Here is a 115,343-nt window from a genome sequence, read left to right on the forward strand (position 1 = left end):
ATCTACGGAAATTTCCTCGGGCGTGCCCGCCAAGATGGCCGTCAACGCAGCAAACAGATATTGCCAGATGCCTTTTTGCGACCAGCGGTTATAACGATTGTAGACCGTGGTGGATGGACCGTAATCGGCAGGGCAATCTTGCCAACGACAGCCAGATTGAAGCACGTGAATGATCCCGCTGATGATGCGCCGATCATCTTCGCGCCGCCGACCCGCCGCACGGTATGGCAGATGCGGCTTAATCAGCGCCCATTGCTCGTCGGAAAGCCAGAATTGACCCTTCATGTTACGGAACTCCATATATTGCGTTCCAGATCATTGAATCTGTTAAAGGTTAATGAGTTCTAACCCTAGGGTTTTCGATGTTTTTCCGGCATAAAATTATATGCAATTGCGACCAATAACCGAAATACCGCCGACCCAACGTGTGCCGGTGAAGTTATCGAGGTAGTTGCGCTGCCCGGCCAATGTTCGGTGCCCTGTGTCTGTCAGTGCGAGAGTGCGTTCTGCCCAGTTCTGATTGGTATCATCAGGTGTGATGGTGAAAAGGGGATCGACGCACTTCATCATCCGTTGCACATCGGCCCAGAACATCACATCACCGAGATAAGGTAAGGGATCATAGGTGCGCATCAAATGGCCAAATGTCTTGCCGACCGTGATGGGGCCGTGGTCCGCAATGATTTGCAGGGTCAGTTTCTGTGTCAGGCCAAGTCCGGTTTTGGGATCGGGTAGTTCGGCGTGATGGCGTTTTAGGGCGGTGATCATATGGGGCAGGGGGCCGGTACCCGATGTGATGAAGTGGGTCAAAAGATCGGGGGTTGGGGATCGCACCGCCTGCCAGGCTTTGCTGCCAAAGGTCAGCATGGCATCGGTCACGGGTGCTCGATGATTTTCCCAGCACCAGATCAGAAGTTCGGGGGAGAGTTGGCCTAAGCCGATAAAGCGTTCAACGCCGGGGATGGCGCCGACGGAGATTACTTCAAGCCGGGTGTTGGGTCGGGTGGTTTTGATGAAACCCATCAGGAAGGCCAAGATTAACTGGTCGTAACTGTCATGTTCGAACCACAGGACCACATGGTCATACTCGCCGAGCGTTGCCAGTGCGCCATATTCGCGTTTGGCCCGTGCCAGCGCATCTTTGGGGACGATATCGTAAGCCGTGGCGATAAAATCCGCGCGGGTTTGAACGAACTGGTCAAGGGGAAGGTTCGGGACCGGTCCCTGACAGAACGGATCGGCAAATTCGAGGAAGGCCCCTTTGAATCCGGCAATCTGAAGGCCGTGACGGATGTCCGAGCCGCAGCGCAAATGCAGGGTTTTATCTGTATCCAGTGTCGCCGGGGTGCCATTTTTGATCTGGCGGTTGCGTTCGGCAATCTGATCGATATGCGTCTTCATTTTTGGCCAGCTGGCAAAGCCGTTTTCGCGTGCGATGACCCATTGGGCATCGGCCAGTTTGATGTCAGAAATTGTCTGGGGCGTCGGGGTGAAACCGGCCTTTTCAAACCGTGCGACGGCATCGCCGGTTTTGACACCAAGCGCGCGCAAAAGGTCCTTGGCGCGTTTGCGTTGCTGTTCAAGATTAAGGCGGCCATCAAAGACCGGGCTTTCGGCAGGTTTGGTATTTTTGGATTTCGATGTGCGTGACGCAGACATACGATTCCCCTGATCATAACGCCTGTGTCCGCTAAACAGGCAAGGAAACCGTGTGTTTCTTTGTATCGAACCGGGCGCAGCCCTTTCCGCGGACGGGGTGCTTGGAAAGCCCGGTTAATTTATCTGTTTTTCACCTGATTGCAAGTATCGAGTGTCCTGAGAAAGTCCGATATCAGGACAAGCGTACTTCACTGTCGAGGTTCATTAGTTTTGCCAGTTTTGTCAGGCGTTGCTCAACGACTTCGCCGTAGAGGGTTGAAATACCCTTGTTGAATTCAAGGATCATTTTGCCGTCTTCGAGTTTAAGCGCGGTTTTCGACAGGATGCCCTCGGCCCCGCCCGAAAGCGTATGGCCCAGACGGATGGCATGGCCAAACAAACGGCCAGTCAGCCGGGTGTCTTCGTCGAGAATGCGATTGCTCGACGCGTCGCCTTTAAAGTTGCCAGTATAGCGCGACCCGATGGTATAGGCGAGGAACACCCGGTCATGATGGTTCAGATCAAGGTACGGGTGGCGCAAGATGCGGTTATAGCTTTGGATCGCCCGGTAATCGGGATGTTCGTTCCAGCCAATATCACCGATGATGCAGGCCGCCAGTAGCAACCGGTCAAGGTTGTTGGGCTGTTCGGAGAAAATCGGCGTGCACCAGCGAAACAGTTCTTCGCCATGCTGATGAAAGCGTTCGCCGTCCTCGGCAAAGCTTAAGCAGGCATCAAGCAGCGGATCACGTTGACGCAGGTCTTCGGGCAGGACTTCATACATCCAGCCTTCGCGCAGGCCATGGCCGGAAAAGATGACTTCGCGGGGCTTCATGCGCGCCATTAACATGTTCATGACCAAGGCCGCATGGGGCAGGCTGTCGATACGGCGTTTTGATACACCGCCAACTTTTTCAAGCGATACGCGGCTTTGTTGGGAGATGATATGGGTCAACTCGTCCATTTCACTGCGCGGCATTGCCAGATTGTGGACAACAGAAATCGGGTAATCTTCCTGGGCGATGAACAGTTTGGCAATGGAGCGCCATGAGCCGCCAACGGCAAAAAGCTGTTGGCCGCTGGCGTTTTGCAGCCAATCCACACTGTCAAGATGGCGGGTGATTTCGGCGGTTAGACGGGCCCGGTCAGAGCCAAAGACGGCCTGCAAACGCATCGCACCGAGCGGCAGGCTGACGCGTTCCTTGATTTCACCCTGATCAAGTAAAACCAGTTCAAGCGACCCGCCGCCGATATCGCCCATGACGCCACTTGCACGCGGGTCACCGGAAATAACGCCAAGGGCGGAAAGGCGGGCTTCTTCAAGCCCGTCAATCACTTTGACGACAAGGCCTGTTTCAGCCTCGATACGGTCACAGAATTCCTTGCCATCGGTTGCGGCACGAACGGCCGCGGTGGCCAAAACATCGACATGCGACACCTTCATGGCGCGCAAAAGCGTGGCAAAGCGCTGCATGGCGACAACGGCAAGTTCAACCCCGTCTGGGTTGAGCTTGCCGGTATCTTCGGGGTCGCGGCCCAGCCCACACATGACTTTCTCGTTGAAAATCGGGGCCGGGGCACGGGTCATACCATCGAAAATTACAAGGCGTACCGAGTTGGAGCCAACATCAATAATCGCAATGCGGTTGGAAGCTCTTTGGTCAGTCAGCATACTTTTGATGGCACCTGTTGGTCGTCTGTCTGAGGCGTGTTGATGTTAGTCATCAAGCTGCAATACGGGGACATTCGGGTCCGCCTCGTTCAGAGCGCTTCCGCGGCCTGACAGAGACGGGTTGGTCATGAAGTACTTATGTGACGAAAACGCTTTTTCACCGCCTTCGCAACGTTCGTATGAACCATCCGCCTGCAAATACCAAGCCTGCGCTGTATCTTTAAGGTTTGCAATCATGATCTGTTCGATGATCTGGCGCTGACAGGTCGGGTTCTCAACCGGGACCAGCGTTTCAACCCGGCGGTTCAAATTGCGTGGCATCCAGTCGGCCGACGAGATGAACGCCTTGGCCTTGCGCGAGGGTAGTTTTGCCCCATTGGCAAAGACAACAATGCGCGAATGTTCAAGGAACCGTCCGACAATCGATTTGACCCGGATGTTTTCCGAAAGTCCCGGGACACCCGGACGCAGACAGCAAATGCCGCGAATAATCAGTTCGATGTGAACCCCGGCTTCGCTAGCGCGATAAAGTGCATCAATCACCACAGGATCGACCAGGCTATTCATCTTGGCCCAGATGCCGCATGGCTTTCCAGCCTTGCTGTTTTCGATTTCCTGATCGATGTGGGCCAGAAGAGTTGGGCGCATGGTGTGCGGGGCGATGGCGATTTTTTCAAGCGAGCGCGGTGTCGCGTAGCCGGTCATGAAATTAAAGATGCTGGCGGCATCGCGCCCAAGCGCCGGATCACACGAGAAGAACGAAATATCGGTATAGAATTTCGCCGTGATCGGGTGGTAGTTGCCCGTCCCAAAGTGAACGAACGTGCGAAGTCCATGGGTTTCACGGCGGACAACAAGCGATACCTTGGCATGGGTTTTCCAGTCAAGGAAGCCATAGACCACCTGACAGCCCGCACGTTCGAGATCCGCCGCCCAGCGCAGGTTGGCTTCTTCGTCAAAGCGGGCTTTAAGTTCGACCATGGCGGTGACGGATTTTCCGGCCTCGGCCGCCGCAATCAGGGCTTTGACAATCGGGCTGTTTTCTGATGTGCGATAGAGGGTCTGTTTGATGGTAACGACGTCTGGATCACGCGCAGCCTGTAGCAGGAACTGCACAACGACGTCGAAATCCTCGAACGGGTGATGAACCACCAGATCCTTTTTGCTGATCGCAGCAAAACAATCGCCGCCAAAGTCACGTACCCGTTCAGGGTAACGCGGCGAGTAGGGGGCGAACAGCAGATCATGATGCAGATCAGAATCAATCAGTTGTTTGACGTCCACCACACCCAAAAGGCCATCGACCTTCACAACTTCTTCGAGTGCAACATCAAGTTCGTCGATGACAAAATCAAGCAGATCTTCGGGGATGTGGGCGTTGACCTTAAGGCGGATGATGCTGCCGCGACGGCGGCGCTTAAGGGCGGTTTTAAAGACGCGGACCAGATCTTCGGCTTCTTCTTCTATCTCGACATCCGAATCGCGGATGACGCGGAAGAACCCGTGTTCGATCATATCAAAACCCGGGAACAGCTTGTTGAGATACAACAAAATTGCCTGTTCGACCGGCAGATAGCGTTCATTGCGGCCCGGAAGGCGCAAGAAACGGCCAATTTTTTGCGGAACCGGGATCAGACCACGCATGTTATGCCCGTCGGCGGGGTCAAACAGCTGCATGACAATGGTAAAGCCAAGGTTCGGGATGAACGGGAACGGATGGGATGGGTCAATCGCAAGCGGGGTCAAGGTCGGGAAGATTTCACGCATGAAATAGCCATCGAGCCATTTGCGGTCGGTCTGGGTCAGATCGGATTGATCAATGACCGAAATGCCCTGTTGTTCCATTTCCCGGCTGAGCTGACGCCAGATGCGTTGCTGATCCTGCATCAACTGGTTGGCATCAAAGGTGATGGCGCGCAGCTGTTCAGACGGGCTCATGCCATCCTGACTGACCTTGGTCATGCCCGCGCGGAGCTGGCCGACGAGCCCTGCGACACGGACCATATAGAATTCATCCAGATTGCTGGCTGAAATCGACAGGAAACGCAGCCTTTCAAGCAGCGGATGACCACTGTTCTGGGCTTCTTCAAGCACGCGATTGTTAAAAGCCAGCCATGAAAGTTCGCGGTTGATGAAGCGAGTTTCCGAATCAATGGCGATCGCGCTTGATTGAACTGCAGCGGCGTGTGACACGCTATGCCTCCTGCGGATTGAGGGGATGTCTTTGAATTTATGCGACATGTCCCGGTTGCAAATGGAGTATAGGATAACTGCTTACGCCCGTGCAATTTTCTTAAAGTTATGTGTCAGTTTTTCTGATGGCATCCAAGGCCGCAATATGGCATGGAATAACACCGTTTGATCATCATTCGCGACGACAAAGAAACCAAGACATGAAGACGTTATTGCTTCTAAGGCATGCCAAATCGAGCTGGGCTGAACCGAGCCGGGTTGATCATGACCGTGAACTGAACCGTCGCGGGGAAAAGGCCGCCCCGTTTATGGGGCGCTTTTTACGCGAGCATGATCTGGTTCCAGACCTTATCTGGTGTTCGACAGCGGCTCGTGCGGTGCAGACACTTGGTCTGCTGGGGCGTGATTTCGCCGGGCATGCGGATGTGATCTATAGCGAAGATCTTTATATGGCCAGCGAACGCACGTTGCTTGAATGTTTGCATCACACCCATGACGAAGCAAAACGGGTGATGATCATTGGCCATAATCCCGGCATTGAGAATTTTGCCAAACAATTGTACCGCGATGGGGATGAGGATGCGCGCGCGATGATGGAGCGCAAATATCCAACCTGTGCCTTGGCGCATTTCGAATTTGATGTGGAAAACTGGGCCGATAGTCAATTTGAGGCCGGGCACCTGATGGGCTTTACCAAGGTCAAGGACTTGCAGGCGGCCAAGATCGGTGCGGATTGATTGCACCCAACGGCGAGACCGCACTTGACGCGGTGCCCCCAGAAGCGTTTTATACCGCTGAAATTTTGATGCCGTGCATGATCGGCTTTGAACACACCCTACACAAACGCCCCGGATTTACTGTGGCGCAGGTGTTGCGGTGCGTTTTTTGTTTGACAGCGCGGGACTGGCATGCACCTTTGCGGCCAAATTTGCGGCCCAAAATATAAAGCAACCTGGAATGACAATGCATCCTTTTCGCTCACACAATTGTAATGCGCTGCGCGCGACCGACGCCGACGCGGAAATTCGCCTGTCTGGCTGGATCCACCGTAAACGTGATCACGGCAATCTGCTGTTTGTTGATCTGCGCGACCATTACGGCATCACCCAGGTCGTCATCGACATTTCAAGCCCGCTGTTTGAAGTGCTTGATAAGGCGCGCGCCGAAAGCGTGATCACGGTAGATGGCAAGGTGGTTAAACGGACCGCCGAGACCATCAACCCGAACCTGCCGACCGGCGAGATCGAAGTTTACGCATCGAACATCGAAGTTCAGTCGTCGGCCGATGTTTTACCGATGCCGGTGTTTGGCGATGTTGAGTACGGCGAAGAAGTTCGCCTGCGTCACCGGTATCTTGATCTGCGTCGTGAAAGCGTTCATTCAAACATCGTTCTGCGCTCGAACGTGATTTCGGCGATGCGTCAGAAAATGACCGCGCAGGGATTCTTGGAAATCCAGACCCCGATCCTGACGGCAAGTTCCCCAGAAGGTGCGCGCGACTTCCTAGTTCCGTCGCGTATGCATCCGGGCAAGTTTTATGCTCTGCCGCAGGCACCCCAGCAGTTCAAGCAGCTTCTGATGGTGTCCGGGTTTGATAAGTACTTCCAGATCGCACCGTGCTTCCGCGATGAAGATGCGCGTGCGGATCGGTCGCCGGGTGAGTTTTATCAGCTTGATTTCGAGATGGCTTTTGCCACTCAGGAAGACGTGTTTGCCGCGATTGAGCCCGTTCTCCATGACATCTTTGTCGAGTTTGGCGGTGATCGTGATGTGACGCCATTCCCGTTCCCGCGCATTCCGTTTGATGAGAGCATGGCGAAATACGGGTCAGACAAACCTGATCTGCGTAACCCGCTTCTGATCAGCGACGTTACCGAGCCGTTCCGTGGGTCGAGCTTTGGCATTTTTGCATCGAACATCGAAAAAGGTTCGGTCGTGCGTGCCATTCAGGCAACCGGTGCCGCGAGCCGCCCGCGTAGCTTCTTTGATAAGCTCAATAACTGGGCGCGCGACGAAGGGGCTGCTGGTCTTGGCTATATCGTCTTTGCCGAAGGCGGCGAAGCAAAAGGCCCGATTGCCAAAAATCTTGATGCCGAGCGCATCGCGCAGATTAAGAAAATCACTGGTGTTGCCGATGGCGACGCGGTGTTCTTTGTGTGTGACAAGGCACTGGCAGCCGCCAAATTCGCCGGTAAAGTCCGTGACAAGGTGTGTGACGAACTTGAGCTTCGCGAAGAAGGTATGTTCAAGTTCTGCTGGATCGTTGATTTCCCGATGTTTGAGGAAGACGACGACGGCAAGATCGAGTTTAGCCACAACCCGTTCTCGATGCCGCAGGGTGGACTTGACTCACTTGAGAACATGAACCCGCTTGATATCAAGGCGTGGCAGTATGACATCGTGTGTAACGGTATCGAACTGTCGTCGGGTGCCATTCGTAACCATCGCCCGGACATCATGTACCGTGCGTTCGAAATTGCCGGTTATGGCAAGGACGTGGTCGAAGAACAGTTTGGCGGTATGCTGAACGCGTTTAAATTCGGCGCCCCGCCGCACGGTGGTTCTGCCCCAGGTGTTGACCGTATTGTCATGTTGCTGGCCGATGAGCCGAATATTCGCGAAGTCATTGCCTTCCCGCTGAACCAGCAGGCGCAGGATTTGATGATGAATGCGCCGTCCGGTGTCGAAGACAAGCAGCTTAAAGAGCTTCATCTGCGTGTGCAGATGCCAGCCAAAGTCAAAAAAGACTGATTTTGGGCGTAACCCCAATCAGACTGCATCAAACGGCCCGGTTTTTACCGGGCCGTTTTGTTTTGAGGGCAATGTTTTCGGCAAATGTTTCGCCGGGTTGCTTACCTAATATTAACTGCCCTTGATCCACAGTGCGGGTTGAAAATAAAATCGATCCGTCGGGGGATGGCCTTGTGAAGAAGATACTTGTTGTCGCGGCACCGTTGTTGCTTTCTGCGTGTGGCGGGCCGGTGGAATTGACCGTTGCCAAATTGGCCGGTGATTTGATCAGCTATGTGACCACGGGGAAAAGCACAACCGATCACGCCGTTTCAGTGGTCGCAGATCGTGATTGTGCCTTGCATCGTCCGCTGTTTTCCGACGATATCTGCAAGGATGATGACACAATCCTTGCCGAACAGGCATCCGCCCTTGCGGTGATGGGGGAGCCCGACATCAAACAGGAAATCCGCACCGCACGTCCGGAAATCTATGCGGTGAATGCCCCGGCAGAAGACTGGTCACGTCCGGCATCGCCAAGCAGCGTGTCCAAGACCGTGATTAAAACTGATTTGCCGCCGCGTGCCCCAGAAGCCAGAACCGCAGAACAGGTATCTGAGCCGGTATCAGAGGTGAAAGTTGCTGCTGCATCCGACAAGCTGCCGTCACGCACGATGGCGCAATATGCGCGCACCAACGATCCGCTTAATGTTGAGGCAGAAGCCAACGCCGCGATTGCCGGATATGTTCCGGCCGAAACACCGGCCGATGTTGTCGGTGAAACGCAAACGGCCGCCTTGGTTGATACCACTATCGTGAGCGACACTGTCGAACGGGCGACAAAGCCGGTCGAGACGGATGCAGATGGTGATGTGATGGCAGGCGATGTGTTGTCCGTGCCGTTGCCCGGTGAGTATGTGGTGCTGGCAAGCTTTAGCAATCAGGCACGGGCGCATAGCGCACTGGAACTTTATCATGAATATCAACCGCGCCTGATCAGTGCTAAGGTCAAGGGACGTGATTTTTTGCGTGTTGCGGTTGGTCCGCTGTCGTCCGAGCATGCAAATGATTTGCGCCTTCTTGCTGCCAAAAAGGGGGTTAAAGATCCCTGGATTGTTGGAATTGCTCCTACCGGAGAATAAGTTTGTCTGGGTTTCTTAAAAATATTGATCAACATCGGCGTTCCTTTGCGGGGACGCTGATCTTGTGTTTGGGTGTTTCGGGCTGTGCAGCACAGGCCGGAAACGTGACATCGGCGCAGTCTGCGCTGGTGTCCCATACGGCAGAATATAATTTCAAAATGTCCCGATCCGATCAGGGCAGTTCGATTGTCGATGCGACAGGTGCGCTTGGCTATCGGTTTGAAAAGGTCTGTGATGGCTGGATCACCGAGATGCAGCAAATCATGATCCTTCAGGGGGCCGAAGGCACGCCGATCAATTCGGCATTTTCGATGACCCAGTGGGAAAACTTTGACGGCACCCGTTATCGTTTTCGCATGCGTGATTATCTGAACGGGACGAAGGTCGATGAGGTTGTTGGGGATGCGGTGCGTGAAAGCGACGGCGTCAAGGTCACCTATGAACAGCCTGTCGAGGTGGTCGATGAGCTGCCGGTTGATACGATGTTTCCGACCCAACATTCGATCCAGTTGCTTGCACGCGCCGAAGAGGGCGAAAAATTTGCCAATGATCTGGTGTTTGATGGCAGCGGCGATGCCCCGACCAATCGGGTGGCGGTTGTTATTTCAGACGCCAAAACGGTAGATAGCAGTGCCAAGGACCAAAGCGGTCTGACCAAGGTACCATTCCATCGCATGAACCTTGCGTATTATCCGCTTGGCGAGGCGGAAAATGGGCCGACAACCGAAATGGCGGTTGATCTGGCGCGCAATGGTGTGGCGCACGCATTGCGGTTTGACTATGGCGATTTTGCCGTTCTTGGGACGCTTGATAAAGTGACGGAGTTGCCTGCACCTGATTGCGGTAAATAAGGATTGCTGTTCGTTGACTGGGCCGTTCAGGTTCAGGGCGAACCGAAGCCACAAAAAAAGCCTGCCATTTCTGGCAGGCTTTTTTTGTGGGGAGATCCCGCTATTCTATTTTCAGGCTGCGGCAGCATTGCTTGTTTCGCAATACAGCCCATACAGTGTTTTGATCACGCGCAACGCGTCATCACCCTGAAGAGAATAATAGATGGTTTGTGCTTCGCGACGGGTTTTCACCAGTTTGTCGCGACGCAGGCGTGCCAGATGCTGTGATAGTGCGGACTGACTTAGTCCGACAATACGTTCCAGCTCGCCAACGGATTTCTCGCCTTCGTTAAGTTGGCAAAGAATAAGCAGTCTGCTCTGATTGCTCATTGCCTTAAGCAGGGTGCTCGCCTGCTCGGCATTGTGTTCCAGATGGTTTAATTCCATTTGGCTTCCTTATAAACATGGCCTCAACGGGCCATTGTCCCAATGAAAATACCATATAGTTACCATTTACGCTGACGGCAACTTTTAAGAAGTATTTCCATGCTTTCTACAACCAATTATCCGGGAAGGTTTGGACAATTCAACCCGATCAAATCAGTATGCACCTTATTCTCAAGTATATGACGTTTCTGTCAAGATAGTGTTTTCACAGACGCTTGCGGAAAACCGCATTGCTTTGGTCATAAACTTGTTTTTGTCGTCCGTCTGTCGAATGCCGAACATGTATCCCGGCTTTCGCCCGGAAATGGAATTCTACAGATTTTCTAACGTATTACACTACTTTAGAAAGTTTTTACGCCTATTTTAGGGCAATCTATTGGTCGATTGATGGTGACGTGGTTTTTCGGTTTTGTTCATCATGATTATCGAATATCACGCGTTTATTATGTAAGGCTGTGCGATCCGTCACACCAGATCATAAAACAGTTCCAATTCGCAGACTCGGTGCATGACGAAAAAGCCAGAGACCCATCAGCGCCGGTTAAAGAACTTGCGATGACCCGGTCTGATGTGCTGATTTAGGGTCTGAACCCAATTGAATGCTTGAAATGGTCGCGAGGAATTTGTGCGGATATCAGGAGCATTACCGCAGCAAGGCTCGCTGCCTTGCAAGGTGATGCGACGCAATAGCCCGTGCAAATTCCTCCGATCCGAAGGACATCAGGACAACCTGCGACCTGCTGCGTCAATCCCCTTGCCCGGGGCAACACCCCGCGCGGCGGAGATTTCCTTGCATGTCTTGCTTGTTCTGATGCCATTTTAAACATTCAATTGGGTTCAGACCCTAAAACAAAGTGGCGGTATATTCTTGCTGCTAAAACAAAACCCGTCACAAGAGCGCGAAGCATCCCGTGTCATCGCGCCGTTATGGCCGTTCATATGCCGCTGGCCATACAGGGAAACCAAAACAGGAAGGCGATCCAGACCGTGGCGACATTGTTTGTGACTCATCACAATTGCATCGAACATGACACCGGGCCGGGACATCCCGAAAGCCCCGATCGGTTACGCGTGATACAGCGTGTGCTTGAGTCTGAGGAATTCATGTTCCTGCACCGTGAAGAAGCCCCGAAAGCAGACATCAATCTGATCAAGTCAGTCCATGACCCGGACTATGTCGATAGCGTCATGGCATCAATCCCGACTGAGGGTGTTATCGCCCTTGATGGTGATACCTATATGTCGCCGGGGACATGGGATGCAGCCCTTCGTGCGGCGGGCGGGGCATGTGTTGCGGTGGATGCGGTGATGGCCGGGCACGAACGCAATGCGTTTGTTGGCGTGCGCCCGCCCGGTCACCATGCGGAATATAACCGCGCGATGGGGTTCTGCCTGTTTAACAATGCCGCAGTTGCCGCCCGTCATGCGCGCAATACATACGGGATCAAGCGCGTGGCGGTGATGGATTTCGATGTCCATCATGGCAATGGCACGCAGGATTTGTTCTGGAACGATCCCGATCTGTTTTATTGCTCCACCCATCAATGGCCGCTTTATCCCGGCACGGGGGCGGAAACCGAACGCGGGTGTGCCAATAATATCCTCAATGTCGGGTTGGAAGCCGGATCGGGGACGGCAGAACTACAGCATGCCTTTACGCAAACGGTATTGCCGGGCATTGCTGCGTTCAAGCCAGAACTTCTGATCATTTCGGCCGGGTTTGATGCCCATAAAAACGATCCTCTGGCCGGATTGACGTTTTCCGATGATGATTTTGTCTGGATGACACAGCAATTGATGGCACTTGCGGATGGGCAGTGTCAGGGGAGGGTGGTTTCGATCCTTGAGGGGGGCTATGACCTGCCGTCGCTGGCGAAATGCGTTCTGATGCATGTGCGGACACTCATGATGGGCTAACGGTCGGCTAAGGGTTTGTTATTGCGGTTCGCGCGAATGTTTCATGATGACGAAATTCCGTTCTGTCTGGTTGCCCTGAAACCGATCAGGGCGTAAACTTCGCGCCAATCAAATTAATGGAGCTTACATGTCCGAGGCTACTGCATCCCCCGCCATCCCCGAAGATATCGCCAAACTCAGCTTTGAAGAGGCACTGGGACAGCTTGAAACCCTTGTCCGTCAGCTTGAGCAAGGTCAGGTCGGGCTTGATGACGCGATTGCATCCTACGAACGTGGTGCGGCACTCAAACGCCATTGTGCGGACAAGCTGCGCACCGCCGAAGAGCGCATTGAGAAAATTACGCTGAATGCAGATGGCCGTCCGGCTGCTACACCCACTGAAATTGAATAATCGGAGACCGCGTGGTGAGTTATGACCTGCTTGCCGGACTGAGTGTTGCTGCTGCCGATCTTGGCGAGACGCTCGATGATATTTTGCCACGTCCCAATGGCCAGATTGAGCAACGCCTGTATCAGGCGATGCGCTATTCAACCTTGGGCGATGGTAAACGCTTGCGCCCGTTTTTGGTGCTGAGCTCAGCATCCCTGTTCAAGGTATCGCGCCGTTCGGCCCTTCGGGTCGCGGCTGCTGTTGAAATGGTGCACAGCTATTCGCTGATCCATGACGATTTGCCAGCGATGGATGATGATGATCTGCGTCGTGGCAAGCCAAGCTGCCACAAGCAGTTTGACGAGGCGACGGCGATCTTGGCGGGAGATGCACTTTTAACCCAAGCCTTTGAAGTGATCGCCGATGAGGATACCCATCCCGATCCGCGTGTTTGCACTGATCTTGTTCGGGCCTTGGCGCGTGCTGCCGGACCGAACGGCATGGTTGGCGGGCAGATGATTGATTTGGCGGGCGAGGGCCAGTCGTTTGATCAGGCGCAAGTGACCCATTTGCATCTGTTGAAAACCGGTCGGATGTTTGCCTTTGCCTGCGAAGCCGGGGCGATTTTGGGCAAGGCGCCAAAAAGTATTCGCATGGCGTTGCGCTCCTATGCCCATGACATGGGGCTGGCGTTTCAGATCAAGGATGACCTTCTTGATGTTGAGGCAAGTTCGGAAGAACTGGGCAAGACCGCAGGCAAGGATGTTGATCAGGATAAATCAACCTTCGTCAAATTGCTTGGGATCGATCAGGCCCGTGATCAGGCGCAAATGCTGTGTGATCAGGCCATCAATCATCTGGGGTGCTTTGACGCCGAAGCCGAACCACTGCGCGCCGTCGCACGGTTCGTGGTTGAGCGCGGTCGATAAGAGCGCCTAATATGACGGATCAGCCGCAGTATACAGCCGGTTTTCGCGACCGGCTGTTTGACAAAGACCCGTTCCCACTGGCGATCTGGTATCCGGCGGAAACCGGCGAGAAACCCGTGCGGCATATGGGGGTTGTTTCCAGTGCGGCCCGCAACGCGCCTTTTGCAGATGGCGGGCCGTTTCCTATGGTGGTGTTTTCGCATGGGTCGGAAGGGCATCGGTTCAATCAGTTCTGGCTGGCGGAATATCTTGCGCGGCGAGGTTATATCGTTGCCGTCCCACAACATGCGGGCGACAATTACCTTGATGCGTCCGAGGCGCGCCAATTGGCGATCATTGAACGCCGCCCGCGTGAAATGGCGCTTGCCCTTGATCTGTTGCTGGATCACGGCGATATCGCACCGCATATCGATCAAGATAAAATCTATGCCCTCGGCCATTCGGCGGGCGGGGCGACGGTGCTTAAGATGGCCGGATGGGATTTTGATGCCAGGGCGTGGCAAAGCTATTGCGCGGTCAATGCGGATAAAGACCATGTGATTTGCCAATATGCGCCGCAAGATCATCACATTGAAGGACTACAAGGTCGATATGGTGGGCCGGTGGTTTCCGTACGCGATGACCGGATTTCTGCCGTGGTTGCGATTACGCCAGCCTTTGGGGTGGCGGCAACCGATGATGGATTGGCTGATATCAATGTGCCGGTGTTGTTTGTCGAGGCGGATACAGACGAAATCCTTCTGGATCAGGTTAATGCGGCGCATTTTCGCAAACTGTTGAAGGGCCGTGCAAAATTTGTTCGGATCAAGGGCGCAGGGCATTATTCATTTTTGCCCAAATGTACGCCCTATATTGCCGAAAATTTCGGCTTTTTATGCCGGGATTTCGGGCGGGATCGAGAGGCCATTCACCGCACCGTCGAGCAGGTTGTTTATGGCTTTTTGCAGCATGTGAAAACAGGTGAAATTCAGGGTCGCTAAATCAAGTGAACCCCGCTATTTTACGCTGCTTGCAACATCGGGCTTAACACGTCACCCTGTTGTAACAATCGTCTTATAAAAAATTGAAAATTGAGATCGGTATGAGCACGACCTCCAAGACCCCGCTCCTTGATACGGTGAACACTCCGGAAGACCTGCGCACGTTGCAGCCTGCCCAGATGAAGCAGATTGCCGATGAATTGCGCGCCGAGGTGATTGACGCCGTGTCTGTCACTGGCGGCCATCTTGGCGCTGGCCTTGGTGTGGTTGAGTTGACGGTTGCCATTCATTACCTGTTTGATACGCCCTATGACCGGGTGATCTGGGATGTCGGGCATCAATGCTATCCCCATAAAATTCTGACCGGGCGGCGTGACCGTATGCGCACCATTCGTCAGGGGGGCGGTTTGTCGGGCTTTACCAAACGATCCGAGTCTGAATATGACCCGTTTGGGGCGGGGCATAGCTCCACCTCGATCTCGGCCGGTCTTGGCATGGCAGTTGCCAACCAGCTTTCTGAAGATAAACGTAAAAACGTCATTGCCGTGATTGGCGATGGGTCGATGAGTGCGGGCATGGCCTATGAGGCGATGAACAATGCCGCGGCGACCGATCAGCGTTTGATTGTGATTTTGAATGACAACGACATGTCGATTGCCCCGCCGGTGGGTTCCATGTCGGGGTATTTGTCGCGCCTGATTTCCGGTAAGGGGTATCAGGGGCTTCGTAATGCCGCCAAGGGCCTGACCAAGCATTTGCCGCGTCAGATTGAAGAAGCAGCACGCAAGCTTGAAGAATATACCCGTGGCATGGTCACGGGTGGCACGCTGTTTGAAGAAATGGGTTTCTTCTATGTCGGGCCGATTGATGGTCACAACATGGATCATCTGTTGCCGGTTTTGAAAAACGTGCGTGATGCCAAGGTTGATGGCCCGATCCTGATTCATGCGGTGACGCAAAAGGGTAAGGGTTATGGTCCGGCGGAAAATGCCGCTGATAAATATCACGGCGTTGCCAAGTTTGACGTTGTGACCGGCAAGCAGGCCAAACCAACCCCCAATGCACCAAGCTACACCAAGGTGTACGGCGAAACACTGGTCAAGCTGGCCGAAAAGGATGATAAGGTTACGGCGATTACGGCCGCCATGCCATCGGGCACCGGTGTAAACATCTTTGCCGATCATTTCCCCGATCGTGCCTTTGACGTCGGGATAGCCGAACAGCATGCGGTGACCTTTGCCGCCGGGATGGCGTGCGAAGGATATAAACCGTTCTGCACGCTCTATTCGACGTTCTTGCAGCGCGCCTATGATCAGGTTGTGCATGATGTCGCAATTCAGAATTTGCCGGTGCGCTTTGCGATGGATCGGGCCGGATTGGTCGGGGCCGATGGGGCCACCCATGCCGGGGCGTATGATATTGCCTATCTGGGGTGCTTGCCGAACTTTGTTCTGATGGCGGCGGCCGATGAGGCCGAACTGGTGCATATGACCACCACGGCGTGGGCGATTGATGATCGCCCCAGTGCGTTCCGCTATCCGCGCGGCGAAGGGGTTGGCGTTGAAATGCCGACCGAGGGTCAGGTTCTTGAAATCGGTAAGGGCCGTATCCTGCGCGAAGGTGGGAAGATTGCCATCCTGTCGTATGGTACGCGTCTGGCGGAGGCATTGATTGCCGCCGAGGACCTTGCCGCACGCGGATTGCCCGCCACGGTGGCTGATGCGCGGTTTGCCAAACCGCTGGATCATCAATTGATTGCCGATCTTGCACGTAACCACGAAGTGCTGATCACCATTGAAGAAGGATCAATCGGCGGGTTCGGTGCGATGGTGTTGCAGCATATGGCAGGCCAAGGATTGCTTGATAACGGGCTTAAAATCCGCACCATGGCCTTGCCAGATGTGTTGATGGATCATGACAAGCCGGAAATCCAGTATGAAAAAGCCGAGCTTGATGCCAAGGCAATTGTTAAAACCGCCCTTGGTGCGCTGGGCTTGAGCGAAAGCAAGGCGCGGGCGTAAACAAGGCGCTAGAATTTATTGGACTGAAAATAGGAACGCCGCCTCGGTTCAGCCGGGCGGCGTTTTGTTATTTGGCATAGATCATCTTGTGTGTCATGCCGCCATCAATGCGGATGGTCTCCCCGGTCATAAATCCTGATTGTGCAGGATCCAGCAGGAAGGAAACAGCCTGTGCGATGTCTTCTGGCGTGCCAACGCGCCCGACGGGATGTTGCGATTTGTCGGTTTCGCTGTGGTCGGGCGACGACTTGTTGGATTGTTTTTGCCAATCGCTGACCTCGATCCAGCCCGGCGCAATGGCATTGACTCGCACATCCCCCGATAGGCTGACCGCCAGGGCGTGGGTGAGGGCGACGATGCCGCCCTTGGACGCGGCATAGGATTCTGTGTCGGGTTCGGACTGAAACGCGCGGGTCGAAGTGATGTTAATAATCGCACCGCTGGTCTTGCGCAGGTGCTGGGTTGCGTGCTTGGTCGTTAAGAACACACCGCCAAGATTGACATTGATCATTCGTTGCCAGTCGTCCCAGTCAAGATGTTCGACCGAGCCGGAATGCGGGTTGGCAATGCCGGCATTGTTGACAAGGCCATCAATGCGGCCAAATCGGTCAATCGTGCGTTGCACGGCGATGGCGACATCCTTTTCGTTGGAAACATCGCCCGGGAAAAACAGGCACCGGGTCCGGGTTTCATCGTCGAGTGCGGCCATGACTTCATGCCCGGCTTCTTCATCACGGTCAAACATCATGACTTTCCACCCGGACTTCAAAAGGTGCTGGGCGATGCCAAGGCCAAGTCCCTGTGCGCCACCGGTGATAAACGCAACTTTGTGGTCGGGGTGATCAATCATGACGGGCCTTTGTCTGGAGTGCGGGGATATGCCGGAAGTGGACATGTCATAACTGGTTTACGATGGGCGCACGCGCAAGGCCCAAAAAAAATCCGGCCAGAACGTTTCTGACCGGAAGTTGGGTGCTGCGTGTCCGGCAGCGGGAGATAGCGAGTGGCTTATTTAGGCCCTGTGGCAAAGGTGTCTTCGTAGGCTTTGCGCAGTTGGGCTTTTTGAATTTTGCCCATGGTGTTGCGCGGCAGTTCATCCAAAATCCAGATGCGTTTGGGGACTTTGAATTTTGCCAGTTTGTCCTGTGTGCGTTTGATGATGGCATCGGTGTCGGGCGTGCTGCCGTTTGCGGGGACAATCACGCCAGCAACGGCTTCGCCAAAGTCGGGATGCGGCAAGCCAAAGATCGCAACTTCATCAACTTCGTCATAGTCGGCGATGATTTCTTCGACTTCTTTGGGATAGACGTTAAAGCCCCCCGAAATGATCAGATCCTTGTCCCGACCAACGATGGTGATGTAACCGTCTTCGCCGATGGTGGCGAGATCACCGGTGATAAAGAACCCATCAGAGCGAAACTCCGACGCGGTTTTTTCGGGCATCTGCCAGTATCCCTTAAACACATTCGGGCCACGGACTTCGAGAACGCCAATTTCACCAGCGCCAAGAACCTTGCCGTCCTTGTCACAGACGCGCGCCTCGGTACCCGGTAATGTCGGGCCAACTGCACCGGGGCGACGTTCGCCGTCCAGCGGATTGGATGTGTTCATACAGGTTTCGGTCATGCCATAGCGTTCAAGGATTTTATGCCCGGTCCGTTCAAAGAACGCATCATGGGTTTCGGCCAGAAGCGGGGCCGACCCCGAAACGAACAACCGCATGTTAGCGGTAACATCCTTGGTAAACTGCGGATGTGCGAGAAGGCGGGTATAGAAGGTCGGAACCCCCATCAGAACGGTTGATTGCGGCAAACGTTCAATCACATCATCAGCATCGAATTTCGGAAGCAGGATGACCTTGCCACCATTCATCAGCATGATGTTGATGGCGACAAACAGGCCGTGGGTGTGGAAAAGCGGCAGGGCATGCAGCAATGTATCGCCGGGTTTGAAACCCCATGCGGAATGCAGCGTTTTGGCGTTTGATCCCAGATTGTTATGGGTCAACATCGCCCCCTTGGACCGGCCGGTGGTGCCCGATGTGTACAGGATGGCGGCAACGTCATCCTTGTTGGCATCAACCACATCAATAAGCGGGGTCACGTTTTTGGCCTGATCATTCAGGCTGCCATCCCCGGCACTGCCAAGCGACAGGATAGTGCCGACGTTATTTTTGCCGCCAAGTTCCTGTGCGACATCAATGTTTGCCGGACGGCAGACAAAGACACGCGGGGCCGCATCACCAAGGAAATAGGCGATCTCGTCACCGGTGTAGGCGGTGTTGAGCGGCAGATGGATCGCCCCAAGTTGCAGGCAAGCCAGATACAGTGCGAGGACATCGGACGATTTATCGACCTGTGCGGCAACGCGGTCGCCCTTGATGACACCATGGAATGCCAAAACAGCGGCATAGCGCCCGGTCTGGTCAATCAGCCAGGCAAAGCTGCGTTCCGTGCCGTCTCGTTCGACCAAAAACGTCTTTGATTTGTCTGCCGGGAAGCGGTCAAGGAAGGTTTGAAATAGATTATCTGACATGGTCTTGTTCCTTAGATACCGGCAAGCTGTGCAACGGGTTTCGATGTGGCGATTTTTCCGTCATTCATCAGTGCTTCGTGATTTTTTTCAATATCGTTGAGATGATAGGCATAATTCACCATCATGCCGCCGGCCTGACGCAATCCTTTGTCTGACGTATCGCCGAGCCAGTTCAGCCGTTCAAGCTGTGCGCCATTGCCAAGATGGAAGCGTGCTGTCGGATCAAGCGGCGATTTGCCGCGCTTGCACGTCGCCAGATATGTCGCACATAAGGTAAGCGTCGGTTTGCGCAGTTTTTCGACCTGAACCGGATCATCCATCCAGTTATCCTGACTTAAGCCATCAAGAACTTCGCCCGCCAGATCTGCATCGGCGGCTTTGCTTTTCTGACGGGTGCGCAGCCATCCAACAAAGCCCGGAATGGGCGACAGGGTGGCGAACTGTTTAAGTTTGGGGAATTCGCGTTTGAGTTCTTCGACAACCTGTTTGATCAGGAAGTTGCCAAACGAAATACCCTTAAGCCCGGCCTGACAGTTGCTGATCGAATAGAAAATCGCTGTGTTGGCGGTTTCTGGTGCGGTTTTGTCGATTTCGGGTGCCAGAAGCGCCTGCACACTATCGGCAAGGCCATGGACAAGGGCGACTTCAACAAAGATCAATGGATCATCGGGAATGGCCGGATGGAAAAAGGCAAAGCATTTGCGATCCGTTGCCAAACGGCGGCGCAGATCGTCCCATCCCTGAATTTCATGCACCGCTTCGTAGCGGATCAGTTTTTCAAGAATGGCGGCCGAGGTATCCCAATCAATATGGCGCAACTCAAGGAAACCACGATTAAACCAACTGGTCAGCAAATGCTGCATGTCGGCATTCAGCGGTTCAAGATCGCGGTTGGTCTTAAGCAACCCGATCAGGGTTTCACGCATATCGACAATCGCACGCGTGCCGCCCGGGGCCATGTTGATTTTGCGCAACAGGTCCTGACGGACGGGTTCGGATGCGTGGGTTAGGACCGCCAGATTAGGTTCTGACGGATCCTTGGCAAATGCTTCGGCGGCCTTGGTGACTTTGGCGCGGTCGGCACTGAAGTCATTTTGCATCATCTGGAAAAAACGCAAATTGTCTTCGTCGGGCAGGTTTTCCCACATACGGACCACTTCGCGGGCGATGGCCGTGCCACGGGCCTCACCCTTTTGCGAAACGAGGTCCTTGCACATGGCGGTCAGCTGCGCGAACTGGTCTTGCGGTGTGGACAGCGGCAGGTCAAGAAGTTCCCGCCCACGGTCCGCAATGCTGGAAATCCAGCTTCTGACAGAAATGCCTGACATTAGCGTCCTCCAATAACCGTTTCTGGAAGCCAGGTGGCGATTTCCGGGATGAAGCACAGAATGATAATCGCTGCAATCATGCACAGAACGTATGGGAACGCGCCCTTAAGGATGCTTTGCAAGCGAATGTCGGGGGCGATCCCGTTGATCACGTACAAATTCAAACCAACCGGCGGCGTGATCAGGCCGATTTCCATATTGATGGTCAGGATCACGGCAAACCAATAGGGATCAAATCCGGCATTGATGATGACGGGCAGCAAGATCGGTGCACTCATCAGGATCACGGCAACCGGCGGCAGGAAGAAGCCACAGATCAGCAGGAACACGTTGATGAAGCCCATCAGAACCCAACGGTTGACCTCAAGGGCGGAAATCCACTGGGCAATTGACTGGGTGATGAACAGCGATGACAGCATGTAACTAAACAGGCCAGCCGCGCCAATGATCAGAAGGATCATGACCGATTCTTTGGTGGTGTCGCGCATGACGGTCCAAAGCTGACCCGGTTTCCACATGCGATAGACAATCATCGCGGTGATCAGGCAGAACAGCGCACCAACGCCCGCCGTTTCCGATGGGGTGGCGACACCGCCATAAAGCGCAAACAGAACCGCGCCAATGATCACAAGGAACGGCAGAACACGCGGAAGGATTTCAAACTTTTCCTTCCAGCTATATTTGACAACCCCAAGGGCCGCCTGTGCATTGCCTTGACGCCAGGTCGAATACAGCGACCAGGCCATAAACAGTGCGGTTACCAACAGCCCCGGGAACAGACCCGCCAGGAACAGGCGACCGATCGAGGTTTCGGTCGAAATGCCATAGACAATCATAGTCACACTTGGCGGGATCAGAATGCCAAGCGTGCCGCCCGCCGCAATCGAGCCCGCCGCAACCGTATCGGGAAAGCCACGTTCGCGCATGGCGGGAATGCCCATTTTACCAATCGCGGCACAGGTCGCAGGTGATGATCCCGAAAGTGCCGAGAAGATCGCGCAAGCGCCGAGATTGGAGATCACCAAGCCGCCCGGAACGCGGGTCAACCAACGGTCAAGAACCGAATAAAGGTCGCCGCCAGCCCGCGAACAGGCAACAACAGCTCCCATTAGAATAAACATCGGGATGGCAAGGACTTCGAAACTTTCAAGTTTGCCAAACAGGATTTCGGGCAGAAGTGGGAGGGAACCGGTGCCATCGAAAATGATGATGAAACCGACACTGACCATCAGCAGGCCGATGCCAACCGGAATACCCGAAAACAGGACAACTGTGGTTGCGATGCCAACAATGGCCGCAAGAAGCAATGGATCCATGGTGCGGCCTCCTTAAAATGCGTCGTCGCGCAGATCGAACGGCGTCGAACGGCGGGTGATAAGGGCAAGAAAATCGGCAAGGAACTGCATGAACAGCAAGCCAAAACCGATGGGAAGGGCGGAAAACGGTTTCCAAAGGGGCACGGCCCAGATGGTTTCGGTCAGCCAGCCGCCGTCAAAGGCCTCAATGACGAGTTCAAACCCGTAAAAGCCAAACAGCGCACTGATCGCCATGCCAGACAACAAAGTGACAATCGCAAGAGCCATGCGTGCGCCGCTTTTAAGATACAGCGGCAGCAGATCGACATTCACATGACCCCGGATCAACTGAACATAGGGCAACCCGACAAGGGTGGCGCCAATCATCAGGAAAATGACGGCTTCGGTTTGCCAGACGGTGGAGTCATTGAGCACATAGCGCATGAAAACCAACTGACAGATGATTAGCATGGCAACGGCAAACATCGTGGCAGATAAAACACCGCAGACACGCGATGCAAAATGAATGACCGCGATGATGGTATCAATCGGGCCTTTGGGCGGCATCGGGCGTTCCATGTGATGCGCATCTTGTGGATCGATTGGCTCAACATCGGGTGGTGGCGGCATATCTGATTTAACGGAATGCGACGCACTTGCTGTCTGCGCGAAATCATCGGGCAGATCAATCGGAAGTGTGTGCGGGGACATGGCGTTCGACACGCGCGTACTCCTCTGACGGAACCGTATTGTTCTGTATTCGTTGGGAAAAGGGCGGTGCCGGGGATTCCGGCACCGCGCTCAGTTCAGGCGTAAGGGATCACTTGACGGCAAGCGCCATATCAAGAAGTTCCTGCCCATTCGGGGTTTCTTCGACAAATTTGGCGTAAGAGGTTTTCATGGCGATGGCCTGCCATGCTGCAAAGTCCTCATCGGTCAAATCGGCGATTTCAACACCGGCATCCTTAAAGACCTGAACGCTGTCAGAGTCCTGTTTGCGGCCTTCGGTGGTGTAATATTCTTCGGCTGTTTTCGCCGCTGCTGCCAACGCATCTTTTTGTGCGTCATTGAGCTTGTCATAGCTCGCTTTTGACATCAGGACCGGCTGATACATGAACCAAAGCGCATTTCCTGCGGCCGGGGTATAGCATTTGACCTGTTCATAGATACGATAGGAAACAAAGCTCGAGGAGCTGGTGTTTGCCGCATCAAGAACGCCGGTCTGCATGGCCGGATAGATTTCCGAACTTGGCATTGCGGCGATGGAGCCGCCTGCACCCTGAAGCATCTGCTCAAAGGATTTACCAGCAGCACGGATTTGCATGCCTTTGACGTCATCAGGTGTGCGGATGCAGCTCTGGGTCGAGGCAAAGCCACCGGCGAGCCAGCCTTTGGCCACCGTGACAACACCTTCCTCGTTCAGCAGACCTTCAATTTTGTCCATGAACGGGGATTCGTTGATGCGGTTGGCATGGTCGTGGTTTTTAACCAGGGCTGGCATCAAGGTCAGGTTGGCAGCCGGAACACGCCCACCGGCATATGCCAGCGGATAGACAATCATGTCAAGCTGGCCACGTGTCATCGGAGTCCACTGTTCTTTTGCTTTGAACAGGGAGCCTGATGGGAAAATCTGGATTTCCAGATCAACGTTGGCTGCTTTGACTTCGTCGGCAATGATCTGTGCAACTTTGTGACGGATGTCACTGGTGGACCACTGATGCGACAGCTTCAGGGTTTCAGCATCTGCTGATGCAGACATACCAAAAGCGGCAACAGACATTGTAATGGCGGCGACGGACGCCGAAAGGGTCTTCTTAAAAATCTTCATCTTTTCCTCCCGGATGAAGCATGCGTTCTAAATGCATTTGAATGGGCTTTTACGCGTCTTTTTATTGATGCGGTTTTCGCATTGAGAGAAAGCGTTACAGATTTCTGGCATCCTGTCCATGCAATTTTGTATACCAGAGGTGCGTTTCGCAGTGCCACAAACTCGCGCCTGAGTGTTTGCACTGGAATCCCAGAAAACTGGGAAATAACTTTTGCAGTGCAGCACAAAAACACGTTGAGCAGACGTCCAAAAGGTTTTGATTAGTGCCAGATTATGTGTTCTGGTATACCAGTGAATGGTTGTTGAATGAGGGCGTTGATGGCGCAGAACGGAAAGCTTGCTACCGATTTGGTGCAGAAATTGGAGCGCGATATTGTCACCGGTGTTCTTAAACCGGGGGACAAACTTGATGAACGGTCGTTAAGCGAACGGTTCGGAGTTTCGCGCACGCCGGTACGTGAAGCGCTGCAAACGCTTGCCGGATCGGGGCTTGTCGCAACCATGCCAAGGCGCGGCACCATTGTTGCCGCCATCACGGTCGGTGAACTAATCGAAATGTTCGAAGTCATGGCAGAACTTGAAGCCATGTGTACCCGTCTTGCCGCACGGCGCATGCCGCGTGTCGATATTGAAAACCTGATCAAGCTGGCAGCGGCGTGTGATGCGCTTCAGGAGCACGCCGACGCGGATGCCTATTACGAGGCCAATGTCAGTTTTCACGAAGCGATCTATGCCGGGTGTCGCAACAGCTTCCTTGAACGTCAGACCAAGAATGTCCGCAACCGTTTGGCGCCGTATCGGCGCTTGCAACTCCATCGTCCGGGCCGTGTCAAAAAGTCAAATGCCGAACACGAAGATATTCTGACCGCCATCTCGACCGGTGATGCGCAGACTGCTGGAAAACTGATGCATCAGCATGTTGCCGTTCAGGGTGAGGCGTTGAATGACCTTCTGGCAATTGTCCCGCGCGGGTATCTGGAGCCCTTGGCGAGCTGATCAAAATCTCAACACCGTGCGTGACCTTTTAAATCGTTTGCGCTAAAAACCGCTGATGGCAAAGAAACGTTTGGATCAGTTGCTTGTGGAACGTGGGTTGGTGGAAAGCCGGTCCAAGGCACAGGCTTTTATTATGGCAGGCAATGTCTTTAGCGGTGAGCAACGGCTTGATAAGCCGGGCATGCAGTGCAAGGAAGACATTGCGGTGACGCTACGCGGGCAACCGCACCCGTGGGTATCACGCGGTGGGCTCAAGCTTGAAAAGGGCTTGTCGCATTTCGGGCTTGATGTGACTGGTTTTATTGGTGTCGATGTTGGATCATCGACGGGTGGTTTTACCGATGTCTTGCTGCAAAATGGTGCGGCTAAGGTCTTTTCCGTCGATGTCGGGCAGGGACAGCTTGACTGGAAGCTGCGCAATGACGACCGGGTGGTTGTCATGGAAAAAACCAACGCGCGCCATTTAAGCGAAGAACATATTCCCGATCTGATTGATATCGTTGTCTGTGACGCCAGCTTTATTGGCCTGCGCACCGTGCTGCCGGCCAGTCTGGAGCGGGTCAAGCCGTGTGGCTATGTGATTGCACTGATCAAGCCGCAATTTGAAGTTGGTAAGGAACGTGTCGGCAAAAAGGGTGTCGTGCGCGAGCCTGAGCTGCATCAGGAAGTCTGCGATACCATTTCCGAGTGGCTGGGCAATTTGCCGGGCTGGGAGGTTTTGGGCATCGCGACAAGTCCGATCACAGGGCCGGAAGGCAATGTTGAGTTTTTGATTGGCGGGCGGAAATCGGCGTAAAACCGCCAATCCCCGCCAGAGTTTCCCGCTAAAATTCCGGGCTTTATCTGCCGATTTTTTTCAGAAAGTGATCAATTCCGGCCTGTGCACAATCCTGATCCTGCGGTGGGGTGCCAGAACTGACCCCGATGCCGCCAACGCAATCGCCGTCAACCATGACCGGCAGGCCACCGGCAACAATTGAAAGCCGTCCACCAATTTCTGAATCAATGCCGTAGGCCGGTTTTCCCGGCTGGGCGGCGGCGGCATATTCATGGGTTGCCTTACGTGCGCCGGACGCAGTGAAGGATTTGTCCTGTGCAATTGTCGTGCTGGTGACCTTGCCGCCATCCATGCGTTCAAACGCGATCAAAACACCGGACTCATCGGTAATGGCGATGCACATCGGCACGCCGATTTCAGTGGCACGTGCGCGCGCACCTTCAATCAGGATATAGGCGTCTTCGATCGACAGGCGTTTGATGGTCAGCATAACAGCGTCTCCGGTGGATTGAGGGTTCTTCAGTTGGCGGCATCTTATGGGCAGCGCTGAAGAGTGATCAATCACATAAAACGTCTTTCCGTATGGTGGAACTGTGCGGTGGTGGCTTTGATGCTGCCCGTCACAGCGTCACGAACCCCATCATCTAAAAATCATGAAATACAGCGCGCCAAGCGGTAAGGCCGTGGCGGTGAAGCCAACAAGGCCCCAGAGCTTGCGACATTTATCGTAAGCCGCAGGCATGACATCCTGCCCTTTCGCAACGGTTTGGGCCGCAATTCTGGACATATACAGCTGAAGAGGCAGTAACCCGACCAACCACAAAACTGCCGCCATACCAAACAGGCTGATGCCAATCGTCAAATGCGGCGCATCGGAGATGGCAATGCCGGTGGCATGAAACAGGCCAATCCCGCCGACGATGATCAGGGCGGCACCAAATGCGGTAAAGGCCAGATCGGTCATATTTACCAGACGGCAGGCGAAGGCAATTACGATAGGATTTCCGGTCTTGTCAGCCTGAGTTTTCCAAAGGGCGGAAACGATGATGTTGCCCATAAACAGGATAACACCCAAAAGGTGCACGAGCTTAACAATGGAATATTCCATGGTGTGTCCCAAGGTCAAAAATGTGTGCTGTAACCAGCAACATGAGCATTACGAGAATTTTGCGTTGCACGATCATGCGGCGTCTGTACGGTTTAAATCCTCGGCCAATAATCCCAACACAAAATCATCAAGTTCGATATCTGCGGGGGGCGCAATCATGCCATCAATCACCAGCATGGCGATGCCATGTGCGCGGCTCCAGGCGGCAAGGGCGCGGTTATAGGCGGTCGCGGCCTCGGTCAGGGTCATTTCGGCCTTGCGGTCCACCGATGTCACCGCGCGTTGCAGTACATCAAAGGCATTGTCGGCTGCATCACGCAGTTCGGGATATTGATCCAGCGGCGGGCGTTCGCGGCCAAAGATCAGACGAAAATGTTGGGGGTGTTCGATGGCAAAGCCGACATAGGCCGCACCGAGTGCCATGATGCGATCTTCATGCGTGTCAATGCGCGCAGCGACATCTTCAAGCTTTTGCGCAAAGCGTTCAAAAGCCGAAATCGCCACTGCCGCCAAAATGCCATCCTTACCGTCAAAATGGCGATAGGGTGCGGCTTCCGACACGCCGGTTAGGCGGGCCAGACGGCGCAGGGAAAGCCCGGTGGGGCCTTCGTCGATCAGGATGTTCTCGGCCTTTTGCAGCAGGACATTGCGGACGTCACCGTGGTGGTATTTCCCCATAAGTTTGCATCTCTATTTTCTTATGTTAACTCTGTTTACATTATCGTGAAAAACATCCCGATGCAAGGGTGGATTTTGTTTTTGTCACCCGTCTTTCAAACAAAAGCGCCGCCCAAATGGGCGGCGCAGTGCGTTTAGGGGGAGGAAGATTGTTGTCAAAGCTGATGTCACTTTTGGGCTGAACTTAGGTGTTTTCTGGCTTTGGTTCGGGTTGGGTTTCGCTTGGTGCTGGCGGTGTGACCGGAGCTGTCGGTTGGGTTGATGGGGTGTTGGACGTGTTTGCTTCTGTGCTCGTGGTATCTGTTTGCGGCGCAGGAGACGGGGGGGTCTCTGTTGCGTGTTCTGTCGTTGCTTGTGTAGGATCAGACGCAGGTGCGCCTTGAGGTGCGTTGGCCGCGTCGGCGGATGGTGTTGGTTGCGGTGTTGGTGCTGGTGAGGCAGGTGCCGCTGGTGGCGTTGGGGAAGCGGCGGTTGGTGTGGCAGCATCGGGTGTGGATGTTGTTACGGCACTTTCGGTATTCTTGGTGTCGGTCGATGTGTCTGACGGTGGTTGCGCATTGGACGCAGGCGGTGTGACAGGTGCGACGTCAGTCGGAGTTGCCGGTGTCGATGGGGTTGTGTCGCCGTTCTGTGGCGCGGCATCTTTGGGCGCACTTTTGTCTTTGTCGTCTGACGCAGCCTCAGTTGTGTTCGCAGCCAGATTGGCAGAGGGCGGGGTCGCCGGTTTTTCGTCTTTTGCCCGGTCCGGGCGGATCAGGAATTGATCGCCGAGCGTATCCTGTCCGATCAAAAGGGGCTGTTCGAGGCCGGCCATTTCCAAAAGTCCGATTTCAACGTCACGGTTAATGCCGCGCAATTGCATGCGTGTGCGGATGACTGGCGCGCGAACGCTGGCGCTATTGGCGCTGGTTTTAATGTCGCGATAGCCAGCAACCGGCATGGAAAGTTGCCATGTGATTTTGCGCCCGGTAAGCCCGCTTGTCTTATCCGGGGGGCTATCAAGAGCAAGCGAGAACGAGACGGTCTCACCGGCTTGGTCCGCATCGTCATGATCGGACGTGCTGTCCGAGCCAGCCCCGTGATCCGTGCTGGCAGGGCCAACAGAAAGATCATTCACAAACAGGCACGTTTGTGGCGCAGCCCCCAAGATCATCGAGGGCAGGGCGGAAATACCCCAGCGCGGCAAATCGACCGGTTCATCGGGATAAAGAACGGTGCGACTGCGCAAATTGGCATCCATACCACCCGCAGCACGAGGCGCGCCAGAGGCGTTGGAGGATGCGAGTGACATCAATGTTTTGAGCAAAATTGGGTTCATGCCACCTAGACGTGGCAAAAACCCGTTTGTGATCGGAAATCAGAACAGGGAAGCGTTCGGTCCTGACCTTAGCTTGGGAAGTGCTTGTTGGCGTTCCAGCCGTCGCATTGGCCGCGATGACGCAAAAGGTGATCGGCCAGAACGATGGCGGCCATGGCTTCGCCCACCGGCACACCACGAATACCAACGCACGGGTCATGGCGACCCTTGGTGACGATATCGACTTCCTTGCCGTAAATATCGATGCTTTTGCGCGGCGTTAGGATCGAGCTGGTTGGTTTGACGGCAAAGCGAATGACAACATCCTGACCCGATGAAATTCCCCCCAGAATGCCACCAGCATGGTTGGAGCCAAACACCGGCTTGCCATCTTCACCAAGGCGCATTTCGTCGGCATTTTCAATGCCGGTCAGCTCGGCGGCCTCAAAGCCATTGCCGATTTCAACGCCTTTGACCGCATTGATTGTCATCATGGCCTTGGCCAGATCGGCATCAAGTTTGTCATAGACCGGATCACCCAGCCCAACGGGAACGCCCGAGCAGACAACTTCGATCACTGCGCCAACCGATGAACCATCCTTGCGCAGGCCATCAAGGTATTCTTCAAATACCGGGACGGCTTGCGGGTCCGGGCAGAAGAACGGGTTGTTATCAACCTCATCCCAGTTCCAGTTATCGCGGTTGATTTCCTTGGTGCCCATTTTGACCAAGGCGGCGCGGATTTTAATATCATCACCCAGGATTTTACGCGCAATCGCACCGGCCGCAACGCGCATGGCGGTTTCACGTGCCGATGAACGGCCGCCGCCACGATAATCGCGCGTGCCGTATTTTTCCCAATAGGTGTAATCGGCATGGCCGGGGCGGAACTGGTTTTTAATTTCGCCGTAATCCTTGGACCGCTGATCGACGTTTTCAATCAGAAGCCCAATCGGGGTTCCGGTGGTTTTGCCTTCAAACACACCTGAAAGAATTTTGACCTGATCAGGTTCGCGGCGCTGGGTGGTAAAGCGCGACTGACCGGGTTTGCGTTTTTCAAGGAAGTCCTGAATGTCGGCTTCTGTCAGGTCAAGAAGCGGTGGGACGCCATCAACGACACAGCCAATGGCTGGCCCGTGGCTTTCGCCAAAGGTGGTGAAGCGAAAAAGCGTTCCAAAACTGTTACCAGCCATAAGCCAAAATCCAGAATTCAAAAGGTACGGAAAAACGTATTAAAGTGACAAACGGGCCACCCCGAAAGGCGGCCCGTAAAATCATATCATGTTCAGATCAGGATTTCTGAACATTGATGTCAGGTGCATCGGCCTGTTTCATGCCAACGGTATGATAACCGCAATCGACGTGGTGGGTTTCACCCGTCACACCGGTTGACAGATCCGACAGGAAATAAAGCCCCGACCCGCCAACATCATCAAGGGTGACATTGCGGCGCATCGGTGAGTTAAACTCGTTCCATTTCAGGATATAGCGGAAATCGCCAATCCCCGAAGCGGCAAGGGTTTTCATTGGACCTGCCGAAATGGCATTGACGCGGATGCGATCCGGGCCAAGGTCATTGGCAAGATATTTAACACTGGCTTCAAGGGCGGCCTTGGCAACACCCATGACGTTGTAATGCGGCATGACTTTTTCCGCCCCGTAATAGGACAGGGTCAAAAGCGATCCGCCGTCGGTCATCAGCTTTTCCGCGCGCTGTGCAACAGCGGTAAAGGAATAGACCGAGATGTTCATCGACATCGTGAAGTTTTCAAGCGACGTGTCGACATAGCGACCGCGCAACTCGTTCTTGTCGGAAAAACCGATGGCATGAACGACAAAGTCGAGCTTGCCCCATTTTTCCTTGAGCGTGTCAAAAACGGAATCGATGCTGGCCGCATCGGTCACGTCACATGGCAAGACGATGTCGCTGCCAACTGAGCTTGCCAAAGGACGGACACGCTTTTCCAGTGCTTCACCCTGATAGGTAAAAGCAACTTCAGCGCCAGCAGCAGCGGCAGCGCGTGCAATGCCCCAAGCAATGGATTTGTCGTTCGCGACGCCCATAATCAGGCCACGCTTACCGGCCATCAGGCCCGAGATGTTATCGGTGGACAGGCTCATTTTTCCTCTCGTTCCCACGATCTCTCTCTGTCAGGTGGAGGCCCTTTAAATAAAGCCACGACCGGTACAGGAGCTATTGGTCATTGGGCGCATCCTACACAAAGCAAGGCCAAGGTCAATCTGGCCTGTTATAACGTGTGCGGGCACGCTATCCTGTTGATCAATTACAGTATAACCGGAAAATGCGTAGGGATAAGCGTTTAATGGTGGAAATTCAGAAATTGATCGAAGATCGAACAGCATTCTGGCGCTATGCGCTGATGCGGTTTGTCTATGATAAATCGGTGCAGCGCGCGGCTGGCCTGTCCTATACGACTCTTTTGGCGATGGTTCCGTTTCTGGCTGTTGCGTTGACAGTGCTTTCGGCTTTTCCGGTATTTGATCAATTCAAAGATCAAATCATGAGCGTTGTTTTAAATAACTTCCTGCCAGAAACCGGTGAGCAGGTGACCGACTACCTTGGAAACTTCTTGCAAAACACCGGCCAGATGACCGCCGTTGGCACCATGGTGCTTGGTTTGACGGCGGTGATGTTGCTTGGAGCGATTGAAGGGGCAATGAATGACGTCTTTCGCGTTACAAGCCCGCGCAAGTTGCTATCGCGTCTTGTGGTGTTCTGGGCGCTTCTGACCGTCGGGCCGATGTTGTTGGGGTTGAGCCTGTCGTTGGCGTCCTATCTGTTTGCCATGCGCCATATGGTCGGCGGTGATTTGATTGGCGGGCAACTTGGTCAGCTTACCTTTGTTGCACCGTTCCTGTTATCGGCAATTGCTTTTTCGTTGTTGTTCATTGGGATGCCCAACCGTTCAGTTGAAATCATTGATGGCTTTCTGGGCGGCCTTGTTGCGGCGGGATTGTTTGAGGCGCTTAAAAAAGGGTTCGGATTTTATGTTACCAATTTCCCAACCTATCAGACGATTTATGGCGCGGTTGCCATTGTGCCGATTTTTCTGCTGTGGATGTATCTCACCTGGATTGTGATCCTGCTGGGCGCACAGGTTGCGGCTGCACGGTCGGAATGGCGTGCGGCCCGGGCTGCGGGCCTTATTCCCGATCCGCGCGGGGCGGTGCCGGGCCATATGGAACGCATTATCGCGGTTCTGCGGGTGCTGGAATATCTGCAAAACGGTTTCCATAAGGCATCCAAACCGCCGACCTATCGCCGCATGATGCGTGAGGTCAAGCTTGGTGGGCGTGACTTGAACTGGGCATTGGCCGCCCTTCGGCGGGAAAAGCTGATTGATCGGTCCGAAAGTCATCGCTGGTTGCTATCTGGTAATTTATCGCGACTGACATTGAACGATTTGATGAGCCGTCTGGGATTGTTTCTTGATTATGATCGGCTGCTGGTAGTTCAGTCGGACGGTGGCTGGCCCGGTAAAATGCGTGAGCGGCTTGTCGAGCTTGAAAAAACCAGAGGTTCGGTTCTTGATGTTGAAGTCGGCGCCTTGCTTGATACACCAAAGCCCGAAGACAAAGTCCCTGAGCAAATCAAGCCAAACCGGGATCATCCGCGGCAGGAAGAAATCAGTCAAAATGATATGGCCCAATCGGTGGATTAAGCCATGCCGGGAAATCGAAAGCCCTGTGAAGAATAGAAAATTCGGGCAACGTTATGTGTCCGGATTTTCTGGATGGTCAGTAGATTCCATTTGAACCCGTATCGGTGCATCACTGCTGCGCAGATGAAGGTCGCGCTGCGGGAACGGGATTTCGATATCGTTGTCCTTAAAGGCATCCCAGACGTTGAGCAGAACTTCGCTGATGATGTTGCCGCGCCCGTTTTGCGGGTCGGTGATCCAGAACCGAATTTCAAGATCGACCGAATTGTCGCCAAAGCCACGCAACAATGTGTTGGGACCGGGGGTGTCTTGTACACGTGCGCATTTTCCTGCGGCCTCATTGCACAGTATGATCGCGAAATGCGGATCGCAGTTATAGGAAATGCCAACCGGGACTTTGAGGCGCAGCTTGACGTCTGTGTGGCTCCAGTTTTCGACCTGTGTGGTGATCAGGTCTTCGTTGGGGATCAGGAATTCCGTGCCGTCCCGGGTGCGAACGGCGGTGTAGCGTGCACCAAGGGACTGTATCCAGCCAAATGTTTCACCAATGGCAATGACATCGCCGGGCTTGATCGACCGATCCAAAAGCAGGATCACGCCGCTGATCAGGTTGGCAACAATGCGTTGCAGGCCAAGACCAATGCCGACACCAACCGCACCGCCAAACACCGCAAGGGCGGTCAAATCAACGCCAATCGTTGACAGAGCAAACAGAACGGCAACGGATAGCAAAACAAGTTTAAGGAGTTTGGACATCAGCACCTGAACCGAGGGAGTCAGGCGGTGGACTTTTTTGATGCGTTGTTCAAATAGTCGGGATGAAAAGGATGCAACCCAAAGCAAAACTGCCAACGACAGGATAGCTTTTATAACGCCATAGACCGAAACGCGGAACGATCCGACTTGCATGGCAAGACTGTCGAGCGCTGCGATGGTTGGATCAAGCCAGCCAACGATATTAAGGGCGGCCAGCCCCCATGCCACAGCCGCAATGGTGCGTGACCAGACCGGATCATTCACCACGGCGGCGGCCAGACGAATGACGATCCATGCGTTTAGCAGGCTGGCGACAAGGCGCAGGATATTGTGGCGATATCCGGTTTGAACAGCAATGGCCTCAAGGACCCAGACCAGTACCACCAGCAGCAGGGGAAACGCCAGGTCAGGCAGAACAGAAAACAGTCGTCTGAAACCGGCATAGTGCAAAAGCGGTTTCCAGTTTTGCAACCGGGCAAGCAGGGAGGTCAATGTCGGACGCAGCAAAAGGGCCGGCAGCATCGCCAGCAGGCAGGCTGCAATTTGTATGAGGATTGGGCCGAGAAGAATATTGGCCTGTACCCAGTCTATGGCTTGGTCAATCCAGAGCAAATATTGATCCGGGTTGGTAAACTGTTCCATTGGTGCCCTGATGTGTTCCTGATTTTCTGTTTTGGCTCTTAACGGCAAAACGCTTTAAATCATATGGTAGCACGAGAACGGATTTTCAGGCAGGGCGTTGCATTTAAAAGAAAATTGGAACTGTAACCTGCCACGGTGAGTGCGGGTGTTTTGGCAATTTTGGCACTAAAAAAGCCGGCGAGAAGCCGGCTTTTAAGCGGGATACTATCGGGTGCTGTAGGGGTGCTTTTCCGACCAGTCACGGATAAACTCGATCAATTCATCATCGCGTTCATCGGGCAGCTTGACCGTCAGATGGACATATTGATCGCCGTGTTTGGTGTTGCGGTCATAGGGTGCACCCTTGCCACGCAGGCGCAGTTTGGTTCCGCTGTTGGCGTTGGCGGGCAATTTCATATTGACCTTGCCATTGACAGTCGGGACTTCGATGGACCCGCCAAGGACCGCCTCGGCCAGTGTGATCGCCAATTCACAATGCAGATCATTGCCTTCGCGACGGAATGTTTTGTCGGGATGGACATGTAACTTGATCAGGGCATCGCCAGCCTCACCACCATTCATCCCCGCCATGCCCTGACCTTTCAGGCGCAGGGTTTGTTCGTTTTCACTTCCCGGAGGGATGCGAACTTCAAGGCTTTTGCCGCTGGCAAGGTTGATCCGCTTGGTCGTGCCAATGATGGCTTCGGAAAAATCAAGGCTCAGTTCGTAGGAGATGTTCGGACCTTTGACCTTTTGCGGTTTGCGTTCACCGCCAAAACCACCAAATCCGCCACCGCGACCACCCCGACCGCCTTTGCCGAAAATTTCGTCAAAGATATCTTCGGGGTTCGAGCCTGAAAAACCGAATGGGTCATTCTGGCCAAATCCACCGCCTGCACGCGATTGACCACCGCCGCCACCGCGACCAAAAGGCCCGGTTTCGCGACCATCGGCATCAATCAGACCATTGTCGAATTTCTTGCGACGTTCGGGATCGCCAAGCAGGTGATAGGCGCTTGAAACTTTTTTAAAGCGTTCTTCAATCTTGGTATCGCCGGGATTGACGTCGGGATGAAGTTCGCGCGCCAGTTTGCGATAGACTTTTTTGATTTCGTCCTGAGTGGCGTTTTTTGCAACGCCGAGTATTTTGTAGGGATCCTGCATGAATTAACCGGTTGGATGAACAAAATGGGCGGTGGCACAATTTAAGTGCATGATGCGCGCAATCAGAACCATTTCGTCACAATTTCGTCGGGCACGTTTTATATCAAGCAAGGACAAGTCCAGTGAATGTAGCGGGGCTACGATCAAGGGCTTCGTCACATTGCTCTGCCGCGCTGTATTTTGCCAAACGGCATGCCAAAACAAACAAAATGGCGCTGATTGCGCGCTCCGTACTCTAGCCCGTCTTGGCGAAAACAAGAAAGGCTATTTATTGCTGTGTCCGGATATAAAAAAAGCGGTGCAGATCGCAAGGACCACACCGCCTTTTTTGAAAATCTGGTTTCAGATCAGACGGGGCTGATCAATTCACGACCTGCCAGCTGCCATCCGGTTTGCGGCACGCTGTGCCATAGGCGGTTTCTTCCTGCCCACCAATCATGACAGTCTGCTGGTATTCGCGGCAATATTCCTGCGTTTCGGGTTTCTGATAGGTCCGTGTTGGTGTCACGGTCCCCTGAACGCCGGTATCTGGATTCTGCCAGCTTGATGTTTTGCCTGTTGGCGCGCTTTCAAGGGTTTTCTGCGTGCTTTGGGCCATGATTGCGCGGTCTGCGTTATCAAGTGAACGCCCGACTTCGCTGCCAAGAAACGCGCCTGCCATGGTGCCAAGTGCAACACCGACCAACTGACCTTTGCCTTTGCCAAACTGTGCGCCAGCAACCGCACCGCCAACCGCACCCAGCAAGGTGCCAGCGGTTTGTTTCTGGCCCTGATCCTGAGCACAGCCTGCGATGAAGGCGGTCATGATCAATGGTATGACGATATGACGGAATTTCATGTTACTTCTGCCCATCTTGTTTTTCCTGTCCCAACCGATATGCTCTGAATATACGAACGATGATCCTGTGTTGCCACCCCGTGTTCGTCATCCGCTGTCACTTAAGCCAGCCGATTTTGGATAATCAGAGGAACTTTGACCCCAATGGACGAAAAAAATACGCCAAAAATGGGGCATGAACCCCATGTCGCCCCGTTTGAGATGTTTGACGATTGGTTCAAAGACGCCAAAAGCAACGAAGATGCCTATCCTGACGCGATGACATTGGCCACCGCGGACAAGGATGGCCGTCCATCAGCGCGGATCGTCCTGCTTAAGGGGTTTGATGATCGCGGCTTTGTCTTTTACACCAATTATGAAAGCCGCAAGGGTAGCCAGCTTGCTGAAAACAGCTATGCGGCATTGTGCTTCCATTGGAAAACGGTCGAAAAATGTGTGCGAATCGAAGGTAAGGTCGCCAAGGTCGATGGTGCTGAATCTGATGAGTATTTCGCATCGCGCCCACGTGGCAGTCAGCTTGGCGCCTGGGCATCGATACAGTCACGCCCGATGACCGGTCGGTTTGATCTGGAAAAACGGGTGGCGGAATTTACCGCCAAGTTTGGTTTGGGCAAGGTAGCACGCCCGGATCACTGGGGTGGTTTCCGCCTTGTGCCTGACCGGATTGAATTCTGGGCCGAGGGAAAATTCCGTCTGCATGATCGCAAACTGTTTACCCGTGATGCCGATGATGCGGGCTGGAACACGCAAAAGCTGTTTCCGTAAGGATTTGCCTTTGTGACCCGAACGATAGAACGCGCAAAAGAGTAAATCTTTTGCGCGTTTTTGATTGAGAGGCCTGTTTCCCGGTCCGGTTCGTCTGACTATTTAATCTGTTCGGGCGGGCAGAATGTTTCCTGCAAGACGGCAATGATTTTCATGATGTTCTGATCTGCCAGCGAATAATAAATCGTCTGGGCTTCGCGCCGGGTTTTGACCAACCTGTCGCGCCGCAGCCTTGCGAGATGCTGTGACAGGGCGGATTGTTTAATGCCCAGTTCATTCTCAAGCGTACCAACCGATTTTTCGGCATCGCCAAGGGAACAAAGAATCATCAGCCGCCATTCATTACCCAGCGTTTTGAGAAATTCTGCTGCTTCGCGTGCATTTTGATGAAGCGCTTCGTAATCCATCCGCCAGAGAACCCATTTCCAAATTACATACCAATCTACATCTACGGTCTGACCTTGGTTGGTATCGGTCGGGGTCAGCGTATTTTCGGTCTTGTCTTCAAACAGCCATCGTAATCGGAGCCATAAATGATACAATACACCTTGTAAGCTATTCTATCAGGCAGGTTTACGAAACGCTGATCTTGTTTCTATACAGCGTTGAAAGAACAATTACAGCCGCAATATTTTTGATCTTGAACAAGGAATAGATTGATCAGAAGTAGCAACATAATGGCGATCCTGCGTGATGATGACCCATCAGACGCGGGCACTGTTCACAAGATGACAGGCGGGAGTGAGTGCAATGGCAATAAGAACAATTCTGGCACCAGTAGCCGGTTCGGAAATTGATCGCCGTGTTATGGATATGGCGTTCCGTACTGCAAAGCGGTTCGATGCGCATCTTGAGGCGCTTTTTGTCGCCGCCGAACCACAGGATGCCATTCCAATTGTTGGCGAAGGCATGTCGGGCCTGATCATTGAAGAAATGATCCGGGCGGCGGAAACCGAAACAGGAAAACGCGAAGCCAACGGCAAGGCCGCGTTTGAGGCTGCTGTCGCCACGGCCGGGATCGACATTGCAGAGGCGCCGACGACCCAGTCCAAAGCAACCTGTGCCTGGCGCAAGGACAATGGCCGCGAAGACGAAACCGTTGCACGCCGGGGGCGCCTGTTTGATCTGGTGGTGGTTGGGCGTGATCCCAAAGAAGCTTCTGCGTCGCTGACCTTTGATGCCGCATTGATGGAAACCGGGCGTCCGATCTTTGTCGCCCCGATAGACCCACCTGCGACGATTGGTGAAAAGGTCATGATTGCGTGGAACGGCGGGGTGGAAGCCGCGCGTGCCGTGACGTCGGCCATGCCGCTTTTGCGCACGGCAAAGACCGTCACGATCGTCAGTGTCGGAGATGTTCCTTATGGCCGGGCTAGTGCCAGAGAATTGGCAGAACAATTCCGCTGGCACGGAGTCGAGGCGGCGGTTGTCGAACATACCGAAGGCGGAAATGTTGCTAACACCTTGATGTCAGAGGCAGAAAAATGTGGGGCCGATAGCATCGTTCTTGGCGCCTATAGCCATTCACGGTTCAAGGAAATGATCCTCGGCGGTGTGACGCAGGATATGCTGGCAAAATGTACGTTGCCACTTTGGATAATGCACTGAGTGTTCCGCTGACCGGGCGTCATCATAACCATATGATTTCGCGAAATTAAATTACCTATTCTTTTGAGTGGGTCATAAAGGCGCATTTGGGTGCGCCTTTTTTTTGTTGCATCCGCGAACAAATAGAGGGAGGGTTACGGAAATCTTACAAAGACGGAACCCCGAAAAACGAGGCGTTCCGCATTGAGGAAGAAACGTCTGCTAGGGGAATTGCGATGTTATCACTTCGCGACATCATTGATTTTGCAGCTATGTCCGACGATTTGGCTGACGAATTAAACAGTCTTAAAATTGGTTTGCCCGATCTTGGTGCAGCGGTCGTTGGCCAAGGTGGTGGTGGCGACAATTCCGTTCGCGGCTGCGAAGCAACACCCTGTGCGGCCAACAAATGTGACGGCAAGTAAGCAGGCGACGTGGGTGCGCGGTGATATTGATATATGGCCCCGACCTGATTGTTTGTCTCATGCCGGAAGCTTGCCTGCGCGGGCAGCAGGCCCATTTCCCTATTTCGAGAACAGACTGATCTGATCCTCATCGCGTTTGTTTTTTTGCGCGGTGGGTGGTTCTTCGTGCCATGACAAGACATGGTCAGGAAGCGGGGCCAGCATATGGGCAACCTGTGTGAAGTTTTCTGTAGGATCAAGCCACGCATTGAGGTGATTTGGTCCGATCACCACGGGCATGCGATCATGAATATGGGCAATCACACTCGATGGTGCACAGGTGATAATGGTCGCCTCTGATCCGTTTTCCAGTCCGGCAAATAGAAACGGTTGATGATCGGGAAGCGTTATCTGGTTTTTACGCTTGGACGTGCCGTCTTTGCGCCATTCATACCAACTTGTGGCCGGGATCAGACACCGCCGGGCAAGCAGGGGGCGAAATGTGGGTTTCTGGTCAAGTGTTTCGGCCCGCGCATTGATCAGTGGTGTGTTCAGGCCCGGAACCGTAAGCCCCCAGTGGCGAATTGCGGCTTTGCGTTCGGGCAGGATGACGGCAATCGGGTCTGTGGGGCGGCGCGTGCCGGCCAGGCCTTCAAACGCGGCATCAAGATCGTTCTGGTTTTCGGCGGTTTGATGGGCAAGCTGCGCATCGTCAAATCCGTTGTGCAAAATGCTGCGCCGGATGTCTTCCATCTCCAGTCCCAGTTGCGCCTGAAGGGCGTGGACGTTGTTGTTAAGATCAAATCGGCTGCACATGTATTTGCCTGCTTTGTTGTGCCATCAAGATAATAGCTGCCGGGGGCTTTGCCAAATCCTGCGATGCGTACTACTTAAAACGAGGTCATGCCCCAAGGCCGATAGAAAATTTACCGAAAACAGGGCATTTCCTTCAATGGTTTGACGGGGGATGTTATAACAATGTGATCACATGCAGTCACGCATGCGCACGCCACATAAAGAGCCCGAATAATGAATAATCCAGCCCCGAAAACAGTCGTCCTGACAGGTGCCAGCCGTGGTATCGGTCACGTTACGGTTGGTTATTTTGCCCGGCGTGGTTGGCGGGTGATTTGCTGTTCACGTGAAGCACCGCCGCCCAGTTGCCCGCGTGACCCGTCACTTGGCATTCATATCCGTGCTGATCTTTCCAAGCCCGAAGACGTGGAGTCTTTCATTGCGCAGGCCAATGAGGTGCTGGGCGATGATCCGCTGCATGCCTTGGTCAATAATGCCGGTGTGTCGCCCAAGACGCCCTATAAGGAGCGGCTTGGCTGTTTGAATGGCGATATTGATGCGTGGCGTGATGTGTTTGAGCTTAATTTCTTTACCCCGCTGACACTGGCGCGCGGGTTTGCATCGGCGTTGCATCGTGGCAAGGGGGCAATTTGCAACATCACGTCGATTGCCGGGCACTATGTGCATCCGTTTGCCGGGTCGGCTTATTCGACGTCAAAGGCGGCCCTTTCGGGGCTGACGCGCGAAATGGCGGTGGAGTTTGCCGAACTTGGTGTGCGGGTCAATGCGGTGGCCCCGGGGGAGATCAAGACAGACATGATTTCCCCGGAATATGAAGCACTGGTGCCACGTATTCCGATGAACCGGATGGGAACGCCCGAAGATGTTGCGGCCGCGGTGCATTATCTGGTGGGTGACGACAGTAGCTATGTCACAGGCACGGAAATCTTTGTTACTGGCGGGCAGCATCTTTATTGATCACAGATCGCCGCGATTGGTGGTGATGATGCTGTGGTTCTGAGACGATATGCTTTAAAGGCCAAAGGCAGCCAAGCTTGGCTGCCTTATGCGTTCTGGCTGATGTGAAAGGCCGGGTCGTAATCAACTTTTCCAGCCGGGATCTCATCGATCAGCGGGCGGGCCATGAAATATTCATCAGGCACACCTTCAAGTTTCAAATCGGGCAGGGGGGCAAAGCCAAACCGGCTGTAATAGTTTGGCTCCCCCAGAACAACACACCCGGCGGCATCATCGGCACGCAAATGACGGATGCCGCTTTGGATCAGTTCTGACCCAACGCCGAACCCTTGACGGTCGGGCAGGACGGCAACCGGGCCAAGCCCGTACCATCCACATTCCAGGTTATTGATTTTAATCGGGGAAAAGGCAATGCAACCAATAAGCTCGTCATCTTGTTGAGCAATCAGTGAAAGGGTGAGCTTCCCTTTTTGACGCAGGGCATCAACAATAAGGTGTTCTGTCTGCTGGCTATGGGGTGCTGTTTCAAATGCACCTGCCAGAAGCGCGTGAATCGCCGCGATGTCATGTTCGGTTTCTTCACGAATAAGCATTTTCGTCCCTGCCTGTGACGTAGGGTCTGCTTCCTGCGGACCGTCACCCACGACTATAACGGGAAAATGCGTTTGGGCAAGGCTGTGTTAAACCAGCAAACTTTTCAGCCAGTCGTTTTTTTGTTCAAGGCGTTTGACTTCCATTTCAAGCCAGCCGGTGAAGTTTGATGCTTCGTTGGCGTGTTCTTCGCGCAGGGCCAAAACACGTTCAAGATCAAGCTCGCACACATCCTGAAGGATTTCGAGCTGCTCACGGCGGATGTCATCATCAAGCAGATGCAGATAGCGCATCTTAAGCGCCATAATCAAACGCGATAGTTCACCCGATGTATCACGCAGATTGCCCTGCATCAGTTCGACGAATTTATCGTGGCCCTGTTGGGTCAGGATAAGCTGCCCGTCGGAAAACGCGGCGCTTCCACTGTCTTCCTTGACCAGTCCTTCAAGCTTCAAAAGCTGTAATGAACTTCCCATCATATCAAGCGACGGCCCCATCATATGCGACATGAAATGACGCACGGAATTGGCCAGATCAGCATAACTGATTGGTTTATCTGAAAGGGCAAGTGTGCCGAGTGCGCACAGGCGCAGACATTCTTTGGGGAGCAAGGTTCTATCCGAATACATGGGCGGCCCCTGTTTGATGACAGGAGCGACGTTAACGCGAACGGTTATTAATTGCAACATATGATCTTAAGGGCACTTTAAATGCCCGCGATCATCATCAGCATGAATATAGGCCGCCCTATGGCGAAAGCAAACATTCGGGTCCGATTTGAAGATGTTAGATCAGAACAGTTTCGTCGATGGATCAAAAAAGGCCAGGGCATTTGCCACTGGCCTTCGTTTTCTGATCCCTGACGCACGATCAGGCAGCCTTGGAAATGCCCAGTTGGCTCCAGACGGCAAGCAGCGAGTCGATCAGGTGATCCATTAATTCGTCATTATGCAACGGACCGGGGGTGAAGCGCAGGCGTTCGGTGCCGCGCGGCACGGTTGGATAGTTGATTGGCTGCACATAAATATCATGTTCAAACAGAAGGCGGTCGCTGGCTTCCTTACACATCGCGGCATTGCCAACCATCAGTGGGACAATATGGCTTGGCGCGTCCATCACTGGAAGACCTACTTCACGCATACGTTCCCGAAGTGTTTCAGCACGTTCTTTTTGTGCAATGCGTTCCGCGTTGCTTTCTTTTAGATGGCGGACAGCTGCCAATGCGCCTGCTGCAATGCTTGGCGGGTGGGAGCTGGTAAAGATGAACCCGTTGCCAAAGCTGCGCACGAAATCGACGATTTCCGGTCTGGCCGCGATGTAACCGCCTATGACGCCAAATGCCTTGGCCAGTGTGCCCTGAACGATATCAACGCGGTGCATGACGCCATCGCGTTCGGCAACACCGCCGCCGCGCGGGCCATACATGCCCACCGCATGGACTTCATCAAGGTATGAAATCGCGTTGTATTTTTCGCACAGATCAAGAATCTGGCCAATCGGGGCAATGTCGCCATCCATCGAATAGACCGACTCGAACGCGACGATTTTGGCGCGCTCCGGGCCGAGGTCCTTGAGGATAGCTTCAAGATGTTCGACGTCGTTGTGGTTCCAGATGCGGCGTTCGGCCTTGGAATGGCGCATGCCTTCGATCATGGAATTATGGTTCTGGGAGTCGGAAATGATCACGCAATCGGGCAATTTGGAGCCAAGGGTCGACAGCGTGGTCCAGTTGGCGACATAGCCAGATGTCATCAGAAGAGCGGCTTCCTTGCCATGCAGATCGGCGAGCTCATGCTCAAGCGCGACGTGCAGATGGTTGGAGCCAGAAATATTGCGTGTGCCACCCGCACCGCCACCCTGGCCGGAAACGGCTTTGTCCATGGCATCAAGCACCTTGGGGTGCTGGCCCATGCCAAGATAATCGTTGGAACACCAGACGGTAATTTCGCGCGGCGCTTCCCCGTTTTCCGGATGATAGAGGGACTTGGGGAATTTGCCGACAATGCGTTCAAGATTGGCGAACACGCGATATCGGCCTTCAGCCTTAAGGCCAGAGATCGCGTCTTTGAAGAAGTTGTTATAATTCATCTTTGTTACTTTCGCCTGTCTCTTTGCGACGGAACAGTTTTGCACATCACAAAGCTCTGGTCTTGTCCTGATCAGTGATCTGATCTGGACATGTCGTCCGGCTTGACCGGGTCTTGATGTTTCCCTTATCGGACATGGCGTCCGACGCGGCATTGACCCTTGTCAAAAATTAAAGCGATTCCAGTTTGTTTTGAACCGCACGGTCAGAGAAGGCGTTCCATCTTTCGTTTGTCGATCTCGCCGCAGGGGTGGTCCTGTTTCACGGACTTGGCGTACCCCGTCTCAATTCAGTTGTCAATTTGGGGCCATTGGCGGCATTTGGCAAGGATTTGAACGCATTTCACCCCACAATTATATCAATTCAGACCATAGTTTTAATCAATCGATTTGGGGCGATTTGGTATTTAAGGCTATTGGTCGCAATTTTAGCGGTGTTTTACGGGATCAGACGTGTGGTTTTAGAAAAAAAGCCCGGCGCAAAACGGATTTGGGCCGGGCCTTTTGATATTTTGATCTGTGACGCGACTTATAGGCTGCTGTGCCACTCGGTCAGGGCGGCCTCGACCGCGTCGAACATCGTATGAATTTGATCTTCGGTGATGATCAGCGGCGGGCAGAAGGCAACCGTATCGCCAAGCGCACGCAGGATCACACCATGTTCAAGGCATTTGGCCGCAACGGCTTTGCCCGCAGCACCATAGGGATCAAAAGGTGTTTTCGCACACTTATCAGAAACCAGTTCAAACGCCCCGATCAGGCCGTGGCCCCGGGTTTCGCCGACATGATCGAACTTGTTTAGGTCTTTGAGGCGTTTCTGGAACGGCGACATGACACTGCGGACATGCTCAATAATCCCGTCATCCTCATAGATTTTAAGGGTTTCAAGTGCGACGGCCGCTGCCACCGGATGCCCGGAATAGGTAAAGCCATGGCCGAATGTCCCGACCTCGTCTGATCCCTTTTTGACGGCCTGATAAATCGCCTCATTGATAAACAGGGCCGAAATCGGCAGGTAAGCCGATGACAGCTGTTTGGCGACTGTGATCATATCGGGTTTAAGTCGGAAGGTTTCGCTGGCAAACATCCGACCGGTCCGGCCAAAGCCGCAAATCACTTCATCGGCAATAAACAGGATGTCATAGCGTTTGAGCACTTCCTGAATTTTCTCAAAATAGGTGCGCGGCGGGACAATCACGCCACCGGCCCCCATGATCGGTTCGGCGATAAACGCACCGACGGTTTCGGGGCCTTCGGCCTGGATCAGGTCTTCAAGCTGTTCGGCCAAGCGGGTGGCGAAATCTTCTTCTTCCTCACCTGGCAGGGCATCGCGCCAGTAATGCGGTGTTTCGGTATGAAGAATGCGATCAATCGGCAGATCAAACAGTTTGTGATTGCCCGGAAGGCCAGTCATCGAGGCCGCCGCCACAGTAACCCCGTGATAGCCCTTCTTGCGCGAGATGATCTTCTTCTTTTCCGGCTGGCCAATAGCATTATGATAATACCAAACCATTTTGACTGCAGAATCAGTGGCTTCTGAGCCGCTGTTGGCAAAGAAGACCTTCGACATCGGCACGGGCGCGATTTCCAGCAGCTTTTCGGCAAGATCAATCGCCGGATTTGTGCTTTTGGATGCAAAGGTATGATAATAGGGCAGGATGTTGAGCTGCTTGGTGGCGGCATCCACCAGTCGTTTCTCGCTAAAGCCAAGCGACGTACACCAAAGACCTGCCATGCCTTCGATCAGTTTATGTCCGCTGTCATCGGTGACATAAATGCCGTCACCGCCGGTAATGATGTGCGGACCGGTTTGTTCGTGGGTGGCATGGTTGGTATAGGGATGCAGGTAGCTCGCGACATCGCGGCTGGCATCTGAATTGCCCGGAACGGTTGGGGCGACGGCTGGATTGACGTTGGTGGCGTCGATGGTCATGGCGAACCTCGTTTTGATGTGGGGCCCTGAAACCCGTAAATGCTTTTAAGGCACTTTAATCCCACTTTGATCAGGCGCAACCCATTCCTTTGCACTGCGATAACTTTGCAATGGATTAACCCTTGATGACGAAAAACCGGCCGGAATGATCCGACCGGTTTTGATATGGGGTTTTGATGCGGGTACGCGCGATATTGGCTTAGTGTGACATCAGGACCGGAACGGTCATGTGGCGCAAAAGATGCTGGGTCACACCGCCCATCATCAATTCGCGCAGGCGCGGGCGGCCATAGGCCCCGCAGACAATCAGATCAGAACTTTCGTCCGCGGCCCGCGACAACAGCAAGTCACCAACACTGATGCCCGATGCATTCATGGTTTCCTTTGTGGCATTAATGCCGTGGCGTTTGAGACGGTCCGCAATGTCGATGCCCGGCACGGGCAAGGTATCACGTGCTGCCTTGTTCGGATCGGCACACAGAACCACGGCCTTCTTGGCGGTTTCAAGGAACGGCATGCTGTCGTTTACTGCGCGAACGGCTTCGCGGTATGGTTTCCAGGCAATCAGAACCCGTTCGCCGACCGTGGCAAACTTTCCGACATAGGGCACGATCAGAACAGGTGTGCCAGAGGTCAGAACAACCTTATCTGGCATTTCAGAGACAGAGCACGGATCACCGCTTTCCGGGTCGTGCTGTCCTAAAATCGTCAGGTCATGGTGGCGGGCATACATTGCTGCCGTATCGGCAAGTTCGGTTGCGGCACAGGTTGTTTGTTGCCAGCTAAATTCAATACCGGCATCTGTGCAGGCGGTTTCAAATACGCCTTGCGCCACTTTGCCCTGATCGGCCATTGCTTGACGTTGCTGAGCGATGATTTCTTGTGGAATTTGGACTTCCATAAAGCGCGGAATATCAGTCACAGGCAGCAGGAACAGACCTGTCAGATGGGCCTTCTGCGCCTTTGCCACCTTCAGCGCGACGGCAAGGCGTTCTGTGCAGGCAGGCGAATTGTCGATGTGAACAAGAATATCCCGATACATGAGACTGTCTCCATTGTACGGCCCGTCATCTTCACCAGAAGGGTGAGGATCGCACGCGGGTCCTTTCGATATGGAATAAGCATAATCTCGGGTGTTTTGCGCGTCTTTGCTCTATCTCAAATTGAAGAATTTAAAACGACTTTATGGGGCGTATGTGCCGCTAACCATCCGTGCCCGGCTGGGTCATCGGGATGACTTTTTCCATTTCCGGGGTGTCGGTGCCAGTTGACGGCACCATCCCTTGTGGTGCTGGCGGTGTTTGGGGTGCCATTTGGCCGCCCATGTTGCTGCCGGGCATATTGCTTATGGTTGGGTCGGACATCGGGATGTTCATCGCATCGCCCGACAACATTGATAGACTTTTATGCAGTTGCTGGGACAGTGGGGCCCAGTTTTTCTGCAAGGTGGCGCAGGATGCGGCATCGCCTTGCTGAACGCAGCGTTGCGCCATGCGATCCAGAATGCCGAGCGCAATGCGGGCCTCGTCAATTTGCTGTTTCTGCATTTGATCGAGCATTTTTTGATTTTGGTCTTCCATCATCACCAGATTGTCAGACTGTGTTGCGACCGATCCGGCGGTTGTCCCGGTTGGGCCCGCCATGGATTTGGGTGCGCTATTGGCTTGCGCGTTGGACGGGCCCCCCCATGGGGTGACGATGGTCTGGCTATCATTGGCGACGGTGACGGGATCTTCGACCGGTGCCATGCAGGCAGACACAGCACATGTCAGTGCAATCATGGTCAAAGTCTTGGCTGTTGTATGCATCGACATGTCGTGCTCCTTGGACCTGTGGCGTTTTGCCGTGGTCACGCGATCGCGTTGTCCCTAAAACCGGTCGTATTGGATGCTACGACTTTGCTTTTGTTATGGAACATATTGGACTGACTTATCGTGCCTGTCCAGATATGGGCCGATGAAAGCTTTTTGACCGACCAGCGATCTCCTGGCATTACGCTGTGTGTATGTCGGGCGTTGATAATTTCGGTTCGTTTTTTAAGGTGCTGGCGATCCAGCGCATCGTAAGTTTTATCCGTTCGATGTGTCTGAGGTCAGGATGGGTCAAGACCCACAATCTGTTTGGCGCGATATCTTTTAGCACGGTGATACGTTTCAAACCGGGGATGGCAAGATCGGTCGGCAAGCAGGCAAAGCCGCATCCCGAAAGTGCAAGTTGCGCCATTGCGATCAGGTCATCAGATTGCTGATGAATTTTACCCCGGTGGCATTTTTCCAACCATGTGAAAACGGGGTGACTGCGAAGCGTCCCGCACGCGCCGATAAAGTTCTGCTGCAACAGAACATCCAGATCGTCAGTCGCAACGTCATCAGAGGTGCCGTAAATGGCCCAACTGATTTTTCGGACCTCGCGACCGACCAGATGTTCGGGCGGATGGCTGGCGACCCGAATTGCGATGTCGGCGTAGCGTTGTGTCATGTTGAATTCCTGATTGCTCGTCAGCAGTTCAAGCTGAATGTCAGGATGTTCGGCACGAAATCGCGCAAAGCAATCAGGCAAAAGGAAGTATGAAAAGCTTGTCGGGGCGGTAATGCGCACCAACCCGGACGGCGACACATCACGCCCGGAAATGTTCAGGTTGATTACATCGAAGCTGTTCATGATCTGTCGTGCAGGGTGCAGCATATCTGCCCCGGCTTCGGTCAATTGATAATCACCCCGAACCCGGTCAAATAGTCTAGCACCGGTTTCTTTCTCCAGAGCGTGAATATGACGAAACACGGTCGTGCTGCTGACACGTAGTTTCAGGGAAGCCTGTTCGAGCGATCCTGTCTCTGCGATGGCGAGAAAGGACTTCATGTAATTCCAGTCCATCGGCGTAAGTTCCAAATTTGCAATTATGCATTTCAAAATCGCGTATGTATTGCAAATTTGCAATTCTCTATTTCTGTTCCTGCGAAATGCTGAACACACATAACAAAGGGAATTGCGATGATTGGCTACACATCCGTTGGAACGAATGACCTTAATCGCTCTGGTGCATTTTATGACGCATTGTTTGAGTGTTTTGGGGCGGGCCGCGTCATGGTGGTTTCTGATTTTATTGTCTGGGGAAAGAGTGCCGATAGCCCATGTTTTTCTGTCCATGTTCCGTTTGATGGCAAACCGGCAACCGTCGGAAATGGCACAATGATTGCCTTGGCCGCACAATCGCGCCAGCAGGTTGACGAGGTCTATCAAAAGGCGCTGGCGTTGGGCGGTACATCAGAAGGCACACCCGGTCCACGCACCGACGACGGATTTTATGCCGCATATTTCCGTGATCTGGATGGCAATAAACTGAACGTGCATTTCATGGGATAGTGCGGCGTCATGATTTCCGTTGGCTGTTCGTCAGAATGGTTTTTAGGACTTTCTAAATTTCGGGGATGTGTGATGTACCCTCATTTTCGTCTGGTGGGACATCGATTATGTCCCTATGTGCAGCGTGTTTCCATGGTCATGGCCGCATGTTCAATTGATCACGAACGGGTTGATATTTCACTTGAGGATAAGCCGAACTGGCTTTTTGACATCAGCGCTACGGGCAAAGTGCCGGTCTTGGTTGTTGATCACGGGCGGGTCCTGTTTGAGGCCGCTGCGATCTGTGAGTATCTTGATGATTTAACCGGCAAAACGTTGTTGCCACGCGATCTTTATGAACGTGGCCTGCACCGTGGGCTGATTGCACTTGGCGAACAGATATTGTCGCTGACGGCAATGCTGATTTATCAGGCGCCAACGGAGGATGCGGTCGATGCAACGGTGGCACAGATCACCCAACGGTTTGAAATACTTGCCGACCATGTTGGGACGAAACCCATGGAGGTACAGGGCCGCCTTGGTCTGCTTGATTTTGTTTTCGCAACGGTTTTTCGACCGTTTCCGTTGCTTTCGGTTGGGTTGAGCCGGGATTTTTATGCCGGAATGGATTGTCTGAAAGACTGGTCGATCAAGCTTTCGGGGCACGACATTATCCAAAATGCCGTGCCCCGAAGCTACTTTGCGGAAATGCAGAAATTCATTGCGACGAAGGAAGGATATCTTGCCCGCCGGTTGGCGGTGCTGCCGCCTGTGCATTTGTCTTATAGACAAGACGCTGGTTAGAGACTGTGCCTGTTTATGTCAGTCAGATACGTGTCGTGCCACCATGGCGACAATGGTGGCAAAAAGTTCGTTTTTCGCCTGTTCCTGTGTGATTTCACCGGTTGCCGCCGCGTAGGACAGGGCCTCTGCCGCGCCAAGGAACCCCCATAGGCTGGCCGTTGATACGGTGCCGCTGGCACAAAAAGGGGCAAGAATATTGCGGCATTTTTCAAGGAACAGGAGGTTGTAGTCGCGTTTTACCTGCTCAAGTTCTGGCGACCCGGCAAGTGCGGAAATGACACCTGATATTTCACGCCCCTGAGACAATACGCAATCAACATAAGATGATGCAATCACCCACGCCTTGTCGTTCAGGGTCGTCGCACTTGCCTGAAGGGCGGCGTCAAGCACGGCGGACTGGCGCATATCGTAATCCTGATACAGGGCGATCAGCAATCCCGATCGGATGCCAAAATGATCATAGACAACCGGCTTGGTCACACCGGCCTGCTCGGCAAGGGAACCAAGGCTAAGTGCCTCGGTTCCTTGCCCACGCACCATTTGCCACGCGACATCCACAAGTTGACGATATCGATCCTCCCGCGAGAGCCGTTTGCGCGGTTTGTGGCGGGTTGGAGAATTATTTGCGCTGGTGCTTGACATCTTTATATACCAAACGTAACTTACGAAAAGTAACTTACTAAAAGTATATAGTGATTGCCGCCCTGAGGCAATCGGTTAAGAAGGAGATCTGTCATGCATGCACTTGTGGTTGTTGCACATCCAAATACCGGTTCGTTTACCCATGCTGTTGCCAATCATATCGGCAAGGGCATTGAAGATGCCGGATCGGACCACAGTTTCGAACTTGCCGACCTTACGGCAGAGGGATTTGATCCGCGATTCAGTTTGGGCGATGTCGCGGGGTTCGACCTTGTCACGCCTTATCCCGATGACGTCATCGCCGAACAACAGAGGATCGACCGTGCCGATACGCTGGTTCTGGTTTTTCCGATCTATTGGTGGTCGATGCCCGCCATCATGAAAGGGTGGATTGACCGTGTGTTCACCAATGGCTGGGCCTATGAGGACATAGACGGCGAAAAGGTCATTAAAAAGCTGACCCATTTGAAGGTTCATCTTGTCGCCATTGGCGGTGCCGGTTTGGGCACATTTGCCCGGCATGGGTATTTCGGCGCGATGAAGCTGCAAATCCATCAGGGTATTTTTGATTATTGCGGCGTTGAGGTCGCGTCATCCGAACTGATGTTGCTGGCCGATGGTAACGATCCGGCCGCACACCTGAAAACCGCGCATGACCTTGGGGCGGCGATCCCGGCCAAGGTGGCGCAACCTGATCTGGATATGGCGGGATAAATCCCGGTTCTTCTACCCCGGCCGTCACAAGGTGAAAAACAAAACGCCCGCCAAAATCTGGCGGGCGTTTGAATGTGTGCTGTTTGGCTTCGCTTAGTCGTGCTTGCCGCCATGTGCCTTGGACCAGCCAATCGGATCGGCAAGGAACGAGCGCACCCCTTCGATGGCGTCTTGGCTGAAATATTCGCCTTCTTCGGCAACGGCCAGAACGTCCGCCCAGGTGGCAAGATAATGCATTTCGATGTCGTCTTTGCGCAGTTCTTCAAGCGCACCTTCGAAGATGTCATAGAAGAACACGACAAAGGCGTGTTTGCATTCCCCACCGGCGTCCCGGATGGCATTGACGAAATTGACTTTCGAGGCACCATCGGTAGCCAGATCTTCGACCAGAAGAACGCGCTGACCTTCGTGGATGTCGCCTTCGATGCGGGCCTTGCGACCGAACCCTTTGGGTTTTTTGCGAACATACTGCATCGGCAGGTCCATCACATCGGCCAGCCATGCGGAATAAGGGATACCCGCCGTTTCACCACCGGCGACGGCATCAAATGCCTCGTAACCTGCTTTGTCAGAAACCTGACGGGCGGCAAGCTCAATCACCTTGCGGCGTGCGCGCGGGAATGAAATGAGTTTGCGGCAGTCGATATAAACCGGGCTGGCCCAGCCAGACGTCAGGATATAGGCTTCTTCCGGACGGAAATTAACCGCTCCGATATCTAGCAAAATCTTGGCAACGGTTTTGGCAGCATAGGAACAATGCGCGGTCGGCGATGGGGTGGTCATGGCAGCTTTACCCTCTTTGGCTCGAAGATTTGCCGACCTCATAACGCTTTTGACAAAAAAGCGCAAAGAAAAGCCGCTGTCCATTTGGTCAGGTTAAAGCCGGGTTTTATCTGCTTGCCGGTCGGTATTGCGTGTTCGTGCGAACATATGTGGCGTTCACCGATCAAAATATTGTTTAATCACGAAGCTTTACACTTGATCTTGCACGACACCTTAGCTTGTCACGGAGCATCAGGATGACCCACCAAAGACGCCGTCGTCTGATTAAGGCCCGCCGCACAGGGCTTGGCCTGATTTTTGTGATGGCGATATCAATGATTGCTGGCATGACCGATGCGGTCGGGCTTCTGATGGCGGGGAGTTTCGTTTCCTTCATGTCGGGCAACACCACACGTGCCGCGATTGACATCGCACAGGGCAACTGGGGCCATGCGGCGATACTGCTGGGGGCCATTGCCTGTTTCGTCGCCGGGAACGCACTGGGCGTGATTGTTTCGAGTAGTCTTCGCAAACGATTGGCCGGATTGCTCGGGTTTGTTGCCGTGTTGCTGTGTCTTGCTGCGCTGTTGCCAATGGAAATTGACGGGACGGCGGCATTCTATGTCGTGGTTCTTGCAATGGGCATGATCAATGCCACGGTCGAAACTGTTGAAGGCTTGCCCATCGGGTTAACCTATGTGACCGGGGCACTTTCGCGATTTGGACGGGGGATCGGGCGCTGGGTCACCGGGGACCGGCGCGGGGACTGGATCATTCAGATCGTACCGTGGATGGGCATGATTGTCGGGGCGATCATTGGTGGGGTGCTTTTTGCCCGCATGGGGCAGGATGCCTTATGGGTGGTTGCCGGGATCACTTTGTTAACGGCGATCTGTGCTGTTCTGGTTCCAAGCCGGTTACAGGCCCGGTTTCTGGTGACGACGAAAACACCGAATTACATCCGCAAATGACAGAACCCATTGGCAAAACCTGTGTTTGGGTTTATTCGGTATAGCAATGCCGAATAAAGCTGTGTTGACGCAGCAGGCCTTATAGGAAATGCAATGACCGATCAAACCGGATTGAATGTGACTGTTGCCGATGGTGTTGCGACCATCACCATTTGTCAGCCGGAACGCAAAAATGCCCTGACCAAACCGATGTGGGGCACGCTGGCGCGCATTGCACAGGAATTGTCTGATGATATGGATTTGCGCTGTGTGGTCATTCGCGGTGGCGACGGGGTTGGGTTTGGCGCCGGGGCAGACATTCATGAGTTTGTGCGCGAACGGGCCGGATTTGAAAAGGCGCGCGATTACGGAATGCTGCATGCCGAAGCCCTGCAAGCCATTCAGTCCTGCACGCATCCAGTGATTGCCGCGATTGACGGGCCGTGCATGGGGGCATCGTTTGTTTTGGCCGCCGTGTGTGATTTGCGCATTGCCGCCGACAACGCCAAATTTGCTGTGCCGCCGATGAAACTGGGCGCAACACTTGGGTATCCGGAATTGCAAATCATGCTGGATTTACTGGGCGAGGCAGCCCTGTTTGAAATCCTGCTTGAAGGACAGATGTTTGGTGCCGAACGCGCACGTGAAATCGGCTTTGTTGCCCGCCATGTGCCGATTGCTGATTTTAACGGCGAAGTGGCGACAACCGCCAGTCGGATTGCCGGTGGGGCACCGATCACGCAACGCCTGCACAAAAAAATGATCAACCGCCTACGCCAAGGCGGGGCGATTGATGCGCGTGAATTTGACGATGGATACCGCGCCTTTGACAGTGCGGATTTCAAGGAAGGCTACACCGCGTTCCTTGAAAAGCGCAAAGCGGTGTTTGTTGGAAAGTAAGCGTTAAGCTTATAGCGGAAGGTCCGGCGTCAGCGGCACATCGGTGATGCCGTAATCAAGGCCCATCTTATGCAGTTCGCTGGTGATCTGGGATCTGTGGTGGGTTTGGTGATTGAAAAACTGGATCAGAAACAGTGGGCGGGGCAAATTGCGGGTAATGCCATCAACCCCGGTGAATTCGCGAAACCCGTCCTGCCAGTCGTGATCATCGGATGTGACAAATGCCTCGATCTCTGCATCAAGGTCGCGGCGTGCTTGGCGCAGGGTATCGAAATCATCGGCAACCGTGCCATGCGCATCATAGACCGGGGCCTCACCGGTTTTCATGATGCCCAGAATGCGGATGTCGATATGGACTAGGTGGTTCAGAGTTGCATGAATTGATTTGAAAAACATGCCGCGATCCCTGCGGCGTTCGTCATCCCCGATCTGATCACAAAGCTTAAACAAAACGTCGTTTTGCCAGCGGTTGTAGCGGGCCATCACGTGGCCGTAATCATCAAACGTCATTTTCGCCATGTGCGTGGGGCTCCTGTGGGGCGGGTTATTCTGCGGATACCGGCTTGGTTTCTGTTTTCGTTTCGGGCGTGTTTGGCGCGGTAAAGTCATAGGCAACTTCGGGCAGCTTTGCCTCGGCCACGAAATGCACCATCAGATTGGCAAAAATCGCAAAACAGAGCATTGAAATGGTGACGGGCAAGAGCGTGCCGTCATGAAAATGCCCAATCAACATCCCAGCGACTGCACCGGTGGCAAACTGAATGGTGCCCATCAGGGCCGTGGCCGTGCCACCGATATGGGGGAAATACTGCATGAAGGATGCAGTGGCATTGGGGGCAGTCAATCCGATCATGCCGACTGACAGCATCACCAATGGCACGACACTATAAAGGGTTGGCTCAAACACGTTTATGGCAAAGAACAATCCAATGACGCTGGCAAGCTGAATGCCAGCACCAATCATCAGGATTTGATGACATTCAAGATGGCGCAGCAATGGATTGTTCAGCCGGTTGCAAATCACGATCACAACAACATTACAGCCAAACAGATAGGGGAAGACTGCCGGGGATACGCCGAAAAAGTCGATATACATAAACGGGCTGTCGGTCAGGAAGCTAAACATCACCGCACTGGCACCCGTGTGGGTCAGCATAAAACCAACCGCCTTGCGCGTGCGCAAAACCCCAAGATATGTCCACCAGATGCGCCGTGCCGGTCCCGCATAACGGGGGCGGTATTTGGTGGTTTCGGGCATTTTGAACCAGACGACAAACAGCATCACGCTGCCATAGATCACCAATAAAACAAAGATCGCTTGCCAGTTAAACCAGACCAGCAGCACCGATCCGACGGTTGGCGCGACAAGCGGGGCAATCATCATGATCACGGCAATCAGCGCGAACATGCGCGCGGCTTCCTTGCCGTCATAAAGATCACGCACCGATGCGCCGACGACCACAAGGGCAAAGCCACCGCCAATCGCCTGAATAAACCGCATGACATTCAGGGCGGTGGAACTTTCAACGCTGGTGATGATCGCACTGGTGATGATGTAAATGATAAGGCCGGTCAGTGCGATGGGACGGCGGCCAATGCGGTCAGACACCGGTCCGCCAATCAACTGGCCCAAGGCAAACCCGATAAGAAACGTACTGATGGAGACCTCAACCGCGTGGGTTGTCGCGCCAAAATCATCCGCCATGGCGGGGATTGCGGGCAGATAGGTATCAATTGCGAACGGGGCCGTCGCAATCAACGCTGCCAGCAACAATGCCAGACGTTTTGGGTTTAACTCGGTGTTTGGCGCGTTGCTGGCCATATCATTCCATTCCGTTTCATGAGGTGGCAGGTGGGGAGCAGGTTTCCCGATGTCCAGATCAGAGCATGATTTCAACTTGCCAACGGAGGACGGTGAGGATGCCGTCAGCGTGAGGCAAGCAGGATGAAGGTGGCCGTGGTGTGGGGCTCTGGAAATTATCGGGTAACAGCAACCTGAAACGATTCAAGCTGTTCATTATCCACAAAAAATCCGTTCTTTCCAGAGATGGTAGATATGAACAGCAGTATGGCAGCCATGCAGGCCATTGATCGTAAACGCACAAAGGGCGGCATCCGTTGGAATGCCGCCCTTTGCGTTACAATGTATTTGGCAATTTGAATTGCAGATCAGCTCACCCGATCAATGGGTCATGATCCGTTCAGGACCCATCAATGTATTTGGCAACCAAGTTGAGATGACCGGAACATAGGTGATCAGGATCAGGAAGCCGAGAAGGATCATCAACCACGGCAATGCCGCCTTTACGACCTTGAGCAACGGCATGCCCGTGATCCCGGATGTCACAAACAGGTTCAATCCGACCGGCGGGGTGATCATGCCGATTTCCATATTGACCACCATGATGATGCCCAGATGGATTGGATCGATGCCAAGCTGCATGGCAATCGGGAACAGGATCGGTGCCATGATCAGAAGGATCGCCGAGGGTTCCATAAAGTTGCCAGCAATCAGCAGCACGATATTGACAACAATCAGGAAGCCCCATGCCGGAAGTCCCCAGTCGATAATGGTTCCGGCAATCGTATGAGGAATACGTTCCGAGGTCAGAACATGAGCAAACAGCATCGCATTGGCGATGATGAACATCAGCATGATCGTGACTTTTCCAGCCTCAAGCAGGACCTGACGGATGTCCTTGTCAAACGGGATCAGTGCGATTGCTTTGCCCATTTTCGGCAGGTTATAGGCAAGCAGGCTGCCAAAACCGGTGTTGCCGTTTTCAGGCACCCATGACTGTTCCTTGATCGGGCCCATGTCACGGTAAAATACCACGGCAACAATCATGGCATAGAAGGCTGCAACAGCGGCGGCCTCGGTCGGGGTGAAAACACCACCGTAAATACCGCCCATGATCAGTACTACAAGGAACAGTCCACCAGATGCCGACAGCAATGCGCGGCCCCATTCGCCAAGGGTCGGGCGTGGCTGGCTTGGGAGTTTCTTGACGCGTGCGACGATGTAAATCGCAATCATCAACATCAGGCCGACCATGATGCCCGGGATCACCCCGGCAAGGAACATGCGGCCAACCGAAACCTCGGTCGCGGCGGCATAGACCACCATAACGATCGATGGCGGGATCAGAATGCCAAGTGTTCCGGCATTACAAATCACACCAGCCGCAAAGCTTTGCGGATAGCCTGCACGCACCATCCCGGCGATCACGATGGAGCCGATGGCAACAACCGTGGCCGGGCTGGAGCCCGAAACGGCGGCAAACAGCATACAGGCCAGAACTGATGCCATGGCCAATCCACCGGGGAACCAGCCAACCGTATCAATGGCAAAGCGGATCAGACGACGGGCAACGCCACCGGTCGATAGAAACGCCGATGCCAGAATGAAATAAGGGATGGCAAGAAGGGTGTAATGTTCCATCCCGCCAAACAGCTTTTCCGCCAGCGTGGCAAGGCTGTCATCGCCAAACAGCATAATGGTCGCAAGCGACGATACGCCAAGTGAAATGGCAATCGGTGCGCCCAATGCCATTAAGCCGAACAACAGGATAAACAGGAATGCAATTGTCATGATTTTGTGTCCCTGCCTGACTTATGATTTAGGCGTGGCAGAAGCATTTTGATCATCGTCACTGCCGTTTGGGGCAATCTGATCAATCGCTTCGCGGGCTTCGTCAGCCAGATTGAAACCAACCTGCTTGCCGGTAATGATCCGCCAGCCAACCTGTGCCAGACGGAAGGCCAAAAGGGCGGCACCGACCGGCATGATCAGATAGACGAACCACAGCATGACCGGGCTGTCTTCGGCCTCCATTTCAAGCATGTGGTTGAAACTGACGAGTTCCCACCCGCCAATGATCAGCCAGCTTGAATAAAGGAGGCCTGCGCCAACAACGATAAGCCCAATGACACGCTGGACCTTATCGGGGAACAGGCGCACAAGCGCATCCACCCCGATATGCGATCCAACCTTCACCCCATAGGACATGCCAAACAGGATCAGCCAGGCAAACAGGAATTCGGTGATTTCCAGAGCCCAGGTCAGGCCGGAATTAAACACGTAGCGCATGACGACATTCACAAAGGTAAGTGACGTCATGGCGGCGAGCAGGAGGGCAATTAAGCCCTCCTCCAGCCGGGTAACGACCGCTGAAATCATCAGAAACGGCCCTTTTCCAAATGTAGGGAAAGAAGAACGGATCAGTTACACGCCGCAGCTGCGTCGATGATGTCCTGACCGATGTCGTCGGAGAATTCCGCCCAAACCGGTTTGACGGCATCCTGCCATGCGGCGAAATCGTCACCAGACAGTTGCTGAACTTCGGTTTCACCCGAATCAATGACGGCCTGACGCTGTTCGGCGGTCAGTTCAGCCGACAGGCTGTTGGCATAGTCGGATGCTTCGTTCATGGCCTGGGTCAGGCCGTCACGGATTTCCGGGTCCAGACCGTCCCACCATTTGGTCGAGGTGACGACCATGTAGTCCAGAAGACCATGGTTGGATTCGGTGATGTAATCCTGAACTTCGAAGAATTTCTTCGAATAGATGTTCGACCAGGTGTTTTCCTGACCATCAACAACGCCAGTCTGAAGGGCGGAATAGGTTTCCGAGAATGCCATTTTCTGTGGCACCGCATCGACGGCTTCGAACTGTGCCGCGATTACGTCAGACGATTGAATACGGAATTTCAGGCCTTCGGCATCGGCAGGATTGTTGAGCGGCTTGTTGGCCGAAAGCTGTTTGAGGCCGTTGTGCCAATAGCCAACACCGGTCAAACCCTTGTCGGACATGGCGCCCAGAAGTTCCTGACCTTTTTCACCGTTCTGGAAGCAGGAAACAGCATCCATGTCTTTAAACAGGAACGGAAGGTCATAGACCTGAAGCTTTTTGGTCCATTTGCCAAATTTCGCCAGCGACGGTGCGCCGAACTGAACATCACCCCGCAGGATGGCGGCAAGAACCTTGCTGTCATCAAACAGCTGCGAGTTTGGGTAAATTTCAATTTTAACTTTGTCGCCAAGGAGTTCCTCGGCGCGTTTTTTAAAGAATTCCGCACCCTTGCCTTTGGGGGTGTTCGGCGCGACCACATGGGCAAACTTGATGACTTCCTGTGCGGATGCCATGCCGTTCATGCCAAGGATTGCGGCCGTTGCAACACTGGCTGCGAGGATTTTCTTGCTGATAAGACGCATCAAAATGTCTCCCTATAAGTTTTGTGCGTTTTCCCGGTAGCGCGCCTTTTGTCGGCGTCGTTTTGAAACGCCGTGCGGCGCTGGCCTCTTATCAGCAAGGCGCGGGCCAGTTTTTACGGTTGCCTATAAACTACATGAAAACAACCGGTTAGGGGTGTTGATGCAAGTGTGCGATGCAGCATAAGTGACTGTTTTTGTTGGGGATTTCGCACATCAAATTTCACGAATGTGTGAAAATCCACACATGCAAGTGGGGAGATGATGTGTACGTATTTCTGCGATGATGTGGATGGGCTGGGATAAACAAAAACCCGCCTTATCGGGCGGGTTCTGCATCGTTGGAACTGCGGGGTTTTCTGAAATCAGCGGGGGTAATGCCGTATTTGGTCAATTTGTCATAGAACGTCTTGCGCGGCAGGCCAAGGGTCATGACCGTTGCAGTGACATTGCCGCCATGTTCACGCAGGGCTTCGCAAATCACACCTTTTTCAAAGGCATCGACCTGTTGGGGCAATGACGCGATTTCTGTGTTGCTGTCGTCCTTGCCATTGGCCAGTGGATCAAGCCCCAGGACCCGGCGTTCTGCGGCATTTCGCAGTTCGCGCACATTTCCCGGCCAGTCATGGGCGTTAAATGTTGCCTGTTCGGCCGGGGTGATCGGTTTTGTCGGACGGTCAAATCGATAGGCGGCATCGCGGGCAAAATGTTCAAACAACAATGGAATGTCGTCCTTACGGTCGCGAAGCGGCGGGATATGAAGTTGCACGACGTTCAGGCGGTAATAGAGGTCTTCGCGAAACTCCCCGCGTGAGGCGGCATCGCGCAGATCAATTTTGGTGGCGGCAACGACGCGCAGATCAATCGGCTGGATGCGGTTTGAGCCCAACCGTTCAAGGGCGCGTTCCTGTAAAACCCGCAAAAGCTTGATCTGAAGGGCGAGCGGCATGCTTTCGATTTCGTCGAGAAACATGGTGCCCTTATCGGCAAATTCGAATTTTCCGATGCGTTTGTGATCCGCCCCGGTAAAAGCCCCGGCCTCGTGACCAAACAGTTCGGACTCAATGAGTTGTTCGGGCATTGCCCCGCAATTCACGGCAACGAACGGACCGCTGCGCCCCGACATTTCATGCAGGTTGCGTGCGATGACTTCCTTGCCAGATCCGGTTTCACCATTGATCAGCACATGGGCATTGGTCGATGCGACATTGCCAATCAGGGTGCGCAGTTTTTCCATCGCCGGGTTTTGGCCGATGAAGCCCGATACATTTTTGCTGTGGCGGGCCAGTTCGACCTTAAGCGTCCTGTTTTCCAGAACCAGTTGCCGGTGGCTGATGGCGCGTTTGGTGATGTCGATAAAAAGATCGGGATCAAATGGTTTTTCAATGAAATCAAAGGCCCCGTCATGCATGGCGCGGACAGCGGTTGCGATGTCACCATGTCCGGTAATCATGACGATGGGCATTTCGCCGTCAATTTTGCGGGCTTCGGTCAAAAATTCCAGACCGTCCATTTTCGGCATGCGGATGTCAGAGACAACAACGCCCGACCAGCCTTTACGCAGGCGGGCAAGGGCGGATAGCGCATCGGCAAAGACCTCAACCCGGATATCTGCCAGTTCGAGTGTCTGCTGTGCGGCTTCTCGCACATCGGCATCATCATCAACAAACAGAACGCAATGGGCGGTGGTTTGCACTGGCTTTCCTTCGATCCGTTTCAAAGATCACGCGGCCAAGGCATATCCAATGCGTGATCTGTTATGAACTCTCTGATTGATGCGGAGTTTCGATCTGTTTATCAGTCGAAGCGTTTTGCGTCGAGTGCCAGTTATCGCCACTGTCGGCGGTGACCGCATCGTAACGAAGTTCGATGATAAAGGATGCGCCGCCATTTGGGCGGTTTTTCGCACGAATGGTGCCGCCAAAGCTGCGGATGATGCCATAGCAGATAGACAACCCGAGTCCCAAACCGTCACCGAATGGCTTGGTGGTAAAGAACGGATCAAACAGTTTGGGCAGGTTGTCGGGCAGGATGCCGTGCCCATTGTCCTTGATGCTGACCAGCAGGCGGTCGTCGCCCTTGGTGATGTGGACTTCGATTTTTGCGTCTTCATCACTCGGGCAGGCATCGGCGGCATTATTGAGGATGTTGGTAAAGACCTGAATAAGCTGGTTGGGTTCTGCAATGACGGGTTTTAAGTCCGGGGCGTAGCTGAGCACGATGTTTGATGCGCCGGTGCGACCGGTTTCAAGTATCAGGTCAATGGCCTTTTGCATTTGTTCATGGACATCAACCGGCTGATTGTCCTGTTCGGGACGGCGGGCAAAGGTTTTAAGGTTGCTTGTGATCCGTCCCATGCGGTCTGTCAGTTCGGAAATGCGTTGCAGGTTTCGGTTGGCCGTATCGCTGTTGCCGCGTGATATGAATTTAAGCGCATTTTCGGCATAACTGCGAATGGCAGTCAGCGGTTGATTGATTTCATGGGCGATGCCCGCCGACATTTGGCCAAGGGCGGCCAGTTTGCTGGTCTGGACCAATTCGGTTTGGGCGGATCGCAGGGCATCTTCGGTACGTGACCGTTCGTTAATTTCCTGTGCCAGACGCAAGTTGGTGCTCATAAGGTCGGCGGTGCGAAGGCGGACCTGACGTTCAAGTTCGCGTTGTGACCAGTCACGGATTTCAAGTTGTTCAAGCATCGTGCGACGGCGTTGCAGGATGATGAAAACCAGCCCGGCAAAGATGACGTGGGCGGCACCGGCCATTAGTCCGGCACTAAGCGTTGAGCGATCCAGAACCGACTTGTCGGTCAAAAGAAACATCCGCCATCCTTGCTTGGGAAGGGAGCTGCTGGTCGCGAGATATGTCGTCTTGCCTAGGTTGGTCTTTGTTGACGATGGTTCTGCTTTTTCCGCACGCTCCGCTGGTGGCATGTCGGACAGGTCTTTGGGAATGGTCGACAACGTCAGAACAGAAAGTTCATCGCCCTTGGGCCATTGCCCGTCGGTCAGAGGCATCAGTTCAAGAGGAGAATCGCCGTATTTACGCGATGCGATGATGCGCGGACGATTTTTGGCGGGCAGGTCTTCGAGGGTGCGAAAGCGCCATTCCGGACGAGCTGATATGATGACGATGCCGTTTTCATCCGTGACAAGCACGCTTTCTCCACCTTTGGTCCATCGCTGCAGCAATGTATCAAGGTGGGTTTTAACAACCATCGCCCCGTCAAACGTCACACCATCGGAGCGCACCGGATGGGAAATATAGTAGCCCGGAACGTTCGATGTGATGCCAAAGGCAAAGTAATGGCCGGTTTCGCCGCGGCGGGCTTGCTGAAAATAGGGCCGGAAGGAGAAATTCCGCCCGATAAAGGACGCGTCACTGTTCCAGTTGCTGGCCGCAATGGTCGTGCCGTCACGGTTCATGAAATAAATGTCGGATGCGCCACTGTCGGCAGCAAGTTTTTCCAAATAGACATTTACCTGTGCGGCATTGGCGGGGTCGGCAAAGGTGGCAAGGTTGAGGATGCGGTTATCAGAAGCCAGCGTGATCGGCAGGTATTCATGTTCCTTGATCGCGCCCTGAAGGTTGGAACGATATAGTTCCAGTTTGTTGCGGCCATCTTGCGCGATATCGACAAGGCGGGTTTCGCGCCAGAACTCGGTCACGGTCCAAACCGTTACAGGCAGCAACAGTAGCAATATGCAAAGAACAGCACGCGATGTGCGTTTGACCGAGACTGATGTTCTTAGCATTTCCACCCATTCATTTTTACGATCATCCACCACTTAAGGATAGGTGGTTCCGGGGGATTAAATTACAAATTCATTTCAATTCCCAGATGAAATTTCACAAGTTCGGCCTGACGCTTGATAATCGCTTGATCAGATTGTACCTATCAAGGACGCGACTATGCTGGTCAGCACGGTTTGAAAGCAGGTTTGGCATCCGCCAAGATCAAAAAGCCGTTTACCGTATCAAGAAAGTTTCCCTTGAATGAGCGAACAAGACACACACCTGATTTGGGTTCTGGCCGATGATCGGGCCGGAAACATTAATCAGGCAATCGGCGTTGCCGAAGCGCTGGCACAGCCATTCAAGCGGGTTGATATCGAATATACCAAGCTGGCCCGGCTGCCCAACATGCTGCGTGGTGCGAGTTTGCTTGGTGTCGATGATGGAACGCGTGCGCGTTTGACCACACCCTGGCCCGATCTTGTCATTGCGGCCGGGCGCCGAACCGCCCCTGTTGCCCGCTGGATCAAAAAGCAAAGCCGTGGTCACACCCGAATTTGTCAAATCATGCGCCCTGATAGTGGTGAAAAGGATTTTGATCTGATTGCCGTTCCGGCCCATGACCAGATGCCTGCGCGTGAAAACGTTTTGGAAATCCCCGGTGCGCCGCATCGGATCACGGAAACGCGTCTTTTGATCGAAGCCGATAATTGGCGCAGCCATTTCAAAGGTTTGCCCGGTCCCCGGTTTGCCGTGATTGTTGGCGGCAGTTCAAAGAAAACGACGTTTACCGCAGACATGGCCGATGATCTGATCTCGCACGCAATTGATGCGGCGAAGGCTGTTGACGGTAGTCTTCTGGTGACGACAAGCCGACGCACCGGGCGCGAAAACGAACAACTGATTGCCGACCGGTTGGCACAGTCGGGTGTTTCGTATCATTTGCATGACTGGACATCGGATGCCGAAAATCCGTATTTCGGGTATCTCGCACTGGCCGATGTCTTGATCGTAACAGGTGATTCGGTTTCGATGTGTTGCGAAGCAGCGGCAGCACCTGGTGGGGTCTATATTTACGCACCGGAAGGACTTGCCGCGATACGGCATCAACGGCTGCATCAGGCGTTATATGATGGGCAATATGCCCGACCGTTGCTTGATAGTACCGAACTCGTCCCATTCAAACATCCATCGTTGCAGCCCGCACGCGCGGTTGCCCAGCGGTGTCTTGAATTGCTAAGTGCGCCGGTATCCTGATCCGTTAATCGGGGTGGCGCAGGCTGTTTCCCATCGGGTCGATGCGATCGACCAGAAAGTCAATAAAGGCGCGGATGCGCGTGGCAAGATGTTCGTGGCCGGCAAACATCGCATGAATGAGTTGTTCGTCCTGTGGCGTCCAGTCTGACAGGACTTCGACCAAATTCCCGGTCTTGATGTCAGCCTGAATGTGGAAACGTCCCAGTCTGGCCAAGCCAAGCCCGGAAAGGCACATGCGCCGCATTGTCGGGCCGTTATCGCACATGAAATTCCCCGATATGGTGCGCTTGAGCCTGTCGCCTGTTTCGGGGCTGCGAAATGCCCATTCATTCAAGGGCAGGGGGAAGTTAAACCGCAGACAATTATGGTTCACAAGATCGTCGGGATGATGTGGCAAACCGTGTTTGGCAATATAGTCGGGGGATGCCACGACCATGCGGTGGCTTTCGATCAGTTTGCGGGCCTTAAGCGATGAGTCGGGCAGTGCCCCCGACCGGATGGCGATATCGGCCCGTTCTTCGAGCAAATCAATAATCCCGTCGGTCAGTGAAAAATCCAGTTCTACGTCTGGATAGCGTTCCAGAAACGCCGGGATCAGCGGTTGCACATACATCAGCCCGAATGCAATTGATGCATTGACGCGCAAACGGCCACTTGGTGCGGCCTTGCCGCCACTGGCAACCGCACGTTCGGCATCGTCAATTTCATCAAGAACACGGCGCGCCCGCACCAGATACATGTCGCCTTCTGGCGTGAGTTGCAGGCCACGGGTGGACCGCACGATCAAACGGGTCGACAATCGGTCTTCGATGCGGGTGACAAGCTTACTGACGGCGGATGGCGACAGATGCAGTTTGCGCCCGGCTTCGGAAAAGCTTTTGAGTTCAGCCACCCGGATGAAGGCTTCCATTTCCCCTGCACGATTATCCAACTGATCCTCCATCTTTGAATTCAATTCAAAGGCATTTGTCGCGCATTCCCGATTATCGCGCAACCATTCCATCGTCATATTGGGCGGCAATGGACGGGGTCGAATGCCCCATCACCTTTTTAGCCCGCAGCGTAGTGCGCGCGGGCCGGAGAATGAAAATGCCGCTTGCTTTATTTGCGTTGACGATTGCGGCCTATGCAATCGGGACAACGGAGTTTGTCGTTGTTGGCTTGTTGCCGACCGTGGCAAATGATCTTTCCATTACGCTGCCGATGGCCGGGCTGATCGTCAGTGTTTATGCCCTTGGCGTGACGTTTGGCGCCCCTGTTTTAACCGCCCTTACCGGACGGTTGCCGCGCAAAACCCTGATGCTGGGTCTGATGGGGGTGTTTGTGTTGGGTAATGGAGCCGCCGCACTCAGCCCGACTTATGAGATGCTTTTGGTGGCCCGGGTAATTTCGGCCTTTGCCCATGGTGTGTTTTTCTCAATCGGGGCGACGATTGCCGCCGATCTGGTGCCGGAAAATCGTCGGGCATCGGCAATTGCCATGATGTTCATGGGGTTGACGGTTGCGATTGTCACCGGTGTGCCATTGGGCACATTCATCGGTCAGCTATTTGGCTGGCGGGCGACGTTCTGGGGTGTTGCATCACTTGGCGTGATTGCCTTTGCCGCGATTGCCGTTTTGTTGCCATCAAACCTGACACGTGCGGAACCTGCACGGTTGCTTGATCAGGTCCGCGTGCTGGGCAGTGGTCGTTTGTTGCTGGTGTTTGGCATGACGGCGTTTGGCTATGGCGGGACGTTTGTGACCTTTACTTATTTGTCCGCGGTTTTGCAGGACATTACCGGATTTAGCGAGGCATCGGTCAGTCTGATACTGGTGTTCTACGGATTGGCGATTGCAGTGGGGAACCTTGCCGGGGGCCGTATAGCGGATCGCAATCCGGTGCGTGCCTTAAGCGTGCTGTTTGCGTTGCAGGCGGCAACATTGGTTGTCTTTACCTTTACCGCCGTCTCGCCGGTTTTGGCATTGGTGACACTGGCGGCCCTTGGTTTCTTGCAATTTGCCAGTGTGCCGGGGCTTCAGCTTTATGTTGTGCAACTGGCGAAATTGCATCGCCCGGGTGGGGTTGATGTGGCATCGGCGCTAAACATTGCGGCGTTCAATCTTGGCATTGCCATCGGTGCATGGGTTGGCGGGCTGGTGGTTTCATCGTCGCTTGGCCTGTCGGCAACCCCTTGGGTGGCGGCCATCCTTGTTACCTTTGCGGTCGGGTTGACACGGATCAGTGGTGCGCTGGATCGTCGCGCCAGTTCGGTTCTGCAGGCCACGTGATCGTTTTTCATCCCACCCCATCTGGTGCATCAGATGGGGTGGGTGTCAGAAAGGCTTGTTTTAATTGCCGTTTTGGCGTTGTTTGATCACGTGCCCCACAAAACAGGTTTTGTCCCTATGTCTGCGACCAATGGTGTGATGACTGCACCTGATCTTTTCCCCCGCAAAACGGCGATCCTGCTTTTGGCGACGGTGGCGTGCTGTTTTGCCGCCAATCACGTTGCTGCGCGTCTTGCCTTTGAAAACGGGACGGGGTTGCTGTTGGCAATCTTATGCCGGTCCGGGGTGGCGTTACTGATCCTGATCGCAATTGTTGTTGGACAACGCCATTCCATTCGTCTGCCGAAAAGTTCGGTGCGCTGGCAGCTTCTTTTGGGCTTGATGATCACGATCCAAAGCCTGTGCCTGTATTCGGCGGTTGCGCGCATTCCTGTTGCACTGGCGTTGCTTACGGCCAACAGTTTTCCGATCATCTTGGCCCTCCTGACGTGGGGTTTAGGGGGCGCGCGTCCAACACTGAAATCAACTGCGCTGATGCTGTTTATTCTGTCGGGGCTGGTCTTGGCACTTGATGTGCCCGGTAAACTCGATGGTGACGTTTCGGTCGGTGAAACCTGGTGGCAGGGGATTGCCTTTGCACTGACGGCGGCGACCGCTTTGTCCGTGGCGTTTTGGGTGACCGATCATAAACTTGCGGCCTTGAACGGGTCTGTTCGGTCAATGTTCACCATGGTCGTGGTTTTTATTTCCATGATCATTGCTGGTCTTGGCGATGTTTTACCCGGTGGCATGGCCTTGCCTGATGCAACCCCGGGCTGGTTCGGATTGGCGGCCTTGGTTTTGCTCTATGGTGGGGCGTTTTCGGTTCTGTTCATCTCCGTGCCGCGTCTTGATATGGCGCGCAACGCGCCGGTGATGAATATGGAACCGATTGCGACATTGCTGTTTGCCTGGGTGGTGCTTGGCCAAATGATCAGCCCGATACAGATGGCAGGTGGCCTTGTCGTGATCAGCGGGATCGTGATCCTGAGTTTGCGCAAATCAGCCTGATTGTTGGGCATAGGTCAAAATGCAGAAAAGGGGCCAGATGGCCCCTTTTGTAATGCTTATGAGTGGAAAACTCAGACTGCTTGTGAATGCCTGCCATGGGCATGATTGAGATAGGTATCAAACACGGCACAGACCGCACGGACCAGCGGGCGCCCCGTATTGGTCAGTTTAATGTGCGTGCTGTTAACTTCCACGATGTTATCATTGGTCATTGCACGAATGCGATTGAGTTCTGGTGCAAATCTGTCGGCGGATGTGCCGTGTGTGGCACAGATTTTTGCGACATCCACTGACAGATTGCACATCAGTTCGTTGATGATGTCACGGCGCAGGCGGTCTTCGTTTGAAACGGCAACGCCTTTTTCAACCGCACAGTCGCCGCCCTCAACCGCGCGCTGCCAACGGGCCAGTGCCGGATCATTCTGAGCATAGCCCTGCGGCAGGGATGAGATGGCCGACGGACCAAACCCGATCAGGGCCTCGGCGCGGTCGGTGGTATATCCCTGGAAATTACGGTGTAGTTTGCCGTTGTAGAGTGCGGTTGCCATCGGGTCTGCCTGATGGGCGAAATGGTCCAGACCGATTGCGACATAGCGGTGATAGGCCAGCCTGTTCTGGATTTCTTCATACTGTGCCCAGCGGTCCTGCGTATCTGGCAGGGTTTCGGTCGGGATCAGGTTTTGGTGCTTTTTCATCCATGGCACATGGGCATAGCCAAATACCGACAGACGATCCGGGCAGAGTGTGGCGGTCTGATCGACGGTCTGGCGGATGGATTGAACGGTTTGATTGGGCAGGCCATACATCAGATCGACGTTGATGCCGCGAAGGCCGCGATGGCGCAATCTGGAAATGACGTCACGGACCAGATCATAACTTTGGACGCGGTTAACCGCACGCTGGACATCGGCGTTGAAATCCTGAACGCCAATGCTTGCGCGGTTAAAGCCGCATTCGATCATAGCATCCATCAGATCATCATTTGCCGTTCGCGGGTCCATTTCAATGGCGACTTCGGCCGTGGGCAGGATATCTACCTTTTTGCGGATAGCACCCATGATGGTCCGAAGATCATCGGCCTTAAGGATGGTCGGGCTGCCGCCGCCAAAATGAATGTGCGAGACCGTGAACCTGTGTGTCGGATCAAGCTTGCCCAGCGTGTTTTTGATCTCGGTCAGAAGGGCCGCGACATAGGTGCCAACGGGTTTGTAATGCTTGGTTATTTTGGTGTTGCAGCCGCAGAACCAGCACATTTCCTCACAATAGGGGACATGCAGATATAGCGATAGCGGCTGAAGCGGATTTAACTCGCCAAGCCAGTTTGCAAACACTTTGCCGTTTATGGCGTCATGAAAATGCGGTGCCGTTGGATAGCTGGTGTAGCGCGGCAGGCGCAGGTCGTATTTTTCATAAAGGGCAAGCTGCATAGCGGACATCCCGATTGGTGCGTTCTTTCCGTCTTTTGCATCATTCCAATGACGCGCGCCTTGATGTGCGTCAAGGATGGGGAACGGGAAAACCGTGCCGTTCGCTCAAGGCATGCAAGATGGTGTCTGTGTCATCAATAAAAGCATGGCCATTGGCAACGCCGGTTTGAACATCAGACGTATCACCCGATTTCAGGATCATCACCGGAAGAGATTGGTGATCTTCCCCCAGAAGGTCGACTATCTCCGCGCGCGGACGCGGCCACGCAATGCGATGAACATCAAGGTCGCCGCACAGATCGGGAAAAGACGCCAGAACACCCTCGATCAGCGCGCAGTGCCAGCAATAAAATCGCTGTCCGGGCCATGCCGGATCTTCGAAATCGGGTTTTAGGACAAAAATCGTATCACGCTCGATAACAGGCATGGGGCAGCGCCTTTTTATGGGGGCGAGATGGTGTTTCGCCGCGTGGGTATCGTAGCACTTTGTCAGAGATGCTTGAACGCCGAAATCAGATCGGCCCTAAGAGTGGCCAATCGTTCGCGACCTTCGTCTTCTTCATAGGGTTTTGATTGTCCAACACCCCAGATCGGGCCGGGCCAGGCGGCATCATCCTTAAAGCGGGCAACCACATGGCAATGAAGCTGGGGCACCATATTACCCAGCATCGCGACATTGGTTTTATGGGCATCAAACCGGCTTTTTAGAGCGGCTGAAACGGTGGCGGCTTCGTCGCCCAGCGTTTTGCGGTCTTCCGGACTGAGATCATCATAATCAACAAGATCAGGACGTTTAGGAACAAGAATGAGCCAAGGATAACGCGCATCATTCATCAACAAAACATGTGATAGCGGGCCATCTGTGACCAAGGTCGTATCAGCAGCAAGTTGGGGATGGAGCGAAAAGGCGCGGTTCATGTGGGGACCTCAATCTTAAGCCAAAAAGACGTGTTATTATAACCTGCTCGGCTGAAAGTGTCTTCTCTTGCGTGGTGATATGTGGCAAGTGACCGGCATCACGTCATTTTCATCCGACCCGTCGAAGATGGGGTGATGTGGCGACCGGTTGATCGGGGCGCGTATTGTGCTCTTGATGGTCTTGAGGCGCCAGACAGCCCAAGGCATCAAGTGTCTGATGAACGGCGACATCAAGCGACGTATGGGGTTCGTTACCAAACAGTGCACGCAAACGATCATTGTGCATGCGGGCCGGGTTGCGCCAAAGGTAACGAATTTCCCAGGCTTCGCGGAAGAACGGAACAAATGGGCGTAGCAGGCCAATCATCGTCCATGGAAGGGATTTGATTGGAATATCGGGATTTCCGACCGCGCGTTTGATCGCAGCGATCATTTGTGTCCCGTCGTTGTCCCAATGTCCTTGCAGGTGAAATTGCGCGAAGGATCCTAATACATCGGGCTGATCAAGAAGCCGGACAATCGTTTCGGCGACGTCGGGCAAATACGCCCATTGATGGCCCACGCCCGCCTTGCCCGGATAGGTGATTTCACGAACAGGTTGACCGGCCTTGACCAGACATTGTGAAAACCAGTTGTTGTTTGCGCCCAGTCCAAAAAAATCACCTGCGCGAACAATCAATCCTGTTGCTCCTGAATGAACAGCTCGGCGCATCCGCCGTTCCATTTCCACCCGAATAGCGCCTTTGCGGGTGTTCGGGAGCTGCGGGCTGGTTTCGGTCAGATTGGAAAGTTGGTCTTCATTGAAATTGTAAACCGTTCCGGGCAGGACAATGCGTGCCTTGTTTACGATCGCGGCCGCGATCGTGTTGTCAAGCATGGGCAAAACCAACTTGGACCAATTGCGGTAGCCCGGCGGATTAACGGCATGAATGATGGCATCAACACCTCGGCTTGCATTTAACACGTCATGTCGGCACATGGCATCGCCGACGCGCCAGTCAATATCATCTGCATTGGATTGATCGGCCTTGGGTGGTGTTCGCACCAGTGCACGAACCTGCCAGCCATGGTCATGAAGTGCGGTGGTAATGGCCGATCCGATGCCACCATTGGCACCAATGACAAGGGCGATACGGTTTGAATTTCGGGTCATGATTTTGTCCTCCGTTAATTGGGATGGACAAAGGGTACTGGTCATGTCGGTAAAACGGTATTCTATAAATTGGCATTTATGATATACATAAATGTATGGCAATGCATGAACCCAACTGGGACCTTTATCGGACGTTTCTTGCTGTGTTAGAGCATGGGTCTCTTTCGGCGGCTGCACGCGTGCTCGGCTTGACGCAGCCGACGGTTGGGCGACACATTGATGAATTGCAAGAGCAGTTGGGAATTGTGCTTTTCACCCGGTCGCAATCTGGTTTGGTGCCAACAGATACAGCCATTGGGTTACGTCCACACGCAGAAGCACTGCGATCAACGGCAAAGGCACTTCAACGTGCCGCAAGTGCCGAGAGAGGTGCCGTTCAAGGTACTGTGCGCATCACCGCAGCTGAAGTGGTCGGCATAGAGGTCTTGCCGCCCATTCTGACGGGTATTCGCAATTCATTTCCTGATCTTGAATTTGAGCTTGTGTTGTCAAACCGGGTGGAAAATTTGCTGCGACGCGATGCCGATATTGCGGTGCGTATGGTTGCACCAGATCAGGATTCCCTCATCGCGCAGAAGACCGGCACCGTTGAGATCGGGTTTTATGCGACGACGCGATATCTTGCGCAATCTGGTTGGGCGGATCGCCATGATAAAATTGACTGGTCGGAGCTTGTCAAACTTGACCTGATCGGTTTTGACACCAAGACAGCTGACATTCGATCGATCATTGAAAGAAATCAGCACCTTGGTGATGTGGAATTTGACATGCGTGTTGATAGCAATACCGCGCAGTTGGCGATGATGCGGGCGGGTTTCGGTGTTGCTCTTTGCCAGTCGCATCTGGCTGCACGAAGTGGCGATTGTGTGCGTCTGATACCAGAGTTTTCGGTCGGGCTGGACACGTGGATAACCATGCACGAAGGCCTGCGCGATACATTGCGCTGCCGGATGGTGTTCGATGCCCTGGTTAGGGGAATGAAATCTTATGTGCGCGGTGGCTTAAAAGGTCTTTCCGGGCCGCCTGATGGATCGTTCGGTGACTGACAGGTGACGCATGTGGTTTCATGCGAAGCCACGGCGGCCTTATCCTTTTGCCGCAGTGGCTTGTGGTACTGATCACACTGGTTTGCTTGCGATTTGATTGGTTTGCTCCTAGCTAACAACTGGGTTGGCTTTCATGCCTTACGCAGCAAAAGGAAACCTCAGCATGTTGGATCGAAAGCGCGTCGTTATCGTTGGGGCCGGATTTGGTGGCATGAGTGCGGCCAAAAAACTTGCTGGTAAAGATGTTGACGTCATTCTGATCGACAAACGCAATCATCACCTGTTTCAACCGTTGCTGTATCAGGTGGCAACGGCGGATTTATCGCCGGCTGAAATTGCCTGGCCGATCCGCAGCATGTTCAGCAAATCGCCAAATGTTTCCGTTTTTATGGGTGAAGTCACCGGGATTGATTTGCCAAATCAGCGTGTTCTTTCCGGGAAACATGTTCTGGAATATGACTACCTTGTCTTGGCAACCGGGGCGGTGACGTCCTATTTCGGCAATGATGACTGGGCGTCGGTCGCACCGGGTTTGAAGAATATTACCGAGGCGACCAACATCCGCAAAAGCCTTTTAATGGCGTTTGAAAGGGCGGAAAACAGTCAGGATGAGGATCAAAAACGCCGACTTTTGAATTTCATTGTTGTTGGCGGTGGTCCGACCGGTGTCGAAATGGCCGGGGCAATTGCCGAACTTGCCAAAAAGACACTGTCTGACGATTTTCGCCGAATTGATCCGCGTGACGCGCGTATCATCCTTGCCGAAGGTGGGCCAAGGTTGCTGGCTGCATTCCCCGAAGATTTGTCTGACTATACGCAAAAATCGCTTGAAAGCATCGGGGTTGAAGTGCGCGTTGGGCAGGCTGTCACCGAGATCAGCGCACAAGGTGCGAAAATCGGCGATGAATTTATTCCCAGTGCCAATGTCATCTGGGGGGCCGGGGTTCAGGTTCCTGATTTGCAAGACTGGACGCAAAAGCCTGCGGATCGTGGCGGCCGGATCAAGGTTGAGGGGGACCTTTCTGTTCCCGGTCATTCGCATGTTTTTGTCATCGGGGATGCGGCCCATGTCACGTGGCGCGATGGTTTAACCGTGCCGGGCATTGCACCGGCGGCCAAGCAACAGGGAAAATACGTCGGGCAGCGTATTCTTGATCTGATGAACGGGCGGCAAACATCGCCGTTTAAATACAGTCACGCCGGCAACCTTGCGACGATTGGCCGACATCGCGCTGTTATGGACCTTAATGGCATCAAGCTAAGAGGATGGCTGGCCTGGTGGTTCTGGGGGCTGGCGCATATTTATTTTCTGATCGGGTTGCGCGCCCCGGCACTTGTCATGGTGCAATGGATGTGGAGTTACTTGTTTCGTAAAAAAGGTGCGCGCCTGATTACCGGGCAGGACAGGGAAAATGCGACGGCGGTTGTGCCGCCACCGCAACAGGATACCTGAATGATTGTGTGTGGCCACAAACATCAGGCCGCGTTCTCTGTTCTGTGCTTTACGATCAAGCGATCAACGATGTTGGCAACCTCGCCCTCGGCTTCGGCGATGGACTGACGGGTGCGGTCATCGGCAAATTCGTCATATTCGATGGCCGTGCCGTATTGATCGGTGATCCCGATATATTCAAGCGGGGTGAAAAGAGCACCTTCAACAAAGTTCAGATGCGCAATCCGGCCATCCGGGCCATAGCCGTAATCACCGCGCGATGACAGGGCAACGATGGATTTATTGCCCGTTACCATCGGCCAATAAGGAACACCGTCGCGCGTCCGGTCAAACCCAAAGGTACGACCCACCCGGACGATGTTATCAAGCCAGGCCTTCATCTGGGCGGGCATTCCGAAATTATACATCGGAACACCGGCAACAATCACGTCGGCACGCAGCAGTTCATCGACCAGTGTGTCACTTTGGGCCAAAGCATCATGCATCCAGTCTTCGCGTTGTTCGGGTTTGGTGAATGCCGCATGGACCCAGTCACCGGTGACGGGTTTGGGCGGGGATGCGCCAACATCGCGGTAAATGATTTCATCATCGGGGCGTTGGGTGCGCCAGAGTTCGATGAATTTGGCACTCAGGCGGCGGCTGTGGGAGCCGTGTTGTTTTTGGTCGGACCGGCCGGGGCGGGCGCTGCTGTCGATGTGCAAGATCGTGGTCATGATATCCTCCTAAGGATGATACTTGTTCATCCGTTTTTTGTTCGATGACCAAGACTTGCCTTGTTTTGGATGTTTCGGCAAAATCGAATTCCTCAGTTCATGGATGAATTAGGTTCACCTATATGTCGTTGCCACCACTTGCCGCATTGCGGGCCTTTGAGGCCGCCGCCCGCCATCAGAGTTTTAAAAAGGCTGCGGCTGAAATTGCCGTAACGCCGACGGCAATCAGCCATCAGATACGCCTGCTTGAGGAAACGCTTGGCATTCGTTTGTTTGATCGCAGGCCAAGGCAGGTTGTTTTGACACCGGCGGGGCATGAGCTTTTCCCTGTTCTGCGTGATGGGTTTGCATCCTTTGCCTTGGCGATTGATCGTGTTGGGCAACGCACAAAGACCAGAAGCCTGACGGTGTCGGTTTTGCCGTCTTTTGCTGCCAAATGGCTGTTGCCGCGACTTCCGCGCTTTCAGGCCGAACATCCTGATATTCATCTGCGTTTGCATACCTCACCCGAGGTGGTTGATCTGGCAAGCGGGGTTGTCGATACTGCAATTCGTTATGGTGCCGGGCCCTACCGCGGACTTGTGGCGCAAACCATGTTTGAAGAACGGTTCGTGCCACTTTGTAGTCCGATGCTCGGTTTGAAACATCCCGAAGACCTTAAGAACTGTGCGCTTTTGCATCTCGATTGGCTAAGACCCGATGATCAGACACCGACATGGGAACGCTGGGGCTTGGCAGCGGGTATCAGTGGCTTGAAACTTTCGGGGGGGTTTACGTTTTCTGATGATGCCCATGCCATTCAGGCGGCCATTGCCGGTCAGGGTGTGGTTCTGGCCAGCCGTGAGCTGGCACGCGCCGAACTTGACAGCGGGCTGCTCGTGCAGCCGTTTGGGCCAGTGATCGAAGGTCATACCTACAATCTGGTGCATACCGGCCGCGGCGACCATCGGGCAGAAGTCGAGGTGTTTGGAAACTGGATTGCGAGTGAAATTGCCAGATCACAAGAACATTCAAAACCCGCAGGCGATTGATGATTGACCTAAAGGGTCGCATGCGAAACGATACAGTCTTGATATGTAAAGCCATTGAAGGTGCATTATGCCACGTTTCGCTGCCAACCTGTCGTTCCTGTTTGCTGATCTGCCGTTTGAGAAGCGTTTTGCGGCAGCAGCAGAGGCGGGGTTTGTCGGCGTGGAATATATCGGGGCTTATGATGTGCCGATGGCAACGGCAAAATCGCTTGTGACCGATAATGGCCTTGAGCAGGTTTTATTCAATCTGCCACTTGGCGACTGGGATGCTGGGGATCGTGGGCTGGCGTGCCGACCGGGCCGTGAAGATGAATTTCGTGACTCGGTGGTCAAGGGGCTTGATTATGCGGCGGCGACCAATTGCAAAATGCTTCATTGCATGGCCGGTGTCATGGGCAAGGACGAAGATGCCGGTGAAATTGCCCGGCTTTATTGCGACAACCTGCTCTATGCCGCCGATCTGGCCGATCAGGCCGGTGTTGACATCCTGATCGAACCGATCAATCCGATGGATATGCCGGGCTATTTGCTTAATTCGGTGGAGCAGGCGGCAGTTATCCTCAAACAGCTCGACCATCCACGGCTGGCATTGCAGTTTGATATTTATCACGCGCAAATTGTCGGCGGGAACATCGCCGCCCGTCTTGACCAGTATCTTGAGATCACCCGCCATGTGCAGGTGGCCGGTGCGCCGGGCCGTCATGAACCCGATAGTGGGGAACTGAATTATCCGTTCCTGTTCTATCTATTGGATCGGATCGGGTATGACGGCTGGATTGGCTGTGAATACAAGCCACATGGCAAGACCGAAGACGGGCTGGGTTGGCTGCGGCCATGGATGCCTAAGCCGGGGGCCTAATCGCCAAAGCTATTTGTGGTGTCCTATTCGATCAAAATAGCGCGGAAGTCATTCACATTGGTCAGGGTCGGGCCAGTGACCAGCAGATCGTCAATCTTGGCAAAGGCGCTATAGGCGTCGTTGTTGGCCAGGTATTCGCGTAGATCAATTCCGGCATCTTGGGCCTTTTGCCAACTTGTCGGATCAATGATCGCACCGGCGTTGTCTTCGCTGCCATCAATACCATCGGTATCAATCGCAAGCGCGCTAAGGCCAGCTTGATCGCGAAACTGAATAAGCAGGGATAGCAAAAACTCACTGTTACGTCCGCCGCGTCCGCCTTTGCCACGCACGGTGACCGTGGTTTCTCCACCAGATAGCAACACACAGGGCTTGGCGGCTGGTTGGCCGTGGTTGGCGACCTGATGGGCGATGCCAGCATGCATGATGGCGACTTCGCGGGCTTCGCCTTCGATGGCATCCCCAAGGATTACCGGGTTAAGACCCAATTCGCGCGCGATCTTGGCTGCGGCCTCAAGACTGTCTTGCGGGCGGGCCAGCATCACGGTTTGATGCGCGTCAAAGCAGGTATCACCGGGCTTGACAGTTTCATGGGCGCTATTAGTCAGAAGATCCTTGGCAGCCGTAGGAATATCGATCTGATAATGGCGCAGGATATCAAGCGCATCCTTACCCGTTGTCGGGTCGGCAACCGTTGGACCCGATGCAATGATCGCCGGATCATCACCGGGAACATCAGACACAAGATATGTCACCATGCGCGCCGGGGCGGACGCCTGTGCCAGTCTGCCGCCCTTGATTGCGGACAGATGTTTGCGCACGCAGTTCATTTCCGAAATGGTCGCACCACTGCGCAAAAGTGCCTTGCTGATCGATTGTTTGTCTTCGAGTGTCAAGCCCGGACCGGGCAGGGCCAGCAGGGCTGACCCGCCACCTGAAATCATGCAGACCACCAGATCATCTGGGCCAGCTTTTTTGACAATCTCAAGTATGCGTTCGGCGGCCTTTTGACCCGCCGCATCGGGGACCGGGTGGGATGCCTCGACAATTTCGATTTTCTCGCAGGCAACCGCGTGTCCATAGCGGGTGACAACCAATCCTTCAAGCGGGCCATCCCACGCCTTTTCAAACGCGCGGGCCATATTGGCCGATGCCTTGCCTGCCCCAATGACAATGGTTTTGCCTTTTGGCTTTGCGGGCATGTTCAATGGGATTTGAACGGCTGGATCGGCTGCCTTTAACGCAGCATCCATCATGGCCAAAAGTTTTTCGCGCGCGGTTGTCATGTTTAGGTTCCCTGAGTGGCGTTTTGGTCTGTACCGTCTTTGGGCGGCGGTTTGAATATGTTAGGTTGATTGTTTGTCTGAGGCTGTTTTAAAGAAATCAAGGACCGCTTGCAGGTGATTTGACATCGCCTTTTCCGCCGCATCAGGATCGCGTGCGGCAATGGCTTCGATGATGTCATGATGATGTTCCTGCACCATCCGGTCAAACGAGGGACCGGTCAGATTGTTAAACCGGATTTCCATCAAGGCAGCCTGCAACACATCGTGCAGCATTTTCATTACGTGATAATAAATGATCGATCCTGTGGCCCGGCCGATCATCATGTGGAGCCGATGATCGTCATCGGCGCGGTATTTGGACGCACGGCGCGGATCATGGGCCTGACGGTAGGCAATGCGCAGCAACTTGATGTCTTCGTCACTGGCATTGATTGCGGCGCGCCTAGCCGCCCATGTTTCCAGCGTGCAGCGGATTTCTTGCAGATCACGCAGGTTACTGATGGAATCGCGGACAAGATCGGTCATGGCGGTATCCATGTCGATCCCGGTCGATGACAGGATTTCCGTTCCACCGCCCTGAACCGCGCGTAAGTAGCCGCGGGTTTTCAATTTTTGCAGGGCCGCACGCACGGAAACCCGGCTGACTTTCATGGTTTCAGCCAGTTGGCGTTCACCGGGAAGTCGGTCACCGGGCAGGAAAATACCGTCTGAAATCTTTTCAAGCAGCTGGTCTGCGACCTGATCGGCAATCCGTTTGGGACGTTTCGTTTCCTGATCGTCTGGGGCCGGGGGCATTTTGGCAGACGGCATTTTGAGGTTTCTCCAGTCGCGGTTTATCAGCCGATGCTGTCACGAAGTCGTACCGTGTTTTTATAAATGGTCATACCAGTTTAGGGGATGTTTGGGGCGGACGCAAAGCACGATACGCTCAAGACGCATTGTTATGCCAAGGCTTATTGATAATGACCGTTGGTCTTCAGGGTAGATCGGCTTGCATGAGCTTGTCTGAGCGTCGATAAATTGATACTTCAACAGATGTAAACCAACGCAACATACCTGCCCCATGACAGGCATGTTTGGCGATGTCCCGGTTTGCCGTTCTGTTACCGACTTTCAGGAGAATACGCGTGCGTCACCATGCAGGGCCTCTTTTGGGCCAAGATGATCCAGCCCCGTTTGAAATTTTGAACGTAATTGGCAAAGGACATTCGCTTTTTGTTTGCGACCATGCATCGCGTGAAATTCCACAAAGTCTTGGTACGCTTGGCTTGCCGGAAGAGGAACGTAAACGTCATATCGGGTGGGACATCGGGGCGCGCAAAGTAACCGAAATTCTCGTTGACCGGTTTGATTGCCCGGCTGTTCTGGGGGGGTATTCGCGGTTGGTGATTGATTGTAATCGCCAACTTTGGGATCCGACCGGGATGCCTGAAATTTCTGATCAGACGGTGGTACCGGGCAATAAAAACGTGTCGCCCACAGAACATATGAAACGGATCCGTGAGATTTTCCTGCCGTATCATTGGGCGATTGAAGAACAGATTGCCAATTTCCATGCCCATAAAATTGTCCCAGCTTTGATCGCAATCCACAGCTTCACGCCGGTGTTTCAAGAGTTTGAACGGCCTTGGGAACTTGGCATTCTTTGGGATCAGGATGATCGTATTCCAGTTCCGCTGCTGGCCAAGCTGCGCGAACAGAATCCGGGTCTGACCATCGGAGACAATGAACCCTATTCCGGGCAGCAAATGGCCGATTATACCATTGATCATCATGGTGAAGCCGGTGGTTTGCCCTGTGTGTCGATTGAAATCCGTCAGGATCTGATTGATACTGATGAAGGATGCGACAAATGGGCAAAAATTCTCGGCGACGCGTTTGTCGATATTCTTGCCGATCCGAACCTTTATAAGATCAGGAGAGACTGATTTGGCGGCGTTCCAGACGCAAGAACCGGGGTTTTCGATTGGTATCGAAGAGGAATTCTGGCTTGTTGATCGCCAAAGCCGCGATCTTGCAAATGATCCGCCAGCGGACTTTTTAAAGGATGCCAAGGCAAAGCTGGGTGATCAGGTTTCCAGCGAGTTTATGCGCTGCCAGATCGAAACCGGTACCAAGGTTTGCAACAGTGCAAAGGACGCCCGCAAACAACTGATCCATATGCGGTCAACTCTGGCCGAAATTGCCAGCAAATATGATATGGCGTTGTTGGCGGCATCGACCCACCCATTTGCCCAATGGGACAGCCAGAAACACACCGAAGGCGAACGCTACAGCACCATCGCACGCGATTTGCGCACGGTTGTTGACCGGTTGCTGATTTGCGGCATGCATGTGCATGTCGGGATTGAGGATGATGACCTTCGGATTGAATTGATGGCGCAGGCCAGTTACTTTTTGCCGCATCTTCTGGCGCTGACCACCAGTTCGCCGTTTTGGCGGGGCCGTGATACCGGGCTTCAGACCTTCCGGCTTTCGGTGTTTGATAACCTGCCACGTACGGGACTGCCCGAAGTGTTTGGGTCGTGGGCGGAATATCGCCGCCATGTTGATATGCTGATCCAGGCCGGTGTGATTGAGGACGGTACCAAGCTTTGGTGGGATTTACGCCCATCGGACCGGTGGCCGACACTTGAGATGCGGATTGCCGATGTTTGTACCGATCTTGAAGATGCGGTGTGTGTTGCGTCAATTACGCGATGCCTGATGCGGATGTTGTATCGATTGCGGCGGAACAATCAGCGGTGGCGGATTTATTCGCACATGCTGGTACGCGAAAACCGTTGGCGGGCCTGCCGATATGGCAGTGATCCGGGCGAGAAAACCGGATTGATTGATTTTGGCCGGGCTGAAATTGTGCCGTATGTCGATTTGGTCGAGGAAATCCTTGAACTGATCCGCCCGGATGCGGAATTTTTTGGCTGTGTTGCGGAAATCGAACATGCGCGCGTGATCGTGCAGCGTGGCACCAGCGCGCGTCGCCAGCGCGAGGTCTTTGACGCTGCGATTGAAAAGGGGATCAGCCCGCGTGATGCGCTTGTCGCGGTGGCGGATCACTTGATTGAACAGACAGTGCCGGGATCGCAATCGGTCGTCTAACGCCCCTTGTCAGCACGCAATGCATTGAGTATCGTCGCGCCGCATTAAAAGTTTCCGCGCACCGGGTATCCGCTGTGCAGCCCATCATCGGAGAAGAATGAATGACCGAAGTCGGTGGTATCGCAGCTGATCAGCTTGCGAGTTATGTCGAGCGTATTGAACGTCTTGAAGAAGAAAAAGCCAACCTTATGGCTGATATCAAGGAAGTTTACGGCGAAGCCAAAGCACTTGGCTATGACGTGAAAATCCTGCGTCAGATTATTCGCCTGCGTAAAATCGAAGATCATGAGCGCAGCGAGCAGGAACAGATTCTTGAAGTGTACAAGCGCGCGCTTGGCATGAGCTGACACCTTGTGTCAGCAGACTGCAACCTGAATTCAAAGCCCGCTTTCGAGCGGGCTTTTGTTTTTGTATCCTGATCGAATGAACACGCAAACCCGTCCCGAAATCACAGCCGAAGTCACAGATGGTGTCTGTCGGCTTTTGTATCACCATAAGATGTCCTGCCTGACCGAGCTTCGGTTGGGCAATGGGCGGCGGCTGGATGTGTTGGCGCTTGGGGCCAAGGGGGAACTTTGGGCGGTTGAAGTCAAATCATCGGTCGCGGATTTTAAAACCGATCAGAAATGGGAAAGCTATGTCGAGTATTGCGACAGGTTGTTTTTTGCCGTGCCGATGGATTTTCCCAAGGAACTGATCCCCGAGAGTGTGGGACTAATTGTTGCCGACCGGTTTGAAGCAGCGATCCTGCGCATGCCCGAAGAACAGAAACTTTCAGCAGCACGGCGCAAGAAGCTGTTGATTTCATTTGGGCAAACGGCGGCTGGACGATTAGGCAACACGATTGGCGATAACGTGTTTATGCCCTGAAATACAAAGGCCCCGCACATTTGTCGGGGCCTTTGGTTTTGGTGGTCTGTGCGGGATTATTCCGCGGCCTTAAGGTGTTCTGGCGGGTTGCGGAACTGGTCGATCAGTTCCGCCTCACGTGTTTTGACCTTTTCAATATTGCGATCTTTGACGTGACCATATCCGCGAATTTGTTCGGGCAAGGCCAGAAGCGCGTTGGCAATACGCACATTGTCATGGGTCAACCCGCCAATGACTTCGGCAACCAGCACTTCGTAATCGGTAATCAACCGGCGTTCGGCTTTGCGTTCATGGGTGCGGCCAAACGGATCAAGGGCGGTACCGCGCAGGAACTTGAATTTCGCCAGAACGCGGAAGGCATTCATCATCCATGGACCATAGGTCGATTTTGTCAGCTGACCATTTTCTGGGTTCTTATCGGCAATTGCCGGTGGGGCAAGGTGGAACTTGATTTTGTAATCACCCGTGAAGTTCTTGGCCAACTTCTTGAGGAACGCCGGATCGGTATAAAGTCGTGCGACTTCGTACTCGTCCTTATAGGCCAGCAGTTTGAAGTAGTATTTCGCCACAGTTAGGGTCAATTCATCCCCACCATCAAGGCGTTTTTCAGCCGCTGCGACCTGATCAACAAGGGTCGTGAAGCGGTTGGCATAGGCGGCATTCTGATAGCCGGTCAGGAAATCGACACGTTTTGCGATGATGTCGGAAAGTTCGGTGGCAACCGGGTGAGCTTGCGCTTCGTTCGGACCGACAACCTCAAGAACGCGTTTGGGTTCATGGGCATATAACCGGCCCCAGTAGAACGACTGCTTGTTCATATCAACAGCCACACCATTAAGCTCAATCGCCTGCATTAGGGCTTCTTCGGTGATCGGGATCAGGCCGCGCTGCCACGCGACACCAAGCATGAACAGGTTGGTCGCAATCGAATTGCCCATCAGACGGGTGGCAATGTCACTGCCTTCGACAAAATTGACCGCGTCCGCACCACAGGTGTCGGCGATGACTTTCATATGCTCGTTGGTTTTAAGCTCAAAGTCCGGGTTGCTGGTAAAGGCACCCGTCACGGTTTCATGGGTGTTAATCACGGCTTGTGTAAAGTTGCGGCGCATTTTGGCCAAGCCTTCGTAACTTGCCGCGACCAAAAGATCACACCCCAACACGACATTGGCTTCGCCGGCCGGAATACGCGCGGCATGCAGTTTACTTTGTTCATTGGCAAAGCGGATGTGGCTGACCACAGCACCGCCTTTTTGTGCAAGCCCCGCCATATCAAGTCCGACAATGCCCTTGCCCTCGATATGGGCGGCCATACCCAGCAATGCGCCGATGGTAACCACACCGGTTCCGCCAACGCCCGTGATCAGAACCGACCATGGTTCGTCGATATCGGGCAGGGTCGGGCGCGGCAGGCTGGCAAAGACGGCATCGCCATGATTGTCGCCCTTGGCAGCGGCATCGGGCTTACGCAGTGATCCGCCTTCAATCGTTACAAAGCTTGGACAGAAGCCATTCAGACACGAGAGATCCTTGTTACAGGCCGATTGGTCAATCGCACGTTTGCGGCCAAATTCGGTTTCGACTGGCACCACGGCAAGACAGTTGGATTTTTCACCGCAATCGCCACAGCCCTCACAGACAAGGTCATTGATGAAAACGCGCTTTGGCGGATCGACCATCAGTTTGCGTTTGCGACGACGGCGTTTTTCCGCCGCACAGGTTTGATCAAACACAAGGATGGTAACACCTTCGATCTCGCGCAGTTCTTTTTGGGTGGCATCAAGTTCATCACGATGGCGGATATCAACACCGGGCGCAAAATCAGACCCCATCGGATATTTATCTGGCTCGTCAGACAGAACGATGATGCGCTTGGCACCTTCGTCAAACATCTGACGGGTGACCTGTGGCACGGTCAGGGGACCATCAACCGGCTGGCCACCGGTCATGGCAACCGCATCGTTAAACAGGATTTTATAGGTAATGTTGACACCCGACGCGACGGCGGCGCGCACGGCCAAAGACCCGGAATGGTAATAGGTCCCATCACCAAGGTTCTGGAAAACATGTTTTTCATGGGTAAAGGGTGCCTGACCGATCCAGGTCGCACCTTCGCCGCCCATATGGGTAAAGGTTTCGGTTGAACGGTCCATCCAGTTAACCATGTAATGGCACCCGATCCCGGCCATGGCACGGCTGCCGTCGGGGACCTTGGTTGAACTGTTGTGCGGACAGCCCGGACAGAACCAAGGAATGCGCGCTACATCCGGGCGCGGTTCGGCGATTTCCTTTTCCTTTTCGGCCAGCCAGTCGATGCGTTCATGAATGGCCGGGCTGTCATAGAACCGTTTGATCCGCTCGGCCAGAACCACGGCAATGCGGGCCGGGGTCAGCTCATCCATCGATGGCAGGATCCACTCGCCCTTTTCATCGAACTTACCAATGACCTGTGGGCGTACATCTTCGCGCCAGTTATAAAGCTGTTCCTTGACCTGATTTTCCATCACCGCGCGTTTTTCTTCGACGACGATGATTTCCTCTAAGCCCATGGCAAATTCGCGCACATCGTCACGGTTGAGCGGCCAGCTCATCCCGACTTTTAGTACCCGAATGCCGATCTGTGCGGCGTCTTGTTCGGAAATGCCAAGGTCATCAAACGCCTGCATGACGTCAAGGTATGCCTTGCCCGTCGTGATGATGCCAAGCCGTGCATTTGGGCTGTCGATCACGGTTTTGTTGAGTTTATTGATCCGCGCATATGCCAGTGCGGCATAGAGCTTGTATTTCATCAGGCGATGTTCTTGCTCCTTGGGGGTATCGGGCCAGCGGATATGCAGGCCGCCCTCGGGCATGGCGAAATCATCAGGGATGATCGGGGTGATGCGGTCCGGTGCGACATCGGCTGCAGCCGAGCTTTCGACTGTTTCAGCAATGGTTTTCATCGCCACCCAGCAACCGGAATAACGGCTCATGGCCCAGCCATGAATGCCGAAATCCAGAATGTCCTGAACACCGGATGGGTTTAAAACCGGGATTTGCGCATCAATAAAGGCATATTCGGTCTGATGGGGCAGGGTGGATGATTTGCAAGAATGGTCATCCCCTGCAAGGACAAGGACACCGCCATTTTTGGATGTGCCAGCATAGTTGGCGTGTTTGAAGACATCGCCAGACCGGTCAACGCCCGGTCCCTTACCGTACCACATGCCAAAGACGCCATCATATTTGGCATCCGGGTACATATTGACCTGTTGGCTGCCCCAGACGACCGTTGCGGCAAGGTCTTCGTTGACCCCAGCCTGAAATTCGATCTGTTGCTTGGACAGAAACTTTTGGGCCCGCCATAGTTGCTGATCCAGACCGCCAAGCGGCGATCCGCGATAGCCGGAAATACAGCCCGCGGTATTAAGGCCTGCGCGCGCATCAAGCTGGCGCTGCATCAGAGGCAATCGAACAAGTGCCTGAATACCTGTCAGATAAACCCGGCCTTCTTCAAGCGTATATTTGTCATCAAGGCTAATTGCCGCCAATTGTGCCATGACCAGTCTCCCTCGGAATCTCTCTGATGTGCCGAACCTTTTACACACTGCTTATAGGGATATGGGCGTTGGTGCAGTGTTTCGGTATGGCCCGTGTCTAAATCCATCTCACATGATTTGCGGGACCAATGCGAGATGCCATAATGGTAATGAATGCTGACCTTTTTTCAAAGCGAACTCGCAGTGCACAGCCCAAAACGCCCGATTGTATGGATTGACGTTACGTCAACTTAATATTTACTTATTCCGGTACCGATTTACGCGCAATATAATTGCGTTGTTGCTGCGGTGCGATATTTCACATGGGGCCGAGTCTCTGCTCGGAACAGCAAAAACCGCATGGTATCGTTTGTTTGGTATTTGTGCAGAGGGTCAGGAAAGGATCATATAGATGGACCAACGTGTTTCACTGATCACACTTGGTGTTGCCGATCTGGATAGATCGCGGCGTTTCTACGAAAACGGCCTCGGCTGGAAAATGACTGAAATGGTCGAAGGACAGGTTGTGTTCTATCAACTGTCCAATGGGCTCGCACTTGGTCTGTTTGGTCGGGCGGATCTGATCAAGGATGGCAAGTTTGACGATGATACCGGGGCGACATTTGGTGGGCTGACATTGGCGTTTAATGCGCGCAGCGAGGCCGAGGTCGACGCGGTGATGCTTGAGGCCGAAAAAGCCGGGGCCAAAATCCAGAAACCGGCGGAGAAAGTATTCTGGGGCGGCTATTCCGGTTATTTTCGCGATCCCGACGGACATGCATGGGAAGTGGCGTTCAACCCATTCTGGGAACTTGATGACGCCGGAAACCTGCATATTCCGCCTCAGGGATAGGGTGTCGCCACCTTACGCGGTCGGTGGTTTTCGATTGCGCAAATGTGTAAGCAGGTAAATAAGTCCCCCGGCTAGCAATCCCCAAAACGCACCCGATATGCCATAGAATGTCAAACTGGCCGCCGTGACGATAAAGGTGACGGCGGCAGCTTCACGGGCATCTTCTTGCCTGAAGGCCGCGACAGCCGATACGGCAAACGCGCCGATCAAGGCAAGACCTGCGACGGCTTCGATCAGGATGCTTGGTGCAAGGCTGATGAAGGCCGTAACAAGTCCGGCATGATGAATTCCACTGGTGGGGCGATGGAGTTGCCAAGGTTCGCCAAGGCATTTGGCGGAAAATCGATCCCGAAAATCATCACGCCAATAAACGCCAAAAGGGCCGCAGGCACTGCAAGCAGACGGTTAATCCGCCCGACCACCAGCCACGCAATCACGATGGGGAGGCCCAACAGCGGATCAAAGGCAACCGCCTTGACCGGAGCAAGGCAAAGGCCAAGCAACACCCCGGCCAGCATCGCATTGGCAAGCGGGGCAGGGATGCCCGCAACCGCACGGCCCAAGGGTTTCCAAACACCGCTGATGATGATCAGGATGGCACAGATGATAAAGGCCCCGACCGCCACTGGAAAACCACCGTCAATCGCCCCGGACGTTGCCAGAAGGGCCGCCCCCGGAGTTGACCAGGCAATGCTGATCGGAAGCTTTGTCTTAAGTGATAAAACAATCGCACAAAGCCCCATGGAAAGAGACAGTGCCATCAACCCCGATGCTGCCTGTTCAGGCGTGGCACCAACTGCTGTTAATCCTTGTAAGACAACAGCAAACGAACTGGCCGATCCAACAAACCCGGCCAACAGGCCCATGAAAATACTCTGGGGCGAAATATCACGCAGCATGGTGGCTCCGGGAGGTTGATCAAAGGTTAGTGGCGCATGGAGAAGCCGTTAGCCACAGGGTTTTCGACCCTAGCGGTAACTTTTTAAACAAACCAGTTTTTCTTGGTCTGCTGAATTACCCTTGATCTTGCCGGTACGGGCTATGTTCGGATTTAATGAACTCTTGGTTTTGTGCGATGTGATCTTGTTCCTGAGCCAGGAATTGCGAGACCGCACGGCGCAGGCCGGGATCGGCGATCAGGTGGGTGGAATGGGTGATGACCGGTTCATAGCCACGCTGGATTTTATGTTCGCCCTGGGCACCAGCTTCGACCGTTTTCAGGCCATGTTCAATCGCGATATCAATTGCCTGATAATAACAGGTTTCAAAATGTAAAAGCGGGGCGCGGTCCATTGTGCCCCAGTTGCGCCCATAAAGGGTTTCTGACCCGATCAGGTTCAGCGCGCCTGCAACCATTTCGTCGTCATGGAATGCCGCCACCAAAACCGTTCTCTTGCGCAACCGTTCATGCAGCAATTCAAAGAACTGCCGGGTCAGGTAAGCCTGACCCCATTTGCGGTCCGATGTATCGCGATAAAAATGGTAAAATCTGTCCCAATGTTCAGGTTTTAGGTCATCGCCACGCAGGGCCTTGAACGTATATCCGGCTTCAAGAACCTGTTTGCGTTCCTTGCGCAGGTTTTTGCGTTTGCGCGAATTTAGTGCGCCGAGGAAATCGTCAAAGGTCTGATAGTCCCTATTATGCCAGTGATATTGTAATCCTGTGCGCGTCAGAAAACCGGCGTTGCGCATTTTCTGACTTTCGTCACCACTGCAAAAGGTGACGTGCAACGTCGCCATGCCCAGCTTTTCGGGCAGCATCGAAAGGCCTTCAATTAGCATGCGCCGCACACTGTCGGGATCAGGATGATCGTTTGTCACCAGCAATCTGGGGCCCGGGACCGGTGAGAAGGGGACGGCTGATTGCAGTTTTGGGTAATATTGACCGCCGGCACGTTCATAGGCCTCGGCCCACGCCCAATCAAAAACATACTCCCCATAGGAGTGTGCCTTGACATAGAGCGGGACGATTCCGATCACCAGACCATCTTCGTTTTTAAGTACAAGGTGAAAGGGTTGCCAGCCATTTTCAGCGCAGGTTGAGGCGCTGTCTTCCATGGCCGATAAAAATGCAAAGCTGACAAAGGGATTGTCAGAACCAGCGCATTTGTCCCATTGGGCTTGCCCGATTTCATGGATATCGGTGACGGTCTTGATTTCGGCGGGCAAGTTGCAGTCCCCTGACTTGTATTCTGATCGCAACGGGTGGCCAGTTTTATACGCAGTAGCCGGTATATGCGTTCAGAAGATAGGCGCATTGCGTATTTACGCAAGGGAAAGCCTTTGACGCAGATGTCTCAAAGTCCTATTCCATTGGGCCATGATTGTCCTGTGACGATCACTGACGGCTCGGGATTCTCCCGTGTCGCCCTCGCTTAAGAAAAGGATGGTGCGCCGTGAACAGCAAACTTTCGTTGGAGAAGGACAAGATCAAGATCGTCCTGCTCGAAGGTATCCATGAAAACGCTGTAAAGATGTTCAAACAGGCCGGCTACTCTAATGTCGACCATTACCCTGCTGCGCTCGACGCGGATGAATTGAAATCCGTTGTCTCCGAAGCGCATTTTCTGGGCATCCGTTCTCGCACCAAACTGACCGAAGAAGTTATCGACGCAGCAGGCAAGCTGACCTCAATCGGTTGCTTCTGTATTGGCACCAATCAGGTCGATCTGAAGGCGGCTGCCATGCGCGGTATTCCGGTCTTTAACGCGCCCTATTCCAATACCCGTTCGGTGGCTGAACTGGTTCTGGGCCAGATCATCATGTTGATGCGCGGTATTCCGCAGCGTAACGCGGCTGCCCATGCCGGTGGCTGGCTGAAAAATGCCAAAGGGTCCTATGAGGCACGCGGCAAGACGCTCGGCATTATTGGTTACGGTCATATTGGTTCGCAGCTGTCGGTTCTGGCAGAATCGCTTGGTATGAATGTCATTTACTATGACGTGATCAACAAGCTGGCCATGGGCAATGCAACCACGTGCACATCGATGGATGAATTGCTGGCGCAATCGGATGTGGTGTCACTGCATGTTCCGGCCAATGATCAGACCAAAAACATGATCACCGCGGTTGAGATCGGCAAAATGAAGCCTGGCGCACATCTGATCAATGCGGCACGCGGCAATGTCATTGTGATCGAAGACTTGGCTGCTGCGCTTGAAAGTGGTCATTTGGCCGGTGCGGCGCTTGACGTGTTCCCGGTTGAGCCGGCAGGCAAGGATGAACAGTTCGAAAGCCCACTTCGGGGCATGAGTAACGTCATCCTGACCCCGCATATCGGCGGATCGACGCAGGAAGCACAGGAAAATATCGGTTTTGAAGTTGCGGACAAGCTGATCACATATTCCGATAATGGTTCGACATTGGGGGCTGTAAACTTCCCGGAAGTGTCCCTGCCGGTCAAGGACCGCACTCATACCCGTTTCATGCACATTCATCGCAACGTTCCGGGTGTTCTGTCGAAAATCAACGACGTGTTTTCAACGCGCGGCATGAACATCAGTGGCCAGTACTTGCGGTCCGAAGGTGGTGTTGGGTATGTCGTCGTCGAAGTCGACGAGGAAATCAAACCGGGCCTTGGCGTGCGCAAGGAACTTGCCAACATCGAAGGTACGTTGCGGGTGCGCTTCCTGTTCTGATCCGATGGATTAATGTCGATTATAAAACGGGGCCCAAAAAGGGCTCCGTTCTTGTTTGTTTACCTATTCAGCAAGTTTAATCAATTCTCGCTCCAACTGGCCATTTGCCATGCAGGTTGTTTGCTGCGTGTTTCCAGGGTTTGGGAAGCTGCCTTGGCCACCAGAATTGAAATAGATTGTGTCACTAAATGGCGCAGACTGTCCTTGTAGGTTTGAAATCGTTCCAGATTTAGTCAGTACGTATCTAGTGTTCACCGTCGCGAGGGTTTTTGTATCCTCTAATTCTTCCAAGACGATATTCACGCGTCCCTCAAGTGCCATATTTCTGTTCACGACATAAATCGTATCTGTAAGTATTTCATATGAGGCATGAGGTGAGGATGCTGCAAAGCGGTAATTGCGTTCTCCCGCAGCGTTTTTCACGTAGGAATGAATGTAACCGCAATCAACATATTTTTGCGGGTTTCCTGTGTAACTCACATTTACCAGCCCGGAATCTTTGTCCAAATTATTGATAACAAAATATTCTTTACTGAGGCGTGGAATGAAATCTGCCCACACATCTTTTTTACTGCGTTCTACTATGACTGAATTGGTCGTTTTAGTCGTGTGTGTAGGAGGTGTATATTCTAATTTACCTGAGCACGCAGATAAGAGAATAGTTACGGCAGAAACTATTAGAGCCGACTGGAATCTCAATGGTCTAACTCCTAAAATGCAAAATTCTAATATAATATAGTTACCAATTTGCACTTCGTCGGTCTACATTAAAGGTTGTGGTTTCACTTAGATAGCAACCTTTTGGTAAAGAGTTATAGCTTGCGATACATCACCAGCGCGTCTGTTTCGCCCAGTGTTGGGTGCATGAAGGCACCGGGGAGGCGGCCGACAACCTCAAAGCCGAGTTTTGGCCACAGGTGAATGGCGGCGGCGTTGCTGGTGATGACGAAATTGAACTGCATCGCGCGATAGCCAAGGCCCTTGGCCCGAACAAGCGAGTCTTCACACATCTTGCGGGCAAGGCCTTTCCCGCTGGCGTTTGGGGCAACCATATAGCCGCAATTACAGACATGTGCGCCACCACCGGCCTGATTGGTCCGGATGTAATAGGTGCCAAGAATTTGACCGTCTTGCTCTGCGACCAGTGTGGTCTTGTCGGCGCCCAGCCAGTAATCGGCGATCTGGTCGCGTGTCAGGTTGGGATCAATCGCATAGGTATCACCCGCGCGCAGGATTGGTTCAACAATGGCAAGGATGGCATCCTTGTCACGTGGGGCGGCTTCTCGGATGTGCATGGGATGGCAAACTTCTAAACTGTGAGACACGATAGCGTGCCTCTATTTATCACCGCCGGACAGTATGAGTTCAAGAAATTCCGTTTCGACCTCAAACGGAAGGTTCGCCCGCCCGGCAAGCGCCTGTGCGAGTTCATTGCGATAGCGTTCACGTGGTATTTCGAGAACGCCAAACTGTTTCAAGTGATCATTGACGAACTGGGTATCAAGCAGGCTGTAGCCGCCTTGGCGCATTAACGCGACGAGATGGACCAAGGCGATTTTTGATGCGTTGGTTTGGCGCGAAAACATGCTTTCGCCAAAGAAGGCCTTGCCAAGGCTGACCCCGTAAAGTCCGCCGACAAGCTCTCCGTCTTTCCAGGCTTCGATGGAATGTGCACAGCCCATTTTGTGAAGCGCACAATAGGCATCCAGAATATTGTCATTGATCCATGTGTCGTCACGGTCGTCAGTTGGTTCCGCACAGGCGCGAATGACATCCGGGAAAGCCCGGTCGACATGGATTTTGAAATCCCCCTTGCGCACGGCCTTTCGCAAGGAGCGCGGCACATGAAATCCATCAAGGGGCAATATACCGCGCCATTCCGGATCAATCCAATAAAGGGTTGGATCGTCATGGCTTTCGGCCATCGGGAAAAGTCCGACAGAATATGCCCGGATCAATAGATCAGGTGTCAGTTGGTTTGACATGATGGCAGTGATAATGGTTTCCGTCCTGTCTATCTGACGACACTGTACATATGTGGTGGTCGTTTGCCCTGACAAGACTGTTCAAGGCGTTTGATCACGATGTTTTTCCATCATAGGCGCGTTTGATTAAATATTTGATGCCAATCGTTGGCAAGACAAATGAAAGTTGCATGATCTGTCTGGCGGATGACGGCAGATCATAAAAAAAACGGGAACCTGAAAGGTCCCCGTTTTTTGTTGGCAATCAATTGATTGCTTATTTCATGCCCATGAACTTTTCCAGCCAGTGGATGTCGTAATCCCCTTTTTGGATATCCGGGTTGGCAAGAAGCTTTTGATGCAGTGGAATGGTGGTCTTAATCCCGCCAATCGCATATTCCGCCAGCGCACGGCGCAGGCGCATCATGCATTCTTCGCGGTCACGACCATGCACAATCAGTTTTGCAATCATGCTGTCATAATAGGGCGGGATCGAATAGCCGGTGTAAATTCCGCTATCGACACGCACGCCCAGACCACCTGGCGCATGGTATTCCTTGATCTTGCCCGGTGATGGAACGAAAGTTTCCGGGTCCTCGGCATTGATGCGGCATTCAATCGCATGGCCGTGAATTTCAAGGTCTTCCTGCTTGAACGACAGTTCAAGACCCGCTGCGACACGGATCTGTTCACGTACAAGGTCAACGCCGGAAATCATTTCTGTGACCGGGTGTTCGACCTGAAGGCGGGTGTTCATTTCAATGAAATAGAACTCGCCATTTTCATACAGGAACTCAATCGTGCCAGCATTGCGATAGCCCATGCCGATCATGGCATTGGCGACCGTGGTGCCGATACGCTGGCGTTCTTCGGGCGTTAAGGTCGGTGAAGGTGCTTCTTCCAGAACCTTCTGATGGCGACGCTGCAACGAACAGTCACGTTCGAACAGATGCACGGCATTACCATGTGTGTCGCCAATCACCTGCAGTTCGATGTGGCGCGGCTTGCCGAGATACTTTTCGATGTAAACGGCCGCATTGCCAAAGTTCTGCAATGCTTCCTTACGGGTCATGGAAAAGGCGTCAACAAGGTCTTCGTCGCGCTCCACGACTTTCATGCCGCGGCCACCACCACCACCAGATGCCTTGATCAGCACCGGATAGCCGATTTCATTGGCACATTTACGCGCCTCTTCGACCGTCGTGATTTCGCCGTCGGACCCCGGAACAACCGGAATACCAAGCTTTTCCACAGTCTGTTTTGCGGTGATCTTGTCACCCATCGTGCGGATGTGTTCTGGCGTCGGACCGATAAAGGTAAAGCCGTGTTCTTCGACCATGGATGCAAAGTCTGCACTTTCCGACAGGAAACCATATCCCGGATGGATGGCGTTTGCCCCGGTGATTTCGGCGGCCGACAGGATGGCAGGAACGTTAAGATAGCTGTCTTTGGATGCAGGCGGTCCGATACAGACCGATTCGTCGGCCAAACGGACATGCATTGCGTCCGCATCGGCGGTCGAATGCACCGCGACAGTTTTGATGCCCATTTCGCGGCAGGCGCGCTGAATACGCAGCGCGATTTCACCACGGTTGGCAATCAGGATTTTGTCGAACATGCAGTTCTTACCCCGGCTTATTCAATAATGATCAGCGGTTCGTCATATTCGACCGGATGGCCGTCGGTGGCCAGAATCTGGGACACCTTGCCGGATTTCGGCGCACGGATCGGGTTGAACGTTTTCATCGCTTCGATCAGCATAAGAGTCTGACCTTCGGTAACGGACGAACCGACCGAAATGAAAGGTGCGGCACCCGGTTCCGGTGCAAAGTAGACCACGCCGACCATCGGTGATTTGACGGCACCCGGATGGGCGCCTGCATCGGCCGGTGCAGCGGCGGCTGCAGGTACGCTTGCAGCAATCGGGGCTGCTGCCGGTGCGGCGGCAACCATGGTGCCCTGACGGGCAACGCGAATGCGGTTGTCACCAGCGGCAACTTCAATTTCGGTCAGCTTGGTGTCGTCAAGCAGCTCGGCGAGCTGGCGAATGGCGTCATTGTCGATGTTGAACTTGCTCATTTCGATATCTTTTATGATGGTGAGTGGATCAATCCGCGCATGGCATCCAGGGCGTGGATATAACGTGTATATAGCTCTGGGAGCCAAACCCGTAGATCATGCCGTTTGCAGCTTTCGAGACGTAAGAATGATGTCTGAAGGCATCCCGCTTTTAAAAATTGGACAGATGGACCTCAAAGATCGCAACCGATATGTGCGTATATGCCCCAGCATCGATAAGAATACCAGAATCTTCTTGTTGGGCGTGCTCATTCCAGTCAACCGAACCGCCTTTAGGGGGGCCTGAACGACCGAAAACACAAATACCACGGGATGTGCTGTCATTGTGACAGTCTCCCCGATCTATTGTGTGTTCTTGCGCCCAAGGAATCCTTACGGATGTACCCTGACAGGTTCAAATTCGGCTCATTTAGAATGTAGACGGGTTTCGTCATTCGTTCCCACATGCCCAACATTTAGTGCAGCTTTTATAACACGACCAAGGTCTGACGCAACTTTGCATTGGGCCTTTGCGACTTGGCTCCATAACCGATTGTGATCCGCATGCGGTGATCAAGAACGCTTTACGCGCCCTCAGGTATAAAAACCGCGGAACACAGCTTGCCTCAGACCCGACTGCTGCGCATACTGCGCGGCAATCGTGAATATTTTGATACTAAAGGGATTGAACGAAAAAGATGCGCCTGACCATCAACGGTGAAGACCGCAATATCGAAAGTGCCGGTAATGTTGCAGAACTGCTTGGCGAACTTGGCATTGCCTCGACCAAGGTTGCTGTCGAACGCAATCTTGAAATCGTGCCAAAGACAGCTTACGGCGAAACTCCACTGTGTGACGGGGACAAATTTGAGATCGTCCATTTCATTGGCGGTGGTTCGCAGGATGCTGATCTGGCAGCCGCTGATGACGCCGGGTTTGTTGTCGCGGGTAAAAAATTCTCGTCGCGTTTGCTGGTTGGCACCGGGAAATACAAGGATTTCGATGAAACCCGTATCGCGATTGAGCAATCGGGTGCCGAAATTGTCACGGTCGCTGTGCGCCGCGTCAATCTGACCGACCCGAACCAGCCGATGCTGGTCGACTACGTTGATCCCAAGAAATACACCTACCTGCCCAATACCGCAGGCTGCTTTACCGCCGATGACGCCGTGCGGACCTTGCGTCTCGCGCGCGAAGCAGGTGGGTGGAATCTGGTGAAGCTTGAGGTTCTGGGCGATCAGGCAACGCTTTATCCGAACATGCCCGAAACACTCAAGGCGGCCGAAGCGCTGATCAAGGATGGCTTCGATGTCATGGTATATTGCAGCGACGATCCTATTCAGGCCAAGATGCTCGAAGACATGGGATGCTGTGCGATCATGCCGCTTGGCTCTTTGATCGGGTCGGGTATGGGCATTCTTAATCCGGTGAACATCGCCCTGATCAAGCAAAACGCCAGTGTTCCGGTTCTGGTTGATGCCGGGGTCGGGACGGCGTCGGATGCGGCCTTTGCGATGGAGCTTGGCTGTGACGGGGTTTTGATGAATACCGCCATTGCCGGTGCCAAGGACCCAATTCGTATGGCGCGTGCGATGAAGCATGCGATCATTGCCGGACGTGAATCGTTCCTGGCTGGACGGATGCCAAAGAAACAATATGCCGATCCGTCATCGCCATTGGCCGGGATCATCTGATTACGCTTGCTCAACGGTAATCCGTGCAAACAAAAGGCCGTTTCATGAACGAAACGGCCTTTTGTTGTTTATTGGGTATACGAAACGGCTTGACTGCAAATGTAGTCAGTCAGCGTCTGATCCGCGATCAAGATGCCTTTTCAAGACCCGCCTGTACCAGCGCGTCGACCCGTTCCATATCCGCACCCGAGACCATGGTGCCATTGATGATAAAGGCCGGGGTGCCACTGATCCCGACAGTCTGTGCCATGGCGGAATATTGCGCCAGCATGCCATTGATTTCCGGCGATTGCATATCTGCGCGCATCTGATCAACATCAACACCGGCAGCAGCCGCCAGATCATTGATGCGGTCTTCGTCAAGCAAACCACGATTGGTCATGAAGGCCTGATGGACTTCCATGTATTTGCCTTGCTTGGCCGCAGCCAAGGCGGCTCGTGCTGCCGTTGCACTTTCTTCGCGCAGGATGGGAAGTTCGACGAAAATGGTCCGGACCTTACCATCGGAATTTTCGACAATCTCCATCACGCCATCAAGCGCACGTTTGCAATAGCCGCAATGGTAATCAAAAAACTCAATCACGGTGACGGGCGCATCGGCGGGGCCAATGGATGGAACCGAGGGATCCGCGACCAGTGCATCCCAGACCGGGATGATGGCTTCGGATTGCTGACGGGACTGTTCAGCAGCCTGCCAACTCTGAACATTCTGGATCGCACGCAAAAGAACATCCGGATTCTTAATCAGATAGTCCTCGATCATCGCGTCGATTTCGGTTTTCTGCGCCGGGCTGAATTGGTCATCTGCCTGTGCAGCCGGAACAGCAAACAGCATGACTGCGGCAATACCAGCACCACCAAGAAGGCGTTTAACGATCTGAGAATTCATAGGACGTCCTTATTGTCATTGGGCAGTATTTTACCCGACGGAAAATGTCATTGCTCTGTGATACGGGATCGAGTGGCTAACGGGAAAGTAAAATCTGCGTTAGGTATGTTACGCTGGTCACAGCAGCCAACTTATCCTTGCCTGACGCGATACCGATCCAGACTAGGCGAACCTCGTCACCCGGTGCATCTGGCCAATACCGGCGATAGACGCCCGCAAGGTCGAAATATTCGCGTTGCCATTGGCCATAGGTCACCTGACTGTTCCCAACCGGGATACGGACGGTGTGCTCGGTTGGTGGTTTGCCCGTGCCAAGGTCATTCTCGCGCCAGTCGCCTTGATCTTGTAGGCGAAATCCCAGAACAAGCTCAACATCACCGACCTGTGCGGTGCTGTTTTGTTGCCAGTCAAACGACAAATAAGGGGATGCGAGCACAAGAATATTGGTACGGCGACCCAATTCAAACGGGCCTGCCGCCGGGCGTGCAGCCAGTGCAATTTTGCCGTCCTTGTCCTGCCATTCAAGTGCCGCCGAGGATGGCGCCCCTGACGCAGAAGCATTAGTCTGATGATTGTACTGCCAGTATTTTGGCGGGTTCGAGAGCGAAAAAGGCGCATAAAGCAATTTTAAATCGCCGCCGACATCGACCCCGGACCCGGGCAATGTGCACGCAGATAAATGCAAACCCGCAGCCACAAGAAGGCCAAACAGGCGAAAACGACGATGACCTGTAATCAGTGCTGATATCCATGCATCAAATTGTGGGTGGTTGCCAAGGCAACCGGTCATTTCGGTGCGTCTTTCTCTGCGTTCTTTTTGTCTTGCCCGTCTGGATCCGTGGCCTGAAGAATATCCTGGGACCGCAACCAAGTAGCAGTCCCTTTTTCCAATTTCCGTTCTGCCTGAACCGCGTGATAGCTCGCGGCCTGCCGGTCGCCGGAAAGAAGGCTGTATTCAGCCTGAGAAAGCGATGCTTCGCCTTCATTGCCAAGGCGGCTTTCGACAATGGCACGGAACCGCCACGCAGATGAGTTGCCGCGTTCACGTGACAGAACCCCGATCAGATTGGCTTTTGCCGGTTCGAGCATTGCCGGGTCACCGGTTTCAATCATCGCATGGGCCAAAAGCAGACGAATAAGCGGCGCACCACCAGAAAGATCTACTGATTTTTGCAACGGCGGCACGGCATCTGCGGCACGCCCGAATTCAAGCAGGACCTGACCTTCAAGTTCTTCAAAATAGGGATTTTCAGGTTCATCAGCGATCAGGCCCTTGATGATTTCAAGGGCGGGATCAAGCTGCGAATCGCGATAATAGGCAATGGCGCGCGCATAGCGTGCTGCGATGCTGGTATCGGTTTCGGGATAGGTACGTAATGTATTTTGGATGTGATTGGTAAAGGCGTAAAGCTTGGCGCGCATGCGGGCATGGCGTTCATACAGCTCCGGGCTGACTTTTTTGTCCTTAAGGTCGGAGTTGGCCACAAAGTTTGCCAAAAAATCAACACGTTCTGTGGTCAAAGGGTGGCTGCGCAGATACGGATCCTGACTGGCGGTGCTGAGAAGTTCCTGACCTTCGAGCTTTTTCATGAAGTCCAGCATTCCGCGCGATGAAATGCCAACATCTGTCAGGAATTTAACCCCTGCCTGATCTGCGCTGCTTTCCTGCGTCCGCGAATAGGCCAGAAAGTTACGCTGAGCAACATTTTGGCCGCCAAGAATTGCCGCGGTACCAACATCGGAACGCCCGGCTGCAACACCGGCTGCGACACCAGCCAAGGTCGAAAGAATGGAGATTGCAGACGCATTACGCAGCTGATCATGAATGCGCGAAAGGTGCCCACCGGCAATGTGCCCGGTTTCGTGGGCCATGACGCCCATAACCTGTTCTGGAGTATCTGCTTTTAACAACAGCCCAGTATTGATAAAAAGCTTTTGGCCGCCTGCAACAAATGCGTTCAGGCTGTTGTCGGAAACGATGTAAACAGACACACCATTCGCATCGAGCCCCGCCGCCTGAAAAATCGGCGTGGCATACATACGTAAGGTTTCCTCGATCTCGGTATCGCGGATAAAAGAACGACCCTGTGCGAAAACCATGCTAGGCAGGGCAACAAGGAAAATGGCAGTGAGAGTTACAATGCGTCTGAGCAAAATGTGCGTTCCATATTTTCGTTCATCTGATGTCGGGGCGCGTCCGACGCGCAAGCCATCATGGCGGATCGCGGTCGCAATCGCAATGACTGCTGGTATGGCAGCTTGCAGTTCTAATGAACCTGAAAATATTGGTCAAATCGGGGCAGTAAGCGGTTATCTTGGGGGCGTGGTTGCCGATGAACCGCGCGCTGTACGTAATGCACGCGATGTTCTTTCTGCCGGGGGCACGGCTGCGGATGCGGCTGTCGCCCTTTATGCGACCATGACGGTCACCAAACCATCGGTTGCCGGGATCGGTGGCGGCGGTGTGTGTGTGGTCCATGATCGCGTATCGAAAAAAGTCGAAGTTCTTGATTTCTGGCCGCGCCCGGGCACCCGGACGTCATCTGATCAGATTGCAACGACCATTCCAGCTGTGCCGCGCGGGCTTTATGCCCTAAGTGCGCGTTATGGTCGTCTTGAATGGCGCTCTTTGCTTAGTACCGCGGAACAATATGCCCGTCTTGGCGTGCCGGTGTCGCGTTCGCTGGTCAATGATATTGAAGCCAACCAGGATCAGGTTTACGCAAGCCCGATGCTGCGTAACAGCCTTATGCCCAATGGCAAGGTATTGCAGGTCGGCGATCGCATTCGATCGGTTAACCTTGCAGCCCTTCTGACATCCTTGCGGGTTCAGGGGCCGGGCGAGTTTTATAACAGTGCCCTTGGTGCGCGTGTTGCCGATGCTGTTCAGGAAGCCGGTGGGACGCTGACGGCGGATGATCTGCGCAATTATCGCCCTGAATGGAAAACCGCGACCGAGGTCAAGGTTGGCAATGAAACCCTTTATCTTGCCTATCCGCCGCGCTCCGATAGTGGTCCGTCGGTGATCAGTCAGGGCGAAGAACTTGGGGACATCTTAAATCGTTACCTTGCTGATATTACCGCAGGTGACAATAGCGCACAGGCGTCGTCAGGGCGCAGTGGTTTTGTTGTTGTGGACCGCGCGGCCAATGCGGTTGCCTGTGTCACGACGATGAACAAACCGTTTGGTGCCGGACTGGGGGCTGAGGCCTTCGGCCTTGGCCTTGCCGCCGGAGATGTTGCCCATGCTGCGACCCCCTTGATCGGACCAGCCTTGATGGTGAACCCTTATGTTTGGGAATATTATTACGGTATTGCAGGTACTGGCACACCGGCAGGTGCAACCAAACAGATTGCCACCATGGCCGAAGATTTGATTGGTTCAGGGGCTGCGTCAGGGATTGCGATGAGTACAGACGGGAAAGCATCGGTCAATGTCATTCGCTGCCTTGAAGGAACGCCACCTCATCCGGAAAGTTGCCGCTTCATTGCCGATCCGACAGGCGGCGGTATGGCCGGAACCCGATAGGCCGACACATAAAGGTTTGAGATCACAGGGCAGGGCATCGTTCTTGCCCTGTTGCTTTTCACGATAATGCAGGACCCACACATGGCATTGAAACAGTCGCTTCGCGGTGCAATTTCACCCTTTATCGTTATGGACGTGATGCGCGCGGCCAATGCGCGCGAAAATGACGGCAAGGCTGTCTTTCATCTTGAAGTCGGTCAGCCGGGAACGCCTGCACCGCGCAAAGTGCGTGAGGCTGCGGCCAAGGCGCTTGAGACTGATCTGATTGGCTATACCAATGCCATGGGCATTGACCCCCTGCGCGACGCCATTGCGGGACATTACAAATCCAAGTTTGATGTATCGATTGATCCGGCACGGGTCTGTGTTGCCAGTGGCTCGTCATCGATCTTTGTGTTGGCGTTCCTGGCGGCATTTGACGCCGGGGATCGGGTGGCGATGGCCGCACCGGGGTATCCGGCCTATCACAACATTCTAAGTGCGCTTGGGATTGAGACGGTCAATCTTCCTGCCGGGCCAGAAACCCATTATCAGCCGACTGTTTCAATGTTACGCGATCTTGAGGTCCCGATTGACGGTTTGATCGTTGCCAGCCCGTCAAACCCCGCGGGCAGTATGATTGATGTTGAAACGTATCGGGAACTGGCAACCTATTGCCGGGAAAATGGCATTCGGCTGATCAGTGACGAGATCTATCAGGGGATTTCCTTTGGTGATGTTAAGGATTGCACAGCACTTGAGTTTGGCGATGATGCGATCATCATCAACAGTTTCTCGAAATATTTCTCGATGACGGGATGGCGTCTTGGCTGGGCTGTTGTTCCGCCTGATTTGATGCGTGCGGTGGAATGCTTGCAGCAGAACCTGTTTATTTCGGCCCCGGCACTATCGCAAATTGCCGCTGTTGCGGCCTTTGATTGCGAAGACGAACTTCAGGCCAACATAGCGGCCTATGCGCGCAACCGTGAAATCCTGCTTGATGGTCTGCCGAAGGCCGGGTTCACCAAATTCGCCCCGGCGGACGGAGCATTTTATCTCTATGCCGATGTGCGCGAACTGACTAACGACAGCGAAGCGTTCTGCAAACGGATGCTTGATGAAACCGGCGTCGCAACCACGCCCGGAACCGATTTTGATCGGATGCGCGGCAAGGGCTATGTGCGGTTTTCCTTCGCGCATAGCGAAGCAACCATGATCGGGGCGGTTAAGGCATTGCAGAGCTGGAAACGTTAAACCGATCTCGATTTACGGACCTGAAACGAAAATGGGCTGCCCGAAGGCAGCCCATTTTTTTATGTTCGGAGCAAAAGTCTTAGCGACCAAGGCTCCACCAACCGCGTTTCTTCGGTTCGGATTTTTTATCTTTTGCCGGTTCAGGAGCCGGAGCTGGTTCTGATGCCGGTGTCGGTTTTTCAGCCGCAACCGGTTCCGGTTTTGCCTCGGCCTTAGGTTCAGGTGCCTTTTCTGCCGGTTTCTCGGCTTTCGGTGCGACCTTTTCTTCTGGCTTTGGTACCGGTGTGGCTTCCTTAGGTACAGCTACTTCAGCCGGTGCAGCAGCAGGGGCTGCTGCGGTGGCGTCAGGTTTGCTGTTTGCATCTGCTTCAGGGGCCGGGCCGCTCTGGATCGGGATGTTTTTCACATCACCGCGATCATCGCCGCTGTCGTTGTTGCTGTCTTTGCCACGAGGACGATCATTGCGATCACGACGGTTACGACGGTTGTCATTACGATCACGACGCGGGCGCGCAGGGGCCGGTGCAGTTGTACTGCGTGAACGACCTTCACGAACACCTTCCTGATCAAAGCTGTCGGCATCCTGACCTTCGCTTTCGGCGTCAATCACGGTGTTTTCTTCTGCACCGTCCGGTGCTTCGTGATCACGGTTACGGCGTGCTGCTGTCAGGGCCGGATCATCATTTGGCGACCGTGTGCTTTTGGCTTCAAAGTCCTGACGACGCGAACGGCGGCGACCACCACGTTTGCCGCGACGGCGGCGTTTGCGCTGGCTTTCTTCGTCGTCGTCATCTTCGTTGTCGCTGTTCTGATCGGCATTGTCATCATTGCCTGCTTCGGCGTCTGACGCTTCCTGCTGCTGATCATTGCGATCATCACGGTCATCATTGCGACCACGACGGCGACGACGGCGACGGCGACGTTTGCCGCCCTGTTCTTCGTCATCCTGCGCGGTGTTTTTGGCCGACGGAGCTTCTTCTTCTTCCTCGTCGTCATCGTCAGTATCGATCGGGTTTTCAATCGCGGTGAGTGAGACACTGTCGGTATTGAGGACGGCAGGAACGTCTTCGAGCTCATCGCCTTTTTTCGCACGTGAGCGTTCGATCCGGTGATCCGGAGAAATGAGGCTGTCATCGCCAAAGATCATCACTGTGAAACCGTAACGCTGTTCGATCTCGGCGAGCGTTTCGCGTTTGCGGTTCAGGATATAAAGGGCGACTTCACTTGCAACATGAACGGTCAGGGAGCCGGACCGTCGACGCATGCCTTCTTCTTCGAGCACGCGCAGCAAATGAAGGGCTGCACTTTCGATTGAACGAACAAGGCCAACACCACGGCAATGGGTGCAAACTTCAAATGCGCTTTCAACCAGCGACGGACGCAGGCGCTGACGCGACATTTCAAGCAGACCAAACGGACTGATGCGGCCGATCTGAAGACGTGCACGGTCATTGCGCATGGCTTCTTTGATCTTGCGTTCAACCGCACCCTGATTGCGGTGATCTTCCATGTCGATGAAATCGACAACGATCAAACCGGCCAGATCGCGCAGACGCAGTTGGCGTGCCAGTTCTTCTGCGGCTTCAAGGTTGGTCTTGTAAGCAGTTTCTTCGATATTGCGTTCACGGGTCGAGCGGCCGGAGTTAACGTCAATCGCGACCAAGGCCTCGGTCGGGTTGATAACGATATACCCACCCGATTTAAGCTGAACGACCGGGTTTAGCATCGCATCAAGCTGGCTTTCCACCTGGAAACGGTGGAACAGCGGAACGCCCTGATCTTTATAAGGCTGCACACGCTTAGCATGTGACGGCATCAACATTTTCATGAAGTCTTTGGCGATCCGGTAACCTTCGTCACCTTCAACCAGAACTTCATCAACATCACGTGCATAAAGGTCACGGATGGAGCGTTTGATCAGATCGGCTTCTTCGTAAATCAGGCAAGGTGCCTGACTTTGAAGGGTGGTTTCGCGGATACGATCCCACAGGCGCATCAGATAATCAAAATCGCGTTTGATCTCGGCTTTGGTCCGTTCCGCACCTGCGGTACGAACGATCACAGCCATACCGTCCGGAATTTCAAGCTCGGCAAGAATGGATTTCAGACGCTTACGATCCTGCGCATTGGTGATCTTGCGCGAAATGCCGCCACCACGCGGGGTGTTGGGCATAAGAACGCAATAGCGACCTGCAAGCGACAGGAAGGTCGAAAGTGCAGCACCCTTGTTGCCGCGTTCTTCCTTAACAACCTGTACCAGAAGGATCTGGCGGCGTTTGATAACTTCCTGAATCTTGTAACGTTTCTGAAGCTGACGGCTGTGCGATTCGACAAATTCGTCGGCATCGTCACCGCCAAGGTCTTCGATGTCTTCTTCGTCTGATTTCGCGTTGATTTCAGAAACCGTGTCGCCATCACTGCCATCGGCATCAATGTCGACAGTCAGTTCAGCGACTTCTGCTGACATCGCGGCATTGCCACCCGTCGGGGTGTCATCACCATCAGAACCGGTGTTTGCATCTGACGTGTTATCCTCAGAAGGTGAGGCGTCTTTTGCATCTGCATCGGCCGTTGAGGCATCTACTTCATCGGATTTCTTGCGACGGTTGCGCGTCCGGCGACGACGCGGTTTGGCGTCTTCTTCGTCCGAGCCCGTGGTCGCATCGTTTTTGCTGTCAGGGGATGTTGTTGCGTCCGCAGTTGCGGTTGCTTCGACTGGCGAAGCATCCGCATCTGCGGCTTCAACCGTCTCGTCCTTGTCCTTCGCACGCGGTTTGCGGCGCGAACGCGAACGCGTCGGTTTCTTTTCTTTTTTCTGGCTGTCTTCACCGTCGCTGACATTGTCTTCGACAATCTCAGCATCCTTGACGTTGCGCGTATGGCTTTGCGTCAAGGCTTCGCGGTCAGCAACCGGGATTTGATAATAATCGGAATGGATTTCGCTAAAAGCAAGGAAACCATGGCGGTTTCCGCCATAGTCGACAAATGCCGCCTGCAATGACGGTTCTACTCGCGTCACTTTCGCGAGATAGATGTTTCCCTTGATTTGTTTCTTCGTCGAAGTTTCGACGTCGTATTCTTCTAAGCGATTTCCGTTAATAACAACGACGCGGCTTTCTTCCGCGTGCGTTGCATCGATGAGCATGCGTTTAACCATTCGGAACCTGTTCCTGGAGGCCCCGCCAGTTCAATGCCTAAAGCGTAGTTGTGCTGATATGCAAACAAACCGGCGTGACCGGAGGCGCCGTACATTGAGTCCGCGATATGTCCTGTATGTCTCTGGTTCATCGCGTGTCGGCTGCTCTTCCGGTTTGGACCTGGTCTTGGTGTTGAAAAAAAAACTTGGTTGCGTATTTTCGAGCGCGCCAAGACAGCCTTTTTTAGGAGGGCTCTATCGGGAGCGGGAATTGCCGCGTCACCGAGACACCGACCGTAAGAACTGCTCTAGTCGCGTCCTCAACTTGGTGGATTTTTAGTGTCTTACCACAAAGCATTAGGAATCTCGTTTGCAACATATCTGGTTTATGCGTCTGCGACAAACAGTTTTGTTACATCTTTTGTCGTGTTTTTGGTGTCTTGTTCAAAAATCAGGAAGTTTTCCGCTCTATTTCGCCGCGCACGGCCAATGTCGGGCAAATCTATGAAAACGCAATGTTTTTAACCGGGGCATTAAAATGCCTTTGTTCTCGAAAGGGTGATCATCCTTGTGATTAGGGTCTGAACCCATTTCAAGCATTCAATTGGATTCAGACCCTAAAGTCGGCCTTTGGTCAATTGCCCGTTAACCAACGCGTTGCTATAAGCGCTTATCAATGGCTCCAATCGTGAAAATGGGCACAGCAGGGTAAATGGCATCACCAGCGGCAAACGTGCATTGCAATGCACAAAATGGAAAATGGTCCGGTCGCGTCGGTAACGCTGCTCGCAAAACCGGGCAGGCGGTTACGTTGCTGTTTTTGTTCCTGTTTTCCCTTCACTTTGCCATCGGAACGGCACTGGCCGACAGTGCCAAAGTCCTTGGTGCGCGCCTTGGCGTGTATCCGGATTACACCCGTTTTGTGATTGATCTGGATCGGAATGTTGATTTCACATATTTCCTTCTGCCCGATCCGTATCGCATCATTATCGATATGCCCGAAATCGACTGGAGCGCGCCTCCGGGTAATGTAACGTCGGGCGGCGGACTTATTTCCGGTTTGCGTTATGGCTTGTTTAAGCCCGGTACGTTCCGTGTTGTTTTGGATGTTGCCGAGCCATCGCTGGTATCAAAGATTTTCTCGCTTCCGGCATCGGCGGATAAACCGAACCGGCTTGTCGTCGATTTAACCCCGGCCAAGCGCGAAGCCTTTATGGAGGCGTCGCGTGAAAGCATGGTCGCCTATTCCGCACGCAGCCGGAATGACACCAGTGCAACCGAACAAAGTGCTGATGTCGCGGTTAAATCAGGACGTCCGGGGGATAATAAGCCGTTGATTGCAATCGACGCCGGTCATGGCGGTGTTGATCCCGGTGCTATCGGGGTTGATGGTGTTTACGAGAAAAACCTGACCCTTGCTGCGGCCCGGCAATTGGCCGATACCCTGACCGCATCGGGCCGGTATCGCGTTCTTTTGACCCGCGATAAGGACGTTTTCCTGAAATTACGTCAGCGTGTCGAAATTGCACGTAAAAACGGTGCAGACCTTTTCATCTCGTTGCATGCCGATTCTATTGCCAATCCGAAACACCGTGGCGCGTCTGTTTATACCTTGTCTGAAAACGCGTCGGATAAAGAAGCCGCCGCACTGGCATCCAAGGAAAACAAGGCCGACGTGATTGCAGGTCTTGATTTGTCAGACGAAAATACGTTGGTACAAAGTATCCTGATTGATCTGGCTCAGCGCGAAACCATGAACCTGTCGGCAACCCTTGCCGCCAATATGGTCAGCCAGTTGGCGAAAAGCATCGAATTGCAGCGCAGAACGCACCGTTTTGCCGGGTTTGCGGTGCTTAAGGCACCTGATATTCCCTCGGCACTGTTTGAAATGGGGTATCTTTCAAACGCGCAGGATGCCAAGCTTCTGCAAAGTCCCGCCCACCGTAAAAAAGTTGCCGAGGCTGTCATGCGGGCCATCGATATTTATTTCGATACCCACAAATTCTAAGACAGCGGCCTTTCCGGTCCGTGTGAAAATTCAAAATTATGCCTGCACGGGGCTTTTTCACACACGCAAAAGCCCAATATCGTAGTGATGGGACCGGGCCGGTTGAAAAAGCAATGTCGATGGAAAAAACAATGACAGTGCGAGCTGTCACAACCTCGTCACTTTTAAACCGCTATAGTCATCTTAAGTGAGGGGGATATGCCTCAACAGCGGCGTGTTCCTTTGGGATGATTGCATTTGGGGGGATTGTGCATGATGATGCGCGATCTTTCCGATCCGGCCAACAAAACGAAAAAGACCTGCATAAATGCGAATATTAATGATTATCTTCGGCTTTCTGTTTTTGATGGCTGTCGCGGGTGGCGCCGGTGTTATGGCGATCTTTTGGCATTTTGGTCAGGATTTGCCTGACTACACACAGCTTGAAGACTATGAGCCCCAGGTCATGACGCGTGTCCATGCGGCAGATGGTGCCTTGATTGCGGAATATGCCCGCGAAAAACGCGTGTTTGTGCCAATCACCGCCATTCCGCACAAAGTCACGGACGCCTTTGTTGCCGCCGAAGATAAGAATTTCTGGTCGCATCCGGGAATTGATTTTGCATCGGTGTTGCGCGCTGCTGTGACCAATGTCGTCAACCTTGGGACCGGGCGTCGTCCGGTTGGGGCGTCGACAATCACCCAGCAGGTCGCAAAAAACTTCCTTTTGACCAACGAAGTTTCCTACGAACGGAAAATCAAGGAAGCCATCCTGTCATTCCGTATCGAACGCGCCTTTTCCAAGCAGCATATTCTTGAGCTGTATCTCAACGAGATTTACCTTGGCAGTGGCAGTTACGGCGTTGCCGCAGCGGCCCTTCGCTATTTCGATAAATCGCTTGATGAGGTGAACGTCGAAGAAGCTGCCTATCTGGCGGCACTGCCAAAGGCCCCCTCAAATTATCATCCGGTCCGCAACCACGACGAAGCCAAAGCGCGTCGTAATTGGGTCATTGGCCGGATGCTTGAAGAAAAATACATCACCGAAGCCGAAGCACAGGCTGCATGGGCGGCCCCGCTGATTGGCAAAACACGTGAGTCGGTCGATACCTATCAGGCTGATTTCTTTGCCGAGGAAGTGCGCCGCCAACTGGTGGATCGCTACGGTGAGGGGATGCTTTATGACGGCGGACTTTCGGTTCGATCAACCGTTGATCCGCGCATGCAGACGATTGCCGACAAAGCCCTGCTTGAAGGATTGGTGGATTATGACCGCCGCCATGGCTGGCGCGGTCCGATCACGACAATTGAGCTTGCCGATGACTGGCAACAAAAACTGCGTGAAGTTGAAGTCCCTGCCGATATCCCGTGGGACCGGGCTGTTGTCTTGTCGACGGATGCTGATGAGGCAATTCTTGGCCTTATGACCGGCGAGCAGGGCCGTATTCCGAAGCGATTCCTGACATGGGCGCGTCCGTGGCAAAAAGGTCAGACATTGGGACCGGTGGTCAATAAACCATCCGATGTGATCAATGCTGGCGATGTGATCTATGTGAAGCATTTTGCCGAACTGGATGGCGAACAGCTGCCCCCCAACACGTATGGTCTGCGTCAGATTCCCAATGTGAATGGGGCGCTTGTGGCGATGGATCCGCACACCGGACGTGTCTTGGCAATGTCGGGTGGCTTTTCGCACGACCTGTCAAAATTTAACCGCGCAACACAGGCGCGTCGTCAGCCGGGCTCGGCGTTTAAGCCGTTTGTTTATTTGGCGGCCCTTGATCAGGGCTTTACCCCGTCAACACTGGTTCTTGATGCACCGTTCGTGATTGATCAGGGGCCGGGGCTTGGAAAGTGGAAGCCGGGCAACTACAGCGGCAAGTTCTATGGTCCCTCGACCATGCGTCTTGGGATTGAAAAATCGCGAAATCTGATGACCGTACGCTTGGCTCAGACCATTGGCATGCCGGTGGTTGCCGATTACGCCGAACGTTTCGGGATTGTCGATAAACTGCCAGAAGTTCTTTCCATGGCGCTTGGTGCGGCGGAAACGACAGTGATGCGTTTGACCGCGGCCTATGCCGAACTGGTCAATGGGGGCAAAAAAATCACCCCAACCCTGATTGATCGTATTCAGGACCGTCGCGGCAGTGTGATTTATCGCCGTGATGAACGTGACTGTGCGCAGTGCCAGGATGTTGCGTTCCGCAATCAAATGCCGCCAGATTTGCCTGATACCCGTGAACAGCTGACCGACCCGGCCAGTGCGTTCCAGATGGTCCATATCATGGAAGGCGTGATTCAAAGCGGTACTGGCCGGACGATTGCTGAACTCGGGTACCCTTTGGCGGGTAAAACCGGGACAACCAATGATTCCCGCGATGCATGGTTTGTCGGTTTTGCGCCTGATCTTGCGGTTGGGGTGTATGTCGGCTTTGACGATAACCGATCCCTTGGTGATCGCGAACAAGGTGCAAGTGCCGCAGCACCGATCTGGAAAGAGTTCATGCGCGGCGCACTCGAAGGCACCAAAGCCATTCCCTTCCGTACCCCACCGGGTATCCGTATGGTCCGGGTGGATTCCCGTACCGGGCTTCCGGCCGGTCCAGGGGCTCAGGATGTGATCTGGGAAGCCTTCAAGCCCGGCACCATTCCGGCCTCAAATGATAATGTCATTGATGGCGGTTATGACGGAAACAGCGGATCGGACGGCGGCAGTGGTGCCGTGTCGGGGCCAGGCGGAATTTACTGATCACGCCGAAATGTGAGAGTCGTAAATTTGATGTTTATGACACTCAATATATGAACAAAGCCGGATGTGAGCAGCATCCGGCTTTTTCTGTGTTTGCGAGTGTTCGTCTGAAAGAATTTACGTTCGTTTCGGCCGAAAATACCCCATCAACCGTCATCAAACATTGATAAAATCATCAACCGTGTGACACTGGCATGTCACGCAGTTTTGTCATGATCTTCAAGATTTCAGTTCACGCCTTGAAGAGGTTTAAAAATGACTTTTCGTCTTTCCCGCCGCAAGTTCCTCACCGCCACGGCAACAGCTGGTGCCGCATCGACGATGGGCGGTTTTTTCATGCCGTCGATTTCGCGTGCTGCGGATCGCCCTGTGATTACCCATGGCGTACAAAGTGGTGATGTTACCGCGAACACGGCCTGCATCTGGGGGCGAGCTGACCGTGCATCAAAGATGGTGACCGAAATTGCAACGACCGAAGGGTTCAAGAACTCGGTGCGTATTCCGCATATGAATGTCGTGCCCCAGCGTGATTTGGCGGGCAAATTGACATTGCAGGATTTACCTGCCGGACAGGACATCTTTTACAAGATTCATTTTGAAAACCTTGACGATGGCCGTGCGTCATCCGAACCGCTTATCGGTCATTTCAGAACTGCCCCGGCAGCCAAACGCAATATCCGGTTCGGCTGGTCTGGAGATACCGCCGGGCAGGGCTGGGGCATTGATGAGGACCGCGGCGGTATGAAAACATATGCCACCGTAACCAAGCACAATCCCGATTTCTTTATTCATTCGGGTGATACGATTTATGCTGATGGGCCGTTCGAAAAACAGGCGAAGATGCCAGATGGTGACGTTTGGAAAAATATCACCACCGAACACACTGGCAAGGTTGCAGAAACGATTGACGAGTTTAGGGGTAACTACAAATACAACATGCTTGATAAGAACGTTCTGGAATTCAACCGTATGATGCCAGTTTATTATCAATGGGATGATCACGAAGTTCTCAATAACTGGTATCCAGGTGAAATGTTGACCGGTGATGACCGTTATAGCGAAAAGTCGGTTTCGCTTTTGGCATCGCGGGCCAATCGGGCTTTCCGCGAAATGCTGCCGATTACCGAGTTTGATACCGAACCTGGCCGTGTTTATCGCAAGGTGTCCTATGGACCGTCTCTTGAAATTTTCTTCCTTGATATGCGGACCTATCGCGGGCCGAACGATGCGAATGATAGCCCGGTTCCAACCAATGATACGGATTTCCTTGGCCGCACACAGATTGAATGGCTTAAACGCAGCCTGCTCAATTCCAAGGCAACTTGGAAGGTCATCGCAGCAGATATGCCGATTGGCATGATTGTGTATGACGACTGGAAGACCAAAAGCACATTCGAAAATTTGGCAAATGGGGATGGTGCACCAAAGGGACGTGAGCTGGAAATCGTCGAACTTCTGCGGTTTATCAAATCGGCCAAAATCAATAACACGGTCTGGCTGACAGCTGACGTGCATTACACCGCAGCCCATTATTATGATCCGAACAAAGCCCAGTTCCAGGATTTCGAACCGTTCTGGGAATTTGTTTCAGGTCCGCTCCATGCCGGGACATTCGGCCCCCAGGACATGGACAATACATTCGGCCCACAGGTGAAATTCACCAAGCATCCCAGCAAAGAACAAGGCATCAACCTGCCGCCATCATTTGGAATGCAGTTCTTTGGTCTCGTCGACATTGATGCCGACACTGAACAGTTCCGGGTGTCGTTGCGCGATGTTGCCGACGAAGAGCTTTACACCGTGACACTCGATCCGGTTTATAGCTGACGCTTAGTTTTCGGGCCTTGTCCTGTTGATGAAATCCGGCACATTCACTGTGCCGGGTTTTTGCATGGTTGCAGGGGTTTCAACTGAGACAAAAACTGTTATAACCGCCGCCTACATAGCCATATGTCATGTATGGTCGAACAGAATTTCATTTGAATAACGGAGACATCAATGCGCGCTGAAGCACAGGCATTGGTCGATGAAATCAAGCAGTCGATGGCACTGCTGAGGAGGCATCTTTGACTGGGATAACGCACTTAGGCGCCTGGACGAACTGAATGCACTGGCCGAAGACCCAACCCTTTGGGACGATGCGGCCAATGCGCAGAAAATCATGCGCGAACGTACCCAGCTTGACGATGCGATTAACGGTTATAAAAAGCTCGCGCAGGAACTTGATGACAATATCGAACTGATCGAACTTGGCGAAGCCGAGGGCGACGACGATACTGTTGCCGAGGCCGAAGACGGCCTGCGATCCATCCACAAGATTGCGGCACAGCGTGAACTTGAAAGCCTGCTTTCAGGTGAAGCTGACAGCAATGATGCTTATCTTGAAATCCATGCCGGTGCCGGTGGTACTGAGGCACAGGATTGGGCAAGCATGATGGCGCGCATGTATTATCGTTGGGCAGAGTCCAAGAAATACAAGCTTGAGATGCTTGAGGAAAGTGATGGCGAGGAAGCCGGTATCAAGTCGGTGACCTATAAGGTTTCCGGTCACAATGCTTATGGCTGGCTGAAGAATGAAGTTGGGGTGCATCGTCTGGTGCGGATTTCGCCCTATGACAGTTCGGCGCGTCGCCATACCAGCTTCTCGTCCGTTTGGGTCTATCCGGTGATTGATGACGATATTCAGATCGAAATTCTCGATAAGGATCTTCGCATTGATACCTATCGTGCATCCGGGGCCGGTGGTCAGCACGTTAACCGTACCGATTCCGCGGTACGTATGACCCATATCCCGACCGGGATTGTTGCCCAGTGCCAGAACGACCGATCGCAGCATAAAAACCGCGACACGGCGATGAAGATGCTGAAAGCCCGTTTGTATGAGGCGGAACTTAAAAAACGCGAAGCCGAAGCACAGGCCGTCGAAGACAACAAAACCGACATCGGTTGGGGTCATCAAATCCGGTCCTACGTCTTGCAGCCTTATCAGATGATCAAGGACCTGCGCACAGGAACCGAAACATCCGATACTCAGGGTGTTTTGAACGGTGATCTTGATGCCTTTATGGCGGCTGCCCTGGCGGCAAAAGTCACCGGATCAGCAGGCGAAATCGAAGACATTGATTGATCGCACCAAAGTGATCGAAATTAGAACACCCCGCCGGTTTTGGCGGGGTGTTCTATTTCAAAGGCTTGGCGTGTTTACCGGGCGCTAACCTGCATAATTCTGCGCTTTGCCCGTAAAAATTCCATTTCTGTCACACAATTGCCGGATATGCCTGCCACGGTGTGGCTAAGCGACACCTGCCAAGCAATAACAAATGACCAGATCATGACTGGTTCCTGGCAGGAACAGCTCTGAGCAAACGTCTATCATTCAGGTGAAGTCCAAAATGGCCCAACAGTCCCTTGGCCCGGTCGCAGTCGGCGACCAGTTCAAACTTGCTACTCCCAACGGTCCGGTCTTCGTGGTGGTTAAAATCCGTGAAATGAAGCCCGTTGATCATGCCCAGATCACAAAAGTCCGCGATACCAAATCGCCAACCCTTATTGCCGTTACCACATTGTTGAACCGTGATTTCTATATTCCGGTTGCGCCTGAAAACCGCCAAACTCCTGATAACGACGGCATATTGCGCGGTTCCTGACAGGCTTACCGTGTGATTATAAAATCGGGCAACAGGCTGTTTCACGAGAATGTTCGCAAGAAAGAAGTTGGCATGGCGGCCCACACGCGGTGAAATGGATCAAATTTTAATCCATGCCATCAGGGGCCGCCAACATGTCACACGGAACGTTGCAAACGGAACTGCTTGATACCCTGTTTTCCGTTCTGGAAAACGATGTTTTACCCAAAACACGATCTGGCGTTGCGGCGGGGAATAAGGTCTTTGGCGCCGCTATTTTGCGTAAATCCGACCATGCGCTGGTGATTGCCGAAACCAATAATGAAATGGAAAACCCGCTGTGGCATGGCGAAGTCCATTGTTTGAAGCGGTTCTATGAAATGCGGGCCGATCGGAGACCGGTAACCTCAGACCTTATCTTCCTATCGACCCACGAACCTTGTTCGATGTGTCTGTCGGCGATCACTTGGGCCGGATTTGATAATTTCTATTATTTCTTTTCGTATGAGGATTCCCGCGATGCGTTCGCCATTCCCCATGATCTGAAAATCATGCAGGAAGTCTTCACCCTGAAAGACGGTGAATACAATAAATCAAACGCGTTCTGGGACAGTCATTCGATGATGGGCATGATCGCCGAATTGCCCAAAGACCAGCAGGGCGCATATATCGCGCGTGCGCAGGCCATTTCCGATCAGTATGATCAGCTTTCCACACAGTATCAGGATACAAAATCGGACAACGACATTCCGCTGAACTAAAGCAGGTTAGCGGTTTGACGTTTGAGTCCGAAACTGGCGAGTTTTATTGTCGCATTCTGCTACACTGTGCGGCATGGAACAGCTCAATAATGACATATGCTATCAAGCACTCAAAACCCGGGACCGTCGGTTTGACGGGCGGTTTTATACCGCCGTTCTGACCACCGGGATTTTCTGTCGTCCGATTTGCCCAGCCGTGACGCCCAAACGGGTGAATGTCGAATTTTATCCCAGTGCAGAATCAGCAATCGCCCATGGGTTCCGTCCGTGTTTGCGGTGCCGCCCCGAAGCCGCTCCCGGCAGCCCCGCCAGTGCCGGTGTGCATGCCACGGTCGCGCGCGCGGTGCGTCTGATTGATCAGGGCATGCTGGAAACCGGTTCTATTGCCGATTTGGCAGATCGGTTGGGGGTAGGGGACCGGCATCTGCGCCGGATTTTCAAAGAACATACCGGCGTTACCCCGCAAGATCACGCCAAGGCGCGCCGATTGCTCCGCGCCCGTCAGTTGATTGTCGATAGCAACCTTTCCATGACAGATATCGCTGACATTGCCGGGTTTGGCAGTTTGCGCCGGTTTAATGATGCGATGAAAAAGGCCTATGGGCAGGCGCCAACGGCGTTTCGTCGTGGCCTGAAATCGCCACCACTCGCGGGCATGAAAAAAGATGACCCATGTGCGCGCCGCGATGATGATTTGGTTTTGCGCCTGCGCGCCCGACAGCCATTTGATGCCAATTACCTTTTGGCATTTTTCCGTGCGCGCGCCATTCCCGGTCTGGAATCGGTTGGCGATCGTACGTATGTGCGGGGCTTTCGGATTGGCGATTTGATTGGTCTGATGATTTGTCGTTTCCCAAATGATAACAGCGGGGTAGAGGTGATCTTGCGTGGGCCTGCCCGTGGGGCGGTTCTTGAAATTGGGTCCCGGGTACGACGTCTGTTTGATCTTGATGCCGATGTCCCGTCGATCACCGCACAATTCGCCAATGACCCGTTGCTTGCCCCGTTGATCGATAAACGTCCGGGGCTGCGTGTGCCCGGATGCTGGGATCAATTTGAATTGGTGATCCGTGCTGTCTTGGGGCAGCAGGTTTCGGTGGCTGCGGCCCGAACGCTGGCCGGGCGATTGGTACAGGGATATGGCGACGCGTTGCCGGATGATTTGAGCGAGGATACCTGCGTTACCCACGTGTTTCCACAGCCTGAAACACTGTTGGGATTGGACTTGATTGGCATTGGGTTGACCCGACGGCGCGCACAAACCGTGTCGGATGTCATTGATATGTTTGCCGGCCCCGATTGCGATCAGAAAAGTGGCGATGCCTTGATCACGGAAATGACCGCGATCAAGGGGATCGGACCATGGACCCTGAATTATTTTGGCCTGCGGGGTTTAGGCGATCCCGATGCCTTCCCGGCCGCCGACCTTGGAATTTTAAAGGCATCTGCCATGGGCGGGGGGCCAGATAAAGCCAAGGCACTCGAAACACTTTCGGAAAGCTGGCGGCCATGGCGTGCCTATGCGGCGCAATATCTTTGGTCTGCCCTTGAAGGAGAAGGATGATGACAACAACCATGACCACCAAAATCAATGTCGTACGCCATGATAGCCCGATTGGGATGCTAAGCCTTGCAAGTGTTGAGGGCAAGTTGGTGCATCTGGATTTTGACGGCAATGATGATCGACTTAAAACCATTCAGAACCGCCGATTCAAAAGTCTTGAATGGGCTGAAAACGGTAACGTTCCAGCATCCGTCATCAGATGGCTGGAGGGGTATTTTGATGGTGAATGCTCAGCTTTGCCGATGGCCGATATCAATATGATCGGTACAGATTTTCAGAAATCCGTGTGGGATGCACTGATCACGATCCCGTTTGCCACAAGCGTATCCTATGCCGGGCTGGCCGATCAGCTGGGCAACCCAAAGGCCGTGCGGGCAGTTGCGCGCGCCAATGCGTTGAATCCGGTGTCGATCATTGTGCCGTGTCATCGGGTGATTGGCTCAAACGGCACCCTGACCGGCTATGCCGGTGGGCTGGAGCGCAAGAAGTGGTTGCTGGAGTACGAAGCCAGCATTTTGGCAAAAGCAGCCTAACGCCAAAACGGGCAGCCAGACGGCTGCCCGTTTTCTCCGGCATGACGTTATGAGATCGACATCACGATACGGCCATCGATTTTGCCTTCGCGCATGCGGTCAAAAATCGAATTGATGTTTTCCATCGGTTCGGTGGTGTAATGCGAATGCACCTTGCCGTCGCCCGCAAAATTAAGCGCTTCCTGAAGGTCCGCGCGGGTGCCGACAATCGACCCACGGATGGTTTTGCGCGATAGAACTGTATCGAAAATATCAAGTTCGAATTTTCCGGGCGGCAATCCACATAGCGCCATGGTGCCATGACGGCCCAGCATGCCAACCCCTTGGGAAAAGGCGGATTTGGAAACGGCTGTTACCAGTACCCCGTTGGCACCGCCCATTTGTTTTTGGACTTCGGCAACCACATCAGTTTCCTTGGCGTTCATGGTCCAGTCTGCTCCAAGATCCTTGGCCAAGGTCAGCTTGTCGTCATTGATATCAACCGCAATGACCTTCATGCCCATGGCCTTGGCGTATTGCACCGCCATATGGCCCAAGCCGCCGATACCGGAAATGACCACCGTTTCACCCGGTTTGCATTCTGTTTCCTTAAGTCCCTTATAGACCGTGACTCCGGCACATAGCACAGGTGCCGCATTGCCAAATTCAAGCCGGTCCGGCAGATGTCCGACATAGTTTGGATCGGCCAGAACATATTCAGCAAAACCGCCATTGACCGAATAGCCGGTATTGATTTGTTCACCGCAAAGGGTTTCCCAGCCGGTTACGCAGTGATGACAATGACCACAGGCCGAATGCAACCACGGCACACCTACACGGTCGCCTTCCTTGACGGATGTGACACCTTCGCCAACTTCGAAAACAATCCCGACACCTTCGTGGCCGGGGATAAACGGCGGATTGGGTTTTACCGGCCAATCGCCTTCGGCGGCGTGCAGGTCGGTGTGACACACGCCCGACGCTTCGATTTTCACAAGGATCTTGCCCGGTGTGACTTTGGGCACTGTGACTTCTTCGATCGATAAGGGTTTGCCAAATTCGCGGACTAAGGCAGCTTTCATCGTGGCAGGCATGTTTGGACCTCCTGACGGAAGGAAAAGACCCGTTTGCTTGGGTCTGTTTAATTCACGTCAAAAGAATAGGGCGATGGGCGTTTGAAAGCCTTGCTTTGAATCAATCTTGCCGGAAAAGATCAATCAGGCGTCA

The 115,343-nt window shown here is 53.6% G+C and carries 106 protein-coding genes and 1 pseudogene (1 of these 107 running past the window's edge); 45 read left to right on the forward strand and 62 right to left on the reverse strand.

The features are described from left to right. From K355_RS0117165 to K355_RS0117180, 4 genes are all read right to left on the reverse strand, one after another. Positions 1-300, reverse strand: a 300-nt coding sequence (locus K355_RS0117165) for a transposase (protein WP_022733392.1), incomplete at its 3' end; no start/stop codon positions are given. 81 nt (positions 301-381) lie between these two features. After that, entirely contained in the window at positions 382-1,659 is a 1,278-nt protein-coding gene (locus K355_RS24265) for a DUF1835 domain-containing protein (protein WP_033369052.1), read from the reverse strand. 172 nt (positions 1,660-1,831) lie between these two features. After that, on the reverse strand, positions 1,832-3,310 hold the full coding sequence (gene ppx / locus K355_RS0117175) for an exopolyphosphatase (RefSeq protein ID WP_022733393.1): 1,479 nt from the start codon (positions 3,308-3,310) through the stop codon (positions 1,832-1,834). Positions 3,311-3,355: 45 nt separating this feature from the next. Next, on the reverse strand, positions 3,356-5,503 hold the full coding sequence (locus K355_RS0117180; RefSeq protein ID WP_022733394.1) for an RNA degradosome polyphosphate kinase: 2,148 nt from the start codon (positions 5,501-5,503) through the stop codon (positions 3,356-3,358). A gap of 200 nt (positions 5,504-5,703) precedes the next feature. Between K355_RS0117180 and K355_RS0117185 the strand changes: the two genes are divergently transcribed. The 4 genes from K355_RS0117185 (at position 5,704) to K355_RS0117200 (ending at position 10,226) form a co-directional block, all read left to right on the forward strand. Continuing rightward, entirely contained in the window at positions 5,704-6,240 is a 537-nt protein-coding gene (locus K355_RS0117185) for a SixA phosphatase family protein (protein ID WP_022733395.1), read from the forward strand. 226 nt (positions 6,241-6,466) lie between these two features. Then, the gene (gene aspS / locus K355_RS0117190) at positions 6,467-8,254 is read left to right on the forward strand and encodes an aspartate--tRNA ligase (protein WP_028791705.1); all 1,788 of its coding nucleotides are present in this window, start codon (positions 6,467-6,469) and stop codon (positions 8,252-8,254) included. A 173-nt stretch (positions 8,255-8,427) separates the two neighbouring features. After that, positions 8,428-9,375: an SPOR domain-containing protein gene (locus K355_RS0117195; RefSeq protein ID WP_028791706.1), complete on the forward strand. Its 948-nt coding sequence runs from the start codon at positions 8,428-8,430 to the stop codon at positions 9,373-9,375. Positions 9,376-9,377: 2 nt separating this feature from the next. Next, positions 9,378-10,226 (forward strand): EipB family protein, encoded by an 849-nt coding sequence (locus K355_RS0117200; protein WP_022733398.1) that lies wholly within the window; start codon positions 9,378-9,380, stop codon positions 10,224-10,226. Between the two features lie 111 nt (positions 10,227-10,337). On the opposite strand, the gene K355_RS0117205 is transcribed toward K355_RS0117200, so the two are convergent. Next, positions 10,338-10,652 (reverse strand): ArsR/SmtB family transcription factor, encoded by a 315-nt coding sequence (locus tag K355_RS0117205; protein WP_022733399.1) that lies wholly within the window; start codon positions 10,650-10,652, stop codon positions 10,338-10,340. Between the two features lie 987 nt (positions 10,653-11,639). On the opposite strand from K355_RS0117205, the gene K355_RS0117215 reads away from it, so the two are divergent. The 5 genes from K355_RS0117215 to dxs all read left to right on the forward strand — a co-directional run bounded on the left by K355_RS0117215 (position 11,640) and on the right by dxs (position 16,869). Then, positions 11,640-12,569: a histone deacetylase family protein gene (locus tag K355_RS0117215; protein WP_028791707.1), complete on the forward strand. Its 930-nt coding sequence runs from the start codon at positions 11,640-11,642 to the stop codon at positions 12,567-12,569. A 127-nt stretch (positions 12,570-12,696) separates the two neighbouring features. Next, on the forward strand, positions 12,697-12,960 hold the full coding sequence (locus tag K355_RS0117220) for an exodeoxyribonuclease VII small subunit (RefSeq protein WP_022733402.1): 264 nt from the start codon (positions 12,697-12,699) through the stop codon (positions 12,958-12,960). A gap of 11 nt (positions 12,961-12,971) precedes the next feature. Next, positions 12,972-13,868 carry a polyprenyl synthetase family protein gene (locus tag K355_RS0117225; protein ID WP_051146028.1) on the forward strand — a complete coding sequence of 299 codons (897 nt, stop codon included), beginning with the start codon at positions 12,972-12,974 and terminating at the stop codon, positions 13,866-13,868. Between the two features lie 11 nt (positions 13,869-13,879). Then, the gene (locus tag K355_RS0117230; protein ID WP_022733404.1) at positions 13,880-14,848 is read left to right on the forward strand and encodes an alpha/beta hydrolase family protein; all 969 of its coding nucleotides are present in this window, start codon (positions 13,880-13,882) and stop codon (positions 14,846-14,848) included. Positions 14,849-14,949: 101 nt separating this feature from the next. Then, the gene (gene dxs / locus K355_RS0117235) at positions 14,950-16,869 is read left to right on the forward strand and encodes a 1-deoxy-D-xylulose-5-phosphate synthase (RefSeq protein WP_022733405.1); all 1,920 of its coding nucleotides are present in this window, start codon (positions 14,950-14,952) and stop codon (positions 16,867-16,869) included. A gap of 67 nt (positions 16,870-16,936) precedes the next feature. Here dxs and K355_RS0117240 read toward each other — a convergent pair whose 3' ends face one another. The 6 genes from K355_RS0117240 to dctP all read right to left on the reverse strand — a co-directional run bounded on the left by K355_RS0117240 (position 16,937) and on the right by dctP (position 23,855). Next, complete coding sequence (locus K355_RS0117240) at positions 16,937-17,719, reverse strand: glucose 1-dehydrogenase (protein ID WP_022733406.1); 783 nt, start codon at positions 17,717-17,719, stop codon at positions 16,937-16,939. A 158-nt stretch (positions 17,720-17,877) separates the two neighbouring features. After that, complete coding sequence (locus K355_RS0117245) at positions 17,878-19,404, reverse strand: malonate--CoA ligase (protein WP_022733407.1); 1,527 nt, start codon at positions 19,402-19,404, stop codon at positions 17,878-17,880. 11 nt (positions 19,405-19,415) lie between these two features. Next, positions 19,416-20,732 (reverse strand): malonyl-CoA decarboxylase, encoded by a 1,317-nt coding sequence (locus K355_RS0117250; protein ID WP_022733408.1) that lies wholly within the window; start codon positions 20,730-20,732, stop codon positions 19,416-19,418. After that, positions 20,732-22,048 carry a TRAP transporter large permease gene (locus K355_RS0117255; protein ID WP_022733409.1) on the reverse strand — a complete coding sequence of 439 codons (1,317 nt, stop codon included), beginning with the start codon at positions 22,046-22,048 and terminating at the stop codon, positions 20,732-20,734. The genes K355_RS0117250 and K355_RS0117255 overlap by 1 nt, the downstream gene beginning before the upstream one ends. Positions 22,049-22,060: 12 nt before the next feature. Continuing rightward, a complete protein-coding gene (locus K355_RS24270) occupies positions 22,061-22,750 on the reverse strand; it encodes a TRAP transporter small permease (protein ID WP_022733410.1) in 690 nt (229 codons plus the stop codon). Positions 22,751-22,847: 97 nt separating this feature from the next. After that, a complete protein-coding gene (gene dctP, locus K355_RS0117265; RefSeq protein ID WP_022733411.1) occupies positions 22,848-23,855 on the reverse strand; it encodes a TRAP transporter substrate-binding protein DctP in 1,008 nt (335 codons plus the stop codon). Between the two features lie 318 nt (positions 23,856-24,173). Here dctP and K355_RS0117270 point away from each other — a divergent pair, with 318 nt between their 5' ends. Together K355_RS0117270 and K355_RS0117275 are read left to right on the forward strand one after the other, a co-directional pair. Further along, positions 24,174-24,851 (forward strand): GntR family transcriptional regulator, encoded by a 678-nt coding sequence (locus K355_RS0117270; RefSeq protein WP_022733412.1) that lies wholly within the window; start codon positions 24,174-24,176, stop codon positions 24,849-24,851. A 55-nt stretch (positions 24,852-24,906) separates the two neighbouring features. Beyond that, positions 24,907-25,647 carry a TlyA family RNA methyltransferase gene (locus K355_RS0117275; protein WP_022733413.1) on the forward strand — a complete coding sequence of 247 codons (741 nt, stop codon included), beginning with the start codon at positions 24,907-24,909 and terminating at the stop codon, positions 25,645-25,647. A gap of 43 nt (positions 25,648-25,690) precedes the next feature. Here K355_RS0117275 and K355_RS0117280 read toward each other — a convergent pair whose 3' ends face one another. From K355_RS0117280 to fabI, 6 genes are all read right to left on the reverse strand, one after another. Further along, positions 25,691-26,119 carry a GlcG/HbpS family heme-binding protein gene (locus tag K355_RS0117280; RefSeq protein ID WP_022733414.1) on the reverse strand — a complete coding sequence of 143 codons (429 nt, stop codon included), beginning with the start codon at positions 26,117-26,119 and terminating at the stop codon, positions 25,691-25,693. Positions 26,120-26,269: 150 nt separating this feature from the next. Then, positions 26,270-26,737 (reverse strand): DUF2269 family protein, encoded by a 468-nt coding sequence (locus K355_RS0117285; protein ID WP_022733415.1) that lies wholly within the window; start codon positions 26,735-26,737, stop codon positions 26,270-26,272. A 72-nt stretch (positions 26,738-26,809) separates the two neighbouring features. Next, positions 26,810-27,415 carry a TetR/AcrR family transcriptional regulator gene (locus K355_RS0117290; RefSeq protein WP_022733416.1) on the reverse strand — a complete coding sequence of 202 codons (606 nt, stop codon included), beginning with the start codon at positions 27,413-27,415 and terminating at the stop codon, positions 26,810-26,812. A gap of 184 nt (positions 27,416-27,599) precedes the next feature. Beyond that, entirely contained in the window at positions 27,600-28,733 is a 1,134-nt protein-coding gene (locus K355_RS0117295; protein WP_033369056.1) for a prolipoprotein diacylglyceryl transferase, read from the reverse strand. Positions 28,734-28,801: 68 nt separating this feature from the next. Next, entirely contained in the window at positions 28,802-29,905 is a 1,104-nt protein-coding gene (gene aroC / locus K355_RS0117300) for a chorismate synthase (RefSeq protein ID WP_022733418.1), read from the reverse strand. 97 nt (positions 29,906-30,002) lie between these two features. Further along, complete coding sequence (fabI, locus tag K355_RS0117305) at positions 30,003-30,833, reverse strand: enoyl-ACP reductase FabI (RefSeq protein WP_022733419.1); 831 nt, start codon at positions 30,831-30,833, stop codon at positions 30,003-30,005. Between the two features lie 203 nt (positions 30,834-31,036). On the opposite strand from fabI, the gene K355_RS0117310 reads away from it, so the two are divergent. Then, positions 31,037-32,395: a YihY family inner membrane protein gene (locus tag K355_RS0117310; RefSeq protein WP_022733420.1), complete on the forward strand. Its 1,359-nt coding sequence runs from the start codon at positions 31,037-31,039 to the stop codon at positions 32,393-32,395. Between the two features lie 51 nt (positions 32,396-32,446). Here the strand turns inward: K355_RS0117310 and K355_RS24275 are convergent, their stop codons facing one another. The 3 genes from K355_RS24275 to K355_RS0117325 form a co-directional block, all read right to left on the reverse strand. Continuing rightward, entirely contained in the window at positions 32,447-33,793 is a 1,347-nt protein-coding gene (locus K355_RS24275; RefSeq protein WP_022733421.1) for a mechanosensitive ion channel family protein, read from the reverse strand. Positions 33,794-33,997: 204 nt separating this feature from the next. Then, positions 33,998-34,936 carry a DnaJ C-terminal domain-containing protein gene (locus K355_RS0117320; protein WP_022733422.1) on the reverse strand — a complete coding sequence of 313 codons (939 nt, stop codon included), beginning with the start codon at positions 34,934-34,936 and terminating at the stop codon, positions 33,998-34,000. Between the two features lie 361 nt (positions 34,937-35,297). Further along, the gene (locus K355_RS0117325) at positions 35,298-35,789 is read right to left on the reverse strand and encodes an RT0821/Lpp0805 family surface protein (RefSeq protein WP_022733423.1); all 492 of its coding nucleotides are present in this window, start codon (positions 35,787-35,789) and stop codon (positions 35,298-35,300) included. A gap of 129 nt (positions 35,790-35,918) precedes the next feature. Here K355_RS0117325 and pdxH point away from each other — a divergent pair, with 129 nt between their 5' ends. Beyond that, positions 35,919-36,539: a pyridoxamine 5'-phosphate oxidase gene (gene pdxH / locus K355_RS0117330; RefSeq protein ID WP_022733424.1), complete on the forward strand. Its 621-nt coding sequence runs from the start codon at positions 35,919-35,921 to the stop codon at positions 36,537-36,539. A 98-nt stretch (positions 36,540-36,637) separates the two neighbouring features. On the opposite strand, the gene K355_RS0117335 is transcribed toward pdxH, so the two are convergent. Continuing rightward, positions 36,638-36,946, reverse strand: a complete 309-nt coding sequence (locus K355_RS0117335) for an ArsR/SmtB family transcription factor (protein ID WP_022733425.1) — start codon at positions 36,944-36,946, stop codon at positions 36,638-36,640. Positions 36,947-37,289: 343 nt separating this feature from the next. Here K355_RS0117335 and K355_RS0117340 point away from each other — a divergent pair, with 343 nt between their 5' ends. Both K355_RS0117340 and K355_RS0117345 read left to right on the forward strand, forming a co-directional pair. After that, complete coding sequence (locus tag K355_RS0117340; protein ID WP_022733426.1) at positions 37,290-38,147, forward strand: universal stress protein; 858 nt, start codon at positions 37,290-37,292, stop codon at positions 38,145-38,147. A gap of 215 nt (positions 38,148-38,362) precedes the next feature. Continuing rightward, positions 38,363-38,551, forward strand: coding sequence for a hypothetical protein (locus K355_RS0117345; protein WP_022733427.1), 189 nt, complete (start codon positions 38,363-38,365; stop codon positions 38,549-38,551). A 99-nt stretch (positions 38,552-38,650) separates the two neighbouring features. On the opposite strand, the gene K355_RS0117350 is transcribed toward K355_RS0117345, so the two are convergent. Next, a complete protein-coding gene (locus K355_RS0117350) occupies positions 38,651-39,346 on the reverse strand; it encodes an SOS response-associated peptidase (protein ID WP_022733428.1) in 696 nt (231 codons plus the stop codon). A 213-nt stretch (positions 39,347-39,559) separates the two neighbouring features. Here K355_RS0117350 and K355_RS0117355 point away from each other — a divergent pair, with 213 nt between their 5' ends. Beyond that, positions 39,560-40,303, forward strand: a complete 744-nt coding sequence (locus K355_RS0117355) for an SDR family NAD(P)-dependent oxidoreductase (RefSeq protein ID WP_022733429.1) — start codon at positions 39,560-39,562, stop codon at positions 40,301-40,303. Positions 40,304-40,389: 86 nt separating this feature from the next. On the opposite strand, the gene K355_RS0117360 is transcribed toward K355_RS0117355, so the two are convergent. From K355_RS0117360 to K355_RS0117390, 7 genes are all read right to left on the reverse strand, one after another. After that, entirely contained in the window at positions 40,390-40,896 is a 507-nt protein-coding gene (locus K355_RS0117360) for a GNAT family N-acetyltransferase (protein ID WP_022733430.1), read from the reverse strand. Between the two features lie 87 nt (positions 40,897-40,983). Beyond that, complete coding sequence (locus tag K355_RS0117365; protein WP_022733431.1) at positions 40,984-41,523, reverse strand: hypothetical protein; 540 nt, start codon at positions 41,521-41,523, stop codon at positions 40,984-40,986. 241 nt (positions 41,524-41,764) lie between these two features. Beyond that, entirely contained in the window at positions 41,765-42,982 is a 1,218-nt protein-coding gene (gene hemA, locus K355_RS0117370) for a 5-aminolevulinate synthase (protein WP_022733432.1), read from the reverse strand. A 526-nt stretch (positions 42,983-43,508) separates the two neighbouring features. Beyond that, the gene (locus K355_RS0117375) at positions 43,509-44,912 is read right to left on the reverse strand and encodes an aspartate aminotransferase family protein (RefSeq protein ID WP_022733433.1); all 1,404 of its coding nucleotides are present in this window, start codon (positions 44,910-44,912) and stop codon (positions 43,509-43,511) included. A gap of 199 nt (positions 44,913-45,111) precedes the next feature. Further along, positions 45,112-45,954, reverse strand: a complete 843-nt coding sequence (locus K355_RS0117380) for a universal stress protein (RefSeq protein WP_022733434.1) — start codon at positions 45,952-45,954, stop codon at positions 45,112-45,114. A 160-nt stretch (positions 45,955-46,114) separates the two neighbouring features. Further along, a complete protein-coding gene (locus tag K355_RS0117385) occupies positions 46,115-46,726 on the reverse strand; it encodes a hypothetical protein (RefSeq protein WP_022733435.1) in 612 nt (203 codons plus the stop codon). 178 nt (positions 46,727-46,904) lie between these two features. After that, positions 46,905-47,771, reverse strand: coding sequence for a LysR family transcriptional regulator (locus K355_RS0117390; protein WP_245562965.1), 867 nt, complete (start codon positions 47,769-47,771; stop codon positions 46,905-46,907). Between the two features lie 132 nt (positions 47,772-47,903). Here K355_RS0117390 and K355_RS0117395 point away from each other — a divergent pair, with 132 nt between their 5' ends. Further along, positions 47,904-48,275: a VOC family protein gene (locus tag K355_RS0117395; RefSeq protein WP_022733437.1), complete on the forward strand. Its 372-nt coding sequence runs from the start codon at positions 47,904-47,906 to the stop codon at positions 48,273-48,275. A 72-nt stretch (positions 48,276-48,347) separates the two neighbouring features. After that, positions 48,348-49,058, forward strand: coding sequence for a glutathione S-transferase family protein (locus tag K355_RS25180; protein WP_022733438.1), 711 nt, complete (start codon positions 48,348-48,350; stop codon positions 49,056-49,058). Positions 49,059-49,076: 18 nt separating this feature from the next. Here K355_RS25180 and K355_RS0117405 read toward each other — a convergent pair whose 3' ends face one another. Beyond that, a complete protein-coding gene (locus tag K355_RS0117405; protein ID WP_022733439.1) occupies positions 49,077-49,700 on the reverse strand; it encodes a TetR/AcrR family transcriptional regulator in 624 nt (207 codons plus the stop codon). A gap of 93 nt (positions 49,701-49,793) precedes the next feature. Between K355_RS0117405 and K355_RS0117410 the strand changes: the two genes are divergently transcribed. Then, entirely contained in the window at positions 49,794-50,414 is a 621-nt protein-coding gene (locus tag K355_RS0117410) for an NAD(P)H-dependent oxidoreductase (RefSeq protein WP_022733440.1), read from the forward strand. A gap of 93 nt (positions 50,415-50,507) precedes the next feature. Here the strand turns inward: K355_RS0117410 and K355_RS0117415 are convergent, their stop codons facing one another. Beyond that, positions 50,508-51,197: an orotate phosphoribosyltransferase gene (locus tag K355_RS0117415; protein ID WP_028791713.1), complete on the reverse strand. Its 690-nt coding sequence runs from the start codon at positions 51,195-51,197 to the stop codon at positions 50,508-50,510. A gap of 236 nt (positions 51,198-51,433) precedes the next feature. Here K355_RS0117415 and K355_RS0117420 point away from each other — a divergent pair, with 236 nt between their 5' ends. Then, positions 51,434-52,147, forward strand: coding sequence for a YoaK family protein (locus K355_RS0117420; RefSeq protein WP_022733442.1), 714 nt, complete (start codon positions 51,434-51,436; stop codon positions 52,145-52,147). 93 nt (positions 52,148-52,240) lie between these two features. Further along, positions 52,241-53,026 (forward strand): enoyl-CoA hydratase/isomerase family protein, encoded by a 786-nt coding sequence (locus K355_RS0117425; protein ID WP_022733443.1) that lies wholly within the window; start codon positions 52,241-52,243, stop codon positions 53,024-53,026. 9 nt (positions 53,027-53,035) lie between these two features. On the opposite strand, the gene K355_RS0117430 is transcribed toward K355_RS0117425, so the two are convergent. The 7 genes from K355_RS0117430 to K355_RS24290 form a co-directional block, all read right to left on the reverse strand. Next, a complete protein-coding gene (locus K355_RS0117430; RefSeq protein ID WP_022733444.1) occupies positions 53,036-53,545 on the reverse strand; it encodes a DinB family protein in 510 nt (169 codons plus the stop codon). Positions 53,546-53,570: 25 nt separating this feature from the next. Beyond that, positions 53,571-54,848 (reverse strand): multidrug effflux MFS transporter, encoded by a 1,278-nt coding sequence (locus tag K355_RS24285; protein WP_022733445.1) that lies wholly within the window; start codon positions 54,846-54,848, stop codon positions 53,571-53,573. A gap of 360 nt (positions 54,849-55,208) precedes the next feature. After that, positions 55,209-56,618: a TRAP transporter large permease gene (locus tag K355_RS0117445; RefSeq protein WP_022733447.1), complete on the reverse strand. Its 1,410-nt coding sequence runs from the start codon at positions 56,616-56,618 to the stop codon at positions 55,209-55,211. A 21-nt stretch (positions 56,619-56,639) separates the two neighbouring features. Then, positions 56,640-57,206, reverse strand: a complete 567-nt coding sequence (locus tag K355_RS0117450) for a TRAP transporter small permease (RefSeq protein WP_022733448.1) — start codon at positions 57,204-57,206, stop codon at positions 56,640-56,642. A 41-nt stretch (positions 57,207-57,247) separates the two neighbouring features. Beyond that, a complete protein-coding gene (locus K355_RS0117455; protein ID WP_022733449.1) occupies positions 57,248-58,240 on the reverse strand; it encodes a TRAP transporter substrate-binding protein in 993 nt (330 codons plus the stop codon). 316 nt (positions 58,241-58,556) lie between these two features. After that, the gene (locus K355_RS0117460; RefSeq protein ID WP_022733450.1) at positions 58,557-59,933 is read right to left on the reverse strand and encodes a sigma-54-dependent transcriptional regulator; all 1,377 of its coding nucleotides are present in this window, start codon (positions 59,931-59,933) and stop codon (positions 58,557-58,559) included. A gap of 61 nt (positions 59,934-59,994) precedes the next feature. After that, the gene (locus K355_RS24290) at positions 59,995-61,989 is read right to left on the reverse strand and encodes a sensor histidine kinase (protein WP_081649556.1); all 1,995 of its coding nucleotides are present in this window, start codon (positions 61,987-61,989) and stop codon (positions 59,995-59,997) included. Positions 61,990-62,230: 241 nt separating this feature from the next. Between K355_RS24290 and K355_RS0117470 the strand changes: the two genes are divergently transcribed. Then, positions 62,231-63,226, forward strand: coding sequence for a mitochondrial fission ELM1 family protein (locus K355_RS0117470; protein WP_022733452.1), 996 nt, complete (start codon positions 62,231-62,233; stop codon positions 63,224-63,226). Between the two features lie 4 nt (positions 63,227-63,230). Here K355_RS0117470 and K355_RS24295 read toward each other — a convergent pair whose 3' ends face one another. Then, positions 63,231-64,157, reverse strand: coding sequence for a LysR family transcriptional regulator (locus K355_RS24295; protein WP_051146033.1), 927 nt, complete (start codon positions 64,155-64,157; stop codon positions 63,231-63,233). 158 nt (positions 64,158-64,315) lie between these two features. Here K355_RS24295 and K355_RS0117480 point away from each other — a divergent pair, with 158 nt between their 5' ends. Beyond that, a complete protein-coding gene (locus tag K355_RS0117480) occupies positions 64,316-65,497 on the forward strand; it encodes an MFS transporter (protein ID WP_022733454.1) in 1,182 nt (393 codons plus the stop codon). A 117-nt stretch (positions 65,498-65,614) separates the two neighbouring features. Then, positions 65,615-66,547 (forward strand): EamA family transporter, encoded by a 933-nt coding sequence (locus tag K355_RS0117485; RefSeq protein WP_081649557.1) that lies wholly within the window; start codon positions 65,615-65,617, stop codon positions 66,545-66,547. A 71-nt stretch (positions 66,548-66,618) separates the two neighbouring features. Here K355_RS0117485 and hemN read toward each other — a convergent pair whose 3' ends face one another. The 4 genes from hemN to K355_RS24300 all read right to left on the reverse strand — a co-directional run bounded on the left by hemN (position 66,619) and on the right by K355_RS24300 (position 70,045). Next, positions 66,619-67,974, reverse strand: coding sequence for an oxygen-independent coproporphyrinogen III oxidase (gene hemN / locus K355_RS0117490; RefSeq protein WP_022733456.1), 1,356 nt, complete (start codon positions 67,972-67,974; stop codon positions 66,619-66,621). Between the two features lie 70 nt (positions 67,975-68,044). Beyond that, a complete protein-coding gene (locus K355_RS0117495; RefSeq protein ID WP_022733457.1) occupies positions 68,045-68,401 on the reverse strand; it encodes a DUF3088 domain-containing protein in 357 nt (118 codons plus the stop codon). 62 nt (positions 68,402-68,463) lie between these two features. Next, complete coding sequence (locus K355_RS0117500) at positions 68,464-68,892, reverse strand: HIT family protein (protein ID WP_022733458.1); 429 nt, start codon at positions 68,890-68,892, stop codon at positions 68,464-68,466. Positions 68,893-69,001: 109 nt separating this feature from the next. Further along, positions 69,002-70,045, reverse strand: a complete 1,044-nt coding sequence (locus K355_RS24300; protein ID WP_022733459.1) for an NAD(P)H-binding protein — start codon at positions 70,043-70,045, stop codon at positions 69,002-69,004. A 95-nt stretch (positions 70,046-70,140) separates the two neighbouring features. Between K355_RS24300 and K355_RS24305 the strand changes: the two genes are divergently transcribed. Together K355_RS24305 and K355_RS0117515 are read left to right on the forward strand one after the other, a co-directional pair. Next, a complete protein-coding gene (locus tag K355_RS24305) occupies positions 70,141-71,091 on the forward strand; it encodes a LysR family transcriptional regulator (RefSeq protein ID WP_022733460.1) in 951 nt (316 codons plus the stop codon). 163 nt (positions 71,092-71,254) lie between these two features. Next, a complete protein-coding gene (locus K355_RS0117515; RefSeq protein WP_022733461.1) occupies positions 71,255-72,544 on the forward strand; it encodes an NAD(P)/FAD-dependent oxidoreductase in 1,290 nt (429 codons plus the stop codon). A gap of 23 nt (positions 72,545-72,567) precedes the next feature. Here K355_RS0117515 and K355_RS0117520 read toward each other — a convergent pair whose 3' ends face one another. Beyond that, positions 72,568-73,257, reverse strand: coding sequence for an FMN-dependent NADH-azoreductase (locus K355_RS0117520; RefSeq protein ID WP_022733462.1), 690 nt, complete (start codon positions 73,255-73,257; stop codon positions 72,568-72,570). 122 nt (positions 73,258-73,379) lie between these two features. Between K355_RS0117520 and gcvA the strand changes: the two genes are divergently transcribed. After that, positions 73,380-74,288, forward strand: a complete 909-nt coding sequence (gene gcvA / locus K355_RS0117525) for a transcriptional regulator GcvA (RefSeq protein ID WP_022733463.1) — start codon at positions 73,380-73,382, stop codon at positions 74,286-74,288. A gap of 67 nt (positions 74,289-74,355) precedes the next feature. Beyond that, positions 74,356-75,147 carry a 2-oxo-tetronate isomerase gene (gene otnI, locus K355_RS0117530; protein WP_022733464.1) on the forward strand — a complete coding sequence of 264 codons (792 nt, stop codon included), beginning with the start codon at positions 74,356-74,358 and terminating at the stop codon, positions 75,145-75,147. Positions 75,148-75,170: 23 nt separating this feature from the next. Here the strand turns inward: otnI and K355_RS0117535 are convergent, their stop codons facing one another. Continuing rightward, complete coding sequence (locus K355_RS0117535; RefSeq protein WP_022733465.1) at positions 75,171-76,433, reverse strand: glycerate kinase type-2 family protein; 1,263 nt, start codon at positions 76,431-76,433, stop codon at positions 75,171-75,173. A 60-nt stretch (positions 76,434-76,493) separates the two neighbouring features. Continuing rightward, positions 76,494-77,243, reverse strand: coding sequence for a FadR/GntR family transcriptional regulator (locus tag K355_RS0117540; protein ID WP_022733466.1), 750 nt, complete (start codon positions 77,241-77,243; stop codon positions 76,494-76,496). A 317-nt stretch (positions 77,244-77,560) separates the two neighbouring features. Here K355_RS0117540 and K355_RS0117545 point away from each other — a divergent pair, with 317 nt between their 5' ends. From K355_RS0117545 to K355_RS24310, 4 genes are all read left to right on the forward strand, one after another. Further along, positions 77,561-78,361 (forward strand): N-formylglutamate amidohydrolase, encoded by an 801-nt coding sequence (locus tag K355_RS0117545; RefSeq protein WP_022733467.1) that lies wholly within the window; start codon positions 77,561-77,563, stop codon positions 78,359-78,361. 1 nt (position 78,362) lies between these two features. Then, entirely contained in the window at positions 78,363-79,532 is a 1,170-nt protein-coding gene (locus K355_RS0117550; RefSeq protein WP_022733468.1) for a carboxylate-amine ligase, read from the forward strand. A 101-nt stretch (positions 79,533-79,633) separates the two neighbouring features. Further along, positions 79,634-79,879, forward strand: a complete 246-nt coding sequence (locus K355_RS0117555; RefSeq protein ID WP_022733469.1) for a DUF2312 domain-containing protein — start codon at positions 79,634-79,636, stop codon at positions 79,877-79,879. A 76-nt stretch (positions 79,880-79,955) separates the two neighbouring features. Beyond that, positions 79,956-80,402 carry an MmcB family DNA repair protein gene (locus K355_RS24310; RefSeq protein WP_022733470.1) on the forward strand — a complete coding sequence of 149 codons (447 nt, stop codon included), beginning with the start codon at positions 79,956-79,958 and terminating at the stop codon, positions 80,400-80,402. Positions 80,403-80,458: 56 nt separating this feature from the next. Here the strand turns inward: K355_RS24310 and K355_RS0117565 are convergent, their stop codons facing one another. Next, positions 80,459-83,941 carry an indolepyruvate ferredoxin oxidoreductase family protein gene (locus K355_RS0117565; protein ID WP_022733471.1) on the reverse strand — a complete coding sequence of 1,161 codons (3,483 nt, stop codon included), beginning with the start codon at positions 83,939-83,941 and terminating at the stop codon, positions 80,459-80,461. A 391-nt stretch (positions 83,942-84,332) separates the two neighbouring features. Here K355_RS0117565 and K355_RS0117570 point away from each other — a divergent pair, with 391 nt between their 5' ends. Continuing rightward, positions 84,333-84,773, forward strand: a complete 441-nt coding sequence (locus tag K355_RS0117570; RefSeq protein ID WP_022733472.1) for a VOC family protein — start codon at positions 84,333-84,335, stop codon at positions 84,771-84,773. A gap of 12 nt (positions 84,774-84,785) precedes the next feature. Here the strand turns inward: K355_RS0117570 and K355_RS26115 are convergent, their stop codons facing one another. The 3 genes from K355_RS26115 to K355_RS0117580 all read right to left on the reverse strand — a co-directional run bounded on the left by K355_RS26115 (position 84,786) and on the right by K355_RS0117580 (position 86,942). Continuing rightward, positions 84,786-85,061 (reverse strand): benzoate/H(+) symporter BenE family transporter, encoded by a 276-nt coding sequence (locus tag K355_RS26115; protein WP_309471172.1) that lies wholly within the window; start codon positions 85,059-85,061, stop codon positions 84,786-84,788. Then, on the reverse strand, positions 85,007-85,672 hold the full coding sequence (locus K355_RS24860; protein WP_245562967.1) for a benzoate/H(+) symporter BenE family transporter: 666 nt from the start codon (positions 85,670-85,672) through the stop codon (positions 85,007-85,009). Before K355_RS24860 ends, K355_RS26115 begins: the two co-directional genes overlap by 55 nt. 115 nt (positions 85,673-85,787) lie before the next feature. Further along, positions 85,788-86,942, reverse strand: a complete 1,155-nt coding sequence (locus K355_RS0117580; protein ID WP_022733473.1) for a GNAT family N-acetyltransferase — start codon at positions 86,940-86,942, stop codon at positions 85,788-85,790. A 227-nt stretch (positions 86,943-87,169) separates the two neighbouring features. Between K355_RS0117580 and serA the strand changes: the two genes are divergently transcribed. After that, the gene (gene serA / locus K355_RS0117585; RefSeq protein WP_022733474.1) at positions 87,170-88,411 is read left to right on the forward strand and encodes a phosphoglycerate dehydrogenase; all 1,242 of its coding nucleotides are present in this window, start codon (positions 87,170-87,172) and stop codon (positions 88,409-88,411) included. Between the two features lie 63 nt (positions 88,412-88,474). Here the strand turns inward: serA and K355_RS0117590 are convergent, their stop codons facing one another. The 6 genes and pseudogenes from K355_RS0117590 to K355_RS26315 form a co-directional block, all read right to left on the reverse strand. After that, positions 88,475-89,110 carry a hypothetical protein gene (locus K355_RS0117590; protein WP_022733475.1) on the reverse strand — a complete coding sequence of 212 codons (636 nt, stop codon included), beginning with the start codon at positions 89,108-89,110 and terminating at the stop codon, positions 88,475-88,477. 113 nt (positions 89,111-89,223) lie between these two features. Next, entirely contained in the window at positions 89,224-89,706 is a 483-nt protein-coding gene (locus tag K355_RS0117595) for a GNAT family N-acetyltransferase (protein ID WP_022733476.1), read from the reverse strand. 42 nt (positions 89,707-89,748) lie between these two features. Continuing rightward, positions 89,749-90,396, reverse strand: a complete 648-nt coding sequence (aat, locus tag K355_RS0117600; protein WP_022733477.1) for a leucyl/phenylalanyl-tRNA--protein transferase — start codon at positions 90,394-90,396, stop codon at positions 89,749-89,751. A gap of 256 nt (positions 90,397-90,652) precedes the next feature. Continuing rightward, a complete protein-coding gene (gene accC / locus K355_RS0117610; RefSeq protein ID WP_022733479.1) occupies positions 90,653-91,993 on the reverse strand; it encodes an acetyl-CoA carboxylase biotin carboxylase subunit in 1,341 nt (446 codons plus the stop codon). A gap of 17 nt (positions 91,994-92,010) precedes the next feature. Continuing rightward, a complete protein-coding gene (gene accB, locus K355_RS0117615) occupies positions 92,011-92,454 on the reverse strand; it encodes an acetyl-CoA carboxylase biotin carboxyl carrier protein (protein ID WP_022733480.1) in 444 nt (147 codons plus the stop codon). 28 nt (positions 92,455-92,482) lie between these two features. Then, a pseudogene (locus tag K355_RS26315) lies at positions 92,483-92,563 on the reverse strand (hypothetical protein); the annotation flags it as partial. A 568-nt stretch (positions 92,564-93,131) separates the two neighbouring features. On the opposite strand from K355_RS26315, the gene thiS reads away from it, so the two are divergent. Next, positions 93,132-94,127 (forward strand): sulfur carrier protein ThiS, encoded by a 996-nt coding sequence (thiS, locus tag K355_RS24320; protein WP_022733481.1) that lies wholly within the window; start codon positions 93,132-93,134, stop codon positions 94,125-94,127. A gap of 127 nt (positions 94,128-94,254) precedes the next feature. On the opposite strand, the gene K355_RS0117625 is transcribed toward thiS, so the two are convergent. The 3 genes from K355_RS0117625 to K355_RS0117635 form a co-directional block, all read right to left on the reverse strand. Continuing rightward, positions 94,255-95,016 (reverse strand): DsbA family protein, encoded by a 762-nt coding sequence (locus tag K355_RS0117625; protein ID WP_022733482.1) that lies wholly within the window; start codon positions 95,014-95,016, stop codon positions 94,255-94,257. A 76-nt stretch (positions 95,017-95,092) separates the two neighbouring features. Further along, complete coding sequence (locus K355_RS0117630; protein ID WP_022733483.1) at positions 95,093-95,806, reverse strand: hypothetical protein; 714 nt, start codon at positions 95,804-95,806, stop codon at positions 95,093-95,095. Next, on the reverse strand, positions 95,803-97,170 hold the full coding sequence (locus K355_RS0117635; protein WP_022733484.1) for a M48 family metalloprotease: 1,368 nt from the start codon (positions 97,168-97,170) through the stop codon (positions 95,803-95,805). The genes K355_RS0117630 and K355_RS0117635 overlap by 4 nt, the downstream gene beginning before the upstream one ends. On the opposite strand from K355_RS0117635, the gene K355_RS0117640 reads away from it, so the two are divergent. Together K355_RS0117640 and K355_RS0117645 are read left to right on the forward strand one after the other, a co-directional pair. Then, positions 97,157-98,545: a gamma-glutamyltransferase gene (locus K355_RS0117640; protein ID WP_022733485.1), complete on the forward strand. Its 1,389-nt coding sequence runs from the start codon at positions 97,157-97,159 to the stop codon at positions 98,543-98,545. The two genes, K355_RS0117635 and K355_RS0117640, sit on opposite strands and share 14 nt — an antisense overlap. An 81-nt stretch (positions 98,546-98,626) precedes the next feature. Continuing rightward, positions 98,627-99,778 carry a pyridoxal phosphate-dependent aminotransferase gene (locus K355_RS0117645; protein WP_022733486.1) on the forward strand — a complete coding sequence of 384 codons (1,152 nt, stop codon included), beginning with the start codon at positions 98,627-98,629 and terminating at the stop codon, positions 99,776-99,778. A 79-nt stretch (positions 99,779-99,857) separates the two neighbouring features. On the opposite strand, the gene K355_RS0117650 is transcribed toward K355_RS0117645, so the two are convergent. Then, positions 99,858-102,935, reverse strand: a complete 3,078-nt coding sequence (locus tag K355_RS0117650; protein WP_022733487.1) for an Rne/Rng family ribonuclease — start codon at positions 102,933-102,935, stop codon at positions 99,858-99,860. A 691-nt stretch (positions 102,936-103,626) separates the two neighbouring features. Between K355_RS0117650 and K355_RS24325 the strand changes: the two genes are divergently transcribed. From K355_RS24325 to K355_RS0117700, 8 genes are all read left to right on the forward strand, one after another. Continuing rightward, entirely contained in the window at positions 103,627-104,922 is a 1,296-nt protein-coding gene (locus tag K355_RS24325; RefSeq protein ID WP_022733488.1) for an N-acetylmuramoyl-L-alanine amidase, read from the forward strand. Between the two features lie 319 nt (positions 104,923-105,241). Further along, positions 105,242-107,653 (forward strand): penicillin-binding protein 1A, encoded by a 2,412-nt coding sequence (locus K355_RS0117665; protein WP_244271070.1) that lies wholly within the window; start codon positions 105,242-105,244, stop codon positions 107,651-107,653. A 255-nt stretch (positions 107,654-107,908) separates the two neighbouring features. Beyond that, a complete protein-coding gene (locus K355_RS0117675) occupies positions 107,909-109,480 on the forward strand; it encodes an alkaline phosphatase D family protein (protein WP_022733492.1) in 1,572 nt (523 codons plus the stop codon). 171 nt (positions 109,481-109,651) lie between these two features. Continuing rightward, positions 109,652-110,780 (forward strand): peptide chain release factor 2 gene (gene prfB, locus K355_RS0117680; RefSeq protein WP_114091541.1). Its coding sequence is split into 2 segments (ribosomal slippage): positions 109,652-109,720 and positions 109,722-110,780, totalling 1,128 coding nucleotides; the frame shifts between segments, so codons are not numbered across the junction. A gap of 265 nt (positions 110,781-111,045) precedes the next feature. Continuing rightward, positions 111,046-111,300 (forward strand): hypothetical protein, encoded by a 255-nt coding sequence (locus K355_RS0117685; protein WP_022733494.1) that lies wholly within the window; start codon positions 111,046-111,048, stop codon positions 111,298-111,300. A 134-nt stretch (positions 111,301-111,434) separates the two neighbouring features. After that, on the forward strand, positions 111,435-112,040 hold the full coding sequence (locus K355_RS0117690; RefSeq protein ID WP_051146030.1) for a nucleoside deaminase: 606 nt from the start codon (positions 111,435-111,437) through the stop codon (positions 112,038-112,040). A 46-nt stretch (positions 112,041-112,086) separates the two neighbouring features. Then, entirely contained in the window at positions 112,087-113,604 is a 1,518-nt protein-coding gene (locus tag K355_RS0117695; RefSeq protein WP_245562968.1) for a DNA-3-methyladenine glycosylase 2 family protein, read from the forward strand. Then, complete coding sequence (locus K355_RS0117700) at positions 113,604-114,137, forward strand: methylated-DNA--[protein]-cysteine S-methyltransferase (protein WP_022733497.1); 534 nt, start codon at positions 113,604-113,606, stop codon at positions 114,135-114,137. Before K355_RS0117695 ends, K355_RS0117700 begins: the two co-directional genes overlap by 1 nt. A 47-nt stretch (positions 114,138-114,184) precedes the next feature. On the opposite strand, the gene adhP is transcribed toward K355_RS0117700, so the two are convergent. Next, a complete protein-coding gene (gene adhP / locus K355_RS0117705; protein ID WP_022733498.1) occupies positions 114,185-115,210 on the reverse strand; it encodes an alcohol dehydrogenase AdhP in 1,026 nt (341 codons plus the stop codon). 123 nt (positions 115,211-115,333) lie between these two features. Beyond that, positions 115,334-115,343 carry the 3' end of a ferritin-like domain-containing protein gene (locus K355_RS0117710; RefSeq protein ID WP_022733499.1) on the reverse strand. Its footprint extends 815 nt past the window's final position, so the window shows 10 of its 825 coding nt (coding positions 816-825); the start codon falls outside the window, past its right edge; it ends in the stop codon at positions 115,334-115,336.

The organism is Thalassospira lucentensis MCCC 1A00383 = DSM 14000, assembly GCF_000421265.1.
Lineage (GTDB): Bacteria > Pseudomonadota > Alphaproteobacteria > Rhodospirillales > Thalassospiraceae > Thalassospira > Thalassospira lucentensis.

Coding starts and splice junctions, on each gene's coding strand:
- K355_RS24265 (WP_033369052.1), bottom strand. CDS start 1,659: ATGTCTGCGTCACGCACATCGAAATCCAAAAATACCAAACCTGCCGAA.
- ppx (WP_022733393.1), bottom strand. CDS start 3,310: ATGCTGACTGACCAAAGAGCTTCCAACCGCATTGCGATTATTGATGTT.
- K355_RS0117185 (WP_022733395.1), top strand. CDS start 5,704: ATGAAGACGTTATTGCTTCTAAGGCATGCCAAATCGAGCTGGGCTGAA.
- aspS (WP_028791705.1), top strand. CDS start 6,467: ATGCATCCTTTTCGCTCACACAATTGTAATGCGCTGCGCGCGACCGAC.
- K355_RS0117205 (WP_022733399.1), bottom strand. CDS start 10,652: ATGGAATTAAACCATCTGGAACACAATGCCGAGCAGGCGAGCACCCTG.
- K355_RS0117220 (WP_022733402.1), top strand. CDS start 12,697: ATGTCCGAGGCTACTGCATCCCCCGCCATCCCCGAAGATATCGCCAAA.
- K355_RS0117230 (WP_022733404.1), top strand. CDS start 13,880: ATGACGGATCAGCCGCAGTATACAGCCGGTTTTCGCGACCGGCTGTTT.
- dxs (WP_022733405.1), top strand. CDS start 14,950: ATGAGCACGACCTCCAAGACCCCGCTCCTTGATACGGTGAACACTCCG.
- K355_RS0117240 (WP_022733406.1), bottom strand. CDS start 17,719: ATGATTGATCACCCCGACCACAAAGTTGCGTTTATCACCGGTGGCGCA.
- K355_RS0117245 (WP_022733407.1), bottom strand. CDS start 19,404: ATGTCAGATAATCTATTTCAAACCTTCCTTGACCGCTTCCCGGCAGAC.
- K355_RS0117250 (WP_022733408.1), bottom strand. CDS start 20,732: ATGTCAGGCATTTCTGTCAGAAGCTGGATTTCCAGCATTGCGGACCGT.
- K355_RS0117255 (WP_022733409.1), bottom strand. CDS start 22,048: ATGGATCCATTGCTTCTTGCGGCCATTGTTGGCATCGCAACCACAGTT.
- dctP (WP_022733411.1), bottom strand. CDS start 23,855: ATGAAGATTTTTAAGAAGACCCTTTCGGCGTCCGTCGCCGCCATTACA.
- K355_RS0117270 (WP_022733412.1), top strand. CDS start 24,174: ATGGCGCAGAACGGAAAGCTTGCTACCGATTTGGTGCAGAAATTGGAG.
- K355_RS0117275 (WP_022733413.1), top strand. CDS start 24,907: ATGGCAAAGAAACGTTTGGATCAGTTGCTTGTGGAACGTGGGTTGGTG.
- K355_RS0117280 (WP_022733414.1), bottom strand. CDS start 26,119: ATGCTGACCATCAAACGCCTGTCGATCGAAGACGCCTATATCCTGATT.
- K355_RS0117285 (WP_022733415.1), bottom strand. CDS start 26,737: ATGGAATATTCCATTGTTAAGCTCGTGCACCTTTTGGGTGTTATCCTG.
- K355_RS0117290 (WP_022733416.1), bottom strand. CDS start 27,415: ATGGGGAAATACCACCACGGTGACGTCCGCAATGTCCTGCTGCAAAAG.
- K355_RS0117295 (WP_033369056.1), bottom strand. CDS start 28,733: ATGAACCCAATTTTGCTCAAAACATTGATGTCACTCGCATCCTCCAAC.
- aroC (WP_022733418.1), bottom strand. CDS start 29,905: ATGGCTGGTAACAGTTTTGGAACGCTTTTTCGCTTCACCACCTTTGGC.
- fabI (WP_022733419.1), bottom strand. CDS start 30,833: ATGAGCCTGTCCACCGATAACATCTCGGGCCTGATGGCCGGTAAGCGT.
- K355_RS0117310 (WP_022733420.1), top strand. CDS start 31,037: ATGGTGGAAATTCAGAAATTGATCGAAGATCGAACAGCATTCTGGCGC.
- K355_RS24275 (WP_022733421.1), bottom strand. CDS start 33,793: ATGGAACAGTTTACCAACCCGGATCAATATTTGCTCTGGATTGACCAA.
- K355_RS0117320 (WP_022733422.1), bottom strand. CDS start 34,936: ATGCAGGATCCCTACAAAATACTCGGCGTTGCAAAAAACGCCACTCAG.
- K355_RS0117325 (WP_022733423.1), bottom strand. CDS start 35,789: ATGGGCAGAAGTAACATGAAATTCCGTCATATCGTCATACCATTGATC.
- pdxH (WP_022733424.1), top strand. CDS start 35,919: ATGGACGAAAAAAATACGCCAAAAATGGGGCATGAACCCCATGTCGCC.
- K355_RS0117335 (WP_022733425.1), bottom strand. CDS start 36,946: ATGGATTACGAAGCGCTTCATCAAAATGCACGCGAAGCAGCAGAATTT.
- K355_RS0117340 (WP_022733426.1), top strand. CDS start 37,290: ATGGCAATAAGAACAATTCTGGCACCAGTAGCCGGTTCGGAAATTGAT.
- K355_RS0117345 (WP_022733427.1), top strand. CDS start 38,363: ATGTTATCACTTCGCGACATCATTGATTTTGCAGCTATGTCCGACGAT.
- K355_RS0117350 (WP_022733428.1), bottom strand. CDS start 39,346: ATGTGCAGCCGATTTGATCTTAACAACAACGTCCACGCCCTTCAGGCG.
- K355_RS0117355 (WP_022733429.1), top strand. CDS start 39,560: ATGAATAATCCAGCCCCGAAAACAGTCGTCCTGACAGGTGCCAGCCGT.
- K355_RS0117360 (WP_022733430.1), bottom strand. CDS start 40,896: ATGCTTATTCGTGAAGAAACCGAACATGACATCGCGGCGATTCACGCG.
- K355_RS0117365 (WP_022733431.1), bottom strand. CDS start 41,523: ATGTATTCGGATAGAACCTTGCTCCCCAAAGAATGTCTGCGCCTGTGC.
- hemA (WP_022733432.1), bottom strand. CDS start 42,982: ATGAATTATAACAACTTCTTCAAAGACGCGATCTCTGGCCTTAAGGCT.
- K355_RS0117375 (WP_022733433.1), bottom strand. CDS start 44,912: ATGACCATCGACGCCACCAACGTCAATCCAGCCGTCGCCCCAACCGTT.
- K355_RS0117380 (WP_022733434.1), bottom strand. CDS start 45,954: ATGTATCGGGATATTCTTGTTCACATCGACAATTCGCCTGCCTGCACA.
- K355_RS0117385 (WP_022733435.1), bottom strand. CDS start 46,726: ATGTCGATGCATACAACAGCCAAGACTTTGACCATGATTGCACTGACA.
- K355_RS0117390 (WP_245562965.1), bottom strand. CDS start 47,771: ATGAAGTCCTTTCTCGCCATCGCAGAGACAGGATCGCTCGAACAGGCT.
- K355_RS0117395 (WP_022733437.1), top strand. CDS start 47,904: ATGATTGGCTACACATCCGTTGGAACGAATGACCTTAATCGCTCTGGT.
- K355_RS25180 (WP_022733438.1), top strand. CDS start 48,348: ATGTACCCTCATTTTCGTCTGGTGGGACATCGATTATGTCCCTATGTG.
- K355_RS0117405 (WP_022733439.1), bottom strand. CDS start 49,700: ATGTCAAGCACCAGCGCAAATAATTCTCCAACCCGCCACAAACCGCGC.
- K355_RS0117410 (WP_022733440.1), top strand. CDS start 49,794: ATGCATGCACTTGTGGTTGTTGCACATCCAAATACCGGTTCGTTTACC.
- K355_RS0117415 (WP_028791713.1), bottom strand. CDS start 51,197: ATGACCACCCCATCGCCGACCGCGCATTGTTCCTATGCTGCCAAAACC.
- K355_RS0117420 (WP_022733442.1), top strand. CDS start 51,434: ATGACCCACCAAAGACGCCGTCGTCTGATTAAGGCCCGCCGCACAGGG.
- K355_RS0117425 (WP_022733443.1), top strand. CDS start 52,241: ATGACCGATCAAACCGGATTGAATGTGACTGTTGCCGATGGTGTTGCG.
- K355_RS0117430 (WP_022733444.1), bottom strand. CDS start 53,545: ATGGCGAAAATGACGTTTGATGATTACGGCCACGTGATGGCCCGCTAC.
- K355_RS24285 (WP_022733445.1), bottom strand. CDS start 54,848: ATGGCCAGCAACGCGCCAAACACCGAGTTAAACCCAAAACGTCTGGCA.
- K355_RS0117445 (WP_022733447.1), bottom strand. CDS start 56,618: ATGACAATTGCATTCCTGTTTATCCTGTTGTTCGGCTTAATGGCATTG.
- K355_RS0117450 (WP_022733448.1), bottom strand. CDS start 57,206: ATGATTTCAGCGGTCGTTACCCGGCTGGAGGAGGGCTTAATTGCCCTC.
- K355_RS0117455 (WP_022733449.1), bottom strand. CDS start 58,240: ATGCGTCTTATCAGCAAGAAAATCCTCGCAGCCAGTGTTGCAACGGCC.
- K355_RS24290 (WP_081649556.1), bottom strand. CDS start 61,989: ATGCTAAGAACATCAGTCTCGGTCAAACGCACATCGCGTGCTGTTCTT.
- K355_RS0117470 (WP_022733452.1), top strand. CDS start 62,231: ATGAGCGAACAAGACACACACCTGATTTGGGTTCTGGCCGATGATCGG.
- K355_RS0117480 (WP_022733454.1), top strand. CDS start 64,316: ATGCCGCTTGCTTTATTTGCGTTGACGATTGCGGCCTATGCAATCGGG.
- K355_RS0117485 (WP_081649557.1), top strand. CDS start 65,615: ATGTCTGCGACCAATGGTGTGATGACTGCACCTGATCTTTTCCCCCGC.
- hemN (WP_022733456.1), bottom strand. CDS start 67,974: ATGCAGCTTGCCCTTTATGAAAAATACGACCTGCGCCTGCCGCGCTAC.
- K355_RS0117495 (WP_022733457.1), bottom strand. CDS start 68,401: ATGCCTGTTATCGAGCGTGATACGATTTTTGTCCTAAAACCCGATTTC.
- K355_RS0117500 (WP_022733458.1), bottom strand. CDS start 68,892: ATGAACCGCGCCTTTTCGCTCCATCCCCAACTTGCTGCTGATACGACC.
- K355_RS24300 (WP_022733459.1), bottom strand. CDS start 70,045: ATGACCCGAAATTCAAACCGTATCGCCCTTGTCATTGGTGCCAATGGT.
- K355_RS24305 (WP_022733460.1), top strand. CDS start 70,141: ATGGCAATGCATGAACCCAACTGGGACCTTTATCGGACGTTTCTTGCT.
- K355_RS0117515 (WP_022733461.1), top strand. CDS start 71,255: ATGTTGGATCGAAAGCGCGTCGTTATCGTTGGGGCCGGATTTGGTGGC.
- K355_RS0117520 (WP_022733462.1), bottom strand. CDS start 73,257: ATGACCACGATCTTGCACATCGACAGCAGCGCCCGCCCCGGCCGGTCC.
- gcvA (WP_022733463.1), top strand. CDS start 73,380: ATGTCGTTGCCACCACTTGCCGCATTGCGGGCCTTTGAGGCCGCCGCC.
- otnI (WP_022733464.1), top strand. CDS start 74,356: ATGCCACGTTTCGCTGCCAACCTGTCGTTCCTGTTTGCTGATCTGCCG.
- K355_RS0117535 (WP_022733465.1), bottom strand. CDS start 76,433: ATGACAACCGCGCGCGAAAAACTTTTGGCCATGATGGATGCTGCGTTA.
- K355_RS0117540 (WP_022733466.1), bottom strand. CDS start 77,243: ATGCCGTCTGCCAAAATGCCCCCGGCCCCAGACGATCAGGAAACGAAA.
- K355_RS0117555 (WP_022733469.1), top strand. CDS start 79,634: ATGACCGAAGTCGGTGGTATCGCAGCTGATCAGCTTGCGAGTTATGTC.
- K355_RS24310 (WP_022733470.1), top strand. CDS start 79,956: ATGAACACGCAAACCCGTCCCGAAATCACAGCCGAAGTCACAGATGGT.
- K355_RS0117565 (WP_022733471.1), bottom strand. CDS start 83,941: ATGGCACAATTGGCGGCAATTAGCCTTGATGACAAATATACGCTTGAA.
- K355_RS0117570 (WP_022733472.1), top strand. CDS start 84,333: ATGGACCAACGTGTTTCACTGATCACACTTGGTGTTGCCGATCTGGAT.
- K355_RS24860 (WP_245562967.1), bottom strand. CDS start 85,672: ATGCTGCGTGATATTTCGCCCCAGAGTATTTTCATGGGCCTGTTGGCC.
- K355_RS0117595 (WP_022733476.1), bottom strand. CDS start 89,706: ATGCACATCCGAGAAGCCGCCCCACGTGACAAGGATGCCATCCTTGCC.
- aat (WP_022733477.1), bottom strand. CDS start 90,396: ATGTCAAACCAACTGACACCTGATCTATTGATCCGGGCATATTCTGTC.
- accC (WP_022733479.1), bottom strand. CDS start 91,993: ATGTTCGACAAAATCCTGATTGCCAACCGTGGTGAAATCGCGCTGCGT.
- accB (WP_022733480.1), bottom strand. CDS start 92,454: ATGAGCAAGTTCAACATCGACAATGACGCCATTCGCCAGCTCGCCGAG.
- thiS (WP_022733481.1), top strand. CDS start 93,132: ATGCGCCTGACCATCAACGGTGAAGACCGCAATATCGAAAGTGCCGGT.
- K355_RS0117625 (WP_022733482.1), bottom strand. CDS start 95,016: ATGAATTCTCAGATCGTTAAACGCCTTCTTGGTGGTGCTGGTATTGCC.
- K355_RS0117630 (WP_022733483.1), bottom strand. CDS start 95,806: ATGACCGGTTGCCTTGGCAACCACCCACAATTTGATGCATGGATATCA.
- K355_RS0117640 (WP_022733485.1), top strand. CDS start 97,157: ATGCGTCTGAGCAAAATGTGCGTTCCATATTTTCGTTCATCTGATGTC.
- K355_RS0117645 (WP_022733486.1), top strand. CDS start 98,627: ATGGCATTGAAACAGTCGCTTCGCGGTGCAATTTCACCCTTTATCGTT.
- K355_RS0117650 (WP_022733487.1), bottom strand. CDS start 102,935: ATGGTTAAACGCATGCTCATCGATGCAACGCACGCGGAAGAAAGCCGC.
- K355_RS24325 (WP_022733488.1), top strand. CDS start 103,627: ATGGCATCACCAGCGGCAAACGTGCATTGCAATGCACAAAATGGAAAA.
- K355_RS0117665 (WP_244271070.1), top strand. CDS start 105,242: ATGATTATCTTCGGCTTTCTGTTTTTGATGGCTGTCGCGGGTGGCGCC.
- K355_RS0117675 (WP_022733492.1), top strand. CDS start 107,909: ATGACTTTTCGTCTTTCCCGCCGCAAGTTCCTCACCGCCACGGCAACA.
- K355_RS0117685 (WP_022733494.1), top strand. CDS start 111,046: ATGGCCCAACAGTCCCTTGGCCCGGTCGCAGTCGGCGACCAGTTCAAA.
- K355_RS0117690 (WP_051146030.1), top strand. CDS start 111,435: ATGTCACACGGAACGTTGCAAACGGAACTGCTTGATACCCTGTTTTCC.
- K355_RS0117700 (WP_022733497.1), top strand. CDS start 113,604: ATGACAACAACCATGACCACCAAAATCAATGTCGTACGCCATGATAGC.
- adhP (WP_022733498.1), bottom strand. CDS start 115,210: ATGCCTGCCACGATGAAAGCTGCCTTAGTCCGCGAATTTGGCAAACCC.